The 114,040-nt window shown below is 66.8% G+C and carries 109 protein-coding genes, 1 tRNA gene and 1 other annotated feature (2 of these 111 running past the window's edge); of the genes, 65 read left to right on the forward strand and 45 right to left on the reverse strand.

Going from position 1 to position 114,040, the window contains the following annotated elements; translation table 11 throughout:
* Window positions 1-269: the beginning of a ribosome recycling factor gene (frr, locus tag V8324_RS01300; RefSeq protein WP_336418101.1), read on the reverse strand. Its footprint begins 295 nt before the window's first position; the window shows 269 of its 564 coding nt (coding positions 1-269); it begins with the start codon at window positions 267-269; the stop codon falls past the left edge of the window.
* Between the two features lie 49 nt (window positions 270-318).
* Window positions 319-1,050 carry a UMP kinase gene (pyrH, locus tag V8324_RS01305; protein WP_336418102.1) on the reverse strand — a complete coding sequence of 244 codons (732 nt, stop codon included), beginning with the start codon at window positions 1,048-1,050 and terminating at the stop codon, window positions 319-321.
* 150 nt (window positions 1,051-1,200) lie between these two features.
* Here pyrH and miaA point away from each other — a divergent pair, with 150 nt between their 5' ends.
* The 3 genes from miaA (at window position 1,201) to V8324_RS01320 (ending at window position 4,756) form a co-directional block, all read left to right on the forward strand.
* On the forward strand, window positions 1,201-2,082 hold the full coding sequence (gene miaA / locus V8324_RS01310) for a tRNA (adenosine(37)-N6)-dimethylallyltransferase MiaA (protein ID WP_336418220.1): 882 nt from the start codon (window positions 1,201-1,203) through the stop codon (window positions 2,080-2,082).
* 82 nt (window positions 2,083-2,164) lie between these two features.
* The gene (locus tag V8324_RS01315; RefSeq protein WP_336418103.1) at window positions 2,165-2,971 is read left to right on the forward strand and encodes a helix-turn-helix transcriptional regulator; all 807 of its coding nucleotides are present in this window, start codon (window positions 2,165-2,167) and stop codon (window positions 2,969-2,971) included.
* Between the two features lie 105 nt (window positions 2,972-3,076).
* A complete protein-coding gene (locus tag V8324_RS01320) occupies window positions 3,077-4,756 on the forward strand; it encodes an ABC transporter substrate-binding protein (RefSeq protein ID WP_336418104.1) in 1,680 nt (559 codons plus the stop codon).
* Here V8324_RS01320 and V8324_RS01325 read toward each other — a convergent pair.
* Window positions 4,740-5,330 (reverse strand): lytic transglycosylase domain-containing protein, encoded by a 591-nt coding sequence (locus tag V8324_RS01325; protein ID WP_336418105.1) that lies wholly within the window; start codon window positions 5,328-5,330, stop codon window positions 4,740-4,742. The genes V8324_RS01320 and V8324_RS01325 overlap by 17 nt on opposite strands.
* Window positions 5,331-5,521: 191 nt before the next feature.
* Between V8324_RS01325 and ssb the strand changes: the two genes are divergently transcribed.
* On the forward strand, window positions 5,522-6,010 hold the full coding sequence (ssb, locus tag V8324_RS01330) for a single-stranded DNA-binding protein (RefSeq protein WP_336418106.1): 489 nt from the start codon (window positions 5,522-5,524) through the stop codon (window positions 6,008-6,010).
* 154 nt (window positions 6,011-6,164) lie between these two features.
* Window positions 6,165-7,985, forward strand: coding sequence for a translational GTPase TypA (typA, locus tag V8324_RS01335; RefSeq protein ID WP_336418107.1), 1,821 nt, complete (start codon window positions 6,165-6,167; stop codon window positions 7,983-7,985).
* A gap of 86 nt (window positions 7,986-8,071) precedes the next feature.
* Here the strand turns inward: typA and V8324_RS01340 are convergent, their stop codons facing one another.
* The 8 genes from V8324_RS01340 to V8324_RS01375 all read right to left on the reverse strand — a co-directional run bounded on the left by V8324_RS01340 (window position 8,072) and on the right by V8324_RS01375 (window position 16,369).
* Complete coding sequence (locus V8324_RS01340; RefSeq protein ID WP_336418108.1) at window positions 8,072-9,406, reverse strand: Hint domain-containing protein; 1,335 nt, start codon at window positions 9,404-9,406, stop codon at window positions 8,072-8,074.
* Between the two features lie 301 nt (window positions 9,407-9,707).
* Window positions 9,708-9,926, reverse strand: coding sequence for a hypothetical protein (locus tag V8324_RS01345; RefSeq protein WP_336418109.1), 219 nt, complete (start codon window positions 9,924-9,926; stop codon window positions 9,708-9,710).
* Window positions 9,927-10,112: 186 nt separating this feature from the next.
* Window positions 10,113-10,655, reverse strand: a complete 543-nt coding sequence (gene idi, locus V8324_RS01350; RefSeq protein WP_336418110.1) for an isopentenyl-diphosphate Delta-isomerase — start codon at window positions 10,653-10,655, stop codon at window positions 10,113-10,115.
* Window positions 10,652-11,830 carry a geranylgeranyl diphosphate reductase gene (locus V8324_RS01355; protein WP_336418111.1) on the reverse strand — a complete coding sequence of 393 codons (1,179 nt, stop codon included), beginning with the start codon at window positions 11,828-11,830 and terminating at the stop codon, window positions 10,652-10,654. Before V8324_RS01355 ends, idi begins: the two co-directional genes overlap by 4 nt.
* A gap of 3 nt (window positions 11,831-11,833) precedes the next feature.
* The gene (locus tag V8324_RS01360; RefSeq protein ID WP_336418112.1) at window positions 11,834-13,123 is read right to left on the reverse strand and encodes a BCD family MFS transporter; all 1,290 of its coding nucleotides are present in this window, start codon (window positions 13,121-13,123) and stop codon (window positions 11,834-11,836) included.
* Window positions 13,124-14,032, reverse strand: a complete 909-nt coding sequence (gene chlG, locus V8324_RS01365; protein ID WP_336418113.1) for a chlorophyll synthase ChlG — start codon at window positions 14,030-14,032, stop codon at window positions 13,124-13,126.
* Between the two features lie 64 nt (window positions 14,033-14,096).
* Complete coding sequence (ppsR, locus tag V8324_RS01370) at window positions 14,097-15,530, reverse strand: transcriptional regulator PpsR (protein ID WP_336418114.1); 1,434 nt, start codon at window positions 15,528-15,530, stop codon at window positions 14,097-14,099.
* A gap of 32 nt (window positions 15,531-15,562) precedes the next feature.
* Window positions 15,563-16,369, reverse strand: coding sequence for a hypothetical protein (locus V8324_RS01375; RefSeq protein WP_336418115.1), 807 nt, complete (start codon window positions 16,367-16,369; stop codon window positions 15,563-15,565).
* A 334-nt stretch (window positions 16,370-16,703) separates the two neighbouring features.
* On the opposite strand from V8324_RS01375, the gene bchF reads away from it, so the two are divergent.
* From bchF to V8324_RS01450, 15 genes are all read left to right on the forward strand, one after another.
* Window positions 16,704-17,192: a 2-vinyl bacteriochlorophyllide hydratase gene (gene bchF, locus V8324_RS01380; protein WP_336418116.1), complete on the forward strand. Its 489-nt coding sequence runs from the start codon at window positions 16,704-16,706 to the stop codon at window positions 17,190-17,192.
* Entirely contained in the window at window positions 17,189-18,475 is a 1,287-nt protein-coding gene (locus tag V8324_RS01385) for a ferredoxin:protochlorophyllide reductase (ATP-dependent) subunit N (RefSeq protein ID WP_336418117.1), read from the forward strand. Before bchF ends, V8324_RS01385 begins: the two co-directional genes overlap by 4 nt.
* Window positions 18,472-20,010, forward strand: a complete 1,539-nt coding sequence (gene bchB / locus V8324_RS01390; protein ID WP_336418118.1) for a ferredoxin:protochlorophyllide reductase (ATP-dependent) subunit B — start codon at window positions 18,472-18,474, stop codon at window positions 20,008-20,010. Before V8324_RS01385 ends, bchB begins: the two co-directional genes overlap by 4 nt.
* Window positions 20,000-23,563: a magnesium chelatase subunit H gene (locus tag V8324_RS01395; RefSeq protein WP_336418119.1), complete on the forward strand. Its 3,564-nt coding sequence runs from the start codon at window positions 20,000-20,002 to the stop codon at window positions 23,561-23,563. The genes bchB and V8324_RS01395 overlap by 11 nt, the downstream gene beginning before the upstream one ends.
* A 115-nt stretch (window positions 23,564-23,678) precedes the next feature.
* The gene (gene bchL / locus V8324_RS01400) at window positions 23,679-24,602 is read left to right on the forward strand and encodes a ferredoxin:protochlorophyllide reductase (ATP-dependent) iron-sulfur ATP-binding protein (RefSeq protein ID WP_336418221.1); all 924 of its coding nucleotides are present in this window, start codon (window positions 23,679-23,681) and stop codon (window positions 24,600-24,602) included.
* Window positions 24,602-25,282, forward strand: coding sequence for a magnesium protoporphyrin IX methyltransferase (bchM, locus tag V8324_RS01405; protein WP_336418120.1), 681 nt, complete (start codon window positions 24,602-24,604; stop codon window positions 25,280-25,282). Before bchL ends, bchM begins: the two co-directional genes overlap by 1 nt.
* Window positions 25,279-26,724, forward strand: a complete 1,446-nt coding sequence (locus tag V8324_RS01410; protein WP_336418121.1) for a PucC family protein — start codon at window positions 25,279-25,281, stop codon at window positions 26,722-26,724. The genes bchM and V8324_RS01410 overlap by 4 nt, the downstream gene beginning before the upstream one ends.
* A gap of 28 nt (window positions 26,725-26,752) precedes the next feature.
* Complete coding sequence (puhA, locus tag V8324_RS01415) at window positions 26,753-27,526, forward strand: photosynthetic reaction center subunit H (RefSeq protein ID WP_336418122.1); 774 nt, start codon at window positions 26,753-26,755, stop codon at window positions 27,524-27,526.
* 28 nt (window positions 27,527-27,554) lie between these two features.
* Window positions 27,555-28,193: a photosynthetic complex putative assembly protein PuhB gene (gene puhB, locus V8324_RS01420; RefSeq protein WP_336418123.1), complete on the forward strand. Its 639-nt coding sequence runs from the start codon at window positions 27,555-27,557 to the stop codon at window positions 28,191-28,193.
* A 15-nt stretch (window positions 28,194-28,208) separates the two neighbouring features.
* Window positions 28,209-28,691 carry a photosynthetic complex assembly protein PuhC gene (gene puhC / locus V8324_RS01425; RefSeq protein WP_336418124.1) on the forward strand — a complete coding sequence of 161 codons (483 nt, stop codon included), beginning with the start codon at window positions 28,209-28,211 and terminating at the stop codon, window positions 28,689-28,691.
* A 16-nt stretch (window positions 28,692-28,707) separates the two neighbouring features.
* A complete protein-coding gene (locus tag V8324_RS01430) occupies window positions 28,708-29,004 on the forward strand; it encodes a hypothetical protein (RefSeq protein ID WP_336418125.1) in 297 nt (98 codons plus the stop codon).
* Window positions 29,001-30,125 (forward strand): magnesium-protoporphyrin IX monomethyl ester (oxidative) cyclase, encoded by a 1,125-nt coding sequence (gene acsF / locus V8324_RS01435; RefSeq protein WP_336418126.1) that lies wholly within the window; start codon window positions 29,001-29,003, stop codon window positions 30,123-30,125. The genes V8324_RS01430 and acsF overlap by 4 nt, the downstream gene beginning before the upstream one ends.
* A gap of 90 nt (window positions 30,126-30,215) precedes the next feature.
* Window positions 30,216-31,028, forward strand: a complete 813-nt coding sequence (puhE, locus tag V8324_RS01440; protein WP_336418127.1) for a putative photosynthetic complex assembly protein PuhE — start codon at window positions 30,216-30,218, stop codon at window positions 31,026-31,028.
* Window positions 31,018-32,232 carry a 5-aminolevulinate synthase gene (gene hemA, locus V8324_RS01445; protein WP_336418128.1) on the forward strand — a complete coding sequence of 405 codons (1,215 nt, stop codon included), beginning with the start codon at window positions 31,018-31,020 and terminating at the stop codon, window positions 32,230-32,232. The genes puhE and hemA overlap by 11 nt, the downstream gene beginning before the upstream one ends.
* A 169-nt stretch (window positions 32,233-32,401) precedes the next feature.
* Entirely contained in the window at window positions 32,402-32,890 is a 489-nt protein-coding gene (locus V8324_RS01450) for a pseudoazurin (protein WP_336418129.1), read from the forward strand.
* A 67-nt stretch (window positions 32,891-32,957) separates the two neighbouring features.
* Here the strand turns inward: V8324_RS01450 and dxs are convergent, their stop codons facing one another.
* From dxs to V8324_RS01520, 14 genes are all read right to left on the reverse strand, one after another.
* Complete coding sequence (gene dxs, locus V8324_RS01455) at window positions 32,958-34,886, reverse strand: 1-deoxy-D-xylulose-5-phosphate synthase (RefSeq protein ID WP_336418130.1); 1,929 nt, start codon at window positions 34,884-34,886, stop codon at window positions 32,958-32,960.
* A 104-nt stretch (window positions 34,887-34,990) separates the two neighbouring features.
* Window positions 34,991-36,085 carry a photosynthetic reaction center cytochrome PufC gene (gene pufC, locus V8324_RS01460; protein WP_336418131.1) on the reverse strand — a complete coding sequence of 365 codons (1,095 nt, stop codon included), beginning with the start codon at window positions 36,083-36,085 and terminating at the stop codon, window positions 34,991-34,993.
* Window positions 36,086-36,088: 3 nt separating this feature from the next.
* Complete coding sequence (gene pufM, locus V8324_RS01465; RefSeq protein ID WP_336418132.1) at window positions 36,089-37,078, reverse strand: photosynthetic reaction center subunit M; 990 nt, start codon at window positions 37,076-37,078, stop codon at window positions 36,089-36,091.
* 4 nt (window positions 37,079-37,082) lie between these two features.
* Window positions 37,083-37,922 carry a photosynthetic reaction center subunit L gene (gene pufL, locus V8324_RS01470; RefSeq protein WP_336418133.1) on the reverse strand — a complete coding sequence of 280 codons (840 nt, stop codon included), beginning with the start codon at window positions 37,920-37,922 and terminating at the stop codon, window positions 37,083-37,085.
* Window positions 37,923-38,047: 125 nt separating this feature from the next.
* Window positions 38,048-38,209, reverse strand: a complete 162-nt coding sequence (gene pufA / locus V8324_RS01475) for a light-harvesting antenna LH1, alpha subunit (protein ID WP_167197222.1) — start codon at window positions 38,207-38,209, stop codon at window positions 38,048-38,050.
* A gap of 15 nt (window positions 38,210-38,224) precedes the next feature.
* A complete protein-coding gene (gene pufB, locus V8324_RS01480; protein ID WP_336418134.1) occupies window positions 38,225-38,374 on the reverse strand; it encodes a light-harvesting antenna LH1, beta subunit in 150 nt (49 codons plus the stop codon).
* A gap of 134 nt (window positions 38,375-38,508) precedes the next feature.
* The gene (gene pufQ / locus V8324_RS01485) at window positions 38,509-38,733 is read right to left on the reverse strand and encodes a cytochrome PufQ (RefSeq protein WP_336418135.1); all 225 of its coding nucleotides are present in this window, start codon (window positions 38,731-38,733) and stop codon (window positions 38,509-38,511) included.
* A complete protein-coding gene (gene bchZ, locus V8324_RS01490) occupies window positions 38,730-40,214 on the reverse strand; it encodes a chlorophyllide a reductase subunit Z (RefSeq protein WP_336418136.1) in 1,485 nt (494 codons plus the stop codon). Before bchZ ends, pufQ begins: the two co-directional genes overlap by 4 nt.
* Window positions 40,214-41,788 carry a chlorophyllide a reductase subunit Y gene (bchY, locus tag V8324_RS01495; RefSeq protein WP_336418137.1) on the reverse strand — a complete coding sequence of 525 codons (1,575 nt, stop codon included), beginning with the start codon at window positions 41,786-41,788 and terminating at the stop codon, window positions 40,214-40,216. Before bchY ends, bchZ begins: the two co-directional genes overlap by 1 nt.
* Window positions 41,785-41,958 (reverse strand): hypothetical protein, encoded by a 174-nt coding sequence (locus tag V8324_RS01500; RefSeq protein WP_336418138.1) that lies wholly within the window; start codon window positions 41,956-41,958, stop codon window positions 41,785-41,787. Before V8324_RS01500 ends, bchY begins: the two co-directional genes overlap by 4 nt.
* On the reverse strand, window positions 41,948-42,952 hold the full coding sequence (locus V8324_RS01505) for a chlorophyllide a reductase iron protein subunit X (RefSeq protein ID WP_336418139.1): 1,005 nt from the start codon (window positions 42,950-42,952) through the stop codon (window positions 41,948-41,950). Before V8324_RS01505 ends, V8324_RS01500 begins: the two co-directional genes overlap by 11 nt.
* Complete coding sequence (gene bchC, locus V8324_RS01510; protein ID WP_336418140.1) at window positions 42,949-43,890, reverse strand: chlorophyll synthesis pathway protein BchC; 942 nt, start codon at window positions 43,888-43,890, stop codon at window positions 42,949-42,951. Before bchC ends, V8324_RS01505 begins: the two co-directional genes overlap by 4 nt.
* 127 nt (window positions 43,891-44,017) lie before the next feature.
* The gene (locus tag V8324_RS01515; RefSeq protein ID WP_336418141.1) at window positions 44,018-45,148 is read right to left on the reverse strand and encodes a methyltransferase; all 1,131 of its coding nucleotides are present in this window, start codon (window positions 45,146-45,148) and stop codon (window positions 44,018-44,020) included.
* Between the two features lie 9 nt (window positions 45,149-45,157).
* A complete protein-coding gene (locus V8324_RS01520) occupies window positions 45,158-46,027 on the reverse strand; it encodes a polyprenyl synthetase family protein (protein ID WP_336418142.1) in 870 nt (289 codons plus the stop codon).
* Window positions 46,028-46,140: 113 nt separating this feature from the next.
* Between V8324_RS01520 and crtD the strand changes: the two genes are divergently transcribed.
* Complete coding sequence (crtD, locus tag V8324_RS01525) at window positions 46,141-47,724, forward strand: 1-hydroxycarotenoid 3,4-desaturase CrtD (protein ID WP_336418143.1); 1,584 nt, start codon at window positions 46,141-46,143, stop codon at window positions 47,722-47,724.
* Entirely contained in the window at window positions 47,670-48,554 is an 885-nt protein-coding gene (gene crtC, locus V8324_RS01530; protein ID WP_442970442.1) for a carotenoid 1,2-hydratase, read from the forward strand. Before crtD ends, crtC begins: the two co-directional genes overlap by 55 nt.
* Here the strand turns inward: crtC and tspO are convergent.
* From tspO to V8324_RS01545, 3 genes are read right to left on the reverse strand one after another with little or no spacing between them, the layout of a single operon-like run.
* Window positions 48,551-49,030, reverse strand: coding sequence for a tryptophan-rich sensory protein TspO (gene tspO / locus V8324_RS01535; RefSeq protein ID WP_336418145.1), 480 nt, complete (start codon window positions 49,028-49,030; stop codon window positions 48,551-48,553). The two genes, crtC and tspO, sit on opposite strands and share 4 nt — an antisense overlap.
* A gap of 18 nt (window positions 49,031-49,048) precedes the next feature.
* Window positions 49,049-50,077 carry a 15-cis-phytoene synthase gene (gene crtB, locus V8324_RS01540; protein WP_336418146.1) on the reverse strand — a complete coding sequence of 343 codons (1,029 nt, stop codon included), beginning with the start codon at window positions 50,075-50,077 and terminating at the stop codon, window positions 49,049-49,051.
* A complete protein-coding gene (locus V8324_RS01545) occupies window positions 50,074-51,627 on the reverse strand; it encodes a phytoene desaturase (protein ID WP_336418147.1) in 1,554 nt (517 codons plus the stop codon). Before V8324_RS01545 ends, crtB begins: the two co-directional genes overlap by 4 nt.
* A gap of 68 nt (window positions 51,628-51,695) precedes the next feature.
* Here V8324_RS01545 and crtA point away from each other — a divergent pair, with 68 nt between their 5' ends.
* The 12 genes from crtA to eno all read left to right on the forward strand — a co-directional run bounded on the left by crtA (window position 51,696) and on the right by eno (window position 65,220).
* Window positions 51,696-52,457, forward strand: coding sequence for a spheroidene monooxygenase (crtA, locus tag V8324_RS01550; protein WP_336418148.1), 762 nt, complete (start codon window positions 51,696-51,698; stop codon window positions 52,455-52,457).
* On the forward strand, window positions 52,454-53,458 hold the full coding sequence (gene bchI, locus V8324_RS01555; RefSeq protein WP_336418149.1) for a magnesium chelatase ATPase subunit I: 1,005 nt from the start codon (window positions 52,454-52,456) through the stop codon (window positions 53,456-53,458). The genes crtA and bchI overlap by 4 nt, the downstream gene beginning before the upstream one ends.
* Window positions 53,455-55,200, forward strand: coding sequence for a magnesium chelatase subunit D (locus V8324_RS01560; RefSeq protein ID WP_336418150.1), 1,746 nt, complete (start codon window positions 53,455-53,457; stop codon window positions 55,198-55,200). The genes bchI and V8324_RS01560 overlap by 4 nt, the downstream gene beginning before the upstream one ends.
* A 4-nt stretch (window positions 55,201-55,204) precedes the next feature.
* Entirely contained in the window at window positions 55,205-56,074 is an 870-nt protein-coding gene (bchO, locus tag V8324_RS01565) for an alpha/beta fold hydrolase BchO (protein ID WP_336418151.1), read from the forward strand.
* Between the two features lie 48 nt (window positions 56,075-56,122).
* On the forward strand, window positions 56,123-56,779 hold the full coding sequence (locus V8324_RS01570) for a FecR family protein (RefSeq protein ID WP_336418152.1): 657 nt from the start codon (window positions 56,123-56,125) through the stop codon (window positions 56,777-56,779).
* Entirely contained in the window at window positions 56,776-58,632 is a 1,857-nt protein-coding gene (locus V8324_RS01575) for a CHASE2 domain-containing protein (RefSeq protein WP_336418153.1), read from the forward strand. The genes V8324_RS01570 and V8324_RS01575 overlap by 4 nt, the downstream gene beginning before the upstream one ends.
* A gap of 195 nt (window positions 58,633-58,827) precedes the next feature.
* Window positions 58,828-61,032 carry an NADP-dependent isocitrate dehydrogenase gene (locus tag V8324_RS01580; RefSeq protein WP_336418154.1) on the forward strand — a complete coding sequence of 735 codons (2,205 nt, stop codon included), beginning with the start codon at window positions 58,828-58,830 and terminating at the stop codon, window positions 61,030-61,032.
* A 103-nt stretch (window positions 61,033-61,135) separates the two neighbouring features.
* Entirely contained in the window at window positions 61,136-61,474 is a 339-nt protein-coding gene (locus V8324_RS01585; RefSeq protein ID WP_442970439.1) for an SMR family transporter, read from the forward strand.
* A gap of 81 nt (window positions 61,475-61,555) precedes the next feature.
* The gene (locus tag V8324_RS01590; RefSeq protein ID WP_336418155.1) at window positions 61,556-61,972 is read left to right on the forward strand and encodes a Fur family transcriptional regulator; all 417 of its coding nucleotides are present in this window, start codon (window positions 61,556-61,558) and stop codon (window positions 61,970-61,972) included.
* A gap of 21 nt (window positions 61,973-61,993) precedes the next feature.
* Window positions 61,994-62,905 (forward strand): cation diffusion facilitator family transporter, encoded by a 912-nt coding sequence (locus tag V8324_RS01595; RefSeq protein WP_336418156.1) that lies wholly within the window; start codon window positions 61,994-61,996, stop codon window positions 62,903-62,905.
* A 68-nt stretch (window positions 62,906-62,973) separates the two neighbouring features.
* The gene (locus V8324_RS01600; RefSeq protein ID WP_336418157.1) at window positions 62,974-63,873 is read left to right on the forward strand and encodes a DMT family transporter; all 900 of its coding nucleotides are present in this window, start codon (window positions 62,974-62,976) and stop codon (window positions 63,871-63,873) included.
* Window positions 63,874-63,945: 72 nt separating this feature from the next.
* Window positions 63,946-65,220 (forward strand): phosphopyruvate hydratase, encoded by a 1,275-nt coding sequence (eno, locus tag V8324_RS01605; protein ID WP_336418158.1) that lies wholly within the window; start codon window positions 63,946-63,948, stop codon window positions 65,218-65,220.
* Window positions 65,221-65,436: 216 nt separating this feature from the next.
* On the opposite strand, the gene V8324_RS01610 is transcribed toward eno, so the two are convergent.
* The 5 genes from V8324_RS01610 to V8324_RS01630 form a co-directional block, all read right to left on the reverse strand.
* Window positions 65,437-65,715, reverse strand: a complete 279-nt coding sequence (locus V8324_RS01610; RefSeq protein ID WP_336418159.1) for an HlyU family transcriptional regulator — start codon at window positions 65,713-65,715, stop codon at window positions 65,437-65,439.
* Window positions 65,716-65,724: 9 nt separating this feature from the next.
* Window positions 65,725-67,713, reverse strand: coding sequence for an RNA polymerase sigma factor RpoD (gene rpoD / locus V8324_RS01615; protein ID WP_336418160.1), 1,989 nt, complete (start codon window positions 67,711-67,713; stop codon window positions 65,725-65,727).
* Between the two features lie 119 nt (window positions 67,714-67,832).
* A complete protein-coding gene (dnaG, locus tag V8324_RS01620) occupies window positions 67,833-69,785 on the reverse strand; it encodes a DNA primase (protein ID WP_336418161.1) in 1,953 nt (650 codons plus the stop codon).
* Window positions 69,786-69,872: 87 nt separating this feature from the next.
* Entirely contained in the window at window positions 69,873-71,303 is a 1,431-nt protein-coding gene (locus tag V8324_RS01625; RefSeq protein WP_336418162.1) for a Glu/Leu/Phe/Val family dehydrogenase, read from the reverse strand.
* A gap of 127 nt (window positions 71,304-71,430) precedes the next feature.
* Window positions 71,431-71,910 (reverse strand): hypothetical protein, encoded by a 480-nt coding sequence (locus V8324_RS01630; RefSeq protein ID WP_336418163.1) that lies wholly within the window; start codon window positions 71,908-71,910, stop codon window positions 71,431-71,433.
* Window positions 71,911-72,069: 159 nt separating this feature from the next.
* Here V8324_RS01630 and V8324_RS01635 point away from each other — a divergent pair, with 159 nt between their 5' ends.
* The gene (locus tag V8324_RS01635; RefSeq protein WP_336418164.1) at window positions 72,070-72,981 is read left to right on the forward strand and encodes a pirin family protein; all 912 of its coding nucleotides are present in this window, start codon (window positions 72,070-72,072) and stop codon (window positions 72,979-72,981) included.
* On the opposite strand, the gene V8324_RS01640 is transcribed toward V8324_RS01635, so the two are convergent.
* Entirely contained in the window at window positions 72,962-73,612 is a 651-nt protein-coding gene (locus V8324_RS01640; protein ID WP_336418165.1) for a TetR/AcrR family transcriptional regulator, read from the reverse strand. The two genes, V8324_RS01635 and V8324_RS01640, sit on opposite strands and share 20 nt — an antisense overlap.
* A gap of 105 nt (window positions 73,613-73,717) precedes the next feature.
* Here V8324_RS01640 and V8324_RS01645 point away from each other — a divergent pair, with 105 nt between their 5' ends.
* The 14 genes from V8324_RS01645 (at window position 73,718) to V8324_RS01710 (ending at window position 89,790) form a co-directional block, all read left to right on the forward strand.
* The gene (locus V8324_RS01645) at window positions 73,718-74,014 is read left to right on the forward strand and encodes a hypothetical protein (protein ID WP_336418166.1); all 297 of its coding nucleotides are present in this window, start codon (window positions 73,718-73,720) and stop codon (window positions 74,012-74,014) included.
* 97 nt (window positions 74,015-74,111) lie between these two features.
* Window positions 74,112-75,398 (forward strand): homoserine dehydrogenase, encoded by a 1,287-nt coding sequence (locus V8324_RS01650; protein ID WP_336418167.1) that lies wholly within the window; start codon window positions 74,112-74,114, stop codon window positions 75,396-75,398.
* Window positions 75,399-75,468: 70 nt separating this feature from the next.
* Window positions 75,469-76,434, forward strand: coding sequence for a class II fructose-bisphosphatase (gene glpX / locus V8324_RS01655; protein ID WP_336418168.1), 966 nt, complete (start codon window positions 75,469-75,471; stop codon window positions 76,432-76,434).
* A gap of 60 nt (window positions 76,435-76,494) precedes the next feature.
* On the forward strand, window positions 76,495-78,243 hold the full coding sequence (gene recJ / locus V8324_RS01660; RefSeq protein ID WP_336418223.1) for a single-stranded-DNA-specific exonuclease RecJ: 1,749 nt from the start codon (window positions 76,495-76,497) through the stop codon (window positions 78,241-78,243).
* Window positions 78,244-78,346: 103 nt separating this feature from the next.
* Window positions 78,347-78,868: a hypothetical protein gene (locus tag V8324_RS01665; RefSeq protein ID WP_336418169.1), complete on the forward strand. Its 522-nt coding sequence runs from the start codon at window positions 78,347-78,349 to the stop codon at window positions 78,866-78,868.
* Between the two features lie 172 nt (window positions 78,869-79,040).
* Window positions 79,041-79,094: a sequence feature (sul1 is cis-regulatory element that is thought to sense ions involved in sulfur or methionine metabolism; They are found in Alphaproteobacteria), on the reverse strand.
* 140 nt (window positions 79,095-79,234) lie between these two features.
* Window positions 79,235-79,642, forward strand: coding sequence for an ArsR/SmtB family transcription factor (locus V8324_RS01670; RefSeq protein ID WP_336418170.1), 408 nt, complete (start codon window positions 79,235-79,237; stop codon window positions 79,640-79,642).
* Between the two features lie 5 nt (window positions 79,643-79,647).
* A complete protein-coding gene (arsB, locus tag V8324_RS01675; protein ID WP_336418171.1) occupies window positions 79,648-80,718 on the forward strand; it encodes an ACR3 family arsenite efflux transporter in 1,071 nt (356 codons plus the stop codon).
* 108 nt (window positions 80,719-80,826) lie between these two features.
* On the forward strand, window positions 80,827-83,085 hold the full coding sequence (rnr, locus tag V8324_RS01680) for a ribonuclease R (protein WP_336418172.1): 2,259 nt from the start codon (window positions 80,827-80,829) through the stop codon (window positions 83,083-83,085).
* A gap of 122 nt (window positions 83,086-83,207) precedes the next feature.
* Window positions 83,208-84,533 carry a lytic murein transglycosylase gene (locus tag V8324_RS01685; RefSeq protein ID WP_336418173.1) on the forward strand — a complete coding sequence of 442 codons (1,326 nt, stop codon included), beginning with the start codon at window positions 83,208-83,210 and terminating at the stop codon, window positions 84,531-84,533.
* A 349-nt stretch (window positions 84,534-84,882) separates the two neighbouring features.
* Window positions 84,883-85,449, forward strand: a complete 567-nt coding sequence (locus tag V8324_RS01690) for a F0F1 ATP synthase subunit delta (protein WP_336418174.1) — start codon at window positions 84,883-84,885, stop codon at window positions 85,447-85,449.
* The gene (gene atpA / locus V8324_RS01695) at window positions 85,450-86,988 is read left to right on the forward strand and encodes a F0F1 ATP synthase subunit alpha (RefSeq protein ID WP_336418175.1); all 1,539 of its coding nucleotides are present in this window, start codon (window positions 85,450-85,452) and stop codon (window positions 86,986-86,988) included.
* 15 nt (window positions 86,989-87,003) lie between these two features.
* Window positions 87,004-87,879: a F0F1 ATP synthase subunit gamma gene (locus V8324_RS01700; protein WP_336418176.1), complete on the forward strand. Its 876-nt coding sequence runs from the start codon at window positions 87,004-87,006 to the stop codon at window positions 87,877-87,879.
* A gap of 19 nt (window positions 87,880-87,898) precedes the next feature.
* Window positions 87,899-89,323, forward strand: a complete 1,425-nt coding sequence (atpD, locus tag V8324_RS01705; RefSeq protein ID WP_336418177.1) for a F0F1 ATP synthase subunit beta — start codon at window positions 87,899-87,901, stop codon at window positions 89,321-89,323.
* 41 nt (window positions 89,324-89,364) lie between these two features.
* Complete coding sequence (locus V8324_RS01710) at window positions 89,365-89,790, forward strand: F0F1 ATP synthase subunit epsilon (RefSeq protein WP_336418178.1); 426 nt, start codon at window positions 89,365-89,367, stop codon at window positions 89,788-89,790.
* Window positions 89,791-89,810: 20 nt separating this feature from the next.
* Here V8324_RS01710 and V8324_RS01715 read toward each other — a convergent pair whose 3' ends face one another.
* The 4 genes from V8324_RS01715 to V8324_RS01730 all read right to left on the reverse strand — a co-directional run bounded on the left by V8324_RS01715 (window position 89,811) and on the right by V8324_RS01730 (window position 94,435).
* Window positions 89,811-90,959 carry a pyridoxal phosphate-dependent aminotransferase gene (locus V8324_RS01715; protein ID WP_336418179.1) on the reverse strand — a complete coding sequence of 383 codons (1,149 nt, stop codon included), beginning with the start codon at window positions 90,957-90,959 and terminating at the stop codon, window positions 89,811-89,813.
* Between the two features lie 54 nt (window positions 90,960-91,013).
* Window positions 91,014-92,504 carry a D-alanyl-D-alanine carboxypeptidase/D-alanyl-D-alanine endopeptidase gene (dacB, locus tag V8324_RS01720; protein WP_336418180.1) on the reverse strand — a complete coding sequence of 497 codons (1,491 nt, stop codon included), beginning with the start codon at window positions 92,502-92,504 and terminating at the stop codon, window positions 91,014-91,016.
* 58 nt (window positions 92,505-92,562) lie between these two features.
* Window positions 92,563-93,189, reverse strand: a complete 627-nt coding sequence (locus V8324_RS01725; RefSeq protein ID WP_336418181.1) for a nicotinate-nucleotide adenylyltransferase — start codon at window positions 93,187-93,189, stop codon at window positions 92,563-92,565.
* A 70-nt stretch (window positions 93,190-93,259) separates the two neighbouring features.
* On the reverse strand, window positions 93,260-94,435 hold the full coding sequence (locus tag V8324_RS01730) for a thiolase family protein (RefSeq protein WP_336418182.1): 1,176 nt from the start codon (window positions 94,433-94,435) through the stop codon (window positions 93,260-93,262).
* 96 nt (window positions 94,436-94,531) lie between these two features.
* Here V8324_RS01730 and V8324_RS01735 point away from each other — a divergent pair, with 96 nt between their 5' ends.
* Both V8324_RS01735 and V8324_RS01740 read left to right on the forward strand, forming a co-directional pair.
* Window positions 94,532-94,870 (forward strand): STAS domain-containing protein, encoded by a 339-nt coding sequence (locus V8324_RS01735; protein WP_336418183.1) that lies wholly within the window; start codon window positions 94,532-94,534, stop codon window positions 94,868-94,870.
* An 82-nt stretch (window positions 94,871-94,952) separates the two neighbouring features.
* A complete protein-coding gene (locus V8324_RS01740) occupies window positions 94,953-95,372 on the forward strand; it encodes an ATP-binding protein (protein WP_336418184.1) in 420 nt (139 codons plus the stop codon).
* A 368-nt stretch (window positions 95,373-95,740) separates the two neighbouring features.
* Here V8324_RS01740 and hspQ read toward each other — a convergent pair whose 3' ends face one another.
* The gene (gene hspQ / locus V8324_RS01745) at window positions 95,741-96,067 is read right to left on the reverse strand and encodes a heat shock protein HspQ (protein ID WP_336418185.1); all 327 of its coding nucleotides are present in this window, start codon (window positions 96,065-96,067) and stop codon (window positions 95,741-95,743) included.
* A 185-nt stretch (window positions 96,068-96,252) separates the two neighbouring features.
* Between hspQ and V8324_RS01750 the strand changes: the two genes are divergently transcribed.
* The gene (locus V8324_RS01750) at window positions 96,253-96,855 is read left to right on the forward strand and encodes a transglycosylase SLT domain-containing protein (protein WP_336418186.1); all 603 of its coding nucleotides are present in this window, start codon (window positions 96,253-96,255) and stop codon (window positions 96,853-96,855) included.
* A 16-nt stretch (window positions 96,856-96,871) separates the two neighbouring features.
* Here the strand turns inward: V8324_RS01750 and V8324_RS01755 are convergent.
* Both V8324_RS01755 and V8324_RS01760 read right to left on the reverse strand, forming a co-directional pair.
* Window positions 96,872-96,957 (reverse strand) — tRNA-Leu (locus V8324_RS01755).
* Window positions 96,958-97,277: 320 nt separating this feature from the next.
* Entirely contained in the window at window positions 97,278-97,682 is a 405-nt protein-coding gene (locus V8324_RS01760; RefSeq protein ID WP_336418187.1) for an Lrp/AsnC family transcriptional regulator, read from the reverse strand.
* A gap of 138 nt (window positions 97,683-97,820) precedes the next feature.
* On the opposite strand from V8324_RS01760, the gene V8324_RS01765 reads away from it, so the two are divergent.
* The 6 genes from V8324_RS01765 to V8324_RS01790 all read left to right on the forward strand — a co-directional run bounded on the left by V8324_RS01765 (window position 97,821) and on the right by V8324_RS01790 (window position 102,623).
* Window positions 97,821-98,357 (forward strand): GNAT family N-acetyltransferase, encoded by a 537-nt coding sequence (locus V8324_RS01765; protein ID WP_336418188.1) that lies wholly within the window; start codon window positions 97,821-97,823, stop codon window positions 98,355-98,357.
* A 9-nt stretch (window positions 98,358-98,366) separates the two neighbouring features.
* Complete coding sequence (locus tag V8324_RS01770) at window positions 98,367-98,801, forward strand: sugar 3,4-ketoisomerase (protein WP_336418189.1); 435 nt, start codon at window positions 98,367-98,369, stop codon at window positions 98,799-98,801.
* Between the two features lie 100 nt (window positions 98,802-98,901).
* Complete coding sequence (locus tag V8324_RS01775) at window positions 98,902-99,432, forward strand: hypothetical protein (RefSeq protein ID WP_336418190.1); 531 nt, start codon at window positions 98,902-98,904, stop codon at window positions 99,430-99,432.
* Between the two features lie 174 nt (window positions 99,433-99,606).
* Window positions 99,607-100,404: a hypothetical protein gene (locus V8324_RS01780; protein ID WP_336418191.1), complete on the forward strand. Its 798-nt coding sequence runs from the start codon at window positions 99,607-99,609 to the stop codon at window positions 100,402-100,404.
* Window positions 100,401-101,528 (forward strand): glycosyltransferase family protein, encoded by a 1,128-nt coding sequence (locus tag V8324_RS01785; RefSeq protein ID WP_336418192.1) that lies wholly within the window; start codon window positions 100,401-100,403, stop codon window positions 101,526-101,528. Before V8324_RS01780 ends, V8324_RS01785 begins: the two co-directional genes overlap by 4 nt.
* A 6-nt stretch (window positions 101,529-101,534) precedes the next feature.
* On the forward strand, window positions 101,535-102,623 hold the full coding sequence (locus V8324_RS01790) for a DegT/DnrJ/EryC1/StrS family aminotransferase (RefSeq protein ID WP_336418193.1): 1,089 nt from the start codon (window positions 101,535-101,537) through the stop codon (window positions 102,621-102,623).
* A gap of 26 nt (window positions 102,624-102,649) precedes the next feature.
* Here V8324_RS01790 and V8324_RS01795 read toward each other — a convergent pair whose 3' ends face one another.
* A complete protein-coding gene (locus V8324_RS01795; RefSeq protein ID WP_336418194.1) occupies window positions 102,650-103,525 on the reverse strand; it encodes a LysR family transcriptional regulator in 876 nt (291 codons plus the stop codon).
* Between the two features lie 105 nt (window positions 103,526-103,630).
* Between V8324_RS01795 and V8324_RS01800 the strand changes: the two genes are divergently transcribed.
* The 7 genes from V8324_RS01800 to V8324_RS01830 all read left to right on the forward strand — a co-directional run bounded on the left by V8324_RS01800 (window position 103,631) and on the right by V8324_RS01830 (window position 112,139).
* The gene (locus V8324_RS01800; protein WP_336418195.1) at window positions 103,631-104,632 is read left to right on the forward strand and encodes an Ldh family oxidoreductase; all 1,002 of its coding nucleotides are present in this window, start codon (window positions 103,631-103,633) and stop codon (window positions 104,630-104,632) included.
* 22 nt (window positions 104,633-104,654) lie between these two features.
* Window positions 104,655-106,106, forward strand: coding sequence for an aldehyde dehydrogenase family protein (locus tag V8324_RS01805; RefSeq protein ID WP_336418196.1), 1,452 nt, complete (start codon window positions 104,655-104,657; stop codon window positions 106,104-106,106).
* Window positions 106,103-107,086: a membrane dipeptidase gene (locus tag V8324_RS01810; protein WP_336418197.1), complete on the forward strand. Its 984-nt coding sequence runs from the start codon at window positions 106,103-106,105 to the stop codon at window positions 107,084-107,086. The genes V8324_RS01805 and V8324_RS01810 overlap by 4 nt, the downstream gene beginning before the upstream one ends.
* Before the next feature lie 82 nt (window positions 107,087-107,168).
* On the forward strand, window positions 107,169-108,740 hold the full coding sequence (locus V8324_RS01815) for a BCCT family transporter (protein WP_336418224.1): 1,572 nt from the start codon (window positions 107,169-107,171) through the stop codon (window positions 108,738-108,740).
* Between the two features lies 1 nt (window position 108,741).
* Window positions 108,742-110,424 carry a hypothetical protein gene (locus tag V8324_RS01820; RefSeq protein ID WP_336418198.1) on the forward strand — a complete coding sequence of 561 codons (1,683 nt, stop codon included), beginning with the start codon at window positions 108,742-108,744 and terminating at the stop codon, window positions 110,422-110,424.
* Window positions 110,424-111,131, forward strand: coding sequence for a DUF3726 domain-containing protein (locus V8324_RS01825; protein WP_336418225.1), 708 nt, complete (start codon window positions 110,424-110,426; stop codon window positions 111,129-111,131). The genes V8324_RS01820 and V8324_RS01825 overlap by 1 nt, the downstream gene beginning before the upstream one ends.
* A gap of 45 nt (window positions 111,132-111,176) precedes the next feature.
* Entirely contained in the window at window positions 111,177-112,139 is a 963-nt protein-coding gene (locus V8324_RS01830; protein ID WP_336418199.1) for an ABC transporter substrate-binding protein, read from the forward strand.
* Between the two features lie 79 nt (window positions 112,140-112,218).
* Here V8324_RS01830 and pqqE read toward each other — a convergent pair whose 3' ends face one another.
* The 3 genes in view from pqqE to pqqC are tightly spaced (each overlapping or abutting the next) and all read right to left on the reverse strand, a layout consistent with a single transcriptional unit that may run on beyond the window.
* A complete protein-coding gene (gene pqqE, locus V8324_RS01835) occupies window positions 112,219-113,328 on the reverse strand; it encodes a pyrroloquinoline quinone biosynthesis protein PqqE (protein WP_336418226.1) in 1,110 nt (369 codons plus the stop codon).
* On the reverse strand, window positions 113,328-113,606 hold the full coding sequence (gene pqqD, locus V8324_RS01840; protein WP_336418200.1) for a pyrroloquinoline quinone biosynthesis peptide chaperone PqqD: 279 nt from the start codon (window positions 113,604-113,606) through the stop codon (window positions 113,328-113,330). The genes pqqE and pqqD overlap by 1 nt, the downstream gene beginning before the upstream one ends.
* Window positions 113,603-114,040, reverse strand: the 3' portion of a protein-coding gene (gene pqqC, locus V8324_RS01845) for a pyrroloquinoline-quinone synthase PqqC (RefSeq protein WP_336418201.1). It continues 312 nt past the right edge of the window; 438 of the gene's 750 nt are visible here — the last part of the coding sequence; its start codon lies beyond the right edge, outside the window; it ends in the stop codon at window positions 113,603-113,605. Before pqqC ends, pqqD begins: the two co-directional genes overlap by 4 nt.

Raw genomic sequence — 114,040 nt, forward strand, 5'->3', positions numbered from 1 at the left:
AGGCCGCTTTGCCGGATCGCCTTCTCGACCTTGTTGACAAGGCTCTTGTCCCAGACATTGATCGTGACCATCCGCGGCTCGGGGACGTTGATGGTGCCGACCTGGTTGATAGGCGTCATCTGGCCGTAGGCCTCGACCTGCACCGGTTCCAGCATCGAGGCCGAGGCGCGCCCCGTCCGCAGCGACGCGAATTCCGTCCTGAGCGAGTTCATCGCCCCGTCCATGCGACGCTCAAGGTCGCTCATGTCGATTTCGATATCGTCCGCCATGTCGTTCTCGTCCTTCCTGCGGGCCGGTCCATCGACCCCTTGTCTAGCCTCAACCATGCACGGTTGTATAGGTGCCCTCTCCCGCGAGGATGCCCTTGAACCCGCCGGGCTCGTCCAGCGAAAAGACGATGATCGGCAGGTTGTTGTCGCGCGCCAGCGCGATCGCCGAGGCGTCCATCACGTTGAGATGCTGGGTCAGCACCTCGTCGAAGGTCACGCTGTCGAAGCGCTTGGCGTCGGGAAACTTCAGCGGGTCCTTGTCGTAGACGCCGTCGACCTTGGTGCCTTTGAAGATTGCCTCGCAGGCCATCTCGTTGGCGCGCAGGGTCGCGGCGGTGTCGGTGGTGAAATACGGGTTGCCCGTGCCGGCGGCGAAGATGCAGATGCGCTTTTTCTCGAGATGGCGCACGGCGCGGCGGCGGATATAGGGTTCCGCCACCTCGTCCATGCGGATCGCGGTGATCACCCGGCAATAGGCCCCCAGCTTTTCCAGCGCCGATTGCATCGCCAGCGCGTTCATCACGGTGGCCAGCATGCCCATGTAATCGGCGGTCGTCCGCTCCATGCCCTGCGCGGAGCCCTGCAGGCCGCGAAACACGTTGCCGCCGCCGATCACCATGCAGATCTCGACACCCAGATCGTGCACGATCTTGACCTCTCGCGCGATGCGCTCGACGGTCGGCGGGTGCAGCCCATACGAGGTGTCGCCCATCAGAGCCTCACCCGAGATCTTCAGCATGACGCGTTTGAATCTCGGTTTCTGGGGGTCCGTGGGCGTCATGCAGGCTCTCCGCGATGTGTCGTTGCGCTGCAAAATGTCCCAAATACCTGCAAGGTGCAATCGCAGAAACAGGTGCTTGGCGCGAAACTGCCGCGCCGCGTCTCGTCACGCAGCCTCGTCACGCGGCGCGATCTGCGATACGCCCCCGGCATGGAGATCCCGCGCGACATCGACCCCGCCCGCCCGGTGCTGATCGCCGGGCCGACCGCGACCGGCAAATCGGCGCTCGCGCTGGCGATCGCGCGGGCGCAGGGCGGCGTGATCGTCAACGCCGACGCGCTGCAGGTCTACGAGAACTGGCGCATCCTGTCCGCGCGCCCGACGCCCGACGAGACCGCGCAGGCGCCGCATCGGCTTTACGGGCATGTCGGCGCGCGGCAGGACTACTCTGTCGGGCACTGGCTGCGCGAGGTGGCGGAACTGCTGCAGGGCCCCGACCGCCTGATCGTCACCGGCGGGACCGGGCTTTATTTCTCGGCGCTGACGGACGGGCTGGCGGACATCCCCGCCACCCCGCCAGAGGTCCGAAAGGAAGCCAATCAGCGGCGCGCGGCGGGCGAGATCGGCGCGCTGCGCGCCGCGCTCGACCCAGACACTCGCGCCCGGATCGATCTGCAAAACCCGATGCGCGTCCAGCGCGCGTGGGAGGTGCAAAGGACCACCGGGCAAGGGCTGGCCGCGTGGCAGGATGCGACGCCCGCGCCGTTGCTGCCGCTTGCGGCGTGCCAGCCTCTTCTGCTCGAGGCCGACACGGACTGGCTGGGCGCGCGGATCGCGCGGCGCTTCGACCGGATGCTCGCGGCCGGCGCGCTGGACGAGGTGCGCGCCAATCTCGACGACTGGGATCCGGCGCGTCCCTCGTCTCGGGCGATCGGCGCGGTGGAACTGGTGCGCCATCTGCGCGGCGAGACGACGCTCGACGAGGCGCGCGAGGCGGCGACCATCGCCACCCGTCAATTCGCCAAGCGTCAGCGGACCTGGTTTCGCGCGCGCATGCGGAGATGGCGGCCGGTCGCCGCCGACGCGTTTTAGAAATTTCGCGGTCTCGGCCTGACAAACCCGCGGAATCGTGCGAATGCTGGTCCAAATGCGATAATCCAGAGGGTGACGTCCGATGAAACACGCGCAGGTCATGACCGTTGTGCAATGGGCGCGCGGCGCGACATGGCGCATCGGGTTGCAACATTCCTGCCGCAAGCACGCGCTGATCTGGATCACTCGCGGGCAGGGCATCGCGGTGATCGGCGGGGTGCGCCGCGGCCTCGGTGTGCACAACGCCCTGCTGATCCCGGCGCGGACGATGTTCTCGCTCGACCTTGGCAAGGCCGGGTTCGGCCATGTCTGCGAGATTTCTCCCGATGGCACGGTGGCGATGCCCGACACGGTCCAGCATCTGCGCATCCGCGATACCGCCGGCCAGACAGAGCTGACCACGATCTTCGAGGCGATGCAGCGCGAGCAATCCGGCGGGCGCCCGTTTCTCGACGAGGCGCTGACCGCGCAGGCCCAACGGCTCAGCGTGTGGCTGCGGCGGGCGATGGTCGAACATCCCGGCCCCGGCAAACCCAATGCCGGCGAACGACTGGTCGCGGCCTATGCCGCGCTGATCGAACGCGATCACATGAACGGGCGGTCGATGGCGGTCTACGCGCGCGCGCTCGGCGTCACGCCGACGCATCTGACGCGGGTGTGCAAACAGCTTTCGGGCCGCACCGCCGCAGAGCTTCTGACCGAGCGCAGCCTGCATGCCGCGCGCGAGATGCTCGAGGACAGCGAATTGCCGGTGGGCCGGATCGCCGAAGGCCTCGGATTCGGCAGCGCCGCCTATTTTTCGCGCTTCATCCTGAACCATACCGGGCAAAGCCCGTCGGCGCTGCGCAACAAGGCCACAACACGCGCGCCCATGGCGCGCGCGTACTGATCGCCCGTGGCGCGCATCGCGGGTTGTTTTGTCAGCCGTCAGCCTGTCTAATCATCACAGCATTCGTCGATGATCGAGAGACGCGAGGAGGCGCCGAGGCGTTCCATGACACAGCATTCCCCGCCGCATCACCCCGCCACCGCTGGCCTCGTGGCAGAGCTTGCCACCGGGCGCATCGGGCGGCGCGAGTTCCTGACCCGCGCCACGACCCTCGGGATGGGCGCCGCCACCGCCTGTCTGCTGGGCGGGCTGGCAGTCCCGGCGCGGGCCGACACGGCGATTGCACTGGGCGGCACGCTGCGCATCCAGCAGACCGTCTGGCCGCTCGACGATCCGCGCAGTTTCGACTGGGCCGGGATGGGCAACCAGACGCGCGGGTTTCTCGAATACCTCGTCGAATACCAGGCCGACGGCGCCTTGCGCGGCATGCTTCTGCACGACTGGGAGGTGAACGAGGACGCCACGCGCTACGTGCTGCATGTCCGCCCCGGCATCCGCTGGCACGATGGCGCCGCCTTCACCGCCCGCGACGTGTCGCGCAACATCGCGCGCTGGTGCGACACCACGGCGCCTGCGAATTCCATGGCCAACCGGTTCACCGCGCTGGTCGACCTTGCGACGGGCATGGCCCGCGACGGCGCGATCCGGGTCGAGGACGAGCTGACCGTGACGCTGCACCTGGCGCGGCCCGACATCGCGGTGATCGCCAACATGGCCGACTATCCCGCCGCGATCCTGCACGAAAGCTACGCGGGCGGCGATCCCTTCGCAGACGGCATCGGCACCGGGCCGTTTCGCCCCGTAAGCCTCGATCCCGGGCGTAGCTGCATCCTGGAACAGGCGACCGACCACGACTGGTGGGGCAGCGAGGTGTTCGGCGGACCGTGGCTCGAACGGGTGGAATTTCTCGATTACGGTACCAACCCGTCCGACTGGCTCGCCGCCGCGCAGGCGGGCGAGATCGACCTGCTTTACCAAAGCGTCGGCGATTTCATCGAGGCTATGAATGGCATCGGCTGGGCCCCGACCCGCGTCGACAGCGCCGACACCATCGTGATCCGCGCCTCGCAGCGCCCGGATATGAGCGTCCGGAACCCCTACCGCAACACGCGGGTGCGCCGCGCGCTGGCGCTGGCCGTCGACAACGCGATCTGTCTCGAACTGGGCCATGACGGGCGCGGCATGGTGGCGCAGAACGACCATGTCTGCCCGATCCATCCCGCGCATGCCGAACTCGGACCGCTCCCCCACGATCCCGCCGAGGCCCGGCAGGAGATCCTCGCCGAGGGATTTCTCGATTTCGTGCACGAGCTGGTGACGATCGACGACGAATGGCAGCGCAACACCGGCGATGCCGTCGCGGCGCAGTTGCGCGACGCGGGGCTGCGTGTCGATCGCAGGATCGTCGCCGGCGACACCTTCTGGCAGAACTGGATGGATTACCCGTTTTCCGGCACCCAGTGGAACCACCGCCCGCTGGACGTGCAGGTGCTGGGCCTCGCCTATCGCAGCGGCGCGGTCTGGAACGAGACCGGCTTTGCCGACCCGGACTTCGACCGCCTGCTCGACCAGGCCAACAGGCTGGCCGATGCCGATGCGCGGCGCGACGTGATGGCAGAATTGCAGGGGATCCTGCGCGCGAACGGCGTGATCATCCAGCCCTACTGGCGCGCGCTCTACAACCACCATAACGGGCAGCTGGTGAACGCCGAGAAACACCCCGCCCACGAGATCCACCTGCACAAGATCGGTTTCCGGCCCGGCGCGGTCACAGACCCAGAATGACCTTCACGTAGTTGCGCGTCTCCTTGTAGGGTGGCACGCCGCCGTATTTCTGCACCGCGCCCGGCCCCGCATTGTAGGCCGCAAGCGCCAGCCGCCACGACCCGAAGCTGCGATATTGCTCGGCAAGATACCGCGCCCCGCCTTCGAGGTTCTGACGCGGATCATGCGGATTGACGCCCAGCACCCGGGCTGTCTGCGGCATCAGTTGCGCCAGCCCGATCGCCCCTTTGTGCGAGCGCGCATCCGCACGCCACCCCGATTCCTGCTGCACCAGCCGCAGGAACAGGTCCTCGGGGATTCGGTAGCGCCGCGCCGCCTGTCTCGCCACCGCCAGGTACGGGCCCCGGTAGCTGCCGCGGAAGGCCGGCGACAGGTCGTCCCACATCGTCGGCGCCTTGAAGCGTTTCGGCTGAAGCCTGACGGAATTGTTGTATTGCTGGCTCGCCCGCGTATCCAGCACGCTGGTCTGCGACCGAAAGGTGTCCAGCCGCCCTTTCGTCGACAGCACATTGGTCTGCGCCGCTGCGGGAAGGGCGAGCACGCCGAGGATCACGGCGCAGGTTGTTCCGCGCATTTTCTCTTTTCCCATCACTGTCCCACAAGCATAATACCCGACACGCGCGCGATTTCGAGCCATTTCTTGCCCGCGCCCCCCGACCGGCGGGAAACAGCATATGCGTCGATCCCATTTTTACCTTTTCTTCACCCTGCTGCGGTGGTGTAACAAGAACGACGCATGAACCGCGACAGGTCAAGGAGGGCGCGATGGCCGGCTCTGTGAACAAGGTAATCATCATCGGAAATCTGGGCCGCGACCCAGAGACGCGGACCTTCCAGAATGGCGGCAAGGTGTGCAACCTGCGCATCGCCACCTCCGAGAACTGGAAGGACAAGAATACAGGCGAGCGCCGCGAAAAGACCGAGTGGCACTCGGTCGCGATCTTCTCCGAGCCGCTGGCGCGCGTCGCCGAGCAATATCTGCGCAAGGGCTCGAAGGTCTATATCGAGGGCCAGCTCGAGACCCGCAAATGGCAGGACCAGTCCGGGCAGGACCGCTATTCGACCGAGGTCGTGCTGCGCCCCTACCGGTCCGAACTGACGATGCTCGACGGCAAGGGCGAAGGCGGCGGCGGTGGCAGCTACGGCGGCGGTCAGGATCAGGGCTATGGCGGCGGCGATTACGGCGGCGGCCCGTCCGAGCCTCAAGGCGGCGGCCGTCCGGCGCGCGACATGGACGACGAAATCCCGTTCTGATCTGGCTGCCGCGGTGCACGAACACCCCATCCCTTACGCGTCCGCGCGCAAGGGCGGCGCGTGGTAGACCCACGGTCACCGATCCCCCTTTGCCTCTGGTCTTTCCGCGCCGCGGCATATAGGGCGCGTGTCATCACGGTAGAGGACACCGCAAATGGATCTGCGCAACATCGCCATCATCGCCCATGTCGACCACGGCAAGACGACGCTCGTGGACGAATTGCTGAAACAGTCGGGCGCGTTCCGGGCCAATCAGGCGGTCGATGAACGCGCGATGGACAGCAATGACCTGGAACGCGAACGCGGCATCACGATCACCGCCAAACCGACCAGCCTGATGTGGAAATCGACCCGCATCAACATCGTCGACACCCCCGGCCACGCCGATTTCGGCGGCGAGGTGGAACGCATCCTGTCGATGGTCGATGGCGTGGTCCTGCTGGTGGATGCCGCCGAGGGGCCGATGCCGCAGACCAAGTTCGTCACCTCCAAGGCGCTCGCCCTCGGGCTGCGCCCGATCGTCGTGCTCAACAAGGCCGACAAGCCGAACGCGGAACCCGACCGCGCGCTCAACGAGGTGTTCGACCTTTTCGCCAATCTCGACGCCGATGACGACCAGCTCGACTTTCCGCACATGTACGCCTCGGGGCTCGGCGGTTGGGCCGATCACGAGGTCGACGGACCGCGCAAGGATCTCTCGGCACTGTTCGACCTGATCGTCAATCACGTCCCCGCCCCGAAACAGGTGGCACATGCGGACGAGGATTTCAGCATGCTCGCCACCACCCTCGGTGCCGACCCGTTCGTCGGCCGCCTGCTGACCGGCCGCGTCGAAACGGGCCGCCTGAGGGTGGGCGCGACGGTGCAGGCGCTGTCGCGCATCGGCCAGAAGATCGAACAGTTCCGGATCAGCCGCATCCAGGCCTTTCGCGGCCTCTCCAGCCAGGACATCGACGAGGCCGTGGCCGGCGACATCGTCAGCATCGCGGGCATGTCCAAGGCCACCGTCGCCGACACGATCTGCGCCCTGGCCGTCGACACGCCCATCGCGGCGCAGCCCATCGACCCGCCGGTCATCACCGTGAGGTTCGGCATCAATGACAGCCCGCTTGCCGGGCGCGACGGCAAGAAGGTGCAAAGCCGGGTGATCCGCGAGCGCCTGATGAAAGAGGCCGAATCCAACGTCGCCATCCGCGTCGACGACGCACCCGGCGGCGAGGCCTTCGAGGTAGCCGGACGCGGCGAATTGCAGATGGGCGTGCTGATCGAGAACATGCGCCGCGAAGGATTCGAGCTCAGTATCTCGCGGCCCCGGGTGGTGCTGCGCGAGGACGAGAACGGCAACCAGCTCGAACCGGTCGAGGAAGTGACCATCGATGTCGATGACGAGTATTCCGGCGTCGTGATCGAAAAGCTGACCGGCCCGCGCAAGGGCGACCTCGCGGAAATGAAGCCCGCCGATGCCGGCAAGACCCGGATCATCGCGCATGTGCCCTCGCGCGGGCTGATCGGCTATCACGGCGAGTTCCTGACCGATACGCGCGGGACGGGCGTGCTGAACCGCGTCTTTCACGGCTGGGTGCCGCATCGCGGCCCGATCCCGGGTCGGCGCGCCGGCGTGCTCATCTCGATGGAGAACGGCGAGGCGGTGGCCTTCGCGCTGTGGAACCTCGAAGAGCGCGGGCGCATGTTCATCGGCGCCCAGGCCAAGGTCTATCAGGGTATGATCATCGGCGAACACAACCGCGAGAACGATCTCGAGGTGAACCCCCTCAAGGGCAAGAAGCTGACCAACGTGCGCGCCTCGGGCACCGACGAGGCGGTGCGCCTGACCACGCCCGTCACGCTGAGCCTGGAAGGGTCGATCGCCTATATCGACGATGACGAGCTTGTCGAGGTGACCCCCAACGCGATCCGCCTGCGCAAGCGCCTGCTCGACCCGACCGACCGCAAGCGCATGGCGAAGAAGAACTGAGCCGCATAAAGATCCGCCCCTGACGCGATCACGCGCCGGGGCGGGATTTGGTTCGGGGCTGATCCAACGCGATCAGCCGGCCGGTCTCAGGCGACCAGCAGACGTGCCTCGTGCCGTTTCAGCGCGCGGCGCGCGGCCTGATAGGCGGTGATCCCCTGCCGGTCTCGCAGATCCGGGAACAGCTCGAAGATTTCGTCGCGCTGCGCGCGTCCCATCCCGTCAAGCACCTGTTCACCGGGTTGAAAGCTTTCGCTCCAGGCGCCGTTCGACAGGACCACCTCGTGCTGGTCGAACATGAAGTGGACATAGGTGAGCGCGCTGACGTCGGCCCGTTCGACGCCCGCCATGTCGGTCAGGTGCTTGGCCGAGGCCAGAACTTCGCGATCCTCGAAATATAGCGCGGCGCGGTCCGAGTTGATCAGCATCCGGTGCTGCGGGCTGACCAGCATGTCATGCAGCGGCAGACCGCGCCCGAGCGCGCCGGCGCGGATCAGCACGGGACGCAGATGCGGCGCCTTGTACAGCTCGGCCCCGGTGAGGGCGCGCTGTCCGATCCAGCGGATCTCCTGCAGGCCGTTGTCGCGGGTGATCACCCGGTCGCCGACCCGCAGATCCTCGACCGCGCATTCGCCGCTTGGTGTCGCAATTCGCGTACCACGTGTAAAGCATGGCACTATGTTCTCGATCTCGGAAAAGCCGAAACTGCCGGTGACATTGCCGTCACCGTCGAGAAAATTGACCGTGCCACTGGTCGAATCACCGTCGGAATCCGTCGTTTCCCCAATGATTTCAAACGGCCCCTGCCCGGCCAGGCCGATGGTGTCGGTTCCGTCACCGCCGTCGATGCTGTCGCCCGCGGTGGCGCCGAGGAAGGTATCGTCGCCGTCCCCCCCCAGCATCGCATCGGCCCCATCCCCGCCCGTGATCGTGTCATCGCCGTCGCCGCCATCGATCGAATCACCGCCCGGGCCACCGTTAATGCTGTCGTTTCCGGAGCCGCCGATGAGGGTATCGGCCCCCTCGTGACCGAACAGTGTATCATTGCCCGGTCCGCCCAGAACGCTGTCATCGCCGGCATTGCCACTGACCCGGTCAGCCCCTTCACCGCCGAGCAGCGTGTCATCGCCACCCTGACCGAAGATCGTGTCATCACCTGCCAGGCCGTCGATACTGTCGTCGTTTCCAGTCCCGAACAGGATGTTGTTTCCCGGGGTCGGCACCAGAGCGGCGGCCGGTGAGGCGGATGCCGCGGCGAACACTCCAGCCCCTGCGATTTTCCTGGCAGCCGCGCGTCCGCGGCCCTCTTTACCTTCCGGGGGATGGCCTGACGGATCCTGAGAGGCCGCGTGCGTGCCCTGGTCCTCGGATTGGGCCTTGCCCGCGCGGTCGTTCCCGGCACCATCGTCTTTGCGTTTCACCATCTGTCGCTCTCTTTTCTACCAAATCCTGCCGGTTTCGTGCCATGACGTCGCGCCGGAGCCCCGGCCTCGTGCTGCAAGGCTCGCGGACCAAGCTCGATCCGTCATCCGGCACGCCTTCTCATTTTCGCCTTCACGCCCGCGTGGAAATTCTTTGAAACAAAGGCGGTACGCGATGTTCTGTTTGCTATTCAGAAACAATCTAACAGCACATTAACTATTGTGCTAACTGTTTTTCGTCCTGCAGCGCATCTCTTTCGGCGGTCCCGCAGCCGCGATCGGGCCGCCCCGCTTGGTGGCGGAATCAAAGGAGATCGAGCGGTCCGATCCCGTCAGCAGCGTTGCCCGTCCGGGTCCGGATCCCGCCCGTCACCCTGATCTCGTCCGAGACGAAATGGCGGAACAGGGCCTGCAGCACCGCGCAATGCCAAGCCATCAGGACGTAGTCGCCGGTCAACCGGCCGGCGGCGCGCGCGATGGCGTTCAGGCCGACGAAATCGCGGCACGAGGCGGGGCTGCGCATAGGGCTACTCGGCTGGCGCTCGGCCAATCGGTTGCGGATGATCCACCGCTGTCGGCAAGCTCGCGAGACGCGCCTTGGGTAGATCGACAACCGTTTCATGGCACCTTTCAGGGAAAATGTGCCAGCCGTGCGGCCAACTGTTAGTGGCACAATTCAATATCGGGACATTTACACCCTGGCCGCGCCTCAGGCGAAAATCTGCTCGGCATGGCGTTCAAGGTAGATCCGCAGCCATGGCGTGAACACATGCGGCTGCGCGCGCAGCCTCGCCAGCAGATCGGGCATCGCGGTCCATGCGGCCTCCATCACCTCGTCGGGGTCGGGATCGACGGCGATCCGGGCGGGCACCTGCGCCACGAAGATGTCCACCAGCTCGTGCTCGATCAGCCCGTTGCCCACATCCGCGCGGTATTCCACCTGGTTGCGATGCCCAAGCGTCAAACCTTCGAGTCCCAGCTCCTCGCGCAGCCGCCGCTGCGCGCAGTGCGCGGGCGCCTCGTTCCAGTGCGGATGGGTGCAACAGGTATTCGCCCAGAGGCCGGGGGTGTGGTACTTGCCAAGCGCTCGGCGCTGCAAAAGTACCTCGTTCCCATGCATGACGAAGACCGACACCGCCTTGTGGCGCAACCCGCGCCGATGCACCTCGACCTTCTCGACCGGCATCAGCACGCCGTTCTCCCAGGCCGGGATCATGCCGTCCGCGTCGAAAGCCGCCCCACGGTCGGTCATACATGAGCCGCCTTGACCAGTCCCGTCAGGTGCGCAAGGTTCTTGAAGCCGATCTTCAGATGCGCCATCGGACGCGCGCGCACCAGACGCTTGTTCATATAGGCCTCGAAAGTCAGGCGCTGTACGTCGATATCGTGACAGAGAGACACGAAACGCTCGCGCCGCTCATCCGAGCGGTAATAGGCGTTCTGCATCGAGCCGAGCACCCGGAACACCGTCTTGTGCTCTGCCATGAACAGCTTGCGCGCCAGCCGCAGATCGCGGGCACGGCCCGAGGCCAGACAGGCCGCGGCCGCCGTCGCCGCCACGCGGCCGCCGACCATCGCGTAATAGATCCCCTCGCCCGAACTGGGCGCGACGACGCCGGCGGCATCACCGGCCAGGACCACGTCCCGCCCGTTATCCCACCGGTCGAGCGGTTTGAGCGGGATCGGCGCGCCCTCGCGGCGAATGGTCGGGCAATCGGTCAACCCGCTGGCGGCGCGCAGATCGGCGGTCGCCTTTTTCAGATCGACATCGCGCACCATCGACCCCATGCCGACGCTGGCCGATTTGCCATGCGGAAACACCCAGCCGTAGAAATCGGGCGAGATGCGCCCGTCATAGACCACGTCGCAGCGGGCGGGATCATAGGCGCCGACCTTGCCCGGTGCCTCGATGATCTCGTGATAGGCGATCACGTAAGGGATCTTGTCGCCGCCCGGCACCTCGGCGCGGGCCACGTTTGAGCGCGCGCCATCCGCCCCGATCACCAGTTTCGTGCACAGCCGGTGATCTTCGCCGCTTGCCCGGTCGCGGTAGACCACGTGCGTGCCCTCGCCGTCGCGCTCGATCCGCTGGAAGGTGCCGGTGATCCGCACAGCCCCCGCCTCACCGGCACGATTGCGCAGGAACTCGTCGAAATGCTCGCGATCGACCATGCCGACAAACCCGTTCTCGATCGGGATGTCCACGCGGCGACCGGTGGGCGAAATCATCCGCGCGGTCGAGATCTTGGCGACGATCTGATCGTCGGGAATGTGAAAATCCTCGATCAGGCGCGGCGGGATCGCCCCGCCACAGGGCTTGATCCGCCCGGCGCGATCCAGAAGCGCGACCGAATGCCCGGATCGTGCGAGATCCTCGGCGGCGATGGCACCAGACGGCCCCCCCCCCACGACAACAGCATCATACATGGCTCATTCTCCCGGAACGGCGGCCGCGACCTGGCGACCGGAATGTTGGATGACCCGCAGCGCCAGCAGCGCGGCGAGGATGAAAAGCGTGGCCTCGGCGAGGAAGACCGCGCCGAAGGCCTGCGCGTCATTGGCCAGAGCCAGCCGCATGAGATCGACGGCGCCGGCGCCGAGCAGACCGCCGAAGCCCGCCGCGATGGCCTGCGCAGCACCCCAGACGCCCATGCGCGTGCCCTCGCGTGCGCCGCGCCCCTGCCCCGCCAGCGCCATCATCGACCCGATGGCGGCCACCGCGAACATGCCGTTGAAGAACCCGAGGCTGACCACCGCCGGCATCACGCCCGCCGCGATGCCCGCACCGCCGAGCGCGGTAATGAGCCCGAGGCTGCCCGCGGACCCAAGGCACCCCGCCACGACCCAGGCGCGCAGGCTGCCGAAACCGAACCCGGTGGCGGCGACCCCGACGGTGAGCATCCCGAGGAACACGCCGCCGTTCTGCGCCCCGCTGAGCGTCGTGGTCTGCCCCGGCGTCATGCCAAAGACCAGCCCGGCGAAGGGCTCGAGTATCAGCTCCTGCATGAAATAGGCGGTCATCGACAGGAACACGAAGATCGAGAAATTGCGCGCCGCGGGCTCGGCCCAGATCTCGCGCATCCCGTTGAGGAAACTTGTGGTACTGGGCGGGCGGCGGGTCGCCTGCACCCGCGCCTCAATGCCGCGGACCGCCAGCACCGTGGCGAGCAGCGCCGCACCCGTCACCACGCCGACGATCCGCAAAAGCAGCGCCGGGCTGTAGGGATCGAGGAAGGCGCCCACGGTGGACGCGGTGGCGGCGATGCCGAAGATCATCATCAGCCAGGTGATGGTGGCGGCCGCGGCGCGGCGGCGCGGCTCTGTCGCGCTGGCGAGCAGCGCCAGCAGCGAGGTGCCAGAGGCCCCGGCCCCCAGCCCGATCAGCGCATAGGCGAGGATCGACAGCGCGAGGCCGGCGGCAAAGCTCGTCTCGAACAGCATCACGCCGGCGGTCGCGCCAAGCGCGCCGAGGGCCAGCACACCCATGCCGCCGATGATCCAGCGCGTACGGTGCCCGCCTGCATCCGACAGGAACCCCCAGTTCGGCCGGGTGATCTGGATCCCGTAATGCAGCGCGACCAGAAGTCCCGGCAGGACCGCCGGCAGCGCAAGCTCGACCACCATCAGCCTGTTCAGCGTCGAGGTGGTCAGCACCACGATCGACCCGAGCGCCATTTGCACCACGCCCAGCCGTGCGATGGACACCCAGCCAAGGGTCATTCAAAAACCTCCCAACGTGCGCAGCGCCACCGCCGAAACCATCATTCCGGTGATATATAACGTGACGCCGGTCGCGTTGTACCACGGGGCGCGCGCCTTGGGATCCGACAGCAGCACCCGCATCGCCCAGATCTGCGCAGCGATCAGCGCGGCGACGATCAGCGCGTGCCACGGGCGGTCCCATGCGAAAAGCAGCGCCACGACGGCCACCTGCGGCAGGGCCATGACCCAGCACGCGACCCGTGCGGCGCGGTCGGGGCCAAGTGTCACGGGCAGCGAATTGACACCGGTTTGCCGGTCGCCTTCCAGCGCCTTGAAATCGTTGAGCGTCATGATCCCGTGTGCCCCGATCGCATAAAGCAGCGCGATCGTGACGATCGGCCATGACGGCGCACCGGCCGACAGCACGGCCGTGCCGGTGAACCACGGCAGCCCCTCGTAACACAGCCCCACCAAAGCCGGCCCCCAGATACCGGATTTCTTCAGTCGGACGGGTTCGGCCGAGTAGGCCCAGGCGGCCAGCACGCCGAACACGGTGGCCCCGAATCCCCACGGCCCCAGCGTGGCCCCGAGCGCCAGCGCCAGAACGCTCATCATCAGGGCGATCCAGAGGCCCCAGCGGCCGGGAATGGCGCCTGAGGGGATCGGGCGGTGGGGCTCGTTTATGGCGTCGACATGCCGGTCGCACCAGTCATTCGCCGCCTGGCTCATGCCACAGACCACCGGTCCGGCAAGGACCATGCCGATCAGCACCAGCCACGGCGCCTCTGTGACCGGCACGCCCGAGGCGACGACGCCGCAGAGATAGGCCCAGATCGGCGGAAACCACGTGATCGGCTTGATCAGCGTCAGCATGGCGCGCGGACGCGGCAGGCGGTGTGCGGAATGCAATTTGTACGTGACACTCATGGTGTCAATTAAACTATACAATCCGATTCAAGGAAAGGGGTTTATTGACGCGCGGCCGGCGCGATCACTCGTGCTCGCCGCCGGATTTCAGCAGGCCATGCTTGCGCAGCTTGACGTAAAGGCTTTGCCGCGACAGCCCGAGCATTTCGGCCGCGGCGACACGATTGTTGCCGGTCAGCTGCACCGCCGTCTCGATGCACATCTTCTCGATCACATCCGACGTCGCCGAGACCAGTTCCTTCAGCGACGCGGTCCCCACCAGGTCCATCACGTGTTTCATCGCGTCGTCGCTCACCATGACGCCCGGCTCGCCGGGGCTGGCGACCTCGGTCTGGGTGACATCACGGATCACGAAGCCGACGCCAAGGTCGCCGCCGCGCTGACGCAGCTGCGCGGTGGCGATGTCAACGGTCGCGCGGTTGCCCACGATGCTCTTGATCTGTGCGGTGTAGCTGCGCATGCGCCCGTTCTTCGACGTGTTCTCGAGCATCAGCTTGAGATCCACCCCGCCCCGCACGAGGAAATCGCCCAGCGGACGATCCTTCACATCGCGCAGCTGGGCGGTGTCGGTCATCACCAGAAACGCCTCGTTCGCCTCACGTATGTTGCCCTTGGAATCGGTCAGCACGATGGCATCCGTGCTGGCGAAATAAAGCGACGCGAGCGTCCGGGAAAACTCGGGACCGGCTGCGTCCTTGTCCTCCATGTGATGCAAGCGGCACAGAAGGACCAGAGCGCCCGACGCGCGAAAGAATTCGGGGCAAAGCTTTACCAAACGTCCGTTGCGGCGCGACACGACCTCGATGCTCTTGCGCTCGTCCGCGCTCGCCGCGGCCGAGATCGCGTCCATGAATTCCTGCTGCCGACGCCCCTCGAAGGCCTGCGAGAAGGCGCTGCTGTAAAGCAGATCGGTCGTGCACCCCAGAAGGTCAGCGGCCGCGGTATTGATATCGGTGATCCGACCGGCATCGGGATCGAGCAGGACCATCGGCGTGTCCGACGCCTCGAGCACGATGCGGAAATGGGTCTCGGCGCTGCGCACCTTCTGAAGATCCCGCTCGCGCGCCGATTGCTCGGTCAGAAGGCGCTGCTGGATCTCCGCGAAGGGCTGAAGATCGCGCCCGACCAGAAGGATGGCATCGCTGTCGCGCGCGAGGTGCATCGTGTAGCGGATCGGGAATTCCCACCGCGCGTTGTCCACGTGGTTGAGTTCCATCGGCCGCACGGTCGGCTCTGACCCGGCGCGCAACTTCGCGGCCCGCTCGGCGAATTTGGGTTTGCACTCGTCGGTCAGGAAATCCGAGAAGACCCGCCCGACCCAGTGGTCGAGCCGGCCCAGTGACGGACAATCGGGATTGACGGATATGCCGATGACGACGCCCTCGGCATCGACCGCGACCGCCATGTCAGACGTTTGTTCGATAAGGTGATCGATGTGCTCCGGTTCTGGAAGGACACCAGCGAAGAAGCGCTCTGATGCCCTGAGATATCTTGTCACTTCGTCACCTCAAATTACGGCTGCCGCCCCCCTCAGAACGTCAGCTCGGAAGAGACCGGTTCGGCAACCGATACAAGTCTGCATCGCTCGATCGCCTCTCGTACCGATTGCACAGCATATGTTGCCCCGGTCCGGTCCGCAACCGCCGATTCCTGGTCCACCACGCTGCCCCCGATGATCAGCGGCGGGCACTCCTTGACGCTGTCCCTGATATCCGTGACCAGATCCGTCATCCTGTCGAGCGCGTTGCCCGTCGACAGCGTGAACCCGACCATCGAGAACCGCCCCCCGGCCACGAGGTTGACCACCTCGTCAGTCTCCAGCCCGATGGCCAGATTGACCCAGACGCCATGTCGGCGAAACTGGTCGGCCGCGACGAACGCGCCGAGCGAATGATCCTCGAATTGCGGGATGACCAGCAGGATCGACTGACCGAGCGGCACGCTGCGATCCATCCCGGGCCCGTTATCGCCGACCTTTCTTTCACGGATCAGCGACTGCAGGCGCGACGCCCCGGTCGTGACCTCGACAAAGGTCGCCTCGTCATAAAGCCACATCTCGCCGAGGTGGCGGGCCGCGTCGGGAATGACCGATTGGTAGAGGTCCTCGGGTTCGAACCCGCTCAGGACCATGTCCGAGATCACGGCCCGGTACGCGGTGTCGGACTCGGCGACAAGCGCGTCGCAAAGGTGCTGGACCCACTCGGCCCGGGACGCGGGTTTCTCGTGATGCTTGTGCGTTGCGACGCTTCGCAGGGCCGACTCCACCAGGAATCGTATCCCGTCATCCTCTTCGTACGACCCGTTGCCGGTGCCCGCCTGCCGAGTGTCCTGTTTCATTGTCCCCTCCCGTCCTGAAACCTCGCGACGTCATGACGTACATGCGTCGCGATCATTTAGAATAACCAGAGTGCTGAGCCGTCTGTCAATTGTCAAATATTGTTGACACGCAGGGTGGTAGCGAACCGGCAGGGTGATGATCTTCCACGAAAATAATTTGGCTCGGAAAATCGCAAGCTTACGGCCAATCCCCGCCTGACGCCGAGAAAATCGGCCCTGCGCGTTTCGTGACGAACTGAGGATCGCCTCGTTTTTGGGCTGTAAGTTTTAATTGACACTTTTGCCCGCTGTCACTTAGCATGACAATCAGCAAGAGCGTTCATCGAGGCAAGCAATGGAACCGAGAACACCCACCGAAGGTCCGGCACACGGGCTTTACACCAAGGCTCAGCGCGCCCGGCGCGACGCCAGCGTGTGGACCCTGATCCAGGGGATCCTCGCGCCGGTCCAGTTCCTGGTGTTCCTGGTGTCGCTCGGGCTGGTGCTGCGGTTTCTCGCGACGGGTGAAGGCTACGAGGCCGCGACGCTGTCGATCCTCGTCAAGACGGGATTCCTGTACCTCATCATGGTTACCGGGGCGATCTGGGAGAAGATCGTCTTCGGTCAGTACCTGTTCGCGCCCGCCTTCTTCTGGGAGGACGTGTTCAGCTTTGCCGTGATCGCCCTGCACACGGCCTATGTCTACGCGCTCTTCGCGGGGTCCATGGGGCCCAACGCGCTGATGGCGGTCGCGCTCGCGGCCTATGCCGCCTACGTGATCAATGCCGGGCAATTCCTTCTGAAATTGCGGGCCGCGCGCCTGCAGACGGAGGCCGCCGGATGACCCAGCACACGCCCCCGCCCCCGGCCACAGGATGCCGTAATGCCCCCGTGCTGAAACAGCGCGGCCAGCACGAGGTGTTCTGCGGGCTGACGGGAATCATCTGGCTGCACCGCAAGATGCAGGACGCGTTCTTCCTCGTCGTCGGCTCGCGCACCTGCGCCCACCTGCTGCAAAGCGCCGCCGGCGTGATGATCTTCGCAGAGCCGCGCTTCGGCACAGCGATCCTCGAGGAAACCGATCTGGCCGGGCTGGCCGATGCCCAGGACGAGCTCGAGCGCGAGGTCGACCGCCTGCTGGCGCGCCGCAGCGACATCCGCCAGCTTTTCCTCGTGGGCAGCTGCCCGTCAGAGGTCATCAAGCTTGATCTCGCAAAGGCGTCGGAAAAGCTGAGCGCCAAGCACGCGCCGAAAGTTCGCGTGCTGAATTATTCCGGATCGGGCATCGAGACCACCTTTACAGAGGGTGAGGATGCCTGCCTCGCCTCGATGGTGCCGGTCCTGCCGCAGACCGAGAAGCGGCAGCTGATGCTGGTCGGCGCCCTGCCCGACGTGGTCGAGGATCAGGCGCTGGACCTGCTGCGGCAGATGGGCATCGAGGACATCACCGTGCTGCCGGCGCGCCTGGCCGATACCGAGGTCGCCGTCGGGTCCAATACCGTCTTCGCCCTGACACAGCCATTCCTTGGCGGGACCCATGCCGCCCTGGAAAGACGCGGGGCGCGTCACCTTCCCGCGCCGTTCCCATTCGGCGAAGAGGGCACCACCGCGTGGCTTCGCGCCGTGGCAAGGGAATTCGGCGTCGATCAGCAGCTGTTCGACGCCGTCACCGACGCGCCCCGCGCACGTGCCCGCAAGGCCGTGGCCAAGGCCACCGAAACCCTGAACGGCAAATCGGTGTTCTTCTTTCCCGACAGCCAGCTCGAGATTCCGCTGGCGCGGTTCCTGACCCGCGAATGCGGCATGAGCGCCCTCGAGGTCGGCGCGCCCTTCATCCACAAGGACGTGGTCGGCCCCGACATGGATCTGCTGGCCGACGGCACGCAACTGGCCGAGGGGCAGGATGTCGATCTGCAACTGGAACGCTGCCGCGCCGCCCATCCCGACCTGACGGTGTGCGGGCTCGGCCTTGCCAACCCGCTGGAGGCCGAGGGCCTCACCACCAAGTGGGCGATCGAGCTGGTCTTCACGCCGGTGCATTTCTACGAACAGGCCGGCGATCTCGCGGCGCTCTTCTCGCGCCCGATCCGTCGGCGCGAAGCGCTGAGGCTGGAGGCCGCCACATGAAGCTGAGCGTCTGGACATATGAAGGCCCGCCCCATGTCGGCGCGCTGCGCGTGGCGACCGGCATGACCGGTCTGCACTACGTGCTGCACGCCCCGCAGGGCGACACCTATGCCGATCTGCTCTTCACCATGATCGAGCGGCGCAACCACCGCCCGCCGGTCACCTACACCACCTTCCAGGCGCGCGACCTCGGCAGCGACACCGCGCAGCTTTTCAAGACCGCCTGCGAGAATGCCTACGAACGGTTCAAACCGCAGGCGATGATCGTCGGCGCCTCCTGCACCGCCGAACTGATCCAGGACGATCCCGGCGGCATGGCCGAGATGATGGGCATGCCGATCCCGGTGATCGCGCTTGAACTGCCCAGCTACCAGCGCAAGGAGAATTTCGGCTGTGACGAGACGTTCTTCCAGCTCTGCCGCGCGCTGGCCAAGCCGGTCGAGAAAACGCCGCAGGTCACCGCCAATCTGATCGGCCCCACGGGCCTTGGCTTTCGCCACCGCGACGATATCGTCGAGGTAACGGCTCTGCTGGAAGAGATGGGGATCTCGGTCAATGTCTGCGCGCCGATGGGCTCGTCGCCCGACGATCTGCGCCGTCTGGGTGCCGCGCATTTCAACGTGCTGATGTATCCCGAAACCGGCGAATCCGCCTGCCGCTGGATGGAGCGCGACCTCGGCCTGCCCTTCACAAAGACCGTGCCGATCGGCGTCGGCGCGACACGCGATTTCGTCAAGGAAGTCAGCGCGCTGACAGGCATTCCCGAGAAACTGGATGAAGCGCGTCTGCGCCTGCCCTGGTACTCGTCCAGCGTCGATTCGACGTATCTGACCGGCAAGCGCGTCTTCATCTTCGGCGACGGCACGCATGTCGCCGCCGCTGCGCGCATCGCGCGCGACGAGATGGGCTTCGAGGTCGCGGGGCTCGGCTGCTACAACCGCGAGATGGCCCGCCCCATCCGGGCGCTGGCCAAGGAATACGGCGTCGAGGCGCTGATCACCGACGACTACCTCGACGTGGAACAGACGATCGAGGCGCTGGCGCCCGAGATGATCCTCGGCACCCAGATGGAGCGTCACATCGGCAAGCGCCTCGGGATTCCCTGCGCGGTGATCTCGGCGCCCGTCCACGTGCAGGATTATCCCGCGCGCTATAGCCCGATGATGGGGCTGGAGGGCGCGAACGTGATCTTCGACACATGGGTGCATCCGCTGGTGATGGGCCTCGAAGAACATCTGCTCAACATGTTCCGCGAGGATTTCGAGTTCCACGACGAGGCAGGGGCGAGCCATCACGGTGCAGCGCATGTGCCGCGTGCCGCCGACGCACCGGTCGCCGCACAGCCGCAGCCCGCTGCCGAGGCGCAGGAAGGAAACACGATCTGGATGTCCGATGCGGAGGCTGAGTTGAAGAAGATCCCGTTCTTCGTGCGCGGCAAGGCGCGGCGCAACACCGAAAGCTACGCCGCCGAACGCGGGGTCCGCGAGATCGGCGTGGACACCCTCTACGAGGCGAAGGCGCATTATGCTCGATAACATGACGATATCCCCGCGCTACAGCATCGCGATCATCACGCTCGACGCGCATGCCGCGGGGCCCTGCGCCAAGGCCGCCACGCGCATGGCGGCGGAATTTCCCGGGCTCGAGGTCAGCGTGCACGCCGCCGCCGAATGGGGCGAAAGTGCCGAGGCGCTGGCAGCCGCGCGCGCCGCGGTCGCGCGCGCCGACATCATCGTCTCGACGCTGCTGTTTCTCGAGGACCACCTGAACGCGATCGTCCACGACATGCAGGCCCGCCGCGACGATTGCGACGCGATGGTCGGGATCGTCGCCGATGCCCAGATCGTGAAGCTGACGCGCATGGGCACGCTGGACATGGGCGCGCCCGCCTCGGCCACCAGCAAGCTGCTGAAGAAACTGCGCGGGTCGTCCAAACCGTCCTCGCAGAGCGGCGCGCGCAATGTCCGGATGCTCAAGCGGCTGCCGCGCATCCTCAAGCTGATCCCGGGCAAGGCGCAGGACCTGCGGGCCTGGTTCCTGACGATGCAATACTGGCTGGGCGGCTCTGACGACAATATCGAGGCGATGCTGCGATTCCTGATCTCCCGCTACTGCCATATCAAGGACTGGCGCGGCGGGCGCGTTCCCGCTCCGCTGGAATACCCCGATACCGGGCTCTACCACCCCGACCTCGCCGACCGTATCACCGAAAATCCCGCCGATCTTCCGGGTCCGGACGGATCGCGCGGCACGGTCGGCGTGCTCTTGATGCGCAGCTACGTGCTGGCGGGCGACACCGCGCATTACGACGCGGTGATCCGCGCGCTTGAGGCGCGCGGGCTGCGGGTTCTCGCGGGCTTTTCGTCGGGCCTCGACGGGCGCCCGGCGATCGCGACCTTCTTCCGCGACAAGCTTGGCACTAAGATCGACGCGCTGCTGTCGCTGACCGGGTTCAGTCTGGTAGGCGGGCCCGCCTACAATGACAGCGACGCCGCCGTCGACGTGCTCAAGGGGCTCGACGTGCCCTACATCGCCGCGCATCCGCTAGAGTTTCAGACGCTGGCCCAATGGGCAGCCTCACCGCAGGGGCTGGGCCCGATCGAGACCACCATGCTGATCGCCCTGCCGGAGCTTGACGGCGCGACCAATCCAACGATCTTCGCCGGGCGCCACGGCGCGTCGGGCTGCGCGGGCTGCGCGCATAACTGCGCGGCGCAAAGCGACGTCAAGGCGATGGCGCCGTGCCCCGAACGGGTTGGGAAACTGGCCGAACGCGTCGGCCGGCTGGTGTCGCTGCGGCGCAGCGAAGTAGCCGAGCGTCGGCTCGCCATCGTGCTCTTCGGCTTTCCGCCCAATGCCGGCGCGGCGGGGACGGCGGCTTATCTCGACGTCTTCCGATCGCTCTACAACACGCTGCACGCGATGGCCGATCGCGGCTACGACCTGACCCCGCCCGACAGCGTCGAGGCGTTGCGCGCCACCGTTCTGGAAGGCACCGCGCAGCAATACGGGCAAGAGGCCAACATCGCCGCGCATGTCAGCGCCGACGAGATGGTGACGGGCACCCCGTGGCTCGACGAGATCGAGGCGCAATGGGGCGCGGCGCCCGGCAAGGTGCAATCCGACGGGCGCGGCGTCTACGTGCTGGGCGCGCAGTTCGGCAACATCTTCGTGGGGCTGCAGCCCGCCTTCGGCTACGAGGGCGACCCGATGCGCCTTCTGTTCGAGCGCGGCTTTGCCCCCACCCATGCCTTCGCGCAGTTCTACCTGTGGCTGCGCAACAGCTTCCGCGCCGATGCGGTGCTGCATTTCGGCATGCATGGCGCGCTGGAATTCATGCCCGGCAAGCAGGCCGGCCCGAGTGGCGCTGACTGGCCCGACCGGCTGATCGGCGACATGCCGAACGTCTATCTCTACGCCTCGAACAACCCGTCCGAGGCGACGCTGGCCAAGCGCCGCTCTTGCGCGGTGACAATCACGCATATGACGCCGCCGCTGGCCACTTCGGGGCTTTACAAGGGCCTGTCAGAACTGAAGGACAGCCTGACCCGCTGGCGCGGGATGGAGCCCGCCGCGCCGCAGCGCGACGAACTCGCAGAACTGATCGCCGAACAGGCCGCCGCGGTGGACATGGACGGCGCGGATCCGCACGCGCTGTGGCTGCGCCTTCTGGAAACCGAGGATGCGCTGATCCCCGAGGGTCTGCACGTGCTCGGCCGTCCGATGAGCGACAGCGCCCGCGCCGATTATCTGAACCTGATGACCGATGCCGACGCCGAAACCCGCGCCCGGGTCGACCGCGTGTTGCAGGGCGATCACGAGATCCCCGGGCTGCTCAACGCGCTCGAAGGGCGGTTCACGCCGCCGGTGCCGGGCGGCGACCTGATCCGGTCGGCCAACATCCTGCCGACGGGTCGCAACATCCACGCCTTCGATCCGTTCCGCATGCCGTCGGAATTCGCCTGCCGCGAGGGCGCCAAACAGGCGCAGGTGCTTCTGGATACGCACAAGAGCCTGCCGCGTAGCGTCGCGCTGGTGCTTTGGGGGTCCGACAACATCAAGTCGGATGGCAGCCCGATCGCGCAGGCGCTCGCGCTGATCGGGGCGGTGCCGCGGTTCGACGGGTTCGGGCGCCTCTGCGGCGCGGACCTGATCCCGCTGGAAACGCTGGGACGCCCGCGCATCGACGTCATCATGACGCTGTCGGGCATCTTCCGCGACCTGCTGCCGCTGCAGAGCAGGCTGCTGGCCGAGGCCGCGCTGAAGGCCGCCACCGCCGACGAGCCGGTCGAGCAGAACTTCATCCGCGCCCACGCCCTGAGCTATGCCGAGAAGATCGGCTGCGACATGGAAACCGCCGCCCTACGCGTCTTTTCCAATGCCGAAGGCACTTACGGGTCGAACGTGAACCAGCTGGTCGACAGCTCGGCCTTCGGCGAAGAGGACGAACTGGCAGACGCCTACGAGGCCCGCAAGAGCTTTGCTTACGGCGTGAACGGCAAGGCGCAACAGAACGCGCCGCTATTGCAGGCGGCACTGCGCGACGTGGACGTGGCCTACCAGAACCTCGAATCGGTGGAACTGGGGATCACCTCGGTGGATCACTATTTCGACACGCTCGGCGGGATCAGCCGCGCGGTGAAACGCGCCCGTAATGGCCGGGAAGCGACGGTCTATATCAGCGACACCACCCGCGGCGCGGGCAAGGTGCGCACGCTGGCCGATCAGGTCTCTCTCGAGACGCGGTCGCGCGCGCTCAACCCGAAATTCCACGAAGCGTTGCTCAGCCACGGCGCCGAGGGCGTGCGCCAGATCGAAAGCCACGTGACCAACACGATGGGCTGGTCGGCCACCACCGGCCAGGTCGAGCCGTGGGTCTACCAGCGCCTGTCGGAGACCTTCGTGCTCGACGCGGCGATGCGCAAGCGGATGACCGACCTCAACCCGGCGGCCTCGTCGCGGATGGCCAACCGCCTGCTCGAGGCACATGACCGCGCCTATTGGAGCCCCGACGACGCCACGCTGTCGGCGCTGCGCGACGCCGCCGACAGCATCGAGGACCGACTCGAAGGGATCGCGGCAGAATGACCCGTCCCCGCACAGCGCAAACAGGCCCGGACGACGGGCGCACCACCCCAATCGGGAGGAGACACTCATGAGCCCACTGGATAACAGACAACAACCCCCCGCCGCGCGAGCCAACATGCGCGAGGCCGCCGGTCTCGAGGCGCGCCGCAAGGTCGAGACCCCGCCCGTGCTCAAGGGGCAGGACGGCGAAGGCTCGGTGCAGGTGCATCAGGACGATTCGATGAAGATCGAGGGGGCCAAGGTCTTTTCGGTCTACGGCAAGGGCGGTATCGGCAAGTCAACGACCAGTTCAAACCTCTCGGCGGCATTTTCCAAGATGGGCAAGCGCGTGCTGCAGATCGGCTGCGACCCCAAGCATGACAGCACCTTCACCCTGACCGGCCAGCTTCAGCCGACGGTGATCGACATCCTGAAGAACGTCGATTTCCACGCCGAGGAACTGCGCCCCGAGGATTTCGTGACCGTGGGCTACGGCGGCGTGCAATGCGTCGAGGCCGGCGGCCCGCCCGCCGGCACCGGCTGCGGCGGCTACGTGGTGGGCCAGACCGTGAAACTGCTGAAGCAGCATCACATGCTGGAAGACACCGACGTGGTGATCTTCGACGTTCTGGGCGACGTGGTTTGCGGCGGATTTGCGGCCCCGCTGCAGCATGCCGACCGGGCGCTGATCGTAACCGCGAACGATTTCGACAGCATCTACGCGATGAACCGGATCATCGCCGCCGTCCAGGCCAAGGCGAGCAACTACAAGGTGCGGCTTGCCGGCTGCGTCGCGAACCGGTCCAAGAATACCGACGAGGTCGATCGCTATTGCGAGCGCGTCGGCTTCAGCCGCATCTCGCACATGCCGGACGTCGATGCCATCCGCCGGTCGCGTCTGAAGAAGAAGACGCTGTTCGAGATGGATGACGAGGAAGACATCGTGGCCTGCCGCGCCGAATACATCCGGCTGGCGGAAACGCTCTATCGCGGCACCGATCCGCTGGCGCCGGCCCCGATGGAAGATCGGGACATCTTCGAGATGCTCGGTTTCGACTGATGACCTATGACCGCACCCTCAGCCGGGTCGAAACCTATTTCGACAAGACGGCCACCCGCACTTGGGAGAGGCTGACCAGCGACGCACCGGTCAGCCGGATCCGCGGATCGGTGCGGGTCGGCCGCGACCGGATGCGGGCGCAGATCCTGTCGCGCCTGCCCGCCGATCTGACGGGCCTGCGCGTGCTCGATGCCGGGTGCGGCACCGGGCAGATGACCGAAGCACTGGCCCTGCGCGGGGCGGATGTGCTCGCGGTCGACATCTCGCCGTCGCTTGTCGATGTCGCGCGGGCCCGCCTGCCGCGGCATCTGCAGCGGCGGGTCAGCTTTCACGCCGGCGACATGCTGGAGGCCGGGCTTGGCACGGTCGACCACGTCGTCGCGATGGACAGCCTGATCTATTACGCCCAGCCGGACCTCACGCGCGCGTTGGCGGGGCTGGCCGATCGGACGCGCGGCAAGATCATCTTCACTGTCGCCCCGCGCACCCCGCTTCTGATGGCAATGTGGCAGGTGGGCAAACTCTTTCCGCGCGCCGACCGCTCGCCGACCATGGTCCCGCACGCCCCGGGCGCACTCGCGCATGCCCTGCGCTCGACGCCGGTCGAGGCGCGGCTCGTCGCGCTCGATCGCATCAATTCGGGATTCTACATTTCACAGGCCATGGAGCTCGCGAGATGACCACGCGCCGCACCTCTCCGCTGATCCACCTGACCACCCGCATCCTGCCATTCTCGGATGCAGCCAGCAAAGGCCTGCCGATGGGGCAGCTTCTGCGGCTGTCACTGTTCCAGGTGTCGGTCGGGATGGCGACGGTGATGCTGCTCGGCACGCTCAACCGCGTGATGATCGTGGAACTCTCGGTGCCGGCGACCATCGTCGCGGTGATGATCGCGCTGCCAGTGCTGATCGCGCCCTTCCGCACGCTTCTGGGGTTCCGGTCGGACACGCATCGCAGCGCCATCGGCTGGAAGCGCATCCCCTACCTGTGGTTCGGCTCTCTCTGGCAGATGGGCGGGCTTGCGGTGATGCCCTTCGCGCTGCTCGTGCTGTCGGGACAGCAGGTCGTCGGGCCGACATGGGCCGGCGAGGTGCTGGCGGCGCTGGCGTTCCTGATGACCGGCCTCGGGCTGCACATGACGCAGACTGCCGGGCTGGCGCTGGCCAGCGACCGCGCCGATGACGCAACACGCCCGCGGGTCGTGGCGCTGCTTTACGTGATGTTCCTTCTGGGCATGGGGGCGTCCTCGCTGATCATCGGCTGGTTGCTGCGCGATTTTGCACCCTTCACGCTGATCCGGGTGGTTCAGGGCGCGGCGGTGGTCGGCATTCTGCTCAACCTCGTGGCCCTCTGGCGGCAGGAAAACGTGAAGCCCATGAGCCGCGAAGAGCGCGAAACACCGCGCCCGCGCTTCCGCGAGGCCTGGGCCGATCTGCTGGCCGGCGGCCAGGCCGGGCGGCTGCTGGCGGTCGTGTTCCTGGGCACCGTCGCTTTCAACATGCAGGATGTGCTGCTCGAACCCTACGGTGGCGAGATCCTGGGGCTTTCGGTGTCGGCGACCACGATGCTCACAGCGGTCTGGGCCTTCGGCGCGCTTCTGGGGTTCACATTGGCCGGTCGGATGCTTGCACAGGGGATCAACACCTACAGGATGGGCGCCTTCGGCATCCTTGTCGGCATCGCGGCCTTCTCGACGGTGATATTCGCCGCGCCGCTCGATTCGAACGTGATGTTCTTCAGCGGCGCGGGGCTGATCGGCTTCGGGAACGGCCTTTTCGCGGTCGCGACGCTGACCGCCGCCATGACCATGCCGGTCACCGGAACCGCCGGGCACGGGCTGGCGCTTGGCGCCTGGGGGGCCGCGCAGGCCACCGGCGCCGGGCTGTCGATCGCCATGGGCGGCGCCTTGCGCGACTGGATCGATGCCATGGCAACATCCGGCCGCCTCGGAGAGGCGCTGAACTCGTCCGCGACCGGCTATTCCTTCGTCTACCATGTCGAGATCGGGCTGCTTTTCGTGACGCTTGCCGCGCTCGGACCGCTGGTCCGGATCGCGCGCGTCGGCCCTCGCAACACCCAAAAGGGATCGGCCCGTATCGGCCTGGCCGATTTCCCGACATGACCCGCCGTACCTTGGAAAGGATACCAAGATGATCGAGACATTCTTTGGACAAGTCGACCTCGCCAGCGTGGCGCTGTGGCTGTTCTACATCTTCTTCGCCGCGCTGATCATCTACATCCAGCGCGAGAACATGCGCGAGGGCTATCCGACGGAGGATGACGACGGCAATCCGTCCGCGAACCAGGGCTTGTACCCGATGCCCAGTGACAAGACCTTCAAGCTGCCGCATGGCCGTGGCGATGTGACGGTCCCATCTGGACAAACCCCCGAGCGCAGCAATATCGCGCTCCGGAAAACCGCGGTCGCCAGCGGCTTTCCGTTCGAGCCGACGGGCGATCCGATGCTTGACGGGGTCGGCCCGGCCTCTTGGGCACCGCGCCGCGACATGCCCGAGCTTGACGGCAAGGGACATCCCAAGATCGTGCCGATGGCGGCGACCGACAGCTTCGGCGTGTCGGCCGGGCGCGATCCGCGCGGGCTGCCGGTCCGGGCCGGCGACGGCGAAACGGTGGGCACCATCACCGACATGTGGCTCGACGAGCCCGAGCAGATGGTGCGTTACCTCGAATTCGAACTCGACGCCGAGCATGGCGGCGGCAAGCGGCTGGTGCCGCTGACGATGGCGCGGATCAAGAAGGATTGTGTCAAGATCCGCTCGATCTTCGGCAAGCATTTCGCGAATGTTCCGAAACATGCCTCGCCGAACCAGATCACCATGCTCGAGGAAGACAAGATTAGCGGTTATTATGCGGGCGGCACGCTTTACGCGTCCGAGGCCCGTCAAGAGCCGCAACTGGGCTGACAGGCCCATCAGGAAGGGAGGGGCTGACATGAGCCACGATCACGACGATTTCGCCGTAGAGCCCGTGAAGGGATTGCCGGAGCGCCCGCCAGAGGGAGAACACGTCCTCTGGCAGGGCCGGCCGCACTGGTGGGCACTGACCCGCGACGCGCTGAGCCTTTACTGGGTCGCGGGCTATTTCGTGGCGCTGTTCGCATGGCGGTTCCTCACGCTGGCCGACCAGGTCACGCTGGCCAGCGCCTTTCGCGCCTCGTTCCCGTTCATCATCCTCGGGGGCGTGGTCTGCGCGATCCTGCTGATCGTGGGCGTCGCGCAGGCCCGCGCCACCGTCTACACGATCACCAACCGCCGGGTGGCCATGCGCATCGGGGCCGCGCTGACGGTGACGCTGAACCTGCCCTTCACCCAGATCCGCAACGCCGATCTGAACCTGCGCCGCGACGGCACCGGCTCTGTCGCGCTTGACTTGCTGGGCGAAACACGGCTGAGCTATCTCGTGTGCTGGCCGCATGTCCGCCCGTGGGTCATGCGCCGCACGCAACCGGCGCTGCGCTGTATCCCCGACGCCGAAAGCGTGGCGCGCCTGCTGGCCGAGGCCGCCGAGGAGCGCGTCCAGATGCCGCAGGTGGCGCGGATGCCGGACGCCGCCCCGATCGCCGCAGAATAACCCGGAGGCCCTGCCATGACCCAGACCGACACACACCCCGCAAAACGCCCCGCCATGAAACCTCCCCATGACAAGGAACTGGTTCCGCGTATCATGATGCGCATGGTGCTGGTGCTCATCCTGTCGGTCCTGGCCATCGTCACATATGCGCGGGTCACGGACCGGCCGCTGATCGCGACGCCCCCGGAGGGCGAGGTGGTCACCAGCCGAGATTTCCTGCTGTCGGGCGACATGTCGGGCGCCGCCACGGTCCGCAATCTCGACGGGTCGCTGGTCGCCGACCTGACGCCCGACGAGGGCGGCTTCATCTCGGGCGTCTGGCGCGTGATCCTGCGCGAACGCACCAAGAATCGCGTCGCCCTCGACGGCCACGTGACGCTGATCCGCAAGGACAATGGACGGGTGTCCATTCAAGACCCCAGCACAGGCTGGAGCGCCGATTTGATGGGATTCGGCGCCGATAACGCCAGGGCCTTCGCACGGCTTCTGGCACAATAGGGAAAGGAGGCCAGCAATGGGATGGCTGACAAGAGAAATCGAACACGCGCCGTGCACGGTGGAAATAAGCCACAAGTTCGAATCCCTGCACGCGCATGTGCGCTTCAATAACGGCGCCACGGTCTATCCGGGCGACGAGGTAAAGGTGCAGGGCCCCGAGATCATGGCAGCCTTCGGCGAAGTGGTCAGCGAGGACCGCGATGCGACGATCATCCGCGCCAGCGGGCTGGAACGCCTCTGGACGCGCCTGACCGGCGATCTCGAGGTGATGGAGCTTTGCGAATTTTCCTTTTCCGAGGAGGCCACGCTATGAATGTCCAGACCAAACACACCGCCGACGCCACCACGGCCGAGGAAAGCTTCGCCATCCAGGAGGAACAGGCGAAGTTCGACAGCAAGGCCGCCACCGATGTGGCGATGCAGAACACCCTGCTGACCCCGCGCTTCTACACCACCGATTTCGACGAGCTCGACGCGATCGATGTCAGCCCCGTGCGCGAGGACTGGGACAAGCTGATCGCACGGATGGAATCGGACCCCAACAAGGGCCATTTCAAGAAGACCGAGGACTGGGACCACGTCGACTGGGAGAACATGGACCCGGCGCTGAAAAAGGAACTCATCGATTTCCTGATCTCGAGCTGCACCGCGGAATTCTCGGGCTGTGTCCTCTACAAGGAGATGAAGCGGCGCGGCACCAACAAGGACATCACGCAGCTCTTCCAGCTGATGGCGCGCGACGAGGCCCGGCATGCCGGCTTCATCAACGATGCGCTGCGCGAGGCCGGCGTTGCGGTGAATCTCGGGTTCCTGACGCAGAAGAAGAAATACACCTACTTTCGGCCCAAATTCATCTACTACGCCACCTACCTGTCGGAAAAGATCGGTTACGCGCGCTACATCACGATCTTCCGGCATCTCGAGGCGCACCCCGAATACCGCTTCCACCCGATCTTCAAGTGGTTCCACGAATGGTGCAACGACGAGTTCAGCCACGGCGAGGCCTTCGCCCTGCTGATGAAGACCGACCCGAAGCTGACCTCGGGCAAGAACGTGCTGTGGATCAAGTTCTTCCTGACGGCCGTCTATGCCACGATGTATGTGCGCGATCACCAGCGGCCCGCCTTTCACAAGGCGCTTGGCGTCGACCCGGACTGGTACGGGCGCGAGGTCTTCACCAAGACCTCGGAGATGACCAGGCAGATCTTCCCGATCACGCTGGATATCGACAACCCGCGCTGGCAGGCGGGGCTGGTCAAGCTGCAAAAGGCCAATGCCGACCTGGCACAAGCCAAGACCGAGACCGGCCCAGGGGCGTTGCTGCGGCGGTTGGGCGCACAGTCCCGCGCCGCGACGGCCTTTGTCGGGCTTTACACGATCCCGGCCAAGAAACACGAGGTGCCCGCTTCGACCCGGCTGGAGCCGGCCTATTGATCCGGGTTTCGGTGCATACCGCACCGACACGGGTGGGGGGCCAGCCCCCCACACCCCCCGAAGTATTTCCGGAAAGATGAAGGAGTAGCCGTGCACAGCCCTTGGATCGCAGCCCTGATGGCCCTGTTTCTCTGGTGGTTCGCCACCGGGGCGATCCTTCTGATCGTGCGGCTTTGCGAGCGGCGCGCGGATGGGGCGGGGCGCCGGGCCGTGATGCTTGCCCTGCCCGTTCTGGGGCTCGGCCTCTGGGGGTATCAGGCAACACTCGAGATGACCGGGATCGCCGCGGCCTATGGCGCGTTCCTGGCGGCCCTTGCGATCTGGGGCTGGATCGAGCTGAGCTTCCTGACCGGCGCGATCACCGGCCCGAACCTGCGCCCCTGCCCGCCCGACCTGCCCGAATGGGAACGGTTCATCCGCGCCTGGGGCACGGTCGCCTATCACGAAATGGTGCTGACCGGGGCCTTGCTGGTGATCTGGTTCGCGGGACACGAGGCGGCGAACCAGGTGGGTCTCTGGACCTTCACGGTGCTCTACTTCGCGCGCATCACGGCCAAGCTGAACCTCTATTTCGGCGTGCCGCGCATCAACGTCGAATTCGTTCCGCGCGCGCTGGCGCATATGGGCAGCTACTTCCGGATGGCCCCGGTCGGCTGGTTCTTTCCCGTCTCGGTCACGGCGCTCAGCCTCGCGGTCGCCTGCTGGCTCGAGCGGCTCTATTCCGCCGGGTCGCCGGTCGAGCTCGTGGGCTTCGCGCTGCTGTGCGGGATCACCGCGCTGGCGCTTCTGGAACACTGGCTGATGGTCCTGCCATTGCCCGACGCGAAACTCTGGCGCTGGATGCTTCCGGCGCCCAAGCAATCACCAAAAAAGACACGACCGGAGGGACATCATGAATTTTGACGTCATGTTCGACGCTCAGCTGGAGGCGCTGCGCGAAGAGGGAAATTACCGCATATTCGCCGAGTTGGAGCGTCGCTGCGGCGATTTCCCGAGGGCAAGAAGCCATGACGCCGACAGTTCCGGCGACGTCACGGTGTGGTGTTCCAACGACTACCTCGGCATGGGGCAGCAATCGGTTGTCCGCGAGGCGATGAAGGACGCGGTCGACCAGTGCGGCACCGGCGCCGGCGGCACGCGCAACATCTCGGGCACCAATTGCCATCACCTGATGCTGGAACGCGAACTCGCCGATCTGCACGGCAAGGACGCGGCGCTGCTCTTCACCTCGGGCTACGTGTCGAACTGGGCCGCGCTTTCGACCCTTGGCAGCCGCCTGCCCGACGCGGTGATCCTGTCGGACGAAAAGAACCATGCCAGCATGATCGAGGGCATCCGCCATTCGCGCGCCAGAAAGGTGATCTGGAAGCACAACGACCCCGAGGATCTCGATCGCAAGCTGGCCGCGCTGCCGGTCAACGCGCCCAAGATCGTCGCCTTCGAAAGCGTGTATTCGATGGATGGCGACATCTCGCCGATGCGCGAGATCGTCGAGGTCGCCGAGAAGCACGGTGCGATGACCTATCTCGACGAGGTGCACGCCGTGGGGCTTTACGGCGCGCGCGGCGGCGGCGTGTCCGAAATGCTGGGTCTCGCGCACCGGATCACGCTGATCGAGGGCACGCTCGGCAAGGCCTATGGCTGCATGGGCGGCTACGTGACCGGGTCGGAAAGCCTGTGCGATTTCATCCGGTCGTTTGCCAGCGGCTTCATCTTCACCACCGCCCTGCCACCGGCCGTGGCGGCCGCCGCGACCGCGAGCGTGCGGCATCTCAAGCAGTCGGACGCAGAACGCCAGGCGCAGCGCGCGCAGGTGGCCAAGCTGCGCCGCCAGCTCGACATGCACGGCATCCCGCATCTGCACAATGACAGCCACATCATTCCGGTGATGATCAAGGATCCGGTGAAATGCCGTGTGCTGGCCGATATCCTGATGCGCGACTGGGGGATCTACGTGCAGCCGATCAACTACCCCACCGTGCCCAAGGGCACCGAGCGGCTGCGCTTCACCCCCGGCCCGCTTCATAGTGACGCGGATATCGCGCATCTGGTTGAAGCCCTCAACACCCTGTGGAAGCAATGCGCGCTGGCGCACGCTGTCGCCTGACGGCGCTGCGCCACCCGTCGCGCCAGCCAGCCCGATCGCCTTGAATTGCTGATGGGAAAGCTAGCTAGCACCTAGGCTGACAGATGATTTCATGAGATTTCACCTGTCGGACATCATGCATCGCCGCGTTGTCATGGATTGGCAGCCGGCCAAGGAAAAGGTACCACAGATGAAACTGACACGACGCATGACCATGAGCCTCATGGGCGCCACCGCCGCGACCGCGATGCTGCCATCCGGCGCGCGCGCCAACGGGACGGTCCACGAGGTTCAGATGCTCAACCGGCACCCCGAAGAGAGTGAGAGCATGGTCTTCTATCCCGACATCGTCGAGGTGCAGCCAGGTGACACGATCCGGTTCGTGTCGGTCGATAACGGCCACAACGCGGTCAGCTACGACGACATGCTTCCCGAAGGCGCCGAGGGCTGGAAGAGCAGGATGAACAAGGATTTCGAGGTCGTGGTCGAGTCCGAGGGCGCCTATGGCTACTACTGCCAGCCGCACAAGGCGCTCGGCATGGTCGGCCTGATCCTCGTGGGCGACGCCACGGCGAACTACGAGAGCCTGAAAGAGGCGAACTTGCGCGCGCCGCGCGAGAAGGAGCGTTGGGAAGACATCTTTGCCCGCGCCGACGAGATCGTGGGCGGCAGCGCCTGAGACGCCGCGGCGAAAGCCAGGTTGAAAACGACAAGGGCCGGCCCCGAACACACGGGGCCGGCCTTTTTCAGACCCGGCGCAGCGGCACCACCTTGGCTTGGTCCGTTGTGACCGCGCTTCGGATCGTCGCGGCGATATCGCCGGCAGTCATCTGGGCGTCGGCATACATCTCGGCCGGGCTGGCCTGGTTGATGAACCGGTCCGGAAGGCAGACATTGCGCATCACGAGACCGCGGTCGAACGCGCCGCGCCGCGCCAGCTCGTGCATGACGATCGAGCCGAAGCCCCCCTGCGCACCCTGCTCGACGGTGATCAAGGCACGGTGATGACCCACAAGCTGCATCAGCAGGTCGGTATCCAGCGGCCGGGCGAAGCGGGCATCGGCCACGGTTACGGAAATGCCATCCTCGGAAAGCATGGCGGCGGCGGACCTGCATTCCTGCAGATGCGCCCCGAAGCTCAGGATCGCCACATCGCTGCCCTCCTCGATCACGCGGCCGCGGCCGAGCGCGAGCGGCGTGCCCCGCGCGGGAAGCTCCACCCCGGTGCCCGCGCCGCGCGGGTAGCGGAATGCGATAGGACCCGCGTCATGCGCGGCCGCCGTGGCAACCATGTGCACAAGTTCGGCCTCGTCGGCGGCGGCCATCACCGTGAATCCCGGCAGGTTGCCGAGATAGCCGATATCGAACGCCCCCGCATGGGTGGCGCCGTCGGCCCCGACAAGCCCGGCGCGGTCGATGGCGAAACGCACCGGCAGGCCCTGCAGCGCCACGTCATGCACGACCTGGTCATAGGCGCGTTGCAGGAAGGTGGAATAGATCGCGCAGAAGGGCCGCAGCCCGCTCGCCGCCATCCCGGCTGCGAAGGTCACGCCATGCTGCTCGGCGATGCCCACATCGAAGACGCGGGAGGGGAATCGCTCTGCCATCTTCGTCAGGCCGGTTCCATCGGGCATGGCCGCCGTGACCGCGACGACACGGTCGTCGCGCGCAGCCTCGTCGCACAGCGCGGTGCCGAAGACGGACGTATAGGACGGCGCGGCCGGTTTGGACTTGGCCTGAGTTCCTGTGGCCGGGTCGAATTTCGCCACGCCGTGGCCCTTGTCGGCCGCATCCTCGGCGGGGGCATAGCCCTTGCCCTTGACGGTGCAGCAATGGATCAGGACGGGACCGGTGGCGCGGGCCCGCGCGGCGCGCAGCACCGCCAGAAGCTGGCCCATGTCATGCCCGTCGATCGGGCCGACATACTGGAATCCCAATTCCTCGAAGAGGGTGCCGGACCCCGTCAGCCCGGTCACAAGCTGCCGTGCGCGCTTGGCGCCGTCGCGGATCGGGGCGGGGATCGCCGACTCGAAACCCTCGGCCAGCGACGCCATGCGCGCCAGCGGCTCGCTGGCATACATCCGGCTGAGATAGGATGACATGGCGCCCACGGGGGGTGCGATGCTCATCTCGTTGTCGTTGAGGATCACGAACAGGCGGCGCCCCTCGGCGCCCGCGTTGTTGAGCGCCTCGTAGGCCATGCCGGCGCTGATCGCGCCGTCGCCGATCACCGCCACCGCATCGCCCGTCGCCTGGCCCATGTCGCGCCCCACGCTGAAGCCGAGCGCGGCGCTGATCGAGGTGGAACTGTGCGCGGCCCCGAACGGGTCATGCGCGCTCTCGGCGCGCTTGGTGAAGCCCGACAGCCCGTCCTTCTGGCGCAGGGTGCGGATCCGGTCGCGCCGTCCGGTCAGGATCTTGTGCGGGTAGCATTGGTGGCCCACATCCCAGATCAGCTTGTCCATCGGCGTGTTGAAGACGGCATGGATGGCCACCGTCATTTCGACCACGCCGAGGCTGGATCCAAGATGCCCGCCGGTCTGCGAGACGGCGTCGATCACTTCGGCGCGCACCTCGTCGGCCAGCCGGCCCAGGTCGCGATCCGGCATCTGGCGCAGGTCGGACGGTCCGGCGACGCGGTCGAGCAGGGGTGTTTTCGGTGTATCTTGGGTCATCGCACCCCTCCCGGGTGGTTCAGGCGTCGCCCGCACGGTCTGTCGGGGCGCGAACGGCGCGATATGACCGAAGGCGGGGTCTGTGCCCCGCCTTCGGTGGTTCGTCAGTTGCCGTAATCCGGCCCATCGGTGCTGGCCAGTTCGGGCCAGTCCGCGATGACGTTGGTGCCCTGCAGCGGCTGCTGGTAGCCCTTGTGACAGGTCTTGCAGGCGGCCTTGGGCGCGTCCGCGTAGACCGGGCCCAGCCGGTGCTCGGGCAGGATGCCATCCAGCGGCGCCAGGTAGGTGTTGTTGAGATCCAGCACCATCTGGATGCCGAGCGTCGCGGTCGCCCATTGCGGCGTGATCTGCCCGCTGGCCGAGTAGAACGCCCGGCTGTTGTGACAGAACAGGCAGTTCACCCCGAGCGAATTGCTGACATAGTTCATCAGCGAATAGGTCCGCTCGGTCGCCTGGATCGAGGCGTAGTCATCCTGCCCCGGCACGCCCGCTACCCGGCTTTCGAGGTCGTGAACATTGATCGCCTCGCCATCCAGCAGGTATTTCTCCAGCGCGTCCGACGGCAGCGACGTGTATTGCGACTGCATCGTGACGCGGTTCTGGTTGGCCGACCAGCCTTCGACGTTCTCGTTGACCGGGCTGATCCTGTACCAGACATTCGACGGCACCGCCTGCCCGCGGTGGCAGGTGTAACAGGTGACACCGACCTCCTTGTTGGCGTTCACGTGTCCGGCCCATTCCTCGTTGATGGCCTGGGTCATGCCGATCATCAGGTAGCCCACGCTGGTCTGGTAGCTGTCGAGATCATCGAAGAGGTTCGGGATGCCCACCCATTCGCGCATCGCGGCCAGCAGCCGGTCATAATTCGCGACCGTCAGATCCTCGAGGCCCGGCGGCACGTTCTCGCGCGCCTCGCCGGCGGTCTGCTCGCCGCCCTGCGGCGGCACCGGATCCGAGGTCGAGGCGAGGAACGCCTCGATATCGGGGTCCGGCTGCGCGAGATCGACCTTGAACTCGGGCACCGACATGCCGGTCCCGCGCGGACCGGTCTGCAGGCTTTCGGTGGCGTAGGGCTGGCCGAAGCTGACCAGAAGCGCCGCCGCGAATACCGCCCCGCCGACCACGCTGATCGCGATCGCCGGGCCGAAGATCTCCTTGGGGTTCTCACGGTTCCATTTGTCAAACCACTTGGGAAACATGGCTCAGTCCTCCTGTCCGATGAAGGCCTCGTAAGAGCCGTAGTTCTCGTAGCCGTATGATCCGTCATACATCGGCGCGAAATTGTGCTCTTGAGCCCAGATGAACCAGTTATCCACCACCGTGCCGGTCAGCAGGATGCCGATCCCGCCGGTGATCGGGGTCAGCACCGCGAACCACCAGGCCCACCGGTGAATACCCTCCATCGTGGCGTTGAAGCCCATGGTCCAGCGCCAGAACAGCGCCGCGCGCTCGCTGGCGGTGCCGCGATCGTAGATCTGCTCGAGCTCGCGGTCGCCGCCGAAGCGGGTCACGGCAAGGATCGTGGCGCCGTGCATCGCGAAAAGCAGCACAGAGCCGTAGAGGAACACGATCGAAAGGCAGTGGAACGGGTTGTAGTAGAGGTTGCCGTAGCGGATCGAGAACGCCGTGGTCCAGTCGAGATGCGGGAAGATGCCGTAAGGAACGGCCTCCGACCACGATCCCATCAGGACCGGCCGAAAGAGGCCCAGCACCAGGAACAGCCAGATCGCCGACCCGAACGCCCAGAAGACGTGCTTGCCCATCTTGTGGCTTGCCGCCAGCTGATAGCTGCGCGCCCACCACAGCAGAACCGAGACCAGCAGGAAGAACGAGCTGATGATGTACCAACCGCCCTGATTGAGCGGCGGCATCGACAGGCCGTACTCGGGGCCCGGCGGCTCCAGCGCCAGCCAGAAGAGCTGCCGCAGGAATTCGGGGATCGACCAGCCGACTTGCGACAGCATGTTGAAGCCTACGATCACGAACCACAGCGTGCCGGTGAGCAGGCTGACCACCCCCAGCATCCCGAGGTTGATCGGACCGATCTGCGCGTTGCCCAGCCAGCCGACCAGTTTCGAGAACCCCGGCGTGCCCGCACGCTCGCCCAGCAGGCGCCCGCCGGTGCCGTCCAGGCCAATCTCGGGCGGCCCCTGCACCTGCACTTGTGTGAATATGTTCTGATATTCGGCCATTTTCCTACATCCCTACCTGAGAGGGCCAGATCGGCGCCTCGAGCCACCAGTTCCACCATTCGGGCCAGCCCTTGGTCCAGACCGGGCCGCTGATGATGATGCAGACCGCCGACCAGAACCCGGCATTCAGCGCCAGCAGCAGACCGACGCGATGGATCCCCAGCGTCCCAACCGAGTAGCCGATGAAATCCCGAAAGAACGTGTCCTCGTGATCGGGCGACTTGGCCTCTTCACCCTTTTCAGGGTTCGCCGCCGACAGCACCAGACCTCCATGCAGCGCCAGCGCCAGCGTCGTCGCGAAGAAGAACGTCACGGCCAGCATATGCGCGGGGTTGTAGTGAAAGTGCAGGTAGGCGTAGCCGGTGTTGCTCACCCAGTCGAGATGGCTGAAGATGCCATAGGGAAAACCATGCCCCCAGGCCCCCATCAGCAGCGGCCGGAAGACGACCAGCGTGGCATAGGCGAAGATCGCGACGCCAAAGGCGAAGGGCACGTGATAACCGATGCCCAGCTTGCGGCAGATCTCGACCTCGCGCAGCATCCAGCTGAGGAAGGCGCCGAGCGCGCAGATGGTGATGATCTGCCACAGCCCCCCTTCCATCAGCGGCGCCATCCCCAGCCCGTAGGACAGGTCGGGCGGCGCGATGTTGATCAGCCATGGGTTGAAGGTGCCCTGGTTTGCGGCCCCCCAGAAAATCAGGATGGTCCCCAGGACGGCGAAGAACACCGTCGTGACACCGAAGAACCCGACATAGAAAGGTCCGACCCAGAAGTCGAACAGATCGCCGCCGATCAGTGTCCCTCCGCGGACCCGGTACTTTCGTTCGAAACTGAGCACAGCCATTTTCGCAGCCTCCGAGTATGGCGACCTGTCCGGGATGCAGCCCCGCGGTCGACCGGATCAATACTTGTCTTGGTCGCCGCGGGCGGGGATGTCCCCGCCCACAGCGTCAGTGGGGCGAGCGCGGCTCAGCGCCCGTACTTCTCGGCCGCGATTTCAAACCAGTTGAAGCCGTCGGTGCTGAGCAGCACGAGATGGATCATCGCGGCCAGAAGGAACAGGAACGCACCCTGTGCCACGAAGACGCGACGCGGGTCGAAGATCAGCCAGATCTTGTAGAATTTAGCCATTGTCTTGTCCTTTCCTCAGAACCACGGGAACCAGATGAAGGTCGCGATATGCGCAACCACTGCAATCGCCGTGAACAGCCAAAGGCCGCTCATGTAGACGGAATGCAGCTCCTGGGCTTGCTCGTCTGTGAGACCTGTGAACGACAGGTCGGTTTTATCAGCCATGAACTTTCCTCCGGAATGTTATGCTGAAGCCGCGATCCCCGCGGCCGGGTGCCCTCGGGACCACCACGGCCCCGCAGGTTTCTGTCCGCCCTCATTGGCAGGCAGTTTCGGAGATCGGTCCGGGGGCCATGCCCTCAGACCGAAAAGATCATCGGCGTCACGCGGTCCGACTCGAGCCACGCGCGCGCCAGCGGGCCGCGCAGGTTGAGGGTCCGGTACCGGATCACGTCGCGGATCCAGCGCACGCTGGCAAAGGGGATCGCCACGAAGAAGATGACGAAGAAATACAGGTGGTATTCCGCGCTGCGCGGGCGGCCGGCACGGGCGCGCTGCGGCGGGTTCGATGTCATGTCGGTCATTTGAGGTCCTCCTCCTGGGATGGATTGGGCGCCGCCCCGGCGGGCGACACGGCTTGAACGGTTTCGAGAACCACGCGCTCGTCGCCCTGACGCAATGCTGCGTCCTCGGCGGCGTCGCGCAGGGTCTTGGCGGCGGAAATTCGGGTCAGCACGGGGTGCCCGGCGACCACGCGGTCGAGTTCGCGCTGCGCGTCGGCGTCCCACGGGAAATCGCGGCGCAGCGGCGTCGGCGTGGCCTGCGCCGCGTCCATCTCCGAGCCGAGCGGCAGGATGTGGAACAGCGCGTCGAACAGCCCGTTGCACACTTCCTGCAACAGGTACGTCGCCCCCGCGTAGCCCATCATCGGCGTGCCCGTGGCGCGGCGGATCGCGGCGCCGGGAAAGCTTGCCGGGATGAAGGACGGCTGCGGCCCGTGCCCGGACTTGCACTCGGCAAGGTACATCTTCTCGTTGATCGACCCCATCAGGATGATGGGCCGCTCGCGCGCCACCAGCGCGCGCACTTCCTCGTTGTTGGTCTTGGTGCCGGCGCAGCGCGCCACGGCGAAGGCGCAGGGCAGCCCAAGATCACCCTCGAGGTAATTGCGGATGCCGCGCGCGTAGGTCTCGTTCGCGACGATCCCGAAATTCGCGGTGGCGAAGAAATCCTGCGTGACCGAGCGCCACAGATCCCAGACCGGCTTGATCGTGGAATGCTTCTCGCGGGTGATGAACGGCTCGGGATCGAGGCCCAGAAGATCGCCCAGCTTGCGCAGGAACAGCGTCGTGCTCTCCACGCCGATCGGCGCCTGCAGGTAGGGCTTGCCCAGCACCTCGGCCAGACCGCGACCGAACTCGCGATACATGCAGATATTGACATCCGCGTTCACCAGGTCGCGCATCTCGGCGAGGTGCGTGCCCAAAGGCATGACCATGTTGACCTCGGCCCCGATCCCCTCGACCAGGCGGCGGATCTCGTGCAGATCCGAGGGCATGTTGAACGTGCCGTACATCGGACCCAGGATATTGACGCGGGGCTTTGCATCCTCGGCGCGTTTCTTCTCGGGCGGCATCCGCCCCTTGGTCATGCCGAATTCGCTGAACAGCCAGGTGATCGCGCGGTCGGCGGCCTGCCACTGATCCTCGTCGATGGTGCGCGGCAGGAAGCGCTGGATATTGGTGCCTTGTGGCGTCACGCCCCCGCCGATCATCTCGGCGATGGATCCGGTGACCACCACCGCGGGCAACGCCGGGTCGAGCACGCCCCAGGCGCGCTTCATAGACTCTTCCGTCCCCGATCCCATCTCGTGCTCGCCCAGCCCGGTGACCACGATGGGCAATTCATGCGGCGGCAGCGCGTCGGTATAGTGCAGGACACTCGTGACCGGCAGGTTCTCGCAGCCCACGGGGCCGTCGATCACCACCTGCAATCCCTTGACCGCGCAGAAGGCGTAGACCGCGCCCCAGTAGCCGCCGGCCCGATCATGATCCTGGATCAGCATCAGATCATCTCCTGCGCCTTGGCGGCGCGCTTTTGCTTGTCGATCTTCTTCTGGTTCAGCGCCCGGAAATCCTCGCGGATGTTCGGCTCGCCTTCCCAGACGCCGGCGGTATCGCCGGTGCCGACGCCCTCGAAAAAGGCGCGCATGTTCTCCATGCGTTCGCGGCCCGCGATGGCGGCATTGACCACTTCGGCAAGGCTGCCGGCCCCCGCCGGCCCCATCAGCGGCCGCGCCGAGATGAGGTTGGTAAAGTAAAGCGCCGGGATCGCCAGTTCCTTGGCCTTCTGCACCACGGGCGTCGTGCCGATGGCCAGATCCGGCTTCAGGCCTTCCATCGCCGCGCAATCGTCTTCCAGTGAGGCGCGGAATTTCACCGTCACGCCACGCGCGCGCAGCCAGTCTGCATCGGCCTCGGACCACGGTGTCTTCGGGCAGGCGGTGCCGACATAAGGAATATCCGCGCCGCTTTCGATCAGCAGGCGCGCGACCAGAAGCTCGCTGCCCTCGTAGCCGCTCAGCGTGATGGTGCCCTTGACCGGTGCGCCACTCAGCGCGGTCTCGATCTCCGGCAGCACGGCATTCTGCGCCGCGGCGACCTTGTCAGCGGGCAGGCCGAACGCATCCCCGATCCCGGCCAGCCAGGCGGCGGTGCCGTCCCGGCCCACGGGCGCGCTGCCGACGATGGGCCGGCCCGCAGCCTCGAATTCGCGGATCGCGGCGGTGTAGAACGGGTGGATGGCCGCAACCGCCCCGCAATCGAGCGCGGCGTAAAGCTCGCGCCATTCGCGGCAGGGCACGACCGGCCCGACGGCCAGGCCCATCGGGTCCAGCATCCGGCCGATCATCATCGGATCGGCGGGGAACATCTCGCCCAGCAGGGTGACGGTCGGGCGGTCCGAGACACCGCCTTCGGGGGCAGGCACCGGGCCGGCTTCGACCTCCTGGCGCGCGTAGTTCAGCATCGCACCGGCCAGCACGTCCTTGGCCTCGGCATGGGTGGGGATGCCGAATCCCGGCACGTCGATGCCGACGATCCGCACGCCGTTGATTTCGCGTGGCAAAAGCCGCAGCGGCACGCCGCTGGCCGTGGGCACACACAGGTTGGTCACCACCACCGCGTCATAGCGGTCGGGATCGGCCAGCTCGTGCACGCTGTCGCGGATATCCTCGAACAGCTTGCCGGTGACCAGCGATTCGGAATTGAAGGGCACGTAGCCCACCGACCGGCGCGCGCCGTAGAAATGGCTGACGAAGGTCAGCCCGTAGACGCAGCAGGCCGAGCCCGACAGCACCGTGGCCACGCGCTTCATGCGCAAGCCCACCCGAAGCGACCCGAACGCGGGGCACATGCTTTGCGGCTTGTCATGCGGGCCTTGCGGATAATCCTTCGCGTATTGGTCGAGGATCTCGCTTTGGCCCGCCATGCGGGCGGCCTTTTCCATCTCGGCCCCGGAATGACAGCCCAGGCCGGTATCGACGCTGGCCGCGTCCGGCATGTCCGTCGCCGTCTCGTCCGGGGCGGCCTTGATGACCTCGGCCTCGGCGGCGCCGTCATATCTCACTTCGTCGCTCATGCCGTCCCCCTCGGGTAATCCGATGGCTCGCAGGTGCGAATGTCGTCGAGAAGCCGCAGGATCTGGTCGGGGCGGGCCTGCGCCAGCATCTCGCGCACGTCGCGCGATCCGTGCTCGACGGACCGCTCGCGCCATGTCGGGCGGCTGACCTCGGCCGGCTCAGGCCTCATCATAGACCACCTCCAGGCTCTTCTGCGGCTTCGAGAACTTGCCGCGCATGTCCTCGTCGGTGGCCGGTTCCAGCACGATATCGCCGCCGGTATCCTTGCTGTCGAAAAGCCCCAGCAGACCGTCCTGATCCAGCGGCGACGGCCGCACCGGCGGCGCCTCGGACACCTGCTCGGCCAGCCCGGCGAACAGGCTGCCCCACTGGCTGTCGGCGGTGCCGACGATCTGGTAGTTCGCGGATTTCTTGCGCAGGTCGTCATCGGCGGGGATGGCGGCCAGCACGGGGATGTCCACCGCCTTGGCAAAGGCCTGCGCCTCGCCGGACTGGTCGTCCTTGTTGATCACCAGCCCGGCGACACCGACATTGCCGCCCAGCTTGCGGAAATATTCCACCGCCGAGCAGACATTGTTGGCCACGTAAAGCGACTGCATGTCGTTCGACGCCACAAGGATCACCTTCTGCGCCATGTCGCGGGCAATCGGCAGGCCGAAGCCGCCGCAGACCACGTCGCCGAGGAAATCCAGCAGCACGTAATCGAAATCCCAGTCGTGAAAACCAAGCTTTTCCAGCAGCTCGAACCCGTGGATGATGCCGCGCCCGCCACAGCCGCGGCCCACTTCCGGCCCGCCCAGCTCCATCGCGAAGACGCCGCCGCGCTTGAAGCAGACGTCGCCGATCTTTACCGGCTCGCCGGCGAGGTTCTTCTTGGTCGAGGTCTCGATGATCGTCGGGCACGCCTTGCCGCCGAACAGCAGCGAGGTGGTGTCGGATTTCGGGTCGCAACCGATCAGCAGCACGCGCTTGCCCTGCTCGGCCATCATGTGGCTGAGATTGGCGAGCGTGAAGCTCTTGCCGATCCCGCCCTTGCCGTAGATCGCGATGATCTGCGTCTTCTGTGTTGGCTCGCCCTGATGGATCACATCGGCCAGATCTTCATGCGCTTCGTCGCGCAGGCGTTGATCGAAATCCTTGAGATTTGGCACGTCGTCCTTCACGCTGCTTCCTTCCAGTTGAGTATCATTTTCAGACAGGCGGGGTCCTCGAACGCCATGCGATAGGCGTCGGGGGCCTGTTCGGCGGGGGCCCTGTGCGTGATCAGCCCGGCCAGCGACAGCGCGCCGTTCTCGACCAGCGCCGCGGTGGCGGCCAGGTCGTCGCGCGTCCATTCCGCGGCCACGCGAAACCGGGCCTCCTTCATGAAGGCCGGCGGAAACGCGAAGCTCAAGCTCTCGGAATAGAACCCCGCCAGCACGATCTCGCCGCCCTTGCGGATGCGGCCGATCAGGTCGTTGAGGATCGCGGCATTGCCCGACGCGTCGTAGATCGCGCCATAGTCGCGGCGCGGATCGTCGGCGGGGTCGATGACCTCGTAGCCCTCGGCACCGGCGCGGCGGCCCGGCTCGATCTCCCAGACGGTGGGCGCCGGCGCGCCGGCGGCGATCGTCAGCCGTGCCAGCAGCCGACCGAAGACGCCGTGCCCGATGATCAGGTCCGGCACCGCGCGATCGAGGCCCGCCATCGCGTGCCGCGCCGTCGCCGCCAACGCCAGAAGCGCACCCTCGGCGCCAGCACCTGGATCGATCCGCGTCACGCGGCCTGCATCGGTCACCAGACGCCCCGCGGCGCCCCCGAACAGGCCGAAGGCCCCGTCGAAGCAGTCGGCGCCGGGCACGAAGACATGATCGCCGGGCTTGAAACCGGTGCCCGGCGCGGCCTCGACCACCTCGCCCGCAGCCTCGTAGCCGGGCACCAGCGGATAGCCCATGCCCGGAAACGGCGGCATGCGCCCCGACCAGAACAGCTTTTCGGTGCCCGTGGAAATTCCGGAATACGCAATGTCGACCACAAGGTCGCCGTCGCCCGGCGCCTTGAGCGCGAGGGTGTCCAGTCGAAGATCCTCGGGACCGTTCAAGAAGACAGCGCGGGTCTGCATTGGCGTCTCCGTCTCTGGTCGGCCGCTGGTCGAAAAGACTCAGTAAAAACGGCGACCCCTTGAATGTAAGTCTACTTACACAGCTTATACTGTCAAGTTTTGTTTACACCAAATTTCAAGACCGAGATCAGCCGGGTTTCACGCAGCTGAGGGCGCTGGTGACATAGGGGCGTGGCGGGCGCGGGATCCGGATCCGCTCGAACCCGGCCGCGCGGCACATCGCGCCGATGGTGGCCGCCGACCGCGTCCGCCCGGTGCCCATGGCCATGGTGTAGAACGCGAAATAGACGTCGCAGGCGGGATCGGGCCGCACCCCGCCCGACATCGGCTCGGACACGATCAATCGCCCGCCCGGCGGCAGCGCCGCAAGGACCTTGGCCAGCAGATCCGCGACGGTGGCGTCGTCATGGTCGTAGAGCACCCGGATCAAAGAGATCACGTCCGCGCCGTCCGGCAAGGGCTCGTCGCGGAAAGAACCCGGCACGCAAGTGATCCGCGCCCCGAGGCCCAGCCCCGCGAGCCGGCGCTCGGCCCCGGGAATCACCTCGGGCAGGTCGAGGACGCTCACCTGCAACGCGGGGTAGCGCGCGGCGACCTCGGCGGCGAAGACGCCCGATCCGCCGCCCACATCCAAAAGGCGCCGCGCCCCCCGCAGGGACATCATGCCCAGGGTGTCCTGGGCGACCAGCGCCTGCGATTGCGCCATCAGGTCGGAATAACGCGCGGCGTCCTCTTCCGACACGGTGCCACCCGCGCCATGCACATAGGGCCAGAACTTCGCCAGCCCGGTTTCGCCCTCGCCGCGCAGCAGCGCCACGGGATCCGCCATGTCGTCGTAGAACACGTGATGGTGCCCGATCATCGCCTCGAGGCCCGGCACGCCGAGAATCGCGGCACCCTTGCGCGCGATCCGGAACCGTCCGTCGCGTCGCCGCCTGAGCAGCCCCATGGCGGCGCCGGCCTGCAACAGGATCTCCATCCGGTCCGGAGCGATGCCGCTGGCCGGGGCCATGTCCGCCGCGGCACGCGGGCCGTCCATCAAGCGGTGCAGGATGCGCAGCTCGATCAGCGCCGACAGCACACCCGATTGCACAAAGCCTTGAACAAGATCGAAGATTTCGGCGCCGTCACGCCGCGCGAGGGTGCGCCCCACGGGCAAGCGCGCCGCGATCCGCTGCACATCGGCGCGCGCCACGAGACGATTGAGCCATGTAAAAGGAACGACCCCGCGCCGTCGCGGCGGGTCGTGCGACGCCACCGGGTCGCCTCAGACCCGGCTGTTGGCGGGAACGGTCGGGATGATCTGTTCGGCCTGCGCGTGGACCATGCGGGCCAGTTGCGCCTCGCCCGGGCAGGACGGGATCGACGCGATGGCGCCGGCCAGAATGTCCGACAGCCGGGCCGCCGCGCCCGCGACGCCCAGCTCGGCCACCGCGTTCGGCCTGTCGTGCAGCGCGTCCTGCCCGACCGGTTTGCCGAGCGTGTCGGCATCCAGCACCGCGTCGCGCAGATCGTCGGCGACCTGGAACGCCTCGCCGATCAGCGCGCCGAGATCGTGCCAGTTTTCCGGGTCATGCCCGGCGGCAATGGCCCCCATTTCCGTGGCGGCGATGAACAGCGCGCCGGTCTTCGAGCGGTGATAGGCCGCCAGATCGACCGTCGCCTCGCTTTCCCAGCCCTGCCCGGCACAGATGCCATCCGGCATCCCGGTGCGCCGCGCAAGCGCCATGAGCAACGCGGCACCCCGTTCGGGATCGGTCACCGTCGCCCGCGCCAGCACCTCGAAGGCCAGCACGATCAGGCTGTCGCCGGTCAGGACCGCCAGGGGTTCCGAAAAGGCCTTGTGAACAGACGGTTTGCCGCGCCGCGTATCGGCATCGTCGAAACAGGGCAGATCGTCATGCACGAGGCTGGCACAATGTATGAGTTCAAGCGCGGTCGCGGCGGCATCCGACAATTCCGGCCGGTCATCGCCGCAGGCCCCGGCCACCGACAGAAGGATCGTCGGGCGGATCCGCGCGCCCCCGGGCCCGGTCGCATATCTCAGCGCCTCGCCGAGGCGTGCGGGCGCCGCGTCGCCGCGCGACCGGGCAATGGATTGCGACACTGCCGCTTCGATCCGGTCGGTCATGTGCATTCCAAAATCTCCTGATCCGCCATGTCCATATCATCGGACACTCAATGTGTAAATTACACTGGACAGTCAGGGCTGTCGAGTCAACACTCAACCCATGACGGCAGGGAACAGATATGACACGCAGCAGGGATGACAACGTCCGCGTCGTGATCGTCGGCAGCGGCATCGCCGGGCTTTGCGCCGCGGCGCGGCTGGCGCATCACGGGCCGCGCGTCCTCGTGCTGGAACGCCATGCCACGCCCGGCGGCAAGATGCGCAGCCTGCCCTCGGCGGCCGGGCCGGTGGATGCCGGCCCCACGGTGCTGACCCTGCGCGGCGTCTTCGATGAGCTGTTTCATGATCTTGGCGAGCGGCTGGAGGATCATCTCACGCTGATCCCGCAACGCATCCTTGCGCGGCATTTCTGGCCCGATGGCAGCCGCCTCGACCTGCACGACACCGAAGACGACAGCGCCGAGGCGATCCGCGCCTTCGCCGGGTCTCGGGCGGCGGCGCAGTTTCGTACATTCTCGGCGCGCGCCCGGACCCTTTTCAACGGGTTCGACGCGCCGGTGATGCAGGCGCCCGCGCCCTCGCTGCCGGGGCTGGCGGCGCATGTGATGCGCAACCCGCACCTGCTGCGCCCCATGGCGCCGCTGTCGACCCTTGCGGATGTCCTCAATCACAGCTTCGACGATCCGCGCCTTGCGCAGCTTTTCGGCCGTTACGCCACTTATGTCGGCGGCTCGCCCTATCACGTGCCCGGCCTGCTGGCGCTGATCTGGCAGGCCGAGGCCGCCGGCGTCTGGGTGGTGCATGGCGGCATGCACCGGCTGGCCTGCGCATTGCAGGATCTGGCCCAGGCGCGGGGGGCCGAATTCCGGTTCGGCGCGCATGTCGAGCGGATCGAAGCCACGCCGCAGGACGGCACACGCGCGGTCCTCCTCGCCGACGGCACGCGCATCCCCGCGGACACGGTCCTGTTCAACGGCGACCCCAAGGCGCTGGCCACCGGCGCCCTCGGCCCCGACTGCGCGCATGTCGCACCGCAAACGCGCGCCGCGCCGCGCAGCCTGTCGGCCGAGGTCTGGGCCTTCGCCGCCACGCCGCAAGGGCCGGATCTCGCGCATCACAACGTGTTCTTCCGCGACGATCCGAAATCCGAATTCGACGCGCTCGACCGCGGCGCGCTCGTTCCCGACCCGACGCTTTACGTCTGCGCGCAGGATCGCGGCCAGCCAGGCCCCTCCGGCGCGCCGGAGCGGTTCGAGATCATCGCCAACGCACCGCCCCTGCAAGACGCCCCCCACAAAGAGGACCACGAGCAATGCCAGACACGCACCTTCCGGACGCTGGCGCGCTTCGGGCTGACCTTCGATCCGACACCGGAGGCGGCGGCGCTGACGACGCCCGCGGGGTTCGACCGGCTGTTTCCGGCGTCGGACGGATCCCTTTACGGGCAGAGCCCGCATGGCATGACGGCGGCCTTCAAGCGCCCGACGGCGCGCACGGCGATCCCGGGGCTCTACCTCGCGGGGGGCGGGACGCACCCGGGGGCGGGGGTGCCGATGGCGGCCCTCTCCGGCCGGCACGCGGTCGCAGCGATCATGCAGGACCGAACTTCAATCTCGACGTCCCGGAAAACGGCTATGCCTGGTGGTACATCGACGGGCTCAGCACCGACGGGCGCCGCGCGATCAGCGTCATCGCGTTCATAGGGTCGGTATTTTCGCCTTGGTACGCGTGGTCGGGACGCAAGGCGCCCGAAAACCATGTCTGCATGAACGTCGCCACCTACGGGCCGGGCGGGCGCTTCACGATGACCGACCGGGGCCGCGCGGCGCTGCGACAAAGCGAAACCGCGCTGACCATCGGCCCGTCGGCGATGCGGTGGCAGGATGGCGCGCTGGTGATCGACATCGACGAGATCTCGTCGCCCCCCATCATCTCGCGGGTACGCGGCAGCATCCGGGTGACGCCCTCTGCGCTGACCTCGGTCGAGATGCCACTGACCCCCGATGGCAGCCACGTCTGGCGGCCTTTTGCCCCGACCTGCGAGATCGAGGTCGATCTGAATGCTGCCGGCTGGCAATGGGACGGGCACGGCTATTTCGACGCCAATTTCGGTACCCGCGCGCTGGAACAGGATTTCAGCTACTGGACCTGGGGCCGCTTTCCCACGCGCCATGGCAGCACCTGCTTCTACGACGCGACGCGGCTGGATGGCAGCACGCTTGGCGTTGGCGTGGAGTTCGATAGCGCAGGTCATGCCTGCGCCGTCACGCCCCCGCCGAAGACGCGGATGCGGCGCAGCCTCTGGGCCGTGGCCCGCGACACGCGGGCCGACCGGGGATACCAGCCAAGGCAGGTGCAAGGCATGCTGGATGCGCCCTTTTATTCACGGTCGGCGGTGCGCACCCGGATCAACGGGGAAGAGACTGTGGGCGTGCACGAGGCGCTCGACCTCACGCGGTTTCGGTCACAGCTTCTGAAACCGATGCTGGCGGTGCGCGTGCCGCGCCGCAAGGGCTGGCGCTTCGCCGATTAACCCGCCGTTCCGGACGCGGCCTCTGCCTCGGGGTTGAGCTTCCAGACCGAGTAATTCAGGCAGGCCGCGACCGACACCCAGACGAGGTAGGGCACGAAAAGGACGCCCGCGATCCAGTCCACCTGCCACAGCGCCAGCATGGTCAGGGCGACCGAGGCCCAGAGACCGCTGAGCACCATCAGCCCAAGCTTCATCCGCCGCAGGCCGAAGAAGACCGGCGTCCACAGTCCGTTGAGCGCGATTTGCAACGACCAGAACGCCATCGCAATGGAGTTATCGGGACTGACCGCGACCCGCGCCCCGGCGGTCGCCATGCAGATGTAAAGCGTGGTCCACGCCACCGGAAACAGCCAGTTCGGCGGGGTGAACCACGGCTTTTTCAGCGCCTCGTACCACTGGCCCGGCGGGAACAGCCCGCCGGTCGAACCTGCCGCGAAGCAGGCCGCCAGAAATATCGCGAAGCAGATCCATATCATGCGAACGTACCTAGCCCGTCATCCTGTCCGAAGCAATGCCGGGCTTGTCTTCCGGTCCTGCGTCTTGAGCTGCGCCATCGTGCGGTAAAGCGTATCGCTCCAATCCGAGGCGCCGGCATGCGGATCGCCCGCCGCCTCGACCAGGAACGCCGTCTCGGGCAGCGGACGCGCATAAAGCATGGGCGAGCGCGGCATCGCCACGGTCCCCGCGCAGCGCAGGAACGAAAGGATCAGCCAGCCCAGTTTCTGCCGGCCGGTGGTGCGGGCGCGGCGGGTGATCGTGTCGTGATCGCCGGCCCGTACCCGTCGGTTGATCCCGCCATAGATGTGGCGCGCCGCGAAAATCCCCGGCCGGCAGGATAACGGCAATTCGGCGATGCCCGCATCGCACCACGCGTAGCGGTCATCGGCCTCGCGCAGCAGGCGGCGCACCATGGCGCGCACCGCGGGGGTCGCTTGCGGGTCGCGCAGGAACTCCTCGGGCGGAACCCCGGCCTCGTGCATCCAGTCGGTGGGCAGGTAAAGCCGCCCCTCGCGCGCATCCTCGCCCACGTCGCGGGCGATATTCGTCAGCTGCATCGCGACGCCCAGGTCGCAGGCCCGCGCCAGCGTGTTGGGATCGCGCACCCGCATCAGCACGCACATCATCGCCCCCACGGCCGCCGCCACGCGCGCCGAATAGGCGCGCAGGTCCGACAGGCTGGCATAGCGGCGATCCATGGCGTCCCAGGCCAGCCCTTCCAGCAGCGCCTCGGGCAGCGCGCGGGGCATGCCGAATTCGTCGATCACGGCGGCAAAGGCGCGATCCTCGGGGGCGTCGCGCGGAGTGCCTCCATAGGCCCTGTCCAGCCGGTCGTGCAGCGCCAGTACGGCATCGGCCTTGGCGGCCTGCAGATCGACCGCGTCGTCGGCCAGACGGCAGAACGCGTACAGCGCCAGCGCCGGATCGCGCAGCCGCCGCGGCAGCAGCCTCGAGGCGGCGTGAAACGACAGCGACCCGTGGCGGATCGCCTCGACGCAATGCTCCATGTCGCGCGGATCGATCATCCTTGGTGCACCTGTTGCGGCTCGGGCACGATCTGGCCCAGAACCTCGGCGCTGGAGATCACGCCGGGCAGGCCCGCGCCGGGATGCGTGCCCGCGCCCACGAGGTACAGCCCCCGCGCCTCTTCACTGACATTGTGCGGCCGGAACCACGCGCTTTGCAGGATGCGCGGCTCGATCGAGAACCCGGTGCCATGCGGGCTGAGATACCGGTCGCGAAACGTCTCGGGCGTGAACACGGTCGAGGCCGACAGGTGATCGCCCAGCCCCGGCAACAGCCGGTCCTCGAGGATCGCCTGCACCTTTTCGCGGTAGGGCTCGGCCATCGCGGCCCAGTCCACAGGGTCGGCATGGCCAAGATGCGGCACCGGGCTGAGCGCGTAGAAGGTGTCGCCGCCCTCGGGCGCGACGCCGGGATCGGTCACGCTGGGGCGATGAACGTACAGGCTCATGTCGTCGGCCAATTTGCCGGTGCGGAAGATGTCGCGCACCAGCCCCTTGTAGCGCGGACCGCTGAGGATGGTGTGATGGCCGCAATCGGCCCACTTGTCGGCGGTGCCGGTGGTTCCAAAATACCACACGAACAGCCCCATCGACCAGCGCGCGCGCTTCAGCTTGGCCGGCGTCCAGCGCCGCTTGCGATGATTGCGCAGCAGGTGGTCGTAGGTGTGCCCGGCATCGGCGTTCGACACCACGATATCGGCGGTGACGATCTCGCCCCCGGTCAGCCGCACGGCACGCGCGCGCCCGTCCTTTATCAGGATCTCGTCGACCTCGGCACCCTGCCGCACGAGGCTGCCCTGATCCTCGATCACCCGGCCCATGGCGCGGGCGATGGCATCGACGCCGCCGATCGCGTAATGCACGCCGAACGCCTTTTCGAGATGGCTGACCAGCGCGTACATCGACGTGACGTTGAACGGATCGCCGCCGATGAAGAGCGGATGAAACGACAGCGCCATGCGCAGCCGCTCGTCCTTGACGCGCATCGCGGCATGGGCGGCGACCGACCGGTCGGCGCGCAGCATTGCGAAGGTCGGCAGCACCTTGATCAGGTCACGGACCTTGTGCATCGACCGCCGCCCCAGATCCTCGAACCCGACCCAGTAGCGCCGCTCGCCATCGGCGAGGAACTTCTCGTAGCCCTTCAGGTCGTCGGGCGCCAGCCGCGACACCTCGGCACGCATCGCCGCATCGTCCTGCCGCGCGGTGAAATGGCTGCCATCCGGCCAGCGGATCTCGTAGAACGGGTCGAGAGCGCGCAGGTCGACATCCGCGTCGAAATCCCGCCCGCAGGCGGTCCACAGATCGCGGAAAAGCTGCGGCACGGTCACGATGGTCGGCCCGAGATCGAACCGGTGCCCGTTCTGGGTGATCGACGAGCCGCGCCCGCCGGGGCTGTCAAGCCGGTCGAGGACCGTGACGCGATACCCTTTCGCCCCCAGTCGCATGGCAGAGGCCAGCCCGCCAAGGCCGGCCCCGATGATGACGGCGTGGGGCGCAACCGCCTTCGCCGCCGCGTCCGAAAGCTCGGGGTCAATACGTGTCAACATTTGAATACCGTACACCTGTCCAGTTAAGTTGACAATCCGCTTTGAAGCCTTTTCTTGACGGCGCAGGCATGTCATTGTCATGTCACCCAAACCGCTGCAGGAGCGATCCGATCCAGACCGTCAGCCTCAGCTTCTTTCGCTTCGACACGTGGTCCGATCGCCTCTGGGCGCTCGGGATGATGGGGCTTGCGCGCCTGTCGATGCCGCGGGTCGCGGGGATCGGGTTCTGGAAACTGTGCGGTACGGGCACCGGCGAGGGATTCACGCCACGGCCCAACTGGGGCGTCTACGCGATCCTCGCCACCTGGCCAGACCCCGGCACCGCCCGAGACCGCACCGCGCACGCCGCGATATTCAAGCGGTACAAGCGGCGCGCGGCCGAGCACTGGACCGTGTTCCTGACGCCCGTCTCGGCGCGCGGCGCGTGGTCGGGGCGCGCCCCGTTCGCGCCACCGTTCGCGCCACCGGACGACACCCCCGAAGGCCCCCTCGCCGTGCTGACCCGGGCGACGGTGCGTCCATCGGCCGCGCTGCGCTTCTGGCGGCGGGTGCCGGATATCAGCGCGGTGATCGGCGCCGATCCCGACGTCGCCTTCAAGATCGGCATCGGCGAGGTGCCGCTCCTGCACCAGGTGACCTTCTCGATCTGGCCCGACGCGGCCAGCATGAACCGCTTCGCGCGCCACAGCGGCCCGCATGCCCGCGCCATCGAGGCCGTGCGCCGGGGCGACTGGTTCCGCGAGGAGCTTTACGCACGGTTTCGCGTGATCGACGCGCGCGGCACGTGGCACGGCACACGCCCCCTCGACCAACTCGAAGGAACGACATGAACAAGGCTTTTCCATTTTCGGCCATCGTCGGGCAGGAACAGATGAAGCTGGCGATGATCCTGACTGCGATCGAGCCGCGCCTCGGCGGGGTGCTGGTCTTTGGCGATCGCGGCACCGGGAAATCGACCGCCGTGCGCGCGCTCGCCGCGCTGCTGCCGCCGATCACCGTGGTGACGGGCTGTCCGGTGAACGCAGCCACCCCCGCGGACTGCCCCGACTGGGTGGGCATCACCACCACCGCCACGCATGAGCGTCCGACCCCGGTGATCGACCTGCCGCTCGGGGTGACCGAGGATCGCGTCACCGGCGCGCTGGATATCGAACGGGCGCTGTCGCAGGGCGTCAAGGCGTTCGAGCCGGGGCTGCTGGCGCGCGCCAATCGCGGCTATCTCTATATAGACGAGGTCAACCTGCTCGAGGATCACATCGTCGATCTGCTGCTGGACGTGGCGCAATCGGGCGAGAACGTGGTCGAGCGCGAGGGCCTGTCGATCCGCCACCCGGCGCGCTTCGTGCTGGTGGGCTCGGGCAACCCCGAAGAGGGCGAATTGCGGCCGCAACTGCTGGACCGGTTCGGCCTGTCGGTCGAGGTCGCCTCGCCCACCGATATCGAGGAGCGGATCGAGGTGATCCGCCGCCGCGACGCCTTCGACACCGATCCCGAAAGGATGATGCGCGACTGGCAGGGCGCGGATGCAGACATACGCAGCCGTATCGTCGCGGCGCGCGAGGGCATCAAGGCCCTCGATGCGGGCGACGACGTGCTGCGCGACTGCGCGCGGCTTTGCGTGGCGCTCGGGGCTGATGGCTTGCGCGGCGAGTTGACGCTGCTGCGCGCCGCCCGCGCGCTGGCGGCTTTCGAGGGGGCAGAACGGCTCGACCGCGATCACCTGCGGCAGGTGGCGACACTGGCGCTCAGTCACCGGCTTCGCCGCGATCCGCTGGACGAGGCCGGGGCGGGCGCGCGGGTCGCGCGGACGGTGACGGACGTGCTGGGATGACCCCCGAGGTTCCTGACGAGATGTCCGGCGACGCGCCCCCCTCGGCGTGGCAACGCGGCCTGCGCGCGCTGACGCTTCTGGCGGTGGATCCCGTCGGGCTGACCGGGCTGACCCTGCGCGCCCGGACGGGTCCGGTGCGCCAGACCTTCGAGCGCGCGCTCGACCGCCTGCCGGGGCCACAGCGACGCATCCATCCCGACCTGTCGGACACCCAGCTTTTCGGCGGGCCCGACATCGCCGCCACGCTGGCCGAGGGACGCCTGGTGATGGACAAGGGCCTGGCAGAGACGCCGGCGACGCTGATCCTGCCGATGGCCGAACGCTGCCCGCCCGGGCTCGCCGCGCGGCTGGGGCAGCTTCTGGACGCCGGGCGCGGTCACAGTCTGATCCTGCTCGACGAGGGGCTGGACGCGGACGAGGCAGCCCCGGCGGCGCTGACCGATCGGCTGGCGTTTCACGTCGATCTCGACGACACAGGCTACCGGTCGGCGCGGATCATGCTGCCCGCCCCCGGCGATCTCGATGCCGCGCGGGCGCACCTGCCCCGCCTGCGCCCCTCGACCGACGACATCACGGCGCTTGTCGCACTGGCCCTGCGCTTTGGCATCGACAGCCTGCGCGCGCCGCGGCTGGCCCTGCGGGCGGCAATGGCGATCGCGGCGCTGGACGGGCGCGACACGCTCTCTGCCGACGACCTGCGCGAGGCCGCCGAACTGGTCTATCCCGCCCGCGCCACGCTGGTGCCGCAGGAGGCAGAGCCCGACGCGCCCGAAGAGACCCCGCCCGACCAGGACCGCGACGAGACCACGGAAGAGGCGCCCGAAGACGAGGCGCAAGACGGCGACGACGACGGCGGCGGCATTCCTGACGACATGCTGGTCGAGGCGGTGCGCGCGCTTTTGCCGCCCGCGCTGCTCGACGGCGTGACCGGCCGGAAACCCGCGCGCCAAGCCGCCTCGGGTACCGGCGCGGGCCGCCGGCGCAAGGGCAACCGGCGCGGCCGCCCCCTGCCCTCGCGCCCCGGAACCCCCGATGGCCGGTCGCGGATCGACGTGGTCGCCACCCTGCGCGCCGCCGCCCCGTGGCAGCGCCTGCGCGCCGCGCAGCGCGACGGCCACACATCGGCGCGCCGCGTCATCATCCATCCGCGCGACATCCATCTGCGCCGGTTCGAGGACCGCTCGGACCGGCTGCTGATCTTCACCGTGGACGCCTCCGGCTCCGCGGCGATGGCGCGGCTGGCCGAGGCAAAGGGCGCGGTCGAATTGCTGCTGGTGCAGGCCTATGCGCGCCGCGACCAGGTCGCCGTGATCGTCTTTCGCGGCACCGGGGCAGAGCTGGTTCTGCCGCCGACACGGTCGCTGGTGCAGGCCAAGCGGCGGCTGGCAGCCATGCCCGGCGGCGGCGGCACGCCGCTGGCCGCGGGGCTGAACGCGGCGCTCGCCCTCGGGCACCGCGCGCTTGGCCAGGGTCTCAGCCCGGCGCTGGCGCTGCTGACCGACGGGCGCGCGAACGTGGCGCTCGACGGGGCCGGAGGCCGCGCGCGCGCGGCAGAGGATGTGGCGCAGGTCGCAGGGCAGATGCGCGCGCAGGGCCTCGCGGGTATGGTGATCGATACCGCGAACCGCCCCGGCGACGCCTCGGCGCAGCTTGCCGCACAATTGGGGGCGAAATACCTCGCCCTGCCCCGCGCCGACGCGGACCGGATCAGCACCGCCGTCGCCGCGGCGCTGGACGGATAGCGCCATGCACTGGACACGCGATCTGCCGACCTGGCCGCTGCACGATCTCTCGCGGCGCATCCGGCACCGTCCGCATGACTGGCACGTGCAGGAGGGCGGCGCGGGCGACACGATCCTGCTGATCCACGGCGCGGGCGGCTCCACCCATAGCTGGCGCGACATGATCCTGCCGCTGGCCGAGGAGTTCCATGTCGTGGCGCTCGACCTGCCGGGGCAGGGCTTTACCCGCGCCGGCACCCGGCGCCGGCTGGGCCTGCCCGCCATGGCCGAGGATATCCACGCGCTTTGCGACGCCCAAGGCTGGGCGCCGCGCGCCATCATCGGCCATTCCGCGGGGGCGGCCATCGCGCTCGACCTCGCGCGGCGCATGACCGGCTCCGAAGGCCGCCCCCCCGACGTGATCGGCATCAACGCGGCGCTGGACCGGTTCCAGGGCGTGGCGGGCTGGCTTTTCCCGGTGCTGGCCAAGGTTCTTGCGCTGAACCCGCTGACCGCGACGCTCTTCACCTTCGGCGGCGACCCGACGACGCGCGCCCGGCGCCTGATCCGCGGCACCGGGTCGGAGATCGACGCGCGGGGCTTCACCTGCTACGGGCGGCTCTTTTCGGACCGCGCGCATGTCGATGCCACTCTGCAGATGATGGCGCAATGGGATGTCACGCGCCTGCTGGACCATCTGCCCGACATCACCGCCCGCTGCCTGCTGCTGACCGGCGCGGCCGACAGCGCGGTGGCGCCCGACGTGTCGGCCCGCGCGGCCGCCAGGCTTGCCCGTGCCGAGGTGATCTGCATGGAGGGCGCGGGTCACCTCGCCCACGAGGAGGCCCCCGAGGCGGCGCTCGCCCATATCCGGCGGTGGCTGTCCTCGGCGTGACCGCGCCGCGCGATTGACGCGACGTCAGCGGATCCGTATCGTTCCGCCATGCGCATTTCAAACAGATCTCTTTTCCATCGCTGGCCCGTTGCCGCCCGGCTCGGGGCGGCTTTCATCCTCGCGGTCGCGACACTCGGCCCCGCCTCACCGCTCCGGGCCGATGCGGACGCGGCCTGTTTCATCACCCATGTCGCGGGCAGTGCAGAGGTGTCGGCGCGCGGCGCGGGTCGGTTTGTGGCGGTGCCGGGGCTGGGGCTTGGCCGCAACGCCACGCTGCGCACCGAGGAGGCGTCGCGCGTTCGCATGACCTGCCCGGACGGTCTGGCGGTCGTCATCGGCCCGCAAAGCGAGATCGCCGTCTCGGGCTTTCTGGAGGGCGCGACAACCCGGCCTTTCGGGGTGCGGCTGATGAACGGTATCGCCGGGTTCCTCTTCGATCGCACCGGCGGTGACGGCATCCAGGTGAACACGCCCTCGGCGGTGGCCGCAGTCCGCTCGACCCAATGGGCGATGCGGGTCGAAAACCGCGCCAGCGCCGTCTTCAGCCGCGACGGCACCGTCTTCGTCTTCGGCGAGGATGGCACCGCGCGGCTGCAGGCCGGCGACGGCGTCGACGTGACCGCCGCGGGCGAGGTCGGGCCGGTGGTCCGCTGGGGCCAGGCGCGCATCGATCTTTTCGCGGACCTGCTCGGCCCGCGGTGGTGAAACCGCGCCGCCGGTTTCTGCGCGAATGGCTGTGCGGGCTGGCGATGGTCCTGCTGGGGGCCGTCGTGATCGGCCTCTGGCACCCGGGCGACCGCGAAGACTTCTGGGCGGGGATCGAGGGGCGGCTTCTCGACGCGCGCTTCGTCTTGCGCGGGCCGCTGGCGGCGCCGCCGGACGTGGCGATCCTCGCCTTCGACGACGCGACGATGGCCGATCTCGACACCTTTCCGCCGCCCCGGGCGGCGCTTGGCGCGGCCGTGTCCGCGGCGTGGGATGCCGGGGCCGACGCCGTCGCCGTGGATTTCCTGCTGATCGATCCACGCTCCGATGACGGGGGCCTTGCCGCGGCGCTGGCACAGGGCGCTTCTGTGCTGGCGGTGGCCGAGGCGCCGTCCGGCACGCCCCGGCCCGTCTTGTCAGATCCCGGCGGTTTCGCGCTCTTCACCGGCCCGGCGCCGCAGGATCCGCTGCCGGCGCTCGCCCCGGTCCCGGCGCTGCGGGCGGCGGCGCGGCTGGGCCATGCCACGGTGCGACACGACGCCGACGGCGCGCTGCGGCGCATGCGCCCGGCGCTGGCGGTGACCACGTCGCAAGGCGTCCTGCACCTGCCCGGCCTCGCCATCGCGGCGCTTGCCGCGCGCGCCGATACCGCGCCGCCCCGGCTGCGCATGCCCGCCGACGGGATCGGCGGGCGGCTGGATCTCGGCGGGCGCGCACACCCGCTCGACCGGCACGGAACGCTGCCGCTGAACTACCTCGGCCCGGCGGGGACCATTCCGACCTTCTCGGCCAGCGACCTGGCTGAGATCGACCTCGCCGGGCGCACCGTCTTCGTGGGCGCCACCGCGGTCGGCTTCGGCGACAGCCACCCCACCCCCTTCGACGCGACGCTGCCGGGGGTCGAGGTGCATGCCACGCTCGCCGCCAACCTTCTGACCGGGCGGGCGCTGCGACGCGACGGCGCGGCGTGGCTGCGCGGCGCGGCGCTCGCCGTGGCCGCCGCGCTTGCCGGGTTCGCGGCCGCGAGCCTCAACCCGCCCGCCTGGGCCATCGCCGCGACGCTCGGCGTTGTCCTTGCCGCCGTGACGGTGTTGCAGGCGGCGTTCGTGGCGGGCTGGTGGCTGGATGCCGTGACGGTGCTGCTGGCGCTGAGCCTCGGCGCCGCGGCCGGCGCAGGGCTGCGGCGGCTGGACCAGCGGCGCCGCTCGGCAAACCTGGCGCGCTACCAGTCGCCCGCCATGGTCGAGACGCTTGCCACGCAGGACGCCCCGCTGCAGCATCAGCCGCCGCAGCCGGCGGTGGTGCTGTTCGTCGATGTGGCCGGCTTCACCACCCATTCCGAGCATCTCGACCCGGCCGAGACCAACGCCTTCCTGGGGCTTTTCCACCGGCTGGTCGAGGCGGCGGCAGAGCCTTCGGGCGGTGTCATCGCGCATTTCGCCGGCGATGGCGCGCTGGTGGTCTTCGGCGTGCCGGATCCGGGCCCCGACGACACCGAACATGCCCTGCGCTTCATCGACACGCTTTATGCCGCGATGCATGGCTGCCCCGACTGGCCCGGGCTTGGCCTGCGGGTGGGCGGCCATCTGGGCGCGGTCCAGGTCGGGGTGATGGGCGGGCTGCGACACCGTCACCTGTCGGTCAGCGGCGATGTCGTCAACACCGCCAGCCGCCTGCTCGACGTGGCGCGCGCCAGCCACGCGTCGCTGGCGCTTTCGGACACGCTGATCGCGAGCGGCCCCGCGGCCTCGGACTGGGCCGCGCGGGCCGGGCTGCGCATGGCGGCGCGACAGGCGCTGCGCGGCCGGGCCGGTGTCAAGGACGTCTGGATCGGCGAACCGCCCGCCCGCTGACACCGGCCGGCAAAGGCCGCGATCACGCGACGTCGGCGCGCCACTTGCCGCTACGCCCCGGGGATTTTTTGTATACCGTCGCATACTATCTTTCCCGCCGCGGGTTTTTCGGTTAAGACAGGGGCAATCCAACGAGTCGCCCGTGTGCCGCGACCTGCGCGGCATCGGACCAAACCTGATCGGAAAGGATCCCCGATGGCCAATACCTCCACCCCCGATATCGTCTACACCAAGGTCGACGAGGCCCCGGAACTCGCCGCGGCCTCGCTGCTGCCGATCGTCCGGCGGTTCGCAGGGGCGGCGGGCGTCTCGGTGGACACCCGCGACATCTCGCTTGCGGGGCGCATCCTGGCGGCCTTTCCGGATCACCTGAAAGACGATCAGCGCATCCCCGACGACCTCGCGGAGCTGGGCCGACTGGTGAAGACCCCCGGTGCCAACGTCATCAAGCTGCCCAACATCTCCGCCTCGGTGCCGCAGCTGGTCGAGGCGATCCGCGAATTGCAGGGACAGGGTTACGCCATCCCCGACTATCCCGACGCGCCCGCGACCGACGCCGAGAAGGACGCCCGCGCGCGCTACGACGCGATCAAGGGCTCGGCGGTGAACCCGGTCCTGCGCGAGGGCAATTCCGACCGCCGCGCCGCCGCCCCGGTCAAGCGCTACGCGCAGAACAACCCGCACCGCATGGGCGACTGGTCCCCCGACAGCAAGACCCGCGTCGCGACAATGGACAAGGGCGACTTCTACGCGAACGAGACGTCGGCCACCCTGCCCGACGCCACCGGCGCCAAGATCGTGCTGGAAACGCCCCGGGGCGAGACCACGCTCAAGGCGGGGCTCGACTACCCCGCCGGCGCGGTGGTCGACGCCACCTACCTCAGCGCGCAGGCCCTCGACGCCTTCCTCGAAGCCGAGATCGAGCGCACCAAGTCCGAGGGCATTCTCTTCTCGATCCACCTCAAGGCGACGATGATGAAGGTCTCCGACCCGATCATCTTCGGCCACGCGGTTCGGACCTTCCTCGCGCCCGTGTTCGAGCAGTACGGCGACGAGATGACATCGCTCGGCGTGCAGCCCAGTGCCGGGCTCGAGGACCTGCTGGATCGCGTCAAGGACCGCCCCGAGATCCTCAAGGCGATCGATGCCTGCATGGACGACCGCCCGCCGATGTACATGGTCGACTCAGGAAAAGGCATCACCAACCTGCACGTGCCCTCGGACGTCATCATCGACGCCTCGATGCCGGCGCTGATCGCCTCGGGCGGCAAGGGCTGGGGCCCCGACGACGCCCAGCACGACGCGGTCTGCGTGATCCCCGACAGCACCTACGCGCCGGTCTATGACGAGGCGATCAAGTTCTTCAAGGAACACGGCAAGTTCGACCCCGCCACTGCCGGCACGGTGCAGAATGTCGGGCTGATGGCGCAGAAGGCCGAGGAATACGGCAGCCACCCCACCACCTTCGAGATCCCCGAGGCGGGCACCGTGAAGATGGTGCTCGACGACGGCACGGTGCTGCATGAACACAAGGTCGCGCCCGGCGACATCTGGCGCTCGGCCTCTGCCAACCGCGCCCCGATCGAGGATTGGGTGACCCTCGCGATCGAGCGCCAGAAGGCGACCGGCTACCGCGCGATCTTCTGGCTGGATCAGAGCCGCGCGCATGACGCCGAACTGATCGCCATCCTGAAGCCGATGCTCGAGGACCGGGGCGTCGCCGACCGCTTCGAGATCATGGCCCCGCGCGAGGCCACCCGCGTCAGCCTGGAAACCGTCACCCGCGGCGAGAACACCATCGCGATCACCGGCAACGTGCTGCGCGACTACCTGACCGACCTCTTCCCGATCCTCGAACTGGCGACCTCGGCGAAGATGCTGTCGATCGTCAAGCTGATGCAGGGCGGCGGGTTGTTCGAGACCGGCGCGGGCGGCTCGGCGCCCAAGCATGTGGATCAGCTGATCGCGGAAAACCACCTGCGGTGGGACAGCTTGGGCGAATTCTGCGCATTGGGCGAAAGCTTCAAGTTCCTCGCCGAAACCCACGAGAACAAGCGCGCCCGCGTGCTGGGCGAGGCCGCCGAGGTCGCCACGCAAGGCATCCTCGACAATGGCCGCTCGCCCTCGCGCAAGGCCGGCCAGCCCGACAACCGCGACAGCCACTACTGGTTCGCCCGCTACTGGGCCGAGGCGCTGGCGGCGCAATCGGGCGATGCCGCGTTGGCCGAGGAATTCGGCCCCGTCGCCAAGGCCCTTGCCGAAGACGAGGACAAGATCACGTCCGAGCTTGCGGCGGCCCAGGGCGCGCCCGCCGATATCGGCGGCTACTATCACCCCGATCCCGACAAGCTGTCGCAGGTGATGCGCCCCAGCCCGACGCTCAACGCGATCATCGGCTGAACGACGCACCCGGAGGGCGCTTGCCGCGCCCTCCGCTGGACCGCGGCGCATAACCCGGATATGCCTCGGGGCACCCGACCGCCCGACCCCGGAGCCCCGCCCGATGATCCCGTATGTCTACCTCATCCTCGCCCTCGCGATCCTCGCGGAAACCGCCGGCACCACGGCGCTGCAGGCCAGCCAGCAATTCACCCGGCTGTGGCCGTCGGTCTTCGTGGTTGTGGCCTACGGGCTCAGCTTCTACCTGCTGGCCATCACCCTCAAATACATGCCGGTCGGCGTGGTCTACGCGATCTGGGCGGGGCTGGGGATCGTGTTCATCGCCGCGATTGGCTATGTCGTCTTCGGCCAGAAACTGGACCTGCCGGCGGTGATCGGCACCGCGCTGATCATCTCGGGCATCGTGGTGATCCAGCTTTTCTCGAAGACCGCGCCGCATTAGGGCGCGTCGCGGGGCCGAAAACGATGGAAACACGCGGCACTGTCCGCTATGACGGCGCACCACGAAGGTAAGAGGCCGCCGATGCGCGATACCATCATCAACCGCTGCACCGCCAAGGGCCTGCGCATGACCGACCAGCGGCGCACCATCGCGCGCGTGCTGGAAGACTGCGACGACCACCCCGATGTCGAGGAGCTTTACGCCCGCGCCACGGCCGTGGATCCGCGCATCTCGATCGCCACCGTCTACCGCACGGTGAAGCTGTTCGAGGAAACCGGGATCATCGAGAAGCACGAATTCGGCGACGGCCGCGCGCGCTACGAGGATGCCGAGCGCGACCATCACGACCACCTCATCGACATGAATTCCGGCGAGGTGATCGAGTTCGTCGATCCCGACATCGAGGCGCTGCAGGACCGCATCGCCGAGAAACTCGGCTACCGGCTGATCGGTCACCGGCTGGAGCTTTACGGCGTGCCGCTGAAATCCGGCAAGTAGGGCGGCGGCATGGAAACGGGGATGGGCAGGCGATCCACCACGCGGATCATGCGGCTGGCGATGGGCAGCGTGGCGGTCGGGCTGCTGGTGCTGGGGCTGAAGGCGGTGGCATGGCAGCTGACCGGCTCGCTGGCGCTGATGTCGGACGCGCTGGAAAGCCTCGTGAACGTGGCCGCCGCGCTGGCGGTCGTCGCGGCGCTGCACCTGGCGCGGCGACCGGCGGATGACAACCACCCCTACGGCCACCACAAGGCGGAATTCTTCTCGGCGGTGCTCGAAGGCGTGCTGATCGTCATCGCAGCACTCTTCATCCTGCGCGAGGCCTATGCGGGGTTCCTCGCCCCCCGCCCGCTCGACGCGCCGCTCGTCGGACTGGCGATCAATGCCGGGGCCAGCCTGATCAACGGGATCTGGGCCGCGATCCTGATCCGCAACGGGCGCCGGCACCGGTCGCCCGCGCTGGTGGCCGACGGGCGGCACCTGCTGACCGATGTCGTCTCGTCGGTGGGGGTGTTCATCGGCGTGGCGCTGGCCTTCGCCACCGGCTGGTGGTGGCTCGACCCCGCGATGGCGGTGCTGGTGGCGCTCAACATCATCTGGTCGGGCTGGACGGTCATCAAGGGCTCGCTCAGCGGGCTGATGGACGAGGCGGTGCCCGAGGCGGAACTGGCGCGCATCCGGCAGATCATCTCCGACGCCGCATCCGAGGACGCGGCGCTCGAGGCGCATGACCTGCGCACCCGCCATGCCGGGCAGGTCACCTTCATCGATTTCCACCTCGTGGTGCCGGGCGAAACCACGGTCGAGGCCGCGCACGACCTCTGCGACCGGATCGAGGCGGCGCTGATGGACGCCCTGCCCGATGCCCGCGTCACCATCCATGTCGAGCCGGAACACAAGGCCAAGCATAGCGGTATTGTGGTCCTGTCATAGCTTGGCGGCTTTCTCGGGGGGCGCGGCTGCGCTACCGTCGGGCTTTGGCCGGACAAGGACGTACCCCGATGGAAAACCTGCGCGGCAGCATCCTGATGGTTCTCGCGATGGCCGGCTTCGCGCTTGAGGACCTGTTCATCAAGCGTCTGGCCGAAACCATGCCCGTGGGGCAGATCATCATGTTCCTGGGCTTCGGCGGCGCGCTGGTCTTCGGCCTGGTAACCCGCGCGCAGGGCCGCCGGCTCTGGTCGCGCGACCTGATCACACGCGCGGTGCTCCTGCGCAACCTCGGCGAACTGGTCGGCACGATCGGGTTCGTCACCGCCATCGCCCTCACGCCGCTCTCCTCGGCCTCGGCGATCCTGCAGGCCACGCCACTTGCGGTGACGCTGGGTGCCGCGCTCTTCTTCGGCGAGGCCGTGGGCTGGAAACGCTGGACCGCGATCCTCGTGGGGTTCTGCGGCGTGCTGATGGTGATCCGGCCGGGGTTCGACGCGTTCCAGCCCGCCTCGCTCTTCGCGCTGCAGGGCGTGATCGGGCTGGCGATCCGCGACCTTGCCACAAGGGCGGTGCCGCGCACCATCTCATCGATGCAGCTTTCGACCTATGCCTTCGCCACGCTGGTGCCCACCGGCCTGATCCTGCTGGCCTTCGGCGGCGCGCCCTCCCTGCCCTCGGCCATCGCCTGGCGGGATCTGGCGCTGGCGCTCGCCTGCGCGCTGGCCGCCTATTACGCCATCGTCGCGGCGATGCGGCTGGGGGATGTGTCGGTGATCACGCCGTTCCGCTATTCGCGGCTGATCTTCGCGCTGATCATCGGCGTGACGGTCTTCGACGAGCGCCCCGACATCTGGACGCTGACCGGCGCCGCGATCATCATCGCCTCGGGGCTCTTCACCTTCTGGCGCGAGCGCCGCCTCGCGCGGCGCATCGCGACACCTTCGGTGCCGCTGACACCCTACCGCTGATGCCGCGTTTGCATGGCGGGGAAATCTTGCTATGCCGGTGGCAACCATATCGCATCCAGAGGGTCCAGAGACATGAGCAGCATCATCGACATCCACGCCCGCGAAATCCTCGACAGCCGGGGCAATCCGACGGTCGAGGTGGACGTGACCCTCGAGGACGGCACGATGGGCCGCGCCGCCGTCCCCTCGGGCGCCTCGACCGGCGCGCACGAGGCCGTGGAACGGCGCGACGGCGACCCCGCGCGCTATGGCGGCAAGGGCGTGCTGGAGGCCTGCGCATCCGTCAACGGCGAGATCGCCACCGAGTTGCTGGGCATGGACGCCACCGAACAGGTGGCGCTCGATCTCGGCATGATCGAGCTTGACGGCACCCCCAACAAGGCCCGCCTCGGCGCCAACGCCATTCTGGGGGTCAGCCTCGCCGCCGCCCGCGCCGCCGCCGATTTCACCGGGCAACCGCTTTTCCGCTACGTGGGCGGCACCTCGGCGCGCACCCTGCCGGTGCCGATGATGAACATCATCAATGGCGGCGAACATGCCGACAACCCGATCGACGTGCAGGAATTCATGATCATGCCGGTCTCGGCCGGGACCATGCGCGACGCGGTGCGCATGGGCGCCGAGGTGTTCCACACCCTGAAGAAGGAGCTGACCGCAGCCGGCCTCGCCACCGGCGTCGGCGACGAGGGCGGCTTCGCGCCCAACCTCAACTCCACCCGCGACGCGCTTGATTTTATTCTGAAATCCGTCGAAAAGGCCGGATACGCGCCGGGCACCGACATCTGCCTCGCGCTCGATTGCGCGGCCACGGAATACTTCAAGGACGGCAAGTATGTATTTGCCGGAGAGGGAAAAACCCTGACGCCGGATGAAAACGTCGCCTATCTCGCGGCGCTGGTCGGCGATTACCCGATCGTCTCGATCGAGGATGGGTGTTCCGAGGATGACTGGGACGGCTGGACCGCGCTGACCGCCGCCATCGGCGACCGCGTGCAGCTTGTCGGCGACGACCTCTTCGTCACCAATCCCGACCGCCTCGCCATGGGCATCGAAAAGGGCGCCGCCAATTCCATGCTGGTCAAGGTCAACCAGATCGGCACGCTGACCGAAACGCTGCAGGCGGTCGAGATGGCGCACCGCGCCGGCATGACCAACGTGATGTCGCACCGCTCGGGCGAGACCGAGGACGCCACCATCGCCGATCTCGCCGTGGCTACCAATTGCGGCCAGATCAAGACCGGCAGCCTCGCACGCTCGGACCGGCTGGCGAAATACAACCAGTTGATCCGGATCGAGGAGATGCTGGGCTACACCGCCCGCTATGCCGGCCGGTCGGTGCTGAAATAGGCGCACGGTCCGTTCACATATCGACCTGCGCGCGCCGGGATAACGGTGTCTTTAGGACAGGCTCCGCGGCGTTTCTCGTTCGCGCCGCAGCGGGCCCCTCGGCGTAAAGCCGTTAACAGCGCGTACGGGCTGCGGCTGACGTCAAACGTTGTGGTTTGGTGCGTACATTTTCGGCGCGAAAACGTACACCCTGTACGCAGCGATCCCGGGTTTGCGTCAGTCGAACAGCGTATCGCCGCGCTCGTCGATCACCTGTTTCGCCTTGCGGATCGAGAACGCCTCGGCCTCGTCGAGGCTGCCCACGGTGTCGGCGCGCAGCAGGTTGTGCACCTTCACCTCGCCGCCGATCTCCTTCTCGATCAGGGCCCCGACGCGGTGCCCGCCCTCGGCCTTTTGCGGTGCTGCGACGATGCGACAGCCCTTGTAGGTCTCGGACGCCTCGTCGCGCGCTTGCGGTTTGCCGCCGCCCCCGAACAACCGTGACAGGATCGACATCGGCCCGCCCTACTGGTCGAGGAAGCTGCGCAGCTTGCGCGAGCGGCTGGGATGTTTCAGCTTTCTCAAGGCCTTGGCCTCGATCTGGCGAATACGCTCGCGGGTGACGCTGAACTGCTGGCCCACCTCTTCTAGCGTGTGATCGGTGTTCATCCCGATGCCGAAGCGCATGCGCAGCACGCGCTCCTCGCGCGGGGTCAGCGACGACAGGACCCGCGTCGTGGTTTCCTTGAGGTTGTCCTGAATGGCCGAATCCAGCGGCAGGATGACGTTCTTGTCCTCGATGAAATCGCCAAGCTGGCTGTCCTCCTCGTCGCCGATCGGTGTCTCGAGGCTAATCGGCTCCTTGGCGATCTTCATCACCTTGCGGACCTTCTCCAGCGGCATCTGCAGCTTTTCGGCCAGCTCTTCCGGCGTCGGTTCGCGCCCGATCTCGTGCAGCATCTGCCGCCCCGTGCGCACCAGCTTGTTGATCGTCTCGATCATGTGCACCGGGATGCGGATGGTGCGCGCCTGGTCGGCGATCGAGCGGGTGATCGCCTGGCGGATCCACCAAGTCGCGTAGGTGCTGAACTTGTAGCCGCGGCGATACTCGAACTTGTCCACGGCCTTCATCAGGCCGATATTGCCTTCCTGAATGAGATCAAGGAATTGAAGGCCACGGTTCGTGTATTTCTTGGCGATCGAGATGACCAGCCGCAGGTTCGCCTCGACCATTTCCTTCTTGGCCTGACGGGCCTCCTTCTCGCCCTTCTGGACCTGCCCGACGATGCGCCGAAACTCGGAGATGTCGAGGCCGACATACTGCCCGACCTGCGCCATGTCGTTGCGCAACTCTGCCACCTTCTCGGGGCTGCGCTCCATCAGCATCTGCCAGCCACGTCCGGGCTTCTGCTTCATGTCCTCGACCCAGTTCGGGTCAAGCTCGCGGCCGCGATATTCCTCGATGAACTCGCGGCGGTTGATCCGCGCCTGGTCGGCCAGTTTGACCATCGCCGTGTCGATCTGCATGATCCGGCGGTTGATGCCGTAAAGCTGGTCGATCAGCGCCTCGATGCGGTTGTTGTGCAGGTGCAACTCGTTGACGAGAACCACGATTTCCGAGCGCAGCTTCTGGTACTTTTTCTCCTGCTCCTTCGAGAAGGACCCGTCCTCGTTGAGCGTCGCGGAAATGCGGCTGTCCTGCATCTCCGACAGCATGGCGAAATCGTCGGCGATCCGGTCGAGCGTCTCGAGCACCCGCGGCTTCAGCGCCGCCTCCATCGCGGCGAGGCTCATGTTGGCCTGCTCGTCCTCGTCCTCGTCGTCGTCGCGCTGGATGGGGTTTCCGTCCGCGTCCAGTTCCGGCGAGGAACCGTCGGATTGTTCTTCCTTTTCAGGGGGCTGCGAGATGTTGGCGGCCGCCGCCACGGATTCGGCGCCGTCCTCGAGGGTCTGATTGCCGAAGGTCGTCTCGAGGTCGATCACGTCGCGCAGCAAGATGTCCTCGCTCAGCAGCTCGTCGCGCCAGATGGTGATCGCCTGGAAGGTCAGCGGGCTTTCGCAGAGGCCCGCGATCATCGTGTTGCGCCCGGCCTCGATCCGCTTGGCGATGGCGATCTCGCCCTCGCGGCTGAGCAGTTCGACCGACCCCATCTCGCGCAGGTACATGCGCACCGGGTCATCGGTGCGGTCGAGCTTGTCTTCCTTGGCGGTGCCGACCGCGACCTCGCCGCGCTTGTGGACCTCGGCCACGGCGGTGGTCTTGCTCTCTTCCTCCTCGGCGTCCTCGGCCTCGATGATGTTGATGCCCATCTCCGACAGCATCGACATCACGTCCTCGATCTGCTCGCTGCCGACCTGGTCGGGCGGCAGGACGGCGTTGAGCTGATCGTACGTGATGAACCCCTTTTCGCGCGCCTCGGAGATCATTTTCTTGACCGCCGCCTGGCTCATGTCGAGCGACCCCTCCATTTCGGCGTCGTCGGGCTTGCGGTCTTCAGTATCCTTGGCGGCCATTAAAGACTCCTCGATTGGGGACGGTAGCGTCGATTCGGCTGACCGAATCAATAGCGCACTGAACTGATTCGGACACCCGTTTACCCTGATTTTCCTACTCAAACCTCACCAAATGGGTCTCAGCGCCTCGGTTTGGAATAGTTTATGCTGCTCAACAGCGCCGCGAACTGCTCTTTCTCGTCTCGCTTGATCGGTGCCCCGTTCTCGCCGTGCTCGTATTCGGCATCGTCATCCTCTTGGCTGCACAGCGCACGGTTGCGGGCCTGCGCCGCCTGCCCCAGCCGCCAGGTGATCGCCTCGTCGGCCAGACCGGCCATGTCGGCTGTGGCTTCGGTCACCTCTGCCTGCACGCCCCGTTGGGTCAGCAGCTTGCCCAGTGCCTCCCTCAACGTCAGGCTGGCAAGTGCCGCGTCGCCGGGGTGACGCACCGGCGGTGCGAGTGTGACGTGGGGAAGCGACAGCAGTTTTTCAAGCCGCTCGCTGCCCAGTTCCGCATTTATGCGGGCGCGCAGCGTCTCGGCCCCCTCGCTGGCGTGGCGCAGGATCAAAGTCCGCAGCATGGCATGGTCGGGATCGCGGCATTCCAGCCGGTCGACCTGACTGTCGAAGCTGTCGACGACTTCCGGACAGCAGATCATTGTCGCCAGAATCACCGCCTCGAGCAGATGGGTCTCGGTGTTGCTCCCCCCCGTCACCAGAAGCGAGGATTTGGTGGTGGCGCGCGCCGGCTCCGGCAGGTCCCATCTGCCGCCGCGCGCCCGCGCCGCGCCGCCTCCGGCCGTCCGGCGCGGATTGAACAATTTCCAGCGCAGATCCTTCAACTCGCGCTCGTAATGAAACCGCAGCGACGGGTCGCGGATCAGCGCGGTCTTTTCGCGGCACACACGTTCCAGCGCCGCCTTGCGCTCGGGGCTGTCGAAGCGGCGCCCTTCCGTCTCGCGCTGCCAAAGCAGCCGCACCAGCGACAGCGCGTCGTCGACCCGCGCCTGCACCGCGCCCGCGCCCTCGGCGCGCAGCACGTCATCGGGGTCTTGCCCTTCGGGCATCAGCGCGAAACGCAGCGATTTCCCCGCCTCGAGCAACGGCAGCGCCAGATCGATCACGCGGTAGGCCGCGCGGAGACCCGCGGTATCGCCGTCGAGCATGATCACCGGCTCGTCGGTGACGCGCCACAGAAGCTGCAACTGATGCTCGGTCACCGCGGTGCCCAAGGGTGCCACCGCCGCATCAAAGCCTGCGGCGACCAGCGCGATCACGTCCATGTAGCCTTCGGCCACGATCAGCGGCTGGGCCTTGCCCGCCGCCTCCCGCGCGGGGGCGTGATTGTAAAGCGTGCGGGACTTGTCGAAGATCTCGGTTTCAGGCGAATTGAGGTACTTGGCGTTATCGTTCGGGTCCATCGCGCGGCCGCCGAACGCGATGCAGCGCCCGCGGGCGTCGCGGATGGGGAACATGATCCGGTTGCGGAAGGTGTCGTAGGGCTTGCCGCCCTTGCCGCTTTCCTTGGCCAGCCCGCAGGCGAGGATCAACTCGGGGGGCATGCCCTTTCCGCTCAGGTGATCCCACAGCCCCTGCCAGCCCTCCGGCGCGAAGCCCAGATCGAAGCGCGCCTGCGTTGCGGCGTCGAGTTTGCGCCCCACGAGATAGTCGCGCGCCGCCGCTCCGGCACTACCGCGCAACTGCATCCCGAAATACCTGACCGCCTGGTCCATCACCTCGACAAGCTGCGTGCGCCGGTCGGCCTTGGCCTGCGCCTGAGGGTCGCGTTCCGGCACGCTCATGCCGGCCTCGCCGGCGAGGATCTTCACCGCCTCGATGAACTCGACATTCTCGGTCTCGCGGATGAAAGAAATCGCGTCGCCCTTGGCGTGACAGCCGAAGCAGTAGTAAAACCCCTTGCGGTCATCGACGTGAAAGGACGCGGTCTTTTCCTGGTGGAACGGGCACGGGGCCCACATGTCGCCCTTGGCCTGATTGGACTTGCGCATGTCCCAGCTGACCTTTCGCCCGACCACCTGGCTGAGCGACAGCCGGCCTTGCAATTCGTCCAGAAATCCGGGTGGAAGGCTCATCCCGCAAATATCGGTCTCTTGGCTGCCAAAGTCCATAGGGTGCAGCACTCGGCCATGCCGCCCGTTGCACCTGTGCCAATCGGCCGGTCAGAGCCCCATGGCGCGGTAGCTTGCGGCGACCTTGGCGATCGACACCAGGTAGGCGGCGGTGCGCAGATCGGTCACGTCCTGACGGTCGTGCCAGACCTCGCGCATCGACTGGTAGGCGCTGCGCATGGTGTCGTCGAGACCCGAACGCACGAGTTGCAACTCGTCGGCCCCGCGCAGGTATTTCTGCTTGAAATCGGGTGACATTTCCCAGGCATCGCCCATGCCGCGATTGAGGCGCTCCAGCTCTGTGATCAGCAGGTCGTGCCGGGCTTCTTCCTGGCGCCGCCCAAGCCGGCCAAAGCGGATATGGCTGAGGTTCTTGACCCATTCGAAATAGGACACGGTGACGCCGCCGGCATTGGCGTACATGTCGGGGATGATCACCGTGCCCTTCTGGCGCAGGATGTCGTCGGCCCCCGCGGTGACCGGCCCGTTTGCGGCCTCGATAATCAGCGGGGCGTTGATGCGCTCGGCGTTGTCGCGATTGATCACCCCCTCCAGCGCGGCGGGGATGAGGATCTCGCACTCCGCCTCCATCGCCTTGGCGCCATCGCGGATGAACCGGCCTTCGGGATAGCCATCGACCCCGCCATGCCGGCCGATCCAGTTATGCACCGCCTCGACGTCGAGACCCTTTTCATCCAGCAGCGCGCCATCGCGCTCGATGATCGCGGTGATCTTGCAGCCATCCTCTTCAGAGAGGAACTTGGCGGCGTGATAGCCCACATTGCCAAGGCCCTGAACGATCACCCGCTTGCCGTCCAGCGTGCCCGAAAGCCCGGCCGCCGCGACGTCATCGCGGTGACGAAAGAATTCCTGCAGGGCGTACTGGACCCCGCGCCCGGTCGCCTCTGTCCGGCCCTGAATGCCGCCGCCGTGGATCGGCTTGCCTGTCACGCAGGCGCGGTGGTTGATATCGGTGGTGTTCATGCGCTTGTACTGGTCCGCAATCCACGCCATCTCGCGCTCGCTGGTGCCCATGTCGGGGGCGGGGACGTTCTGTGCGGGATGGATGAGGTCACGCTTGATCAACTCATAGGCAAACCGTCGGGTTATCAGTTCCAGTTCGTGCTCTTCCCACGCGCGCGGATCGACGCACAGCCCGCCCTTCGAGCCGCCGAACGGCGCGTCCACCAGCGCGCATTTATAGGTCATCAGCGCCGCGAGCGCCTCGACCTCGTCCTGGTGCACGGCCAGCGAATAGCGGATACCCCCCTTGACCGGTTCCAGGTGTTCCGAATGCACGCTTCGATAGCCGGTGAAGGTGTGGATCTGTCCGCGCAGCCGCACGCCGAACCGCACGGTATAGGTGGCGTTGCAGACACGGATCTTTTCCTCGAGGCCCGGCGACAGCTCCATCAGCGACACCGCGCGGTTGAACATCAGGTCGACGCTGTCGCGAAACCCCGGCTCTTTCGTGGTGGTCATGCTTGATCCCTCCCCGTTCTCGCCGCAAGACAAGGTATCTGCGGTTGCACCAGATCATGGTCGGGCCTGCGGGGCGATTTGTCCACCCTAATCCGCCGACCCTACGGTAGCGCATATTTTGACAGGTTTACGTCCCGGGGCGTTGCGCGATCCACATCTGCATCGTCTCGGCCATCACGCGGGCCGGGGTACGGTGGGTCACGCCGCCGACACCGACGCGCCGCCCGATGCGCCACCACAGCCCCGGCTCCCACGCGAAGGATCCATTACGCGACAGCCGCACCATGAAACCGTTCGAGGGCTTGAAGGCGAACACCCCGCGATCGACGGAAACGACATCCTCCATCGCCGCGAGCACGCGCCCGTCGCTGCTGCGCAGACCCTCGGGTGTCAGTTCCAGCCGGTGCGCCGTGGCGCGCCACATGCGCTGCGCCATCCACAGCGACAGGCCCGCGAAGGCAACCATGAACACCCGCCATTCCGCGGCCGGCGCCTGCACAACCGCCAGATACAGCATGATGACGCCCAGAAATGCTACCGATCCCACGCCGATCACCCGGCGCCCTCCCGAGGCCGCGAGTTCCATCTCGATATCATCGTCGGACATTGGGCTGCTCCGTCTTGCTGGCGCGGATGTATCCGGGTTGCCGTCCTTTGGCGAGAGGGATCCTCGAAAAACGCACAAGCCCTCTTTGCCTGCGAACAGTGGCACCCCTGCCCCCGCGCCGCGCGAAGGCTTATCTCATGGTCTGAAAGGAGACCGCTCATGTCCATCAGACCCGTACTCGAGGCCCGCCTCGCAAGCCCCACGATGGAGGGCGCGGGCGTGCATCTGCACCGCGCCTTCGGCTTTCATGATCCGTCGGAACTGGACCCGTTCCTGCTTTTCGACGATTTCCGCAATGACGATCCCGCGCACTATGCCAAGGGTTTTCCGTGGCATCCGCACCGCGGCATCGAGACCATCACCTACGTCCTCGAAGGCGAGGTCGCGCATGGCGACAGCCTTGGCAATACAGGTACGCTCGGCGCGGGCGATGTGCAGTGGATGACCGCCGGGTCGGGCATCCTGCACCAGGAGATGCCGCGCGGCAACGCGGCCGGGCAGATGCACGGCTTCCAGCTCTGGGCGAACCTGCCATCGTCGCTGAAGATGACCGCGCCGCGCTACCAGGACGTGACGGCCCCGGACATCCCCGAGGTGATCGACGATGACGGCACCCGCGTCCGGGTGATCGTCGGCGACTTCTGGGGCAAGCGCGGCCCGGTCGACGGCATCGCCGCCGATCCACAATATCTCGATATCTCGGTGCCGCAGGGTGTGATAAAAACGTTTCCCGTTGACACCTACCGGCGCAGCTTTGCCTATGTCTTCGCCGGGCAGGGCACCTTTGCCGACGCCTCGCGGCCGACCGGTGTGCTGCTGGAAAAGGAGGTAGCAGGACAGGAGGTCCATCTGCGCGACCATTCCGGCGACCGAACGCTGATCCGCTTCGGCACCGGCGACACGGTGACCGTGCAGGCCGGGGAACAGGGCGTGCGGTTCCTGCTGATCTCGGGGGCGCCCTTGCAGGAACCGGTAGCGTGGCACGGCCCCATCGTGATGAACACGCAAGAGGAACTGCGCCAGGCGATCCGCGACCTGCGGCAAGGTAGCTTCATAAGGGACAGCGCCTAGCAAGGCGGGGCGGCGACGGGGGCGATTCCCGCGCCGCCCCGGATCCCCGCGCCACCGACTTGCGCACCATGTCCCAGTAGATCCCCTCGACCTGCGCCAGCGACAGACGCCCGCGCTCGCGGAACCAGGTGTTGACGCCGGTCAGCATGGAAATCAGCGCCATGCTGGCGATCCGCGGCTCGGCCACGCTCATGCTGCCATCCTCGACGCCGCGCCGCAGGATCGCCTCCAGCCGCGTCTCGTAATCGCGCCGTAGTCGCTCGATAACCGCGAAATTATCCGGTGTCAGGTTGCGCAGCTCCATGTAAGAGACGAAGACCGCCTCCGCGCGCTGCGTGTTGAAGCGGATGTGAAACCGCGTGAACGCTTGGAGCGCGTCGAGCGCATCGCCCGCCGGCGCCTGCTCGTCCCACGCCGCAAGCAGATCCTCCATGTGCGCGCGCATCAGCTCGAACAGCAGCGTCTGCTTGTCCGGCGTGTAGTTGTAAAGCGCGCCCACCTGCACGCCCACCTCGCCGGCGATCCGGCGCATCGACACGGCGGCGAACCCGTGCTGCGCGAACAGGCGCAACGCCACGGCGCGCAGGCGCGGGCCGGTGATATCGGAATGAGAGCCTTGCGTGCGTGCCATGCTGCAAGCTTATCTGAACATCCGTTCAGATCAAGGGCGCGGGCTTGCCGGACCACCTCTAGCGTGGCATCACCGCACCGGCACCTGAACCCCAAGGGATACCCCATGCGCGCGCCAGCCCGTCCGGTCCTCATCGTTCTCGCGATCGCGTCGCTCGCGGGATGCACCGACGTGCCCCCGCGCCGCGCGGACCTGTCGGCGGGCGACCGCGACGCGCCCTACCCGGCGCTGATCCCCGCGCATCGGATCACCGGGCGCGTCCCGCCACCTCCGTCCGAGGCGCGGACAGCAGAGGATCTCGACGCGCGCGCCGACCGCCTGCGCGCCCGCGCGGCACGGCTCAAGGGGCCGGTGATCGACGACACGACCCGCGACAGGATGCGCTCCGGCATCGATCGGTGAAAAACACCGCCCAATAGCCTGCCCTGCGCGTTGCAAGGCTGCACCGAACCCGTTACATCCCCGTTCAACCTCGCAACAGCGACGATCGGAGACCGCGATGATCCCCCCCTTGCGCCTCGGCATTGCCGGTCTGGGCACCGTCGGCACCGGCGTCGTGCGCATAGTCCGGCAAAAGGCCGAACTGCTGGCGGCCCGCGCCGGACGTCCGATCGCGATCAGCGCGGTCTCGGCACGCACCCGCGACAAGGATCGCGGCGTGTCGCTGTCCGATTACGTCTGGGAGGACGATCCCGTCGCGCTGGCAAAGCGCGACGACGTGGACATCTTCATCGAACTGATGGGCGGCTCGGACGGGCCGGCCAAGGCCGCGACAGAGGCCGCGATCGCTGCCGGCAAGGACGTGGTGACCGCCAACAAGGCGATGCTCGCGCATCACGGGCAGGCGCTCGCCATGGCCGCCGAGGATGCGGGCTGCGTGATCCGCTTCGAGGCGGCGGTCGCCGGCGGCATCCCGGTGGTCAAGACCCTGACCGAGGGGCTCGCGGGCAACGAGATCACCCGTGTGGTCGGCGTGATGAATGGCACCTGCAACTACATACTGACCCGCATGCAGGCCACTGGACAGGGTTACAACGCCCTGTTCGACGAGGCCGACAGGCTGGGCTTTCTCGAGGCCGATCCCAATCTCGACGTGGGCGGCATCGATGCCGGGCACAAGCTGGCGCTATTGTCGGCCATCGCCTTTGGCTGCCAGGTCGATTTCGACGGGATCGTGCTCGAGGGCATCCAGAAGATCACCCTCGACGACATCCGCCGCGCCGCCGACCTCGGCTACCGGATCAAGCTTCTTGGCGTCGCGCAGATGACCGGGCGCGGGCTGGAACAGCGCATGTCGCCCTGCCTCGTGCCGGCCGACAGCCCGCTGGGGCAGCTTGAAGGCGGCACCAACATGGTGGTGCTCGAGGGTGACCAGATCGACCAGATCGTGCTGCGCGGCCCCGGCGCCGGCATGGGCCCGACAGCAAGTGCGGTGCTGGGCGACGTCATGGACATCGCGCGCGGCACGCGCCTGTCGACCTTCGGGCAGCCCGCCGCGTCGCTGAAACCCTGCACCCGCGCGACAAGCGCTACCCCGGCGCGCTACTACCTGCGCATGTCGATCCTCGACAAGCCCGGGGCGCTGGCCAAGGTTGCGACGATCCTGGGCGAGGCCGGGATCTCCATCGACCGGATGCGGCAGTATCGCCATGACGACACCACCGCGCCGGTGCTCATCGTGACCCACAAGACCAATCGCGAGGCGCTCGAGACCGCGCTGAGCGGTATCCGGCGTCTCGACGTGCTGGCCGGCGATCCGGTGGCGTTGCGGATCGAAAGCGTCTGAGGCCCTCACGCATCTGGCGCGCGCGGCCGCGCCGGATTTGAAAAGACACGCATTTGAAAAGGACACTGCCATGACAGACCCTTCGGATTTCAACGATCGCACATTGTCTCTCGGGCTGGCCCGGGTCGCCGAGCAGGCCGCGCTGGCCTGCGGCGACCTGATCGGGCGCGGCGACGAGAAGGCCGCAGACATGGCCGCCGTCAACGCCATGCGCGAACAGCTCGACATGCTGCCGATCCAGGGTGTCGTGGTGATCGGCGAGGGTGAACGCGACGAGGCGCCGATGCTTTACATCGGCGAGGAAGTGGGCACCGGCGACGGGCCGGGCGTGGATATCGCGCTCGATCCGCTGGAAGGCACCACGCTGACCGCCAAGGCGATGCCCAATGCGCTGACCATCATCGCGATGGCCCCACGCCACACCATGCTGCACGCCCCCGATGTCTACATGGACAAGCTGGCGATCGGGCCGGGCTTTCCCAAGGATGTCGTCTCGCTCGAGATGTCGCCGCGCGAGCGGGTCGAGGCGCTGGCCCGCGCCAAGGGCTGCAAGCCGTCCGAGATCACCGTCTGCGTACTCGAACGCCCGCGCCACCAGGAGATCATCGACGATATCCGCAGCACCGGCGCCGCGGTGTTCCTGATCACCGATGGCGATATCGCCGCCGTCATGCATTGCGCCGAATCCGAGATGACCGGCATCGACATGTATATGGGTCTTGGCGGTGCGCCCGAGGGCGTGCTGGCGGCCGGCGCGCTCAAATGCATGGGCGGGCAGATCTGGGGCCGGCTGACCTTTCGCAACGACGAGGAACGCGCCCGCGCCGCCAAGGCCGGGATCACCGACCTCGACCGCGTCTATTCCCGCGACGACATGGTCACCGACCAGGTGATCATCGCCGCGACCGGGGTGACCGACGGATCCGTCGTGTCGGGCCTCAAGCGCCGCCCGGGCTACATCGAGACCGAGACGGTGCTGATGCGCTCGCGCACCGGATCGCTGCGGCGCATGATCTATCGCAGCAAGCGTGACTGAAGCCGCAGCCGGCACCGGCGCCGCTGGGATATTTGGGTCAGCAACGGGGGACGCGTGCCAGTGACGGCCTTTCTCGGGGTTGAGCACTCGCTGACCGGGCGGCGCTGGATCGGGCCGGGGATCGAGATCGACCGCCAGGCCGAGGCGATGGCCCAAGGCAGCGCCCTGCCCCGCGCGCTCTGCCAGACGCTGGCCCGGCTCGGCGTGGCAGCGGACTCGGCGGCGGCGTACCTCGCGCCGACGCTCAGGGATCTTCTGCCCGATCCGCGCAGCCTGCGCGACATGGAACTTGCCGCGGCGCGCTTCCTGCAAGCGGTGCAGCGACGCGAACGTATCGCGGTCTTCGCCGATTACGACGTCGACGGCGGCGCCTCGGCGGCGCTGCTGATCGACTGGCTGCGGCGGATGGGTGCGGCGGCGCCCACGCTCTACATCCCCGACCGGATCGACGAGGGCTACGGGCCCAACCCCGCCGCAATGGCCGAGCTTTCGGCGCGGCACGACCTGGTGATCTGCGTGGATTGCGGCACGCTCGGCCACGACGCGCTCGGCGCGGCCAAGGGGGCGGACGTGATCGTGCTCGACCATCACCTCGGCGCCGAAACGTTGCCCCCGGCCCATGCCGTGGTGAACCCCAACCGACAGGACGAAAGCGGCGATCTCGCGCATCTCTGCGCCGCCGCTGTCGTGTTCCTGATGCTGGTCGAGGCCGGACGCCAGCTGCGCGAGGCCGGGAAAAAGGGCCCCGACCTGATGGCATCGCTCGATCTCGTCGCGCTGGCGACGGTGGCCGACGTGGCCCCCCTGGTCGGCGTCAATCGCGCCTTCGTCCGGCAGGGGCTGCACGTCATGGCGCGGCGCGAGCGGCCGGGGCTGGTGGCGCTGGCGGATGTGGCGCGCATGGATGCCACGCCCAATGCCTATCACCTCGGTTTCCTGCTCGGGCCGCGCGTCAATGCCGGCGGGCGCATTGGCAAGGCCGATCTCGGCGCGCGCCTGCTGGCCTGTGACAACGCGTCCGAGGCGCACGCGATGGCCGAACGGCTCGACCAGCTCAACACCGAACGGCGCGAGGTCGAGGCGCAGGTGCGCGAGGCCGCCATCGCCCAGGCCGAGGCGCGCGGGCGCGAGGCCGCGCTGGTCTGGGCGGCGGGCGAAGGTTGGCATCCCGGCGTCGTCGGCATCGTCGCGAGCCGCCTCAAGGAAAACCTCAACCGCCCCGCCATCGTGATCGGGCTGGAGGCCGACGAGGGCAAGGGATCCGGCCGTTCGGTCGCCGGAGTCGATCTCGGGGCGGCGATCCAGCGGCTGGCGGCCGAGGGCCTGCTGATCAAGGGCGGCGGGCACAAGATGGCCGCCGGGCTGACCGTGGCGCGCGACAAGCTCGACGCGGCGATGACCCGTCTCACGGAACTTCTGGCAAAGCAGGGCGCGGACCGCATCGGCCCGGCCGATCTGCGGCTCGACGGGCTCCTGACGCCGCGCGCCGCGACCATCGAGCTGATCGAGCAGATCGACGCCGCCGGCCCCTTCGGTGCGGGCGCGCCGGGGCCGCGCTTCGTCTTCGCCGACAGCCAGATCACGTTTGCACGGCAACTGGGCGGGTCACATCTGAAGCTGCGCGTCACCGACGGGTTCGGCGCAAGCCTCGACGCAATCGCCTTCGGCGCCTTCGACACGCCCCTCGGGCCGGCGCTGGCGGGCCAAGAAGGCGGGCGGTTTCACTTGGCTGGACGTCTCGAGATCAACACGTGGAATGGGCGCCGTTCGGTTCAGTTGCGCCTGGATGATGCGGCCCCCGCGGCCTGAGCCACAACATCGGATGTCCCGGCACGAAGTGTTGATGCAGGTGTGATGAGGATATGCGCAACAAACCCTATGACTGGACTGACGCGGTCTCGAGCAAACCAGCATGGAAGGCAATCCTGCTGCTGGAATCCGGCTGGCGTCACGAAAACAGTTTCACAATCGTGAACGTGGCTACCTCAGGACAATCCCGGCCGATTGCACCCGCGACATGATCGCCTGGACGCACAGCACGACGTTAAAGGCCGAGGATATGACCGCCACGCTCGATCCGGCGCTGCAAACCTCAGGTTTTGACCGCGCAACCGTGGTCGCCAAGCCAAGGCTGCTCAGCGACAACGGCAAGTCCTGCATCGCCGGGGACCTGACGCATGATCCCCAAGGCAAGGGCATAGTCATGTCCGCGGCGCGCCATACCACCCGCAGACCCGGGGCAAGAGCGAGCGCCGGCACCGGACCGTGCTTGCGCCGTGTCCTGCTCGGGCATGACCTCCTGCCCGGGGATCCCGAGCGCCAGATCGCTGCCTTCGTCGAGTATCATGACCCAGCACCATCACGAGAGCCTCGGCAACCCGCCTCCCGCCGACGTCTACTGCGGGCCCGCAGAGCAGATCCTGAAACAGCGTAAGAAGACCAAACGAAAAACCATGCGCACCCGGCGCGTGCGCCACCAAACCGAACACGCATAACCTCGATCAACGATGAGCCAGGGCCTCCAATACGAAACGCGCTCGGATGTCCCGGATTAACCGGCGAGGTACGAGAGGCATAAACCGGGATACATTCGCACAGTTGTCTCTCGATGTCCGGCGGATCGGCGGCCGGAAGAGCCGCCCGATCTTTTCAGACGCCGCCATCCAGTTCTACCCGTCGATCAAGGATGAGGGGCGTCCCCGCGATTTTCACGCTTCGCCTGCGGTCGCGGATCGACCTTGCAACGTGTATCGTCGATTTGCTATACACACTTTGCCACCTGACGAAACAAGGGATTCGCATGCCGGGAACGGCGGCACATTTTGACACGCAAGCATCGCGCCCGGGGGCGGAAGAGATCGCCGCGGTCGCCAAGGCGCTCGGGCATCCTGCGCGGGTCGCGATCGTGGCGTTCCTTCTGTCGCGCGAGGGCTGCATCGCCGGGGATATCGTGGGCGAGGTCGGCCTCGCGCAATCCACCGTGTCCGAGCATCTGCGCATCCTCAAGGCCGCCGGCCTGATCACCGGCGCGATCGAGCATCCGCGCATCTGCTACTCGCTCAACCCCGAGGCGGTCGCGCCTCTGCAGGCACTGCTGGCGCAGGTAAGCGCCCATGACGCCCGGCGCGTCGCGACCTGTGACACGCTCGAATCCCATGCTGCCCAAGCTACGGACCACGGGCAGCCCCCGTCAGAAACGAAGGACTGATCGCCATGCCCGCTTTCGAACGGTATCTTTCGCTTTGGGTGGCGCTGGCCATCCTCGCCGGTCTCGGGCTTGGCCAGGTCGCGCCGGGGATTGTGAACTTCCTCGCCAGCCTCGAATACGGTTCCGTCAATTTCGTGGTTGCGGTGCTGATCTGGTTCATGGTCTACCCGATGATGGTGGCGGTGGATTTCACGTCGCTGGCGCGTATCCATGAGCGGCCAAAGGGGCTGGTCATCACGCTGACGGTCAACTGGCTGATCAAGCCGTTCACCATGGCAGCCCTCGGTGTGCTGTTCTTCGAGGTGATCTTCGCGCCGTTCATAACGCCGGGCACGGCCGGGCAGTACATCGCCGGGATGATCCTGCTGGGCGCGGCACCCTGCACAGCCATGGTCTTCGTGTGGTCGCAACTGACCAAGGGCGATCCCAACTACACGCTGGCGCAGGTTTCGCTGAACGATGCGATCATGGTCTTCGCCTTCGCGCCGATCGTCGCATTTCTGCTGGGGGTGACCGACATCTCGGTGCCCTGGACGACGCTGGTGCTGTCGGTGGGGCTTTATGTCGTGATCCCGCTGATCGCCGGCATCCTGACCCGGGTCGCGCTGACGCGCCGCGCCGCGACCAGGCCCGAGGCCGAGGCGGCGGTCGAGGCCTTCACCGGGCGCGTGAAACCGCTCTCGGTGCTGGGGCTGCTGGCCACGGTGGTGCTGCTCTTCGGGTTCCAGGGCGAGGTGATCCTGACCCGGCCGCTGGTGATCGTGATGATCGCGGTGCCGCTGCTGATCCAGTCCTACGGGATCTTCGCGCTGGCCTACTGGGCCGCGAAGGCGTGGCGGGTGCCGCACAAGGTCGCCGCCCCCTGCGCGATGATCGGCACCTCGAATTTCTTCGAGCTGGCGGTCGCCGTGGCGATCGGCCTTTTCGGGCTGAACTCCATCGCGGCACTGGTGACAGTGGTCGGCGTGCTGGTCGAGGTGCCGGTGATGCTGAGCCTCGTGTGGTTTGCCAACCGCACCGCGCACTGGTTCCCCGCCGAGGAAACCGCCATCCGCACCCGGTCCCGCACGACGTGACCGGATCGGTACGTGGACGGATGCGGACCTGAGTGCGGGGCGGGAAAGTGTTCGCGCGCGTCGCGTATCGGGATGACGCCCGCCACGCGGCGTGCTAGATCGCTAAGTATGAGTAACATGCCCAGCAAGGCCGAGATCCTGCACTGGATTTCGGACAACCCGACCCTCACATCGAAACGCGAGATCGCCAAGGCCTTCGGCATCAAGGGCGCGGCGCGGATCGACCTCAAGCGCATCCTGAGGGAGCTCGAGGACGAGGGGCATCTGCAAAAACGCAAGAAGACGTATCGCGATCCCGACCGCCTGCCCCCGGTCAGCGTGCTGCAGGTCTCGGGCCAGACCGATGACGGCGAATTGCTGGCCAAGCCACTGGAATGGCAGGGCGAGGGCGTGGAACCCGTGGTGCTGGTCATGCCGCGCGCCTCGGACCCGGCACTGGGACAAGGCGACCGCATCCTCGCGCGCCTGCAAGAGGTCAAGGCCGAGGCGCATCATTACGAGGCGCGGCTGATCCGGCGGATCGGGGCCAATCCGCGCAAGGTGCTGGGGATCTTTCGCACCGGCGAGGAAGGCGGCCGGATCGTGCCCATCGACAAGGGGTTCGACAAGGAATGGCAGGTCGGCCGCGATGCGACCGGCGGCGCGCGCGATGGCGAGTTGGTCGAGGCAGAACAGGCCGGGCCGAAGGGGCGGCTCGGGCTGCCGCGCGCCCGGGTGCTCGACCGTCTCGGCGATCCGTCGGCGCCCAAGGCCGTCTCGCTCATCGCGATCCACCAGCACGGCATCCCGGACGAGTTTCCCGACGACGTGATCGCCGAGGCCGACGCGATGTCCCCGGCCGGTCCGAAAGGCCGCGAGGACCTGCGCGAGCTGCCGCTGATCACCATCGACCCATGGGATGCGCGCGACCACGACGACGCCGTCTACGCCCATGCCGATGACGATCCAGAGAACGTGGACGGGCACGTGATCTGGGTGGCGATCGCCGACGTGGCGCATCACGTCCGGCCCGGCTCGGCGCTGGATGCCGAGGCGCGGCGGCGCGGCAATTCCACCTATTTCCCCGACCGCGTGGTGCCGATGCTGCCCGACCGGCTGTCCGGCGATCTGTGCAGCCTGCACGATGGCGTGGAGCGCGCCTGCCTCGCGGTGCGGATGCAGATCGACGCGCAGGGCGAAAAGATCGGGCACCGGTTCGTGCGCGGGTTGATGAGATCGCATGCCTCGCTGACCTACCAGCAGGTGCAGGCGGCCGCGGATGGCGATCCGGATGCGGCCTGCGCGCCGCTGCTCGACGCGGTGATCCACCCGCTTTACGCCGCGCACGCGGCCCTGCGGACGGCGCGCCACAACCGCCAGCCGCTGGATCTGGACCTGCCAGAGCGCAAGGTCGTGCTGAGCGACGAAGGCAAGGTGCTGTCGGTCAACTTCGCCGAGCGGCTGGACGCGCACAGGCTGATCGAGGAATTCATGGTGCTGGCCAACGTGGCCGCCGCCGAGACGCTGACGGCGCGCAAGTCGCCGCTGCTGTTCCGGGTACACGAAGAACCGACCCCCGAGAAGCTGGACAACCTGCGCGAGGTGGCCGAGGCCGCGGGGCTGGTGCTGGCCAAGGGCCAGGTGCTGCGCACCGCGCATCTCAACGCGCTTCTGGCCGCGGCCCAGGACACCGATCACGCCGAGGTCATCAACATGTCCACGCTGCGGGCGATGACGCAGGCCTATTACGCGCCTCAGAATTTCGGGCATTTCGGCCTGTCGCTGCGATCCTACGCGCATTTCACCTCGCCGATCCGGCGCTATGCCGACCTGATCGTGCATCGCGCGCTGATCTCGGCGCATGGCTGGGGCGAGGACGGGCTGAGCGCCGCCGAGGTCGAAAACCTCGACGCCACCGCGCAGCACATCTCCGAGACCGAGCGCCGGTCGATGGTGGCCGAGCGCGATACCAATGACCGCTACCTTGCCGCCTTCCTGTCGGAACGCGTGGGCGAGAGCTTCACCGGCAAGATCAGCGGCGTGACCAAGTTCGGCGTGTTCGTGCGCCTCGACGAGACCGGCGCAGACGGTCTTGTGCCGATACGTTCGCTTGGGCGCGAGTTCTTCCATTTCGACCGCGAGGCCGGCACCTTGATGGGCGCAGATACCGGGCTGACCCTGAAACTGGGCCAACGCGTGACCGTGAAGCTGGCCGAGGCGGCGCCGGTATCCGGCGGGATCGCGCTGGAGCTTGTCAGCATCGAGGGCGAGAGTATACCCAAGGGCGGGCGCGGCACGGGCCGGGGCGCGCCGCCGCGGCGCAAGGAAGCACAGGCCAAGCGCAAGGCCGCCAAGACCAAACGAAAAGTGGCGCGCAAGCGCGGCTAGGGGCCGTGTGCGCGCCTGTCTAAGTTCGGCGAAAAGCCCCCGAAGCCTGCATGATCGCTTCCGATTTGGTACCAATTCGGGTACGATCGGTACAAAAAGGCGAACGAGCAAAGGGCAGAGCGATGCGAGCGGGTCTTCTGGGGCTTTCGGGTCTTTTCATTTCAATTTCGACATCCTGGGCCGCGGCCGCGGTCGAGGAATCCCTGCGGCCGCAATTGCGCCCCGGATCGGGGCTGATCGCGCCTGAAGCCGTGGTCGTCGACGCGGTCCCGGTGCGCAGCCTGCGACCGCAGATCCGCCCCGAAACCGTCGCCACGGTCACTCTGGCCAGCGGCAATTCCGGGTTCGACCGGTGGGTGGCCGGATTTCGCGGCCGCGCAGTGTCGCAGGGTGTCAGAGCGAACGTGTTCGACTGGGCCTTCCGCGGCGTACGCTACAATCCCGACGTCGTGGCCCGCGACCGCAACCAGTCGGAATTCAAGCGCGAGATCTGGGACTACCTCGACAGTGCGGTGTCGCCCGCGCGGGTCGAGAACGGACAGGCCGCCCTGCGCCGCCATGGCCGCACCCTGACCCGGATCGAGGCGCATTACGGTGTCGAGAAGGAGATCGTCACGGCGATCTGGGGCATGGAAAGCAATTACGGCGACCGGCTGGGCGATCTGCCGCTGATCGGGTCCATGGCGACACTGGCCTATGACGGGCGGCGCGGCGCGTTCTTCGAGAAGCAGCTGGTCACCGCGCTCAAGATCGTGCAATCGGGCGACGTGCGGCCCGAGAACATGACCGGATCCTGGGCCGGGGCGATGGGGCATACGCAGTTCATGCCCACCTCGTATGCGGCCTATGCGGTGGATTTCACCGGCGACGGCAAGCGCGACGTGTGGTCGGACGATCCCACCGATGCGCTGGCCTCGACCGCCGCCTATCTCGACCGTTTCGGCTGGCGCAAGGGCATGCCCTGGGGCGTCGAAGTGCGGGTGCCGCGCGGCGCGTCCTTCGGCAGCACCAGCCGCATGCCGTCGGACTGGGCGTCGCGGGGCGTGGTGGGGATCGACGGGCGCGCGGTGCGCGACTACGGCTCGGCCCGGATCCTGCAACCGGCGGGGCCGTCAGGCCCGTCCTTCATGGTGTTCGCCAATTTCGACGTCATCAAGCGCTACAACAATTCCGACGCCTACGCGCTTGGCGTGGGGCATCTGGCCGACCGGATCGCGGGCGGGTCGCCGATCCGCGCAAGTTGGCCGCGCGGCTACGATCCGCTGAGCTACGAGGAACGCAAGGAGATGCAGCGCCGGCTGCGGCGCAAGGGTTACGCGGTGGAAAAGATCGACGGCATCGTCGGGCCGAACACCGTGGCCGCGATCCGCGCCTTCCAGTCGTCGGTCGGGGCGTCGCCCGACGGGCTGCCTTCGCAGCAGCTTCTGGCGCTGTTGCGACAGTCGTGATGCGCGGGCGGCGCCGGGGCGGTCACGGCCCCGGCACGGCCCCAGCACGGGACGCTGCAGCGCCTTGACGGGGTTTCGCGCGCCCCGTGACAGCCGGGAATCGCGTTTTGCCGGGCAATCGCGATGTTTTTTCCCGCTTAAAACCCGCGCATTCGAATGTGAAGCCGGTAACACTCTGAAGATATGTAGTATTCCTTGGTATGCACCGCCGCCCAAGCGGCTTGCCGCATGACGAAGGCTCTGCTACACCCCGCCGAAATTGGAACTGCCCCAGGGCAAACGATACGCAAACGCCCCCGGATGTGACCCCGCGTCACAGCCTGCAAACCGGGGCCAGATCATCGGAAGGGTGGACGTGTCCGAAACAGCTGCGATTTCTTCCGGCATTGCCGCGCGCTATGCCACAGCGATCTTCGAGCTTGCGAAAGAAAACGACTCTCTCGCGCGGCTAGAGGAAAACACCGACGACCTCGCCGCGGTGATGCGCGACAGCGAGGACCTGCGGGCGCTGATCGCATCGCCGGTGGTGGGCCGCGAGGCACAGAGCGCCGCGATCTCCGCGATCGCCGACAAGATGGAGTTGGGTCCGGAACTGCGCAACGGTCTGGCGCTGATGTCGGCCAAGCGGCGGCTTTTCATCCTGCCGCAACTGCTGAAGCAGCTCGACGCGCTGATCGCCGAGCACAAGGGCGAGATCACCGCCGACGTGACCAGCGCCAAGGCGCTGACCAAGGCGCAGTCGGAAAAGCTTGCCAGCACGCTCAAGGCGCAGGTCGGCCGCGACGTGAAACTGAATGCGACCGTCGATGAAAGCCTCATCGGCGGTCTTGTCGTCAAAGTGGGCTCGAAGATGATCGACACCTCGATCCGCTCGCGGCTCGATTCCCTCCAGAATGCAATGAAAGAGGTCGGATAAATGGGTATCCAAGCTGCAGAGATTTCTGCGATCCTGAAGGACCAGATCAAGAATTTCGGCGAGGAGACGGAAGTCGCCGAGATCGGCCGGGTCCTGTCGGTGGGTGACGGGATCGCGCGGGTCTACGGGCTCGACAACGTGCAGGCCGGCGAACTCGTGGAGTTCCCGGGCGCGATCATGGGCATGGCGCTGAACCTCGAGACCGACAATGTCGGCATCGTGATCTTCGGGTCGGACCGCGACATCAAGGAAGGCGACACCGTCAAGCGCACCAAGTCCATCGTGGACGTGCCGATCGGCGACGAGTTGCTGGGCCGCGTCGTGGACGGCCTGGGCAACCCGATCGACGGCAAGGGCCCGATCAAGACCAAGTCGCGCGCGCTCGCCGACGTCAAGGCGCCGGGCATCATGCCGCGCACGTCGGTGCACGAGCCGATGGCTACCGGCCTGAAATCCGTGGACGCGATGATCCCGGTCGGCCGTGGTCAGCGCGAGTTGATCATCGGCGACCGCCAGACCGGCAAGACCGCCGTCGCGCTCGACACGATCCTCAACCAGAAGAACTACAACGACGCCGCCGGCGACGACGAGTACAAGAAGCTGTATTGCGTCTATGTCGCGGTCGGCCAGAAACGCTCGACCGTGGCGCAGCTCGTCAAGAAGCTAGAAGAGACGGGCGCGATCGAATATTCGATCGTCGTGGCCGCGACCGCATCGGACCCCGCGCCGATGCAGTTCCTCGCGCCCTATTCGGCCACCGCGATGGCCGAGCATTTCCGCGACAACGGCCGGCACGCGCTGATCGTCTATGACGACCTCTCCAAGCAGGCCGTCGCCTACCGCCAGATGTCGCTGCTGCTGCGCCGCCCGCCGGGCCGCGAGGCCTATCCCGGCGACGTGTTCTACCTGCACTCCCGCCTGCTGGAACGCTCCGCGAAGCTCAACGAGGCGAACGGATCGGGCTCTTTGACGGCGCTGCCGATCATCGAGACGCAGGCCGGCGACATCTCGGACTTCATCTCGACCAACGTGATCTCGATCACCGACGGCCAGATCTTCCTGGAAACCGACCTCTTCTACCAGGGCATTCGCCCGGCCGTGAACACCGGCCTGTCGGTCAGCCGTGTCGGCGGCTCGGCGCAGACCAACGCGATGAAATCGGTCGCTGGTCCCGTCAAGCTGGAGCTGGCGCAGTACCGCGAGATGGCGGCCTTCGCGCAGTTCGGCTCGGATCTGGATGCGGCGACGCAGCAGCTGTTGAACCGCGGCGCGCGCCTGACCGAACTGATGAAACAGTCGCAATACTCGCCGCTGACCAATGCCGAGATCGTCTGCATCATCTTTGCCGGCACACAAGGGTATCTCGACAAGGTCAGCGTCGACGATGTCGGCCGCTTCGAGGAAGGGCTCTTGAAGCACCTGCATGCCAAGCACGAGGAGCTGCTCGACTACATCACCAAGGAGGATCCCAAGATCAAGGGTGAGGCCGAGGACAAGATCAAGGCCGCGCTGGACGAATTCTCCGCCGATTTCGCGTAAGGGTCGGATAGCATCATGCCCAATCTCAAGGACCTGAAAAACCGGATCTCGTCGGTCAAGTCGACCCGCAAGATCACCAAGGCCATGCAGATGGTCGCGGCGGCGAAACTGCGCCGCGCGCAGGAGGCCGCGGAGATGTCGCGACCTTACGTCGAACGCTTCAACGCGGTGATCGCCAAGCTGGCGGCCTCGGTGGGCGATGTCGACAACGCGCCGCGGCTGCTGGCCGGCACTGGCGACGACAAGGTGCAATTGCTGGTCGTGATGACCGCCGAGCGCGGCCTCTGCGGCGGGTTCAACGGCAATATCGCCAAGCTGGCCAAGGCCGAGGCAGATGCGCTGATGAGCGCGGGCAAGACCGTCAAGATCCTGACCGTCGGCAAGAAGGGCCGCGAGGCGATGAAGCGCGACTACGGCGCCTATTTCATCGATCACGTGGACCTGTCGGAGGTCAAGCGCGTCAGCTATGCCGAGGCGCAGATGATCGCCAGCAACGTGCTCAAGCGGTTCGACGCGGGCGAGTTCGACGTCGCCAAGATCTTCTACGGCGCCTTCCAGAACGTCGCGACGCAGATCCCGACGAAGCAGCAGATTATCCCTGCCGACGTGGGCGAGGTCGACGAGGTGGATAGCGACACGGTCTACGACTACGAGCCCGACGAGCACGCGATCCTTTCGGATCTTCTGCCGCGCGGTGTCGCCACGCAGCTCTTCAGCGCGCTCTTGGAAAACGCGGCCTCGGAACAGGGTGCGCGGATGTCGGCGATGGACAACGCGACCCGCAACGCGGGCGAGATGATCGACGATCTGACCATCCAGTACAACCGCACCCGTCAGGCCGTGATCACCAACGAGCTGATCGAAATCATTTCCGGCGCGGAAGCGCTGTAAGACAAACCGGAGACCAAAAATGGCAAACGCAAAAGGCAAAGTGACCCAGGTCATCGGCGCCGTGGTGGACGTGCAGTTCGGCGATCACCTGCCGGCGATCCTGAACGCGCTGGAGACCGACAACAACGGCAAGCGGCTGGTCCTCGAGGTCGCGCAGCATCTCGGCGAGGACACCGTGCGCTGCATCGCGATGGACGCCACAGAGGGCCTCGTGCGTGGGCAGGAGGTCACCGACCTGGACGGTCCGATCACCGTGCCTGTGGGCGACGCCACGCTGGGGCGCATCATGAACGTGATCGGCGAGGCGATCGACGAGGGCGAGCCGATCAAGTCCGACGAACGCCGCGCCATTCACCAGCCCGCCCCCGCCTTCGACGAGCAGTCGACCGAAAGCGAGATCCTGGTGACCGGGATCAAGGTGGTCGACCTGCTGGCCCCCTATTCCAAGGGTGGCAAGATCGGCCTCTTCGGCGGTGCCGGGGTGGGCAAGACGGTTCTGATCATGGAACTGATCAACAACATCGCCAAGGTGCATTCGGGTTTCTCGGTCTTCGCCGGTGTCGGCGAGCGCACGCGCGAGGGCAACGACCTCTATCACGAGATGCTCGAATCGAAGGTCATCAAGCCCGACAACCTGACGGAAAGCCAGGTGGCACTGGTCTACGGCCAGATGAACGAGCCGCCGGGGGCCCGCGCCCGTGTCGCGCTGACCGGCCTGACGCTGGCCGAGAACTTCCGCGACAGTTCAGGGTCCGACGTGCTGTTCTTCGTCGACAACATCTTCCGCTTCACGCAGGCGGGTTCCGAGGTGTCGGCGCTTCTGGGTCGCATTCCGTCCGCCGTGGGGTATCAGCCGACGCTGGCCACCGACATGGGCCAGATGCAGGAACGCATCACCTCGACCAAGGCCGGCTCGATCACCTCGATCCAGGCGGTCTACGTGCCCGCGGACGACCTGACCGACCCGGCCCCCGCGACCACCTTCGCCCACCTGGACGCGACCACGGTTCTAAACCGCGCGATCTCGGAACTGGGTATCTACCCCGCCGTTGACCCGCTCGATTCCAACTCGCGCCTGATGGATCCGCAGATCGTGGGCGAAGAGCATTACAAGGTGGCGCGCGACGTGCAGGGCATCCTGCAACGCTACAAGGCGCTGCAGGACATCATCGCCATTCTCGGGATGGACGAGCTGAGCGAAGAGGACAAGCTGACCGTGGCCCGCGCCCGCAAGATCCAGCGGTTCCTGTCGCAGCCCTTCGACGTGGCCAAGGTGTTCACCGGCTCGGACGGCATCCAGGTGCCGCTGGAGGATACGATCGCCTCGTTCAAGGCGGTGGTCGCAGGCGAATACGATCACCTGCCCGAAGGCGCCTTCTACATGGTCGGCGGCATCGAGGACGTGAAAGCCAAGGCCGAGAAGATGGCCGCGGACGCCGCATAATGTCGGGCGGGGCACCTGCCCCGCCATAACAGGAGGCCGAAATGGCTGAGACAGTGCAATTCGATCTGGTGAGCCCCGAGCGTCTGCTGACCTCGGCCGCCGTCGACGAGGTGCAGATCCCGGGGGCCGATGGCGACATGACGGCGATGGCCGGTCACGCCCCGCTGATCACCACGCTGCGTCCCGGTCTCGTGCGCGCCACGAGCCGCGAGGGCGAAACCGAGTATGTGGTCACCGGCGGCTTCGCCGAGATCGACGGCGACAGCATCTCGGTGCTGGCCGAACGCGCGGTCCCCCGCGCGGACATGACCCAGGACGAGATGAAATCCATGGTGGACGAGGCGACCGAACGCCTGAACGCCGCCAAGCAGGCGCAGGACAACGAACCCGGACCGGTCGACGAGGCTGCCAAGCTGCTGTCGGACATGGTTGCCGTGGGCGAGCGGATAGGCCTGTCCCCGAACTGAGCCGCGAACCGCGCTCAGGTTCAGGCGTTTTTCCTGACAGTACCGGAAACATCGGCGGCCCCTGCGGGGGCCGCTTCTCGTAGCGCAACGGGCAACGCGCGCGCCAGCACCTGGAGATCCTGCGGGCGGCCGCAGCTGATGCGGATGCAGCGCGACAGCGGCGCGACGCCGGGCATGCGTACGAACACCCCCTGCCCCTGCAAGGCCGTCAGCACCTCGCGCGCGAAATCGCCGTCTCGCCCGCAATCGACCGCCACGAAATTGGTGGCCGAGGGCAGCGCGGTCAGCCCGTTCCCGGTCGCGATGCGGGCGATCTCGTCGCGCGCCGCGCGCACTTCGCCCTGCACATGAGCCAGCCACTGGGTATCGCTCAGCGCGGCCTGTGCGCCGGCCTGCGCCATGCGGGTCATGCCGAAATGGTTGCGGATCTTGTCGAAGCTCTTGATCAGCGGCGCGTCGCCGATCGCGTAGCCCACGCGCGCCCCCGCCATGCCATAGGCCTTGGAAAAGGTGCGCATGCGGATTACGCGCGGATCCTCCGGGTCGATCCTCGCCGCCGTGCCGTCGGGGGCAAACTCGACATAGGCCTCGTCGAGACACAGCAGGCAGCCTTCAGGCAGGCTGTCGAGCGCCGCGAGGATATCCGTTCCGCGCCGCCACGTGCCCATCGGGTTGTCGGGGTTGGCGAGGTACAAAAGCTTCGCATCCACCGCATACGCCTTTTCGATCAGCGCCGGCAGATCCTCGTGATCGTCGCGGTAGGGCACCTTGTGCAGCGCGCCGCCAAACCCGTTCACATGGTAGTTGAAGGTCGGATAGGCTCCGTCGGAGGTAACGACGGCATCGCCCGGCGCGATCAGCAGCCGCACGAGATTGCCCAGAAGACCGTCGATCCCCTCGCCCACCAGCACGTTGCCGGGGGCCACGCCCATGTGGTCGGCCAGCGCCGCGCGCAGGTCGTGGCAATCGGGATCGCCGTATTTCCAGACCTCGGCGGCCTCGGCGCGCATCGCCTCGATCGCATTGGGGGATGGGCCATACAGGCTTTCATTCGCACCGAGCCGCGCCGCGAAGGGGGCGCCGCGCTGACGCTCCAACTCTTCGGGGCCGACGAAGGGCACATCGGCGGACAGGCTTTCGATCAGCGGGGTGTAGCGTGGTCTGGTCATGATCCCAGTTAACGGGATGCGGACGGCTGTTGCAAGCCTGCGCGGGGTTGCGGCTCAGCCGTCATGCACCGCGCTCCACCGCTCGATCAGGGCCTGCTGCAGCTTCTTGGCGCGGCCGTTCCACGCGCGCGCGCCCGGCGGGCGTTCGTCGCGTGCCGTATCGAGGCGCGCGCGCAAACTGTCGCTCGAGGTGAAGATGGCAAAGGTCAGATCCGCGCCCTGCGGCGTCGTGACATAGCCCGCGAGGCCGCTGACGAAATAAAGCGTGCCGGTCTTGGCCCGCACCTCGACCGGATGATCGCGATCCACGCGGCCATTCGCGTCGCGCATCCGGTGCGCGCGCAGCAGGGGCCTGAGCAGGTCCGACCCGCGCGCCCGCGCCAGCCCCTGCGCCATCGCCGCCGCCGTCAGCCGCGAGCGGTCGCTGAGACCGGAATGATCGCGCAGATCCGTCCCGGCCATCTCCAGATCCTCCGCCGCCCACGCGCTCATCGCCTGCGCCGAGCGCTCCAGCGGCAGCGGACGCCCTTGCCGCTGCGCGGTCGCGGTCAGGCCCACGAGCTCTGCGGTGAGGTTGGTGGAATATTTCAGCATGTCGCGCAGGATGCCGTCGAGCGGCACGCTGTGATGGGTCACGAAGACGCTGCCCGCGGGCAGGTCGTCGATCACCTCGGCCTTGCCGAGGGCGATGCCGTGCGACCGCGCCAGCGTCGCAAAGACCTCTGCGGCGTAAAGTTCTGGCTTGCGCACGGGCAGCCACCGTGCGCCGCCCGACCCGAGCGCGCCGCGCGCCACGCTCCAGTCGTCACGCGCGCCGGCATCCTCGTAGGAATAGACCGGACCGCGGCGGTCGGCGACCTGCATCCGCGCGACGGTCACATCCGGGCGGTAGCGCCCCGCGCGGGCATCCATCGACACCTCGTATTTGCCGCCCGCGCGTTTCCATTCGAAATGCACCCGGTTGAAATTGAGGTTCAGCCCCGAAAGCGCAGGATTGTAGCCGACATGTTCTGGCTGTCTTTCGTCGATCGCGCGCTTGAACGGTAGCGCCCCGCCCCAGACCAGAAAGCGCCCGCGCAGCTCGAACATGCCGGCGGCCTTCATGCCTTCGGCCAGGCTTGCAAGCGCCCGTGTGTCCAGCGTCGGATCCCCACCGCCCGCAAGGATGAGGTCGCCTTTCAGCACGCCGTTATCCAGCACGCCGGTCGCGATCAGGCGAGTGGTGAAGCGGTAGTCCGGGCCGAGGGTGTCGAGCGCGTAAAGCGCGGTGACCGCCTTGGTCACGCTGGCCGGGGGCAGCCCCGTGGCGCCCGCATGCTCTTCCAGCACGCGGCCGGTTCCGGCCTCGGCCACCGCGAAGCCCACCTGCCCCGAAAGCCGCGCCTTCTCGATCAGTGCGGCGGCACCGGGGGCAAGCCGCGCGGCCCCGTCTTCGGGCCGCGCGACCGGGCGAAGCGACACCGCGGGCGCTCCGGCCATGGCGCCTCCCGCAAGCGCCGACAGCGCGCCGCCAAGGAAAACTCGTCTCGAAAAATACCGTTTCATGCGCCAGAGTTAACCGCAGGATCATGCGCGGCGCAATCGGCTTTCGCATGGCGACGGATCATTTCGGGTCCCCGATCTCGCGCGGGTCCGCGACGCGTCCCTGCGCCCGCAGCGCGCTTGACGAGATATCGACCATCGGCACGTTGACAAAGCACCATGCAGGCACCGTCGCACGGCCCAGAAGATGGCTGGCATGGGCAGGCATCTGCCTTGCGCGATAGATCCGCGCCGCCGGCGACATCCGCGCCGAGATCCGCTGCCCGGGCCGCGCCAGCACCCCCACCGGCACGGTTTCGAGGATGCGCCGCCAGTCCTGCCAGAGATGGAACTGCGCCAGGTTGTCGGCGCCCATCAGCCAGACGAACCGCATCCCCGGGGCCGCCTGCCGCAGCTCCTGAAGCGTCTGCGCCGTGTGGCGTGTGCCGGCGCGGGCCTCGAAATCGGTGATCGCGATGCGCGGATGATCGACCAGCGCGCGCGCAGCTTCCAGCCGGGCGGTCAGCGGCGCCGGACCGTGGGGCTTCAGCGGGTTGCCCGGGCTGACCAGCCACCAGAGCCCGTCCAGCCCGAATCGCTTGAGCGCCTCGCGGCTGATATGGACGTGACCGGCATGCGGCGGATCGAAGGATCCGCCCAGCAGGCCGATCACCTGGCCTCGGCGGACATGGGGCAACGCGTGTTTCATATGCCCCGTCATCGTCAGCCCGGGTCACGGTGTAAAGCGAAAAGACCCCGGCGGGGGTGCCGCGCGCCGCTCAGGTCACCCGCTCGATGGCGATCGCCGTGCCCTCGCCGCCACCGATGCAGATCGCCGCGACGCCGCGCGTCAGGTCGTGGGTTTCCAGCGCGTTGAGCAGCGTCACCATGATCCGCGCCCCCGAGGCGCCGATCGGATGGCCGAGCGCGCAGGCGCCGCCATGCACGTTCACCTTGTCGCGCGGCACGCCCATCTCGCGCATGAAGGCCATGGGCACCACTGCGAACGCCTCGTTGACCTCCCAGAGGTCGACATCGTCCACGGACCAGCCGATCTTCTGCAACAGCTTTTGCGCCGCCGGCACCGGCGCGGTGGTGAACCAGCCCGGGGCCTGCGCATGGCTGGCATGCCCGAGGATACGCGCGCGTATGGTCAACCCCTGCGCCCGCGCGGCGTCGCGCGAGGCCAGAACCAGCGCCGCCGCCCCGTCGCTGATCGAGCTCGAATTCGCGGGCGTCACCGTCCCGCCCTCGCGGAAGGCGGGCTTGAGATGCGGGATCTTCTCTGGGCGCGCAGTGCCGGGTTGCTCGTCGGTGCCGACTGTGACCTCGCCCTTGCGCGTCCTGAGTGTCACCGGCGCGATTTCGGCCGCGAAGGCCCCCGATTTCTGCGCATCGAGCGCGCCCTGGAGCGAGCCGAGCGCGTACTCGTCCTGCGCCTCGCGCGTGAACTGGAATTTCTCGGCGCAATCCTCGGCGAAGGTGCCCATCAGTCGACCCTTGTCATACGCGTCCTCGAGCCCGTCGAGAAACATGTGATCGACCGCGCCGGCATGGCCCAGCCGCGCACCGCCGCGCATCTTGGGCAGAAGATACGGCGCGCAGGACATCGACTCCATCCCGCCGGCGACCATCAACGCTGTATGGCCCAGAACGATCTGGTCGAAGCCCATCATCGCCGCCTTCATCCCCGACCCGCACATCTTGTTGAGCGTGGTGGCGGGCACGCCCTCGCCGAGACCGGCGGCAAATCCCGCCTGCCGCGCCGGGGCCTGTCCCTGTCCCGCCGGCAGCACGCAGCCCATCAGAACCTCGTCCACGGTAGGGCAACCCGCCTCCTTCAGCGCCGCCGCGATCGCCGCACCGCCCAGAACCGGCGCCGCGACCCCGTCGAAATCGCCCATGAAGCCCCCCAGCGGCGTGCGGGCCGCGCCGGTGATCACAACCTCGTTCATCCTGCATCCTCCTTCAGGGTTCCCGATCCGCGCAACCGATTGGTAAGGAATCGGGTCTAGTGTCCGTCAGGAAAACCATAACACGCCGGAGGCTGCATGGAACTCTCGACGACCCGTCATGGGGACATGGCCATCGCGACCGTGATCGCGACCCGGATCGATGCCGCGGCGGCGATCGCCTTCAAGGATGCGGTGCGCGCGGCCGTTGCGGATGGACCCGATCACGTGGTGCTCGACCTGCGGCAGGTCACCTTCGTCGATTCGAGCGGCCTTGGCGCGATCGTCGCGGCGATGAAGGGCATGGGCGCGGGGCGCAGGCTCGATTTGGCAGGGCTGACGCCGGACGTGGCCAAGGTGTTTCGCCTGACACGCATGGACAAGGTGTTCGTGATCCATGACGATCCCGACCGGCTGATCGCGCGCGCGACGGGATGAACCGGCCCACGTCGCGCGGCACGGCATGTCGTGCAGGACGTCGGACTGATGAAGGACGGGCGCGCAGCAAATGAAAGCCGAGGTGACGTTCACTTGTGACGCGACGGCGCTCGATGTGCGCCGGATGCTGGCCGAGTTGCAAGAATGTCTGGCGGTCGAAACCATCGCCGACGACGATCGCGGCACGGTCGACATCGCGCTGGCCGAGGCGCTGAACAATATCGTCGAACATGCCTACCACCCCGACACCCCCGGCACCATCACCCTGACGCTCTGGATCGGTCCCACGCGCGTCAGCTGCGAATTGCGCGACAAGGGCGTGGCGCTGCCGGGGCTCGAACCGCCTCATGCCGCGGCACCGGATGTCACCGGCCCGCGCGAGACGCTTCCCGAGGGAGGCTTCGGCTGGTCGATTATCCACGCGCTGACGGCCCGCCTGTGCTATCTGCGTGACGGCGCCGAGAACCGGCTGATCCTCGATTTCGACATCGCCTCGTCATGAAATATGCTGCCGTGGGCGCGTCACCGCGATATGACCACAATCCCGGCAAATCGATGTCACAAACGCGCGTCAAAACGCTAGAGTAGCCGAAAGGCTTCCCTCGGCGCCGCGTGTCCTTGCCCCCACCTTAACGCGGCGTCGAGGTTTCTTGCGCGAGTCGAGGTTTCTTGCGCGAGATGTCTGTAACGTCCATCGGGTCTTCGCCCGGATGCGAGTCAGGAAACGGACCCGAACCGCCCTTCGCCCGGGTCGCGTCCACAATGTCTTTCATGATGCGCCCCATGTCCCGCGCCGCCGTTTTTCCGGACGATGTCACGCAATTCCCAAGGTCGGGTGCGCGCCCATCCTGACGCGGCCGGTTCATCCTGTCAGTTCAGCTGGAATTGCAGAGGGTAATGCCCGTCCTCAAACGGACCGAACATGTCCGGTATGTCCGGGTGGTCCACCGGCTCGCCCGAGTAATCGGCCACGAGGTTCTGTTCGCTGACATAGGCGATGTAGTAGCTCTGATCATTCTCGGCCAGCAGGTGGTAGAACGGCTGCTCCTTGGCCGGGCGGCTGTCCTCGGGGATCGACGCGTACCATTCGTCTGTATTGGCGAATTGCGGATCCACGTCGAACACAACCCCGCGAAACGGGTGCTTCTTGTGACGGACCACTTGGCCCAGGTGATATTTCGCTCGTGTTTTCATCATGACCTCATCATGCCTATCACACTCACATATCCAAGCAAGGCTGGGTTGTCCAATCCTCGGCGGAATTCAGCGGGACCTTTTGCGCCAGAGGCTATCACACCGGCGTGATCATGACTCGGGCAAATTCGCGTTTCCACCCACGGCCGGTTTCCGCTATGTTGCCAGAAAACGAAAGCGAGAGGCAGATGAGCAGAACTCTTCGCGCACTGGTTGTCCTTGTCCTGCTGTCATCATGCGGCGGCGGCACCGGATACGGCACGGCCCCGCGCAATCTCGACAACGCCTGTGCGATCCTCGCGGAGCGCCCCGAATATGCCCGCGCCTTCCGCGCGAGCGCGGCCCGGTGGGGCGTCCCAGCGCATGTGCAGATGGCGACGATCCACCAGGAAAGCAAATTCGTTAGCGATGCACGCACGCCGTTCCGCTACAGTCTCGGGGTGATTCCGCGCGGGCGGATCAGCTCGGCCTACGGCTATTCACAGGCCCTCGACGGCACTTGGGACGAATACAAGTCCGAGACCAACAACTACGCGGCCAGGCGCAGCGACATCCACGACGCCGCCGATTTCATCGGCTGGTACATGGCGGGGTCGAGCGACCGCCTGGGGCTTTCACCCTATGACGCGCGCAACCAGTATCTAGCCTATCACGAGGGCCGTTCGGGCTATGCGCGCGGCAACCAGAACACCAAGCCGTGGCTGTTGCGCGTCTCGGACAACGTGGCGCGGCGCGCCGATCGCTACCGCGCGCAGCTTGGCAGTTGCCGCGAAGGGCGCGGCCTGGTGTGACCGCGGCGCCGGTGACTGGTGCGGGCGGCCGGACTCGAACCGGCACGGCCTTTCGGCCCAGGCATTTTAAGTGCCATGTGTCTACCATTCCACCACGCCCGCACGGCGGGTCCGAGGGTCGTCCTACTGCCGCGCCGCGCTGAAAACAACGTGCTTGGCAGCAAAATGGCGGCATTTCATCGCCGCAGCGCCCCGGTCGTGAGAGCGCTTGCCAGCTTCGCGCCCGCCGCTTGCGCCTGTTACGACAGGGCCGCCCGGTAACAGGCGCAATCATGTTTCGCGGTGACTCGCGCGACAATTCACCGGTTTGCCGATGACAGCAGACCGCCGGTTCTAGGCTGGGTCTCCACCGCCATGACGCCGACCAGAACGCGCGATTGACGCCTCTGTCACGCCACACACGGGCACCATAATGGCGGGTGTCAGATCACGTCCGACAGCGCATTTTCCTTGACCGCCTGCATCCCCACGTAGTTCGAGGTATTGGCCAGATGCGGGAGTTTTGAGATCTGCTCTGCCAGCACGCGCCGGTAATCGGGCATGTTCCGGGTCCGGACCTTCATGAGATAGTCGAAATTTCCGGCGATCAGGTGCACCTGCTCGATCTCGGGGATCTTGGCGACCGCGGCGTTGAACTCGGCCAGCAAGGCCTCGCGTATGTCGTGCAGGCGGACCTCGACAAAGCTGACATGGTCGAGCCCCAGCAGGATGAGATCGAAGAGCGCGCGATATCCCTTGATCACGCCATCGCGCTCCAGGCGCCGCAGACGGGCCTGCGTGGGCGATTTCGATACGCCGCGCGCCCCCGAAACGACGGCCCCACGCAAGCAGGCAAACGCCCTCCACGACGCGGGTCGGGGTCGCGTTCCGCACCCGAATGCCCGCCGGCGCGGACGGTCAGGATTGCCTTCGCCCTGCGCCGCCTTTATGAGGGAATTCAGACATAACCGCTTGGCAGGGTCTGCATGAACAGTATCCACGAAATCGCAGGAAATTGCCTGCGCCTGCGCCTCGTCGCGCCGCCGGATGCCGCGTTCATCCACGCCCTGCGCACCGACCCGGCCTATAACGCGCACCTGTCGCCGGTAACCGGAACGGTGGCCGATCAGCAGGCCTGGATCACCGCGTACAAGGCCCGCGAGGCAGCGGGACAGGAATTCTACTACATCATCGAACGGCAGGACGGCGTGCCCTGCGGCACCGTGCGGCTTTACGGGATCACCCAAGACAGCTTCACCTGGGGCAGCTGGATCCTGAATGCCGACAAGCCGTCCGGCGCGGCACTGGAAAGCGCGCTCTTGTCCTTCTCGGTCGGCTTCGAGGGTCTGGGTCTCTCGCGGGCCGATATCGACGTGCGCCGTGACAACGCGCGGGCCATCAGTTTTTATCGCCGCTTCGGCATGACAGAGACCGGCGCGGATTCGGAGAACCTGTATTTCGAACTCACCGGCGCGCGCTTCGCCGCCTTGAGCGCGTCGCTGCGCGAACAGCTGGAGGCCTGAGATCCCATCATGACCCCGAAGCGCCCCATGCCCGGCGGCAGCGTACGGATGATCGACCTGCCGGTGGTGTCCGACCCCCGCGGCGACCTGACCTTCGTCGAGGGTGGCACCCATGTGCCCTTCGACATCGCGCGGGTCTACTACCTCTACAACGTCCCGGTCGATGCCGAACGCGGCGGCCACGCGCACAAGGTCTTGCAGCAGGTCGTCTTCGCCCTCTCGGGAAGTTTCCGGCTGAAGGTCGATGACGGCGTCGAGCAGACCGAGTTCTGGCTGCGCAACCCCCGCCACGGCGTACTGATCGACCGCCTGATCTGGCGCGAGATGGACAGCTTCAGCCAGGGCACCGTCTGCATGGTGCTGGCCTCGCATCCATATGACGAAGCGGACTACATCAGGGATCACACTGAATTCAAAAGAATGGCCGCTCGAAATGTATCCTAGAGTGTTTGTCCTCTGCACCGGCCGATGTGGCAGCGATACGTTTATCCGTGCTTGCTCCCACATAACAAATTATACGGCTGGTCATGAAACAAGAAGCAGATTGATAGGCGACGAGCGCATTGCCTATCCATGCAATCACATTGAGGCCGACAACAGGCTTGCGTGGCTCTTGGGCAGGCTTGACCATCGTTATGGTGGTCATGCGTTTTTTGTGCACCTATTAAGACAAGAATCCGCTGTTGCTGAAAGCTACAGCAAAAGGCTTTGGTGGGAAGGTTCGATACCACGAGCATATCGTGACGGAATCCTAATGTTAAATCAAAGTACGGACTTTGACGTATGCCTGGACTTTGTTCGAACGGTAAACGCAAACATCGAATTTTTCCTGCGGGACAAGCAGAATAAGATGGAGTTTAATCTCGAAGCAGCAGAAGATGACTTCGAGAAGTTCTGGTATCTCGTAGGCGCAGAGGGGAACTTGACTGCAGCTTTAGACGAATGGAAGCATAACTCAAATACGACAGAGGAAATGCTCAGGAGGCAGCAGCAACAGAGCATGTCACTCGAAAAGAGTCAGCCAAATTTCGCGAAACTTTTTGCAAGTAAGATCAAGAAGAAACTGCTGGAGTGAAAATCGTCCAGCGAATTCAAAGCTACGCCCCATATATCCGCAGTCGAGCAGCGTTGCGGTACAGGCGATCACTCGATCTTTGCCGAAATCCATGATGCGCTGCTGTGTGATGGATATTCCTTGCACAGCGGGCAAGGAGGCCAATGGACGAGACATCCGGAAAGGTGCGGGAAAATGACCGAAAAACAACTCCCCCCAACTTTTCGCCGAGTCGAATTCTTCGGCACAACGGGTTCCGGAAAGTCAACGCTCGCCCGAAACATGCTCGCCGATCCGTCGATATTTTCCAAGCACGACATAGAGCTGCGCAACGGCAGATTACTGTGGCAAGAGGTGCTCAGCCACCGAGAGACGGACGTACTGCCCAGTCACGGGGTCAAGCACTCGCTCAAGGGGCGCTTCCTGCCCGGGAGGCAGATTCGCCCAAGCATCACGCGGATTGTTGATACGCTTTGCCCGGATTCACCGGAAATGAATCGAGCTTTCAATGCGTTACTTGCAGCCTATCAAGGCACGCCAGCAGGAATTCAATTTTCGGCAGGTCTGGTTGGATGGGCGCGAAATGAGTGTGCGGTTATTCAGTGCGAAGATTATTGGCGCAATCATATGGGCAAAAATGGCAACTTCATGCTGTTATATGAAGAGAGCTTGGTGCATTTATCAGTCGGAATGCTGAAATTCGCTTCATCGGCCGAAAATTATCTGGAGAAGGTTCTGAAACTGCTTCCAAAAAGTGAACTTTATGTTTATCTCGTTGCGCCTCTGGAGGAATGTCGCGCCGCGATTGAAAGAAGGGATGAGAATGGAATTCAAAAACGTATGAGGCTCGATAGCCTGCTGGCGGGAAGCCGACTCTACGCACAGGCCGAAGAACATTTGATTGCCCAAGGGAACATGGTCATGCGTATCGATCGAACGCAGTCTGCACAAGAAATCTCCACACAAATCCTGAGCCGGCTCGTGAAACCATGAAGACCTACCAGTGTATTCACAATTACCCTCCCCACATCCCCGCCTTCGAGCGGCGTTGGGGCATAGGCGATCACTCGACATTTGCAGACATCCATGAGGCGCTGCTACAGGATGGGTATGCGTCGGTCTACCGCCTCATTCCATCGCCACGCCGCGCCGACGACGCGGTATTCTTCGTTGTCTGGAATTACGAACGGCTGCAAAAGGCCTGGGCGCGCGAAAAAGGGCTCGATACCGACGATCTTGATGAAATCAGGTATGCACAGATCGAGGATTTCGAGCCTGACATCGTCTACGATTTCTCGTCCTTTGCATCATCTGACTTCGCAAGCGAACTTCGTCGCAGATACACGGGGCCGATCGTGTGCTGGAACGGCTTTCTGAAAGACGACGACCCCCCGGTCAATCCCGCCTATGACGGCTATGTCTCGCTGCACCGCCCCTATGTCGAAAGGTGGCGCGCCAAGGGGTATCCGGCGCTTGAATTGCAGCCCGGCATCGATCCGGCATGGTCCGATATCGACGTCCCGACATTCTCCGACAGGCCCGAGGATCTCATCCTCTACGGTCAGATCACATCACATTTCAAGGGCCGTGCGGACCTGACGCGGGACGTCGCGCACGCCGCGTCCGCGCGTGGCTTCCGGTTCACCTGTCATGCCCAGGCCAAGAGAAGATACCGCCGTCCCGGCGGGCGGCTGGCGCGTTACGGGATCGAGCTTCCGTTCCTGATCAAGTGGCCCGACAAGACATTGCGGCAATGCCTCAGCCCGCCGCTCTACGGAATCGAGCTTTACGAGGGGATCCGGCAGTCCAAGGCGGTCCTCAACAACTTCACCGATCTGAGTGTCGGCTTTCACAGCAACATGCGAATCTTCGAGACAATTGGAAATGGAACCCCGCTCGTGACACCGAAGGGCGTGTATCCCGACGGGTTGGAGGACGGGATCGATTACCTTTCCTTCGAGTCGGTCGAGGATATATCCAATCACGTGACCCGAATTAAGGCAGAGCCCGAGGCCGCCCATGCCCATGCGCAGCGGGCAAAGGCGCGGATGGCCGAGACGTTCAGCAAGGAGCGGCAATATGATCTGTTCTTCGACTTCGCATCTGCGCTTGTGTAACCTGCGATGATTGCCTTCCTCGATCTCCGTGCCGCCTATCTCGAACTCAAGCCCGCGATCGACGCCGCCGTCGCCCGCGTCACGGACAGTGGCTGGTACATCCTCGGGCCCGAAGTGGAAGCGTTCGAGGCGGAATGGGCCGACTTTTGCGAGGCACGGCATGCGGTCGGGCTGGCCAACGGGCTCGACGCGCTGACGCTGGCGCTGCGGGCGCTCGATATCGGGGCGGGTGACGAGGTGATCGTGCCCTCGAACACCTATATCGCCACCTGGCTCGCGGTCTCGGGCGTCGGTGCTGTGCCTGTCCCGGTGGAACCTGACCCGGCCACCCACAATATAGATCCCGCCCGCATCAAGGCGGCGATAACGCCGAATACCCGCGCGATCCTGCCCGTGCATCTTTACGGACAGCCGGCCGACATGGACGCGATACTCGACATCGCCCGCGCACATGGCCTGCGCGTGATCGAGGACGCGGCACAGGCGCATGGCGCGCGCTACAAGGGGCGGCGCATCGGCGCGCATGGCGACATCGCGTGCTGGAGCTTTTATCCCGGCAAGAACCTCGGCGCACTGGGCGATGCCGGCGCCGTGACCACCGACGACCCGGATCTCGCCGAGCGGATCGCGCTGCTGCGCAATTACGGCTCGCGCCGGAAATACGTCAACGAGGAGGCGGGCGTGAATTCCCGCCTCGATCCGCTGCAGGCCGCGGCGCTGCGGGTAAAGCTGGCGGTGCTGAACGACTGGACCGAGCGCCGCCGCACCATCGCCGCAACCTATGCCGAGGGGCTGGCCGGCAGCGATCTGACCCTGCCGCACGTGCCCGACTGGGCCCAGCCCGCGTGGCATCTCTACGTCATCCGCAGCCCCGACCGCGACGCGCTGCAGGCCCGGCTGACAGAGGCCGGCGTGGGCACGCTGATCCACTACCCGATCGCGCCGCACATGCAGGCGGCATATGCGCATATGGGCATCGCCGCCGACGCGCTGCCGATTGCCCGGCAACTGGCCGGCGAGGTCCTCAGCCTGCCCATCGGGCCGCACCTGACGGCGGAGGACGCGCAGGCCGTCGTTCGGGCGTGCCGCGCGTAGGCGTCCCACGTCACTTTACGACAAGTTCACGCCCCGGTCCGGCAACTCGCAAGAAGATCCTCCATGAACGCCGTGCAGACCGGGCTGGGGCTGCGGCCCTGGCGCAGGACGACGCCCACCTCCCGCTCTGCGCCTGCATCGGCCAGCGGCAGCGCCACGAGATCCGGCGGCAGAGAGACCGTGGCGAGCCGGGGCAGAAGCGTCACCCCCGCCCCTGCCCGCACCAGTGCCAGCAGCGAGATCACGTTGCGGGCCTTCAGCGCCGAGCCGGCGATCAGCGCGTGATACGCCTCGGCGCCGATGCCGCGCGAGGCATCGTTGCCGATGAGGCGTTCCCCGGCGAGGGCCTGCCATTCCAGCGGTTCGGAACACCGCGACAGCGGGTGCACGCGCGGGCAGACCAGCAGAAACGGATCGCGGAAAAGCGGTGTCAGGCTCAGCCCCGATCCCGGCGTGGCCGTCCCGGCGATGCCGATCTCGACCGTGCCATCGGCAACCGCGGCATGCACAGAGGGGCTGTCGGTATCGACGAGGTCGACGGTGACCCCGGGCCGCGCGTCGAGGAAGGCCGCAAGGATGCGCGGCAACAACTCTGCCGCGACCGACGGCACCGAGGCCAGCTGTAACCGGCCCTGCCGCCCGGTCGCCCTGGCCTCGATCCGCTCGACCGCGCGATCATGCTCGCGCAGAAGATCCCGCGCGATCCCGAGTATTTCTTCGCCAAGCGCCGTAAGCCTGTTCTTGCGGTCATTCTGGAACAGTGCCGCGCCCAAGTTCCGCTCGAGCTGGCTGAGCGTCATAGAGATCGCCGACGGCGTCCGGAAAAGCCGCGCCGCCGCATCGCGGATATTGCCGCACTCGGCGACGGTCACGAAGGTGCGCAGGCTTGGAACATTCACCATGCATAAACGTTACAGTTTTTCTGAAACAATCCCAAGAATAATTTGATTGAACTGACGCTGATCCCTTCGCAGACTACCTTTCATTCTTGAGACGGGGGAACCGGGGTGGCGCAGCGGCAATTCGATCTCGACGATGTGGAACGCTTGGCGGCGGATGCGCTTGCGCGCGCCAACGCCGCGCCGCACCAGGCAGCACCCGTGGCACGTTCCACCCGGCTTGCCGAACGCGACGGGATCCGCAGTCACGGTCTGATGTATGTGCCGGTCTATGCCGAGCATCTGCGCTGCGGCAAGGTTCTTGGCGATGCGGTGCCCGAGGTCAGCCGCCCGCGCCCGGGTGTCGTCCGGGTCGATGCCGCGCACGGCTTTGCGCATGCCGGGATCGATGCCGGCTGGCCCGACTTCGTCGCGGCGGTGCGCGAACAGGGCATCGCGGCGCTGACGCTGCATCGGTCGTACAATTGCGGCGTCCTCGGGCATCACGCGGCCCGGCTGGCCGAGGACGGGCTGTTGGGGCTGTGCTTCACCAACGCGCCGGCCAGCATCGCGCCCACGGGCGGCAAGCGGCCGGTGGTCGGCACCAATCCTTTCGCACTCGCAGTCCCCGACGGCGCGGGGGGCGCGCTGCTGGTCATCGACCAATCCGCCAGTGCCGTCGCCAAGTCCGAGATCATCATGCGCGCCCGGCAGGGCGAGGCAATCCCGCCGGACTGGGCGCTCGACGCCGCCGGCAACCCGACCGAGGATCCGCAGGCCGCGCTTGCCGGTTCGATGCGGCCGGCGGGCGGGCAGAAGGGCTTCGGCGCGGGGCTGATGGTCGAGATCTTCGCGGCGGTGCTCGCCGGCGCCAATCTCGGCCTCGATGCCAGCCCGTTTTCAGGGCCGAACGGCGGGCCGCCGGGCACCGGGCAGGTGTTCATCGGGATCGATCCCTCGGGTTTTTCCGGCGACGCGTTCGGCCCCGCCATGACCCGGCTCGCCGACAGCATCACGTCGCAGGAGGGCACCCGCCTGCCCGGCGCACGGCGGGCCATCAACCGCGCGCGGATCGAGGCCGAAGGCGTCACGGTTCCGCAAGACCTGCTGGACCGCATCGCGGCGGCCTGAGCGCAAGAGAAGAAGGACGATCATGACAGACGAGACCCGAAACTTCATCGCAGGCGCTTGGCAGGCCGGGGCCACCACCGCGGAAAACCGCAACCCGTCTGATCTGTCCGACGTGATCGGCCACTACGCGCAGGCCGACGCGGCGCAGCTCGAGGCGGCGCTTGCGGCGGCGCGCGACGCACAGGCCGCATGGGGCGCGACCGGCCCGCAAAAGCGCCACGACGTGCTGATGGCCATCGGCACCGAGCTGATGGCGCGCGCCACCGAGATCGGCACCATGATCGCCCGCGAAGAGGGCAAGCCGCTGGCCGAGGGCAAGGGCGAGACCTACCGCGCCGGGCAGTTCTTCACCTATTTCGCCGCCGAGGCGCTCCGCCAGATCGGCGATACCGCCGACAGCGTGCGCCCGGATATCGAGATCGACGTGCGCCGCGAACCGGTCGGCGTGGTGGCGATCATCAGCCCTTGGAACTTTCCTATCGCCACGCCGGCGTGGAAGATCGCACCGGCGCTGGCCTTCGGGAACGCGGTGATCTGGAAGCCCGCCAACCAGACCCCCGCAAGCGCCGTGGCGTTGACGGAAATCATCGCGCGACAGGACCTGCCACCGGGTCTGTTCAACCTCGTGATGGGCCCGGGCAGCGAGGTCGGGCAGCGGCTGGTGGAAAGCCCGCAGATCGACGCGATCAGCTTCACCGGGTCGGTCCCGGTGGGGCGCGGCATCGCCGCGGCGGCGATGGCGAACATGACGAAGATACAGATGGAGATGGGCTCGAAGAACCCGATGGTCATCTGCGACGATTGCGACCTCGATCTCGCAGTCGCGCATGCAACGGGAGCGGCCTTCGGCGGCACCGGGCAGAAATGCACCGCCGCCTCGCGGCTGATCGCGCAGGACGGCATCCACGACGCCTTCGTCGAGAAACTGGTCGCGGCCGCCAAGGCGCTGAAGGTCGGCCACGCGCTGGAAGACGGCACTCAGATCGGCCCCGTGGTCAGCGAGGCGCAGTTGCGCGGCAATCTCGACTATATCCGCATCGGCCGGGACGAGGGCGCGGAGCTGCTTTGCGGCGGCGAGCGGCTGGAGCGTGCGACCGACGGCTACTACATGGCGCCCGCCGTCTTCGCCGGCACCACGGGCGCCATGCGCATCAACCGCGAGGAAATGTTCGCGCCTGTCACCTGCGTGCTCAAGGCCGGCAGCTACGGCGAGGCACTGCAGATCGCCAACGACACCCAGTTCGGGCTGACCGCAAGCATCATGACCCGCGACCTCGCGCGCGCCACGCATTTCCGCCGCAACGCGCGGGCGGGCTGCGTGATGGTCAACCTGCCCACCGCCGGGACCGATTACCACGTCCCCTTCGGCGGGCGCGGCGCATCAAGCTATGGCCCCCGCGAACAGGGCCGCTATGCCGAGGAATTCTACACCACCGTCAAGACCGCCTACATCCATTCGGGATCTCCGGTATGACCGCACCCCGCATCGACGCGCTGCAATATGCCAACTGGTCGGAAAAGATATTCCGGCAGATGCGCGAGGGCGGCGTCGATGCGGTACATGCGACCATCACCTACCACGAGAATTTCCGCGAGACGGTGCTGAACATCGAGGCGTGGAACCGCCGGTTCGAGCGCCATCCCGACCTGATATTCCAGGGCTTCAGCGCCGCGGACATCACCCTTGCGCAGGACACCGGGCGCACGGCGATCTTCTTCGGGTCGCAGAACCCAAGCTGCATCGAGGACGATATCGGGCTTGTCGAGGTGCTGCACCGCCTTGGGCTGCGCTTCATGCAACTGAGCTACAACAACCAGTCCTTGCTGGCGACGGGCTGCTACGAGGCCGAGGATACCGGCCTTACCCGGATGGGCCGCGAGGTGGTGACGGAAATGAACCGCGTCGGGCTGGTGGTCGACATGAGCCATTCCGGCGAACGCTCGACGCTGGAGGCGATCGACCATTCGACCCGGCCCATAGCCATCACCCATGCCAACCCCGCAAGCTGGCACGCCGCGCGGCGCAACAAGTCCGACCGCGTTCTCGATGCGCTTTCCGAAAGCGGCGGGATGCTGGGCTTTTCGCTTTACCCGCATCACCTGCGCGGCGGCAGCGACTGCACCCTGACCGATTTCTGCGAGATGGTCGCGCGCACCGCCGACCGGATCGGACCGGACCGCGTCGGCATCGGCACGGACCTCTGCCAGGACCAGCCCGACAGCGTCGTGGACTGGATGCGCGCGGGCCGCTGGACCAAGCGCATGGATTACGGCGAGGGCAGCGCGGCCGCGCCCGGATTCCCGCCGATGCCCGGCTGGTTCCGCGACAACCGCGATTTCGGGCAGATCGAGGCGGGCCTGCGCGGCACCGGCCTGTCCGACACGGATGTGGCGGGCATCATGGGCACCAACTGGCGCGCCTTTTTCGACCGGAGCTTCGGCCCCGTTTCATGACACGGACCCAACCGCGAGAGGTGTCACAAGATCGCCTCCGCCATAACCGACGGATAGAGACACCATGACGGACAAGGACATTATGGCGGACATCCTTCCGCCCGGACCCGGCAAGCGCGAAAGCGGCCTCGACGGGGTCAATCTTCCGATCTTCTTCCTGACCGGCGGGTTCATCGCCGCGGTCTGCATCCTTGCCCTGGTGAGCCTCGAGACCCTGTCGGCCATCGTCGACACCTCCTTTGCATGGTCGGCCCGGTTCTTTGGCCTCTACTGGCAGCTTCTGCTGCTCGCGACCTTCTTCATCGGCCTCCTGATCGCCGTGCTGCCGGGCGGAAAAGCCATCATGGGCGCCCTCGACAAACCCGAATTCACCGTCTTCCAGTGGGGATCGATGGTGATGTGCACCCTGCTGGCCGGCGGCGGTGTCTTCTGGGCGGCCGGCGAGCCGATGGCGCATTTCGTCTCGGTGCCGCCGCTTTTCGAGGGGGTCGAGGCGAACACCGCAGAGGCGGTGCCTTACGCGCTGGCGCAATCCTACCTGCATTGGGGGTTTCTCGCCTGGGCCATCCTCGGCAGCCTGACCACCGTGATGCTGATGCATTACCATTATGAAAAGGGCCTGCCGCTCGCGCCGCGCACGCTGCTCTACCCTGTCTTCGGCGACCGCGCGATCAGCGGACCCATCGGCTACATCGCCGATTCGGCGTGCATCATCGCCGTCGTCGCCGGCACGGTCGGCCCGATCGGATTTCTCGGGCTGCAGGTCAGTTACGGGCTCGAGACGCTTTTCGGCATTCCAGATGTCCTGACCACTCAGGCAACCGTCATCGCCGTGCTGACCTGCATCTACCTGATTTCGGCGATCACCGGCGTGAACAAGGGGATCCAGCTTCTCAGCCGGATCAACATGATCCTGGGCGGCGTCCTTCTGGCCTTCATCCTCGTGGCCGGGCCGACGGTCTTTCTGTTTTCAAGCTTCTTTTCCGGGCTTTCCACGCATCTGGCCAACTTCTTTTCGCTCGCGCTCTATCGTGGCGAGGCCGGTCTGTTCGAACCTGCGGGCTGGCTGGGCTGGTGGACGGTGTTCTTCTGGGGCTGGTTCCTGGGTTATGGCCCGTTGATGGCGATCTTCATCGCCCGCGTCAGCCGCGGCCGGTCGATCCGGTCCATCGTGATCATGCTGTCGATCGTCGCGCCGCTGGTGACCATGGGCTGGTTCACCATCGTCGGCGGCACCGGCCTGGGGCTGGAACTGGCCAATCCCGGCACGGTCTCGACGGCGTTCGAGGGGTTCAACCTGCCCGCGGCGCTTCTGGCGGTGACACAGGCCTTGCCTATGGGCTTCATCGTCTCGCTGCTGTTCCTCGTGCTGACGACCATCTTCGTCGCGACGACGGGCGACTCGATGACCTATTCGCTTTCGGTGTCGATGTCGCATGGCGTCAACCCGTCGACGGCGGTGCGCGTCTTCTGGGGTCTGGCCATGGGCGTAATGGCGATCATCCTGATCTCGGTCGGCTCGGGCGGGATCGGCAAGCTGCAAAGCTTTATCGTGGTGACCGCGGCGCCGGTGTCGCTGATCCTGCTGCCGTCTTTGTGGGACGCGGTGCGGATCACGTTGGAAAAGGGCCGGGCCTTGAAAACGGGAGGCTAGGATGAACGGACCCGTCGAGACAGTTTCGGACGACACCGTGGCGGCGTTCCGGCGCCATCCGGCCGAGGTCATGCGCCTCGACCGGATGGGGTGCAGCCACCCGACGCGGCTGTCGTTCCTGCGCCAGCTACTGCGCCGGATCACCGCCGAGGGGTGGCGGTTCGACCGGCCGGTCTGGGACATCGACGCGCGCGGCGTGGGCCGCGCCGTCTACCGCATGACCGGGCCCGAGGACAGCCTCAGCCTCGTGGCCTTCGCGCATGACCTGCCCGACGAGGCGCGCTCGGACCGGGTGATCGCGACGGCGTGGGACGCGACCTTCACGCTTTTCGACGGCACGCCCGACGCCGCGGATCTGGACAGGCTCGCCGCCAACGTGCCGCTGCAGGAAGCCGGTCGCGTCACCCCGCGCGAGTTGTCGCTCAGCCGCGCGAACCGCTCTGTGCGACTGTTCGAACATGTGGTCGCGCGGCTGGCCGCGGGTCAGCAGCCCAACCCGCAGATGCTGCGCGAGACGGGCTATCTGATGCGCACCACCGCCGTTTACGGATCCGGCAAGTTCGGCGCCGCTGACCGCGCGATGATCGCGGGGCGCCCGGCGCTCGGCTCTCCCTTCCAGGCCGAGATGCTGTCGGTCTGGCTGATCCGCGCCTTCACCGTCGATCTGGTCGAGCATCTGGCGCAGTTGCGCGGCGGCGAGGGCGCCGTGCCGCTTGCCGCGGATCTGCGCTGCGAGCTTGGCGTCGGCAATTCCACCGGGCTCGGCATGGCGCCGTTCCTCGTGCGGCATCCCGTGCTGCTCAACAACTGGATGATGGCCCGCGAAGAGGCGCTCGCACGGGTGCGAGCTCAGGACCGTGCAACGGATCATGCGCTTGCCGGGTTTCGCACGGCGCTGGCGGCGGCGGTTCAAAACGCATCCGACTGGCAAAGCGCGCATCCCGTGCAGGCCGCCAAGCTCGACGATCTGCGCAACGGCCTCGCGCGGCTCGAGACCCATGTCGCGCAGGACTGGAACACCGACGCGCCGCACCCCTGGGACGGGCTTTGGCACTGGGGGCAGGCGCATTTGCCGCTCGAGGCGCAGGAGGCGCTGCTGGCCGCGATGCTCGAGCCGCATGGCGACCTGATCGACGGTCTGGCCGGGTGCATGCAGGCCGACGAAAAGGCACAGTTCGGCATCGACGGCACCATGCGCGTGGCCGACCTGCGTCACATCCTGCGCGACCATTACGGCTGGGCCATCGAAGCCGATTTCGACGACCCCGCCCATTGCGCGCGCTTCTGGTACATCTCCGAGGAAAAGCTCGAACCCCGCCTCGGCGAACGGTTCGAGGAGGACGGCGCGGCGCGCGAACTGCCGCTCGATACCGGGCGGCGGGCGGCGGCGCTTTGGGCGGCGCTTGAAGATGAGCCGCGGGACGCCCCGCTCGCGCGATTCCTGCTGGCGCATCCCGAACACCGACTGATCGTGCGCCGCGCGCAGATCACCGCGCGCCATCCCTTCGCGGAAATCCGCGACAACCTGATCGACGCGCAGATGATGCCCATCGACCTCTTGCGCTACAAGCTGGCGCTTTTCGGCGCCACCCGCTTCGATCCGCGATCCGACCGCTGGTTGCGAATCAGCCTCTTCCAGGGCGCGCCCTATCCCGACGATCTCGGGCGCGGCGACGGGGCGTGATGGTGTCGCCGGGCGATCCGCCGCCCCCGGGGGCCGCACCGACCAGCGACCGGCCCGTACGCCTGTCGCTGTCCGAGATCAACGCCCTCTGCTTCAAGGCGGCGCGCGGCGCCGGCCTTGACTGGGGCGAGGCCGAAGAGGCCGGGTGGGCCGCCGCGTGGCTGTCGCGCGCGGGCCTGCCGGGGCCGTCGATCACGCTGGCCTTGCTGACCGAGGCCCCGGACCTGGCCCGCCCCCGACCCGCGCCGCAGCACTGGAAGGCGACCCCGGGCGCGCAGTGCCCGCTGCGCTGCGGTATCGCCCTGGCCGATTTCGCCGGCCTGCCGGAGGGGCCGGGCGCGGGCACGCTCCACATCGGCCGCGTCGCCACTCCGCTGATGCTGCTGCCCTTCGCCGCGCGCGCGGCGGGGCGCCTCGGCACGGGGCTGCACGTCACTTGGGACCAGCACGGGGCCCTCGTGCATGCCGCGAATGTCGCGCCACAGCTCGATCCGGTCAGGCAAGAGGGGGCGCAGCCCGCCGACGTGGCGATCACCGCGGTGCAGGCGACCACCCCGGGCGGGACCGTGCAGGGCGCGCCACCGCCGATTCCCGCCATCAGCCTCGACGACTGGCGGGCCCTTGACGCGCTCGCGCTGCATATCACCGTTCCCGCCTCGGTGCAGTCGCGCGCCGGGGCCGGTGCCGCGGGCACCGACAACGATTGAACGACCGCCCCTAAAAACGAAAACCAACCAACCGGGAGACAAACCATGAAGAAACTCACACTCGCCTGCGCCTTCGGCGCCCTGACAGCACCCGTGACGGCGCATGCCGATTGCGGCGAGGTTTCGGTGGCCGAAATGAACTGGGCCTCGGGCCAGATCATCACCAAGATCACCGCCTTCCTGATGGAACAGGGCTATGGCTGCGACGTGCAGATCGTGCAATCGGCCACGACCACGGCGATCACCTCGCTGGCCGAGAACAACGAGCCCGATGTCGTCCCGGAGCTTTGGGTGAACTCGGCGCAGGCCTATTTCCGCCTCGAGGAAGAGGGCAAGGTGCGCAAGGCGGCCGATGTCTTCGCCGATGGCGGCAGCGAAAACTGGTGGGTGCCCGCCTACCTCGTCGAGGCGCATCCGGAACTTGCCACCATCGACGGCATCCTCGACAACCCCGAACTGGTGGGCGGGCGTTTCCACAACTGCCCCGATGGCTGGGGCTGCCGGATCGCCAATGACAACCTCGTCAAGGCGTTCGACTTCGAGCGCCACGGCATGGAGGTGTTCGACCACGGCTCGGGCGAGACGCTGCCCGCCTCGATGGCCGCGGCCTATGAAAACCGCGAGCCGTGGTTCGGCTATTACTGGGGCCCGACGGCCGTGCTGGGGCGCTACGACATGGTCGCGGTCGACATGGGTCCCCACGATGCCGAGATCCACGCCTGCAACCAGACGCAGGACTGCGCCAACCCGCGCAAGTCCTCGTACCCCGCGGCCCCCGTGCTGACCGTGGTGACGACCGATTTCGCGGAACGCAATCCCGAGGTCTTCGAGCTGGTCAGCAACATCTCGTTCGGCACGCAGGAACTGAGCAACCTGCTGGCCTGGCAGACGGATAACAGCGCCTCCGCCGAAGAGGCCGCGGTGCATTTCCTGACCGGCAACAAGACGACGTGGATCGACTGGGTGAACGACGCGGCGGCGGAAAAGCTGGCCGGCATCGCCGAGTGACGCGACCCGCCGCGGGGCCGTGCCATGCGCGCGGCCCCGCTCTGCCCTGACGCGACCGAGAGATCCGGCTGTTCAGGTCTCAGCCGTTCTGCGCCTTGGGCGTCTTTTCGGGAAAGCCGCGATAGACCAGCGGTGCCTCGTCCTGCGTGGCATATGTGTCGGCGCTTTCCTGCAGCACGCCGTGATGCGGGGATTTCACGCAAACCGGATCGGTCGCCGCCGGATCGCCCAGCAGCGCCATCGCCTGGCAGCGGCAGCCGCCGAAATCGATCTCGCGGCGGTCGCAACTGCGGCACGGCTCCTGCATCCAGTCGGTGCCGCGATAGGCGTTGAAGGCCGACCCGTCATACCAGATGTCCGACAGCGGACGCTCCGTCACACGGTCGAATTGCAGATGCGGGATGGTTTCCGCTGCGTGACAGGGTAACGCCCGCCCGTCGGGTGTGATGTTGAGCCCGCTGCTGCCCCAGCCGCCCATGCAGCGCTTGGGCAGATCCTCGTGGTAATCGGCCGGCACGTAGTCGATCACCAGCCGCCCCTTGAGCTGCGCGCGCGCCTCGGCCACCAGCCTTGAGGCCTCGCGCGCCTGCTCCTTGGTGGGCATCAGGGCGGCGCGGTTCTCGATCGCCCAGCCGTGGAATTGCACGGTGGCCACCTCGATGCGGCGCGCGCCCATCTCCTGCGCCATCTCGATGGCGCGCGGCAACTGGTGCAGGTTGCGCCGGTGCAGCACTACGTTCAGCGTCAGCGGAAAGCCGATCTCGCCGATCCATTCCGCCACCTGCATCTTGCGCGCGAAGCCGCCGCGATAGCCGCCGATCTCGTCGGCCATGGCCGGATCGGTGCCCTGCAGCGACAGTTGCACGTGATCGAGGCCCGCCGCGTCGAGCGCGTGCAGCCGTTTCTCTGTCAGCCCGATCCCCGAGGTGATCAGATTGGTGTAAAGCCCGGCATCGCGCGCCGCCTCGACCAGCGGCACCAGGTCGCGGCGCGAGGCCGGCTCGCCGCCGGACAGGTGCAGTTGCAGCACGCCCAGATCGGCGGCCTGCCGGAACACGTCGCACCAGGTGGCGGTGTCGATCTCTGTCTCCTGCCGGGCCAGTTCCAGCGGGTTCGAGCAATAGGGGCAGGACAGCGGACAGCGATGCGTCAGCTCGGCCAGCATGGCGATCGGGGGGCTGGCGGCCATCATGGGGACACGTCCAGAAACCGCCGGTCGCGCAGCGCCGAAAGGAAACCCGCGCTGTCTTTGGCGATCTGCTCGGACGGGGCGTCGTATTTATCGGCCAACATGCGGGTGATTTCGCCGAAACTGCGCTGCCCGTCAACCTCCGACAGGATGGCGTGACCGATCGCATCCAGCGTCACCGCGCGTTCCGGCGCAAGCAGCACCCACGCCTCGCGCACCCGGTCGTAATGCAGCCGGACGCCGCGCGGCAGGGCCGGTATGTCGCCGGCGCGCATCATGACGCCCGCCGCATCATCAGGCCCTCGCCGGGCTGCCACGCGCCGGGGGGGATGCGCGCAGGGTCGACATAGGCGCTGTAAAGCGCGTCGAGCTGCGCCCAGAGGACATCCGTCTTGAAGGTCAGCGCGGCGGCGGCGGCATCCTGTCTCTCGGCCGTGTCGGCGTGGTCGAGCACCCATTGCAGGCCGAAGGCTACGTCGCGCGGCGCCTCCTTCAGCCGGTTGCGGAAATACGACAACGCGCTGTCATCGGCGAAATCGTAATTCTGCAGCAACCCCTCGATCCGCTGCGCGTGGATCTTCGGCGCAAAAAGCTCGGTCAGCGAGGCCGCGACCGCCTCGAGCAGTGTCTTGTCGCGCACGAATCGCACATAGGCATCGACGGCGAACCGGGTGGCCGGCAGCACGCCTTCGCGCGAGGCGACGTAATCGGG

The organism is Roseovarius sp. D22-M7, assembly GCF_037083785.1.
In the GTDB taxonomy this organism is placed as follows: Bacteria; Pseudomonadota; Alphaproteobacteria; order Rhodobacterales; family Rhodobacteraceae; genus Roseovarius.

Bases quoted from the DNA above. Each gene is read 5' to 3' on its own strand.
- pyrH (WP_336418102.1), bottom strand. From the start codon at position 1,050: ATGACGCCCACGGACCCCCAGAAACCGAGATTCAAACGCGTCATGCTG.
- miaA (WP_336418220.1), top strand. From the start codon at position 1,201: ATGGAGATCCCGCGCGACATCGACCCCGCCCGCCCGGTGCTGATCGCC.
- V8324_RS01315 (WP_336418103.1), top strand. From the start codon at position 2,165: ATGAAACACGCGCAGGTCATGACCGTTGTGCAATGGGCGCGCGGCGCG.
- V8324_RS01320 (WP_336418104.1), top strand. From the start codon at position 3,077: ATGACACAGCATTCCCCGCCGCATCACCCCGCCACCGCTGGCCTCGTG.
- V8324_RS01325 (WP_336418105.1), bottom strand. From the start codon at position 5,330: ATGCGCGGAACAACCTGCGCCGTGATCCTCGGCGTGCTCGCCCTTCCC.
- ssb (WP_336418106.1), top strand. From the start codon at position 5,522: ATGGCCGGCTCTGTGAACAAGGTAATCATCATCGGAAATCTGGGCCGC.
- typA (WP_336418107.1), top strand. From the start codon at position 6,165: ATGGATCTGCGCAACATCGCCATCATCGCCCATGTCGACCACGGCAAG.
- V8324_RS01340 (WP_336418108.1), bottom strand. From the start codon at position 9,406: ATGGTGAAACGCAAAGACGATGGTGCCGGGAACGACCGCGCGGGCAAG.
- V8324_RS01345 (WP_336418109.1), bottom strand. From the start codon at position 9,926: ATGCGCAGCCCCGCCTCGTGCCGCGATTTCGTCGGCCTGAACGCCATC.
- idi (WP_336418110.1), bottom strand. From the start codon at position 10,655: ATGACCGACCGTGGGGCGGCTTTCGACGCGGACGGCATGATCCCGGCC.
- V8324_RS01355 (WP_336418111.1), bottom strand. From the start codon at position 11,830: ATGTATGATGCTGTTGTCGTGGGGGGGGGGCCGTCTGGTGCCATCGCC.
- V8324_RS01360 (WP_336418112.1), bottom strand. From the start codon at position 13,123: ATGACCCTTGGCTGGGTGTCCATCGCACGGCTGGGCGTGGTGCAAATG.
- chlG (WP_336418113.1), bottom strand. From the start codon at position 14,032: ATGAGTGTCACGTACAAATTGCATTCCGCACACCGCCTGCCGCGTCCG.
- V8324_RS01375 (WP_336418115.1), bottom strand. From the start codon at position 16,369: ATGAAACAGGACACTCGGCAGGCGGGCACCGGCAACGGGTCGTACGAA.
- bchF (WP_336418116.1), top strand. From the start codon at position 16,704: ATGGAACCGAGAACACCCACCGAAGGTCCGGCACACGGGCTTTACACC.
- V8324_RS01385 (WP_336418117.1), top strand. From the start codon at position 17,189: ATGACCCAGCACACGCCCCCGCCCCCGGCCACAGGATGCCGTAATGCC.
- bchB (WP_336418118.1), top strand. From the start codon at position 18,472: ATGAAGCTGAGCGTCTGGACATATGAAGGCCCGCCCCATGTCGGCGCG.
- V8324_RS01395 (WP_336418119.1), top strand. From the start codon at position 20,000: ATGCTCGATAACATGACGATATCCCCGCGCTACAGCATCGCGATCATC.
- bchL (WP_336418221.1), top strand. From the start codon at position 23,679: ATGCGCGAGGCCGCCGGTCTCGAGGCGCGCCGCAAGGTCGAGACCCCG.
- bchM (WP_336418120.1), top strand. From the start codon at position 24,602: ATGACCTATGACCGCACCCTCAGCCGGGTCGAAACCTATTTCGACAAG.
- V8324_RS01410 (WP_336418121.1), top strand. From the start codon at position 25,279: ATGACCACGCGCCGCACCTCTCCGCTGATCCACCTGACCACCCGCATC.
- puhA (WP_336418122.1), top strand. From the start codon at position 26,753: ATGATCGAGACATTCTTTGGACAAGTCGACCTCGCCAGCGTGGCGCTG.
- puhB (WP_336418123.1), top strand. From the start codon at position 27,555: ATGAGCCACGATCACGACGATTTCGCCGTAGAGCCCGTGAAGGGATTG.
- puhC (WP_336418124.1), top strand. From the start codon at position 28,209: ATGACCCAGACCGACACACACCCCGCAAAACGCCCCGCCATGAAACCT.
- V8324_RS01430 (WP_336418125.1), top strand. From the start codon at position 28,708: ATGGGATGGCTGACAAGAGAAATCGAACACGCGCCGTGCACGGTGGAA.
- acsF (WP_336418126.1), top strand. From the start codon at position 29,001: ATGAATGTCCAGACCAAACACACCGCCGACGCCACCACGGCCGAGGAA.
- hemA (WP_336418128.1), top strand. From the start codon at position 31,018: ATGAATTTTGACGTCATGTTCGACGCTCAGCTGGAGGCGCTGCGCGAA.
- V8324_RS01450 (WP_336418129.1), top strand. From the start codon at position 32,402: ATGAAACTGACACGACGCATGACCATGAGCCTCATGGGCGCCACCGCC.
- dxs (WP_336418130.1), bottom strand. From the start codon at position 34,886: ATGACCCAAGATACACCGAAAACACCCCTGCTCGACCGCGTCGCCGGA.
- pufC (WP_336418131.1), bottom strand. From the start codon at position 36,085: ATGTTTCCCAAGTGGTTTGACAAATGGAACCGTGAGAACCCCAAGGAG.
- pufM (WP_336418132.1), bottom strand. From the start codon at position 37,078: ATGGCCGAATATCAGAACATATTCACACAAGTGCAGGTGCAGGGGCCG.
- pufL (WP_336418133.1), bottom strand. From the start codon at position 37,922: ATGGCTGTGCTCAGTTTCGAACGAAAGTACCGGGTCCGCGGAGGGACA.
- pufA (WP_167197222.1), bottom strand. From the start codon at position 38,209: ATGGCTAAATTCTACAAGATCTGGCTGATCTTCGACCCGCGTCGCGTC.
- pufB (WP_336418134.1), bottom strand. From the start codon at position 38,374: ATGGCTGATAAAACCGACCTGTCGTTCACAGGTCTCACAGACGAGCAA.
- pufQ (WP_336418135.1), bottom strand. From the start codon at position 38,733: ATGACCGACATGACATCGAACCCGCCGCAGCGCGCCCGTGCCGGCCGC.
- bchZ (WP_336418136.1), bottom strand. From the start codon at position 40,214: ATGCTGATCCAGGATCATGATCGGGCCGGCGGCTACTGGGGCGCGGTC.
- bchY (WP_336418137.1), bottom strand. From the start codon at position 41,788: ATGAGCGACGAAGTGAGATATGACGGCGCCGCCGAGGCCGAGGTCATC.
- V8324_RS01500 (WP_336418138.1), bottom strand. From the start codon at position 41,958: ATGAGGCCTGAGCCGGCCGAGGTCAGCCGCCCGACATGGCGCGAGCGG.
- bchC (WP_336418140.1), bottom strand. From the start codon at position 43,890: ATGCAGACCCGCGCTGTCTTCTTGAACGGTCCCGAGGATCTTCGACTG.
- V8324_RS01520 (WP_336418142.1), bottom strand. From the start codon at position 46,027: ATGCACATGACCGACCGGATCGAAGCGGCAGTGTCGCAATCCATTGCC.
- crtD (WP_336418143.1), top strand. From the start codon at position 46,141: ATGACACGCAGCAGGGATGACAACGTCCGCGTCGTGATCGTCGGCAGC.
- tspO (WP_336418145.1), bottom strand. From the start codon at position 49,030: ATGATATGGATCTGCTTCGCGATATTTCTGGCGGCCTGCTTCGCGGCA.
- crtB (WP_336418146.1), bottom strand. From the start codon at position 50,077: ATGATCGATCCGCGCGACATGGAGCATTGCGTCGAGGCGATCCGCCAC.
- V8324_RS01545 (WP_336418147.1), bottom strand. From the start codon at position 51,627: ATGTTGACACGTATTGACCCCGAGCTTTCGGACGCGGCGGCGAAGGCG.
- crtA (WP_336418148.1), top strand. From the start codon at position 51,696: ATGTCATTGTCATGTCACCCAAACCGCTGCAGGAGCGATCCGATCCAG.
- bchI (WP_336418149.1), top strand. From the start codon at position 52,454: ATGAACAAGGCTTTTCCATTTTCGGCCATCGTCGGGCAGGAACAGATG.
- V8324_RS01560 (WP_336418150.1), top strand. From the start codon at position 53,455: ATGACCCCCGAGGTTCCTGACGAGATGTCCGGCGACGCGCCCCCCTCG.
- bchO (WP_336418151.1), top strand. From the start codon at position 55,205: ATGCACTGGACACGCGATCTGCCGACCTGGCCGCTGCACGATCTCTCG.
- V8324_RS01570 (WP_336418152.1), top strand. From the start codon at position 56,123: ATGCGCATTTCAAACAGATCTCTTTTCCATCGCTGGCCCGTTGCCGCC.
- V8324_RS01580 (WP_336418154.1), top strand. From the start codon at position 58,828: ATGGCCAATACCTCCACCCCCGATATCGTCTACACCAAGGTCGACGAG.
- V8324_RS01585 (WP_442970439.1), top strand. From the start codon at position 61,136: ATGATCCCGTATGTCTACCTCATCCTCGCCCTCGCGATCCTCGCGGAA.
- V8324_RS01590 (WP_336418155.1), top strand. From the start codon at position 61,556: ATGCGCGATACCATCATCAACCGCTGCACCGCCAAGGGCCTGCGCATG.
- V8324_RS01595 (WP_336418156.1), top strand. From the start codon at position 61,994: ATGGGCAGGCGATCCACCACGCGGATCATGCGGCTGGCGATGGGCAGC.
- V8324_RS01600 (WP_336418157.1), top strand. From the start codon at position 62,974: ATGGAAAACCTGCGCGGCAGCATCCTGATGGTTCTCGCGATGGCCGGC.
- eno (WP_336418158.1), top strand. From the start codon at position 63,946: ATGAGCAGCATCATCGACATCCACGCCCGCGAAATCCTCGACAGCCGG.
- V8324_RS01610 (WP_336418159.1), bottom strand. From the start codon at position 65,715: ATGTCGATCCTGTCACGGTTGTTCGGGGGCGGCGGCAAACCGCAAGCG.
- rpoD (WP_336418160.1), bottom strand. From the start codon at position 67,713: ATGGCCGCCAAGGATACTGAAGACCGCAAGCCCGACGACGCCGAAATG.
- dnaG (WP_336418161.1), bottom strand. From the start codon at position 69,785: ATGAGCCTTCCACCCGGATTTCTGGACGAATTGCAAGGCCGGCTGTCG.
- V8324_RS01625 (WP_336418162.1), bottom strand. From the start codon at position 71,303: ATGACCACCACGAAAGAGCCGGGGTTTCGCGACAGCGTCGACCTGATG.
- V8324_RS01630 (WP_336418163.1), bottom strand. From the start codon at position 71,910: ATGTCCGACGATGATATCGAGATGGAACTCGCGGCCTCGGGAGGGCGC.
- V8324_RS01635 (WP_336418164.1), top strand. From the start codon at position 72,070: ATGTCCATCAGACCCGTACTCGAGGCCCGCCTCGCAAGCCCCACGATG.
- V8324_RS01640 (WP_336418165.1), bottom strand. From the start codon at position 73,612: ATGGCACGCACGCAAGGCTCTCATTCCGATATCACCGGCCCGCGCCTG.
- V8324_RS01645 (WP_336418166.1), top strand. From the start codon at position 73,718: ATGCGCGCGCCAGCCCGTCCGGTCCTCATCGTTCTCGCGATCGCGTCG.
- V8324_RS01650 (WP_336418167.1), top strand. From the start codon at position 74,112: ATGATCCCCCCCTTGCGCCTCGGCATTGCCGGTCTGGGCACCGTCGGC.
- glpX (WP_336418168.1), top strand. From the start codon at position 75,469: ATGACAGACCCTTCGGATTTCAACGATCGCACATTGTCTCTCGGGCTG.
- V8324_RS01665 (WP_336418169.1), top strand. From the start codon at position 78,347: ATGGAAGGCAATCCTGCTGCTGGAATCCGGCTGGCGTCACGAAAACAG.
- V8324_RS01670 (WP_336418170.1), top strand. From the start codon at position 79,235: ATGCCGGGAACGGCGGCACATTTTGACACGCAAGCATCGCGCCCGGGG.
- arsB (WP_336418171.1), top strand. From the start codon at position 79,648: ATGCCCGCTTTCGAACGGTATCTTTCGCTTTGGGTGGCGCTGGCCATC.
- rnr (WP_336418172.1), top strand. From the start codon at position 80,827: ATGAGTAACATGCCCAGCAAGGCCGAGATCCTGCACTGGATTTCGGAC.
- V8324_RS01685 (WP_336418173.1), top strand. From the start codon at position 83,208: ATGCGAGCGGGTCTTCTGGGGCTTTCGGGTCTTTTCATTTCAATTTCG.
- atpA (WP_336418175.1), top strand. From the start codon at position 85,450: ATGGGTATCCAAGCTGCAGAGATTTCTGCGATCCTGAAGGACCAGATC.
- V8324_RS01700 (WP_336418176.1), top strand. From the start codon at position 87,004: ATGCCCAATCTCAAGGACCTGAAAAACCGGATCTCGTCGGTCAAGTCG.
- atpD (WP_336418177.1), top strand. From the start codon at position 87,899: ATGGCAAACGCAAAAGGCAAAGTGACCCAGGTCATCGGCGCCGTGGTG.
- V8324_RS01710 (WP_336418178.1), top strand. From the start codon at position 89,365: ATGGCTGAGACAGTGCAATTCGATCTGGTGAGCCCCGAGCGTCTGCTG.
- V8324_RS01715 (WP_336418179.1), bottom strand. From the start codon at position 90,959: ATGACCAGACCACGCTACACCCCGCTGATCGAAAGCCTGTCCGCCGAT.
- dacB (WP_336418180.1), bottom strand. From the start codon at position 92,504: ATGAAACGGTATTTTTCGAGACGAGTTTTCCTTGGCGGCGCGCTGTCG.
- V8324_RS01725 (WP_336418181.1), bottom strand. From the start codon at position 93,189: ATGAAACACGCGTTGCCCCATGTCCGCCGAGGCCAGGTGATCGGCCTG.
- V8324_RS01730 (WP_336418182.1), bottom strand. From the start codon at position 94,435: ATGAACGAGGTTGTGATCACCGGCGCGGCCCGCACGCCGCTGGGGGGC.
- V8324_RS01735 (WP_336418183.1), top strand. From the start codon at position 94,532: ATGGAACTCTCGACGACCCGTCATGGGGACATGGCCATCGCGACCGTG.
- hspQ (WP_336418185.1), bottom strand. From the start codon at position 96,067: ATGATGAAAACACGAGCGAAATATCACCTGGGCCAAGTGGTCCGTCAC.
- V8324_RS01750 (WP_336418186.1), top strand. From the start codon at position 96,253: ATGAGCAGAACTCTTCGCGCACTGGTTGTCCTTGTCCTGCTGTCATCA.
- V8324_RS01765 (WP_336418188.1), top strand. From the start codon at position 97,821: ATGAACAGTATCCACGAAATCGCAGGAAATTGCCTGCGCCTGCGCCTC.
- V8324_RS01770 (WP_336418189.1), top strand. From the start codon at position 98,367: ATGACCCCGAAGCGCCCCATGCCCGGCGGCAGCGTACGGATGATCGAC.
- V8324_RS01780 (WP_336418191.1), top strand. From the start codon at position 99,607: ATGACCGAAAAACAACTCCCCCCAACTTTTCGCCGAGTCGAATTCTTC.
- V8324_RS01785 (WP_336418192.1), top strand. From the start codon at position 100,401: ATGAAGACCTACCAGTGTATTCACAATTACCCTCCCCACATCCCCGCC.
- V8324_RS01790 (WP_336418193.1), top strand. From the start codon at position 101,535: ATGATTGCCTTCCTCGATCTCCGTGCCGCCTATCTCGAACTCAAGCCC.
- V8324_RS01795 (WP_336418194.1), bottom strand. From the start codon at position 103,525: ATGGTGAATGTTCCAAGCCTGCGCACCTTCGTGACCGTCGCCGAGTGC.
- V8324_RS01805 (WP_336418196.1), top strand. From the start codon at position 104,655: ATGACAGACGAGACCCGAAACTTCATCGCAGGCGCTTGGCAGGCCGGG.
- V8324_RS01810 (WP_336418197.1), top strand. From the start codon at position 106,103: ATGACCGCACCCCGCATCGACGCGCTGCAATATGCCAACTGGTCGGAA.
- V8324_RS01815 (WP_336418224.1), top strand. From the start codon at position 107,169: ATGGCGGACATCCTTCCGCCCGGACCCGGCAAGCGCGAAAGCGGCCTC.
- V8324_RS01820 (WP_336418198.1), top strand. From the start codon at position 108,742: ATGAACGGACCCGTCGAGACAGTTTCGGACGACACCGTGGCGGCGTTC.
- V8324_RS01825 (WP_336418225.1), top strand. From the start codon at position 110,424: ATGGTGTCGCCGGGCGATCCGCCGCCCCCGGGGGCCGCACCGACCAGC.
- V8324_RS01830 (WP_336418199.1), top strand. From the start codon at position 111,177: ATGAAGAAACTCACACTCGCCTGCGCCTTCGGCGCCCTGACAGCACCC.
- pqqE (WP_336418226.1), bottom strand. From the start codon at position 113,328: ATGGCCGCCAGCCCCCCGATCGCCATGCTGGCCGAGCTGACGCATCGC.
- pqqD (WP_336418200.1), bottom strand. From the start codon at position 113,606: ATGATGCGCGCCGGCGACATACCGGCCCTGCCGCGCGGCGTCCGGCTG.